Annotated in this window: 111 protein-coding genes, 1 pseudogene and 1 riboswitch (1 of these 113 cut by a window edge); of the genes and pseudogenes, 70 read left to right on the top strand and 42 right to left on the bottom strand. The window is 55.0% G+C overall.

Features of this window, described 5'->3' with window-relative positions:
- Positions 1 to 519 precede the first annotated feature (519 nt).
- The 5 genes from araF (at position 520) to otsA (ending at position 6469) form a co-directional block, all read left to right on the top strand.
- Entirely contained in the window at positions 520 to 1509 is a 990-nt protein-coding gene (gene araF / locus ACOTY9_RS04625; protein WP_008500409.1) for an arabinose ABC transporter substrate-binding protein AraF, read from the top strand.
- A gap of 71 nt (positions 1510 to 1580) precedes the next feature.
- Positions 1581 to 3095, top strand: coding sequence for an L-arabinose ABC transporter ATP-binding protein AraG (gene araG / locus ACOTY9_RS04620; protein WP_078310276.1), 1515 nt, complete (start codon positions 1581 to 1583; stop codon positions 3093 to 3095).
- A 14-nt stretch (positions 3096 to 3109) separates the two neighbouring features.
- Complete coding sequence (araH, locus tag ACOTY9_RS04615) at positions 3110 to 4090, top strand: arabinose ABC transporter permease AraH (protein WP_014884358.1); 981 nt, start codon at positions 3110 to 3112, stop codon at positions 4088 to 4090.
- A gap of 176 nt (positions 4091 to 4266) precedes the next feature.
- Complete coding sequence (gene otsB / locus ACOTY9_RS04610; protein ID WP_014884357.1) at positions 4267 to 5070, top strand: trehalose-phosphatase; 804 nt, start codon at positions 4267 to 4269, stop codon at positions 5068 to 5070.
- Complete coding sequence (gene otsA, locus ACOTY9_RS04605) at positions 5045 to 6469, top strand: alpha,alpha-trehalose-phosphate synthase (RefSeq protein ID WP_063666322.1); 1425 nt, start codon at positions 5045 to 5047, stop codon at positions 6467 to 6469. The genes otsB and otsA overlap by 26 nt, the downstream gene beginning before the upstream one ends.
- Positions 6470 to 6485: 16 nt before the next feature.
- On the opposite strand, the gene uspC is transcribed toward otsA, so the two are convergent.
- Positions 6486 to 6914, bottom strand: a complete 429-nt coding sequence (gene uspC / locus ACOTY9_RS04600) for a universal stress protein UspC (protein ID WP_348565412.1) — start codon at positions 6912 to 6914, stop codon at positions 6486 to 6488.
- 794 nt (positions 6915 to 7708) lie between these two features.
- Between uspC and flhD the strand changes: the two genes are divergently transcribed.
- From flhD to cheW, 6 genes are all read left to right on the top strand, one after another.
- Positions 7709 to 8059: a flagellar transcriptional regulator FlhD gene (gene flhD, locus ACOTY9_RS04595; protein WP_013096050.1), complete on the top strand. Its 351-nt coding sequence runs from the start codon at positions 7709 to 7711 to the stop codon at positions 8057 to 8059.
- Between the two features lie 2 nt (positions 8060 to 8061).
- Positions 8062 to 8640 (top strand): flagellar transcriptional regulator FlhC, encoded by a 579-nt coding sequence (gene flhC, locus ACOTY9_RS04590; protein ID WP_014884354.1) that lies wholly within the window; start codon positions 8062 to 8064, stop codon positions 8638 to 8640.
- 123 nt (positions 8641 to 8763) lie between these two features.
- Entirely contained in the window at positions 8764 to 9651 is an 888-nt protein-coding gene (gene motA, locus ACOTY9_RS04585; RefSeq protein WP_008500417.1) for a flagellar motor stator protein MotA, read from the top strand.
- Complete coding sequence (gene motB, locus ACOTY9_RS04580) at positions 9648 to 10577, top strand: flagellar motor protein MotB (protein WP_014884353.1); 930 nt, start codon at positions 9648 to 9650, stop codon at positions 10575 to 10577. Before motA ends, motB begins: the two co-directional genes overlap by 4 nt.
- A gap of 4 nt (positions 10578 to 10581) precedes the next feature.
- Positions 10582 to 12624 (top strand): chemotaxis protein CheA, encoded by a 2043-nt coding sequence (gene cheA, locus ACOTY9_RS04575; protein ID WP_058690997.1) that lies wholly within the window; start codon positions 10582 to 10584, stop codon positions 12622 to 12624.
- A 19-nt stretch (positions 12625 to 12643) separates the two neighbouring features.
- Positions 12644 to 13147 (top strand): chemotaxis protein CheW, encoded by a 504-nt coding sequence (gene cheW, locus ACOTY9_RS04570; RefSeq protein WP_014884351.1) that lies wholly within the window; start codon positions 12644 to 12646, stop codon positions 13145 to 13147.
- A gap of 103 nt (positions 13148 to 13250) precedes the next feature.
- On the opposite strand, the gene ACOTY9_RS04565 is transcribed toward cheW, so the two are convergent.
- Entirely contained in the window at positions 13251 to 14510 is a 1260-nt protein-coding gene (locus tag ACOTY9_RS04565) for a dicarboxylate/amino acid:cation symporter (protein WP_014884350.1), read from the bottom strand.
- A 429-nt stretch (positions 14511 to 14939) separates the two neighbouring features.
- On the opposite strand from ACOTY9_RS04565, the gene ACOTY9_RS04560 reads away from it, so the two are divergent.
- From ACOTY9_RS04560 to cheZ, 11 genes are all read left to right on the top strand, one after another.
- Positions 14940 to 15512, top strand: coding sequence for a Csu type fimbrial protein (locus tag ACOTY9_RS04560; protein WP_063666330.1), 573 nt, complete (start codon positions 14940 to 14942; stop codon positions 15510 to 15512).
- A gap of 12 nt (positions 15513 to 15524) precedes the next feature.
- Positions 15525 to 16073, top strand: coding sequence for a Csu type fimbrial protein (locus ACOTY9_RS04555; protein ID WP_032636170.1), 549 nt, complete (start codon positions 15525 to 15527; stop codon positions 16071 to 16073).
- Positions 16074 to 16089: 16 nt separating this feature from the next.
- A complete protein-coding gene (locus ACOTY9_RS04550; protein WP_014884347.1) occupies positions 16090 to 16848 on the top strand; it encodes a fimbrial biogenesis chaperone in 759 nt (252 codons plus the stop codon).
- The gene (locus ACOTY9_RS04545; protein ID WP_348565413.1) at positions 16824 to 19208 is read left to right on the top strand and encodes a fimbria/pilus outer membrane usher protein; all 2385 of its coding nucleotides are present in this window, start codon (positions 16824 to 16826) and stop codon (positions 19206 to 19208) included. Before ACOTY9_RS04550 ends, ACOTY9_RS04545 begins: the two co-directional genes overlap by 25 nt.
- On the top strand, positions 19205 to 20167 hold the full coding sequence (locus tag ACOTY9_RS04540; RefSeq protein WP_014884345.1) for a Csu type fimbrial protein: 963 nt from the start codon (positions 19205 to 19207) through the stop codon (positions 20165 to 20167). Before ACOTY9_RS04545 ends, ACOTY9_RS04540 begins: the two co-directional genes overlap by 4 nt.
- 83 nt (positions 20168 to 20250) lie before the next feature.
- Entirely contained in the window at positions 20251 to 21918 is a 1668-nt protein-coding gene (gene tar / locus ACOTY9_RS04535) for a methyl-accepting chemotaxis protein II (RefSeq protein WP_421637308.1), read from the top strand.
- A 44-nt stretch (positions 21919 to 21962) separates the two neighbouring features.
- Complete coding sequence (gene tap / locus ACOTY9_RS04530; protein ID WP_014884343.1) at positions 21963 to 23564, top strand: methyl-accepting chemotaxis protein IV; 1602 nt, start codon at positions 21963 to 21965, stop codon at positions 23562 to 23564.
- A gap of 19 nt (positions 23565 to 23583) precedes the next feature.
- Positions 23584 to 24450 (top strand): protein-glutamate O-methyltransferase CheR, encoded by an 867-nt coding sequence (gene cheR, locus ACOTY9_RS04525; RefSeq protein ID WP_014884342.1) that lies wholly within the window; start codon positions 23584 to 23586, stop codon positions 24448 to 24450.
- Positions 24447 to 25496 carry a protein-glutamate methylesterase/protein-glutamine glutaminase gene (locus ACOTY9_RS04520; RefSeq protein WP_014884341.1) on the top strand — a complete coding sequence of 350 codons (1050 nt, stop codon included), beginning with the start codon at positions 24447 to 24449 and terminating at the stop codon, positions 25494 to 25496. Before cheR ends, ACOTY9_RS04520 begins: the two co-directional genes overlap by 4 nt.
- A 17-nt stretch (positions 25497 to 25513) precedes the next feature.
- Positions 25514 to 25903 (top strand): chemotaxis response regulator CheY, encoded by a 390-nt coding sequence (gene cheY / locus ACOTY9_RS04515; RefSeq protein WP_000763862.1) that lies wholly within the window; start codon positions 25514 to 25516, stop codon positions 25901 to 25903.
- Positions 25904 to 25913: 10 nt separating this feature from the next.
- On the top strand, positions 25914 to 26558 hold the full coding sequence (gene cheZ, locus ACOTY9_RS04510) for a protein phosphatase CheZ (RefSeq protein WP_014884340.1): 645 nt from the start codon (positions 25914 to 25916) through the stop codon (positions 26556 to 26558).
- A 46-nt stretch (positions 26559 to 26604) separates the two neighbouring features.
- Here cheZ and ACOTY9_RS04505 read toward each other — a convergent pair whose 3' ends face one another.
- The 4 genes from ACOTY9_RS04505 to ACOTY9_RS04490 all read right to left on the bottom strand — a co-directional run bounded on the left by ACOTY9_RS04505 (position 26605) and on the right by ACOTY9_RS04490 (position 31714).
- Positions 26605 to 27768 (bottom strand): fimbrial protein, encoded by a 1164-nt coding sequence (locus tag ACOTY9_RS04505; RefSeq protein ID WP_348565417.1) that lies wholly within the window; start codon positions 27766 to 27768, stop codon positions 26605 to 26607.
- Entirely contained in the window at positions 27758 to 30232 is a 2475-nt protein-coding gene (locus ACOTY9_RS04500; protein ID WP_348565418.1) for a fimbria/pilus outer membrane usher protein, read from the bottom strand. The genes ACOTY9_RS04505 and ACOTY9_RS04500 overlap by 11 nt, the downstream gene beginning before the upstream one ends.
- An 89-nt stretch (positions 30233 to 30321) precedes the next feature.
- Entirely contained in the window at positions 30322 to 31014 is a 693-nt protein-coding gene (locus ACOTY9_RS04495) for a fimbrial biogenesis chaperone (protein ID WP_023330733.1), read from the bottom strand.
- A 124-nt stretch (positions 31015 to 31138) separates the two neighbouring features.
- The gene (locus tag ACOTY9_RS04490; RefSeq protein ID WP_014884336.1) at positions 31139 to 31714 is read right to left on the bottom strand and encodes a fimbrial protein; all 576 of its coding nucleotides are present in this window, start codon (positions 31712 to 31714) and stop codon (positions 31139 to 31141) included.
- Positions 31715 to 32216: 502 nt separating this feature from the next.
- Between ACOTY9_RS04490 and flhB the strand changes: the two genes are divergently transcribed.
- The 5 genes from flhB (at position 32217) to ACOTY9_RS04465 (ending at position 38818) form a co-directional block, all read left to right on the top strand.
- Positions 32217 to 33365, top strand: a complete 1149-nt coding sequence (gene flhB / locus ACOTY9_RS04485; protein ID WP_023330732.1) for a flagellar biosynthesis protein FlhB — start codon at positions 32217 to 32219, stop codon at positions 33363 to 33365.
- Entirely contained in the window at positions 33358 to 35436 is a 2079-nt protein-coding gene (flhA, locus tag ACOTY9_RS04480; protein WP_014884334.1) for a flagellar biosynthesis protein FlhA, read from the top strand. Before flhB ends, flhA begins: the two co-directional genes overlap by 8 nt.
- Positions 35436 to 35828 (top strand): flagellar protein FlhE, encoded by a 393-nt coding sequence (gene flhE, locus ACOTY9_RS04475; protein ID WP_014884333.1) that lies wholly within the window; start codon positions 35436 to 35438, stop codon positions 35826 to 35828. The genes flhA and flhE overlap by 1 nt, the downstream gene beginning before the upstream one ends.
- A 262-nt stretch (positions 35829 to 36090) precedes the next feature.
- Positions 36091 to 37674: an MFS transporter gene (locus ACOTY9_RS04470; RefSeq protein ID WP_047027919.1), complete on the top strand. Its 1584-nt coding sequence runs from the start codon at positions 36091 to 36093 to the stop codon at positions 37672 to 37674.
- Positions 37675 to 37678: 4 nt separating this feature from the next.
- Complete coding sequence (locus ACOTY9_RS04465) at positions 37679 to 38818, top strand: glycoside hydrolase family 105 protein (RefSeq protein WP_348565733.1); 1140 nt, start codon at positions 37679 to 37681, stop codon at positions 38816 to 38818.
- A gap of 35 nt (positions 38819 to 38853) precedes the next feature.
- Here the strand turns inward: ACOTY9_RS04465 and argS are convergent, their stop codons facing one another.
- On the bottom strand, positions 38854 to 40587 hold the full coding sequence (gene argS / locus ACOTY9_RS04460) for an arginine--tRNA ligase (RefSeq protein ID WP_045134196.1): 1734 nt from the start codon (positions 40585 to 40587) through the stop codon (positions 38854 to 38856).
- Between the two features lie 239 nt (positions 40588 to 40826).
- Here argS and ACOTY9_RS04455 point away from each other — a divergent pair, with 239 nt between their 5' ends.
- Both ACOTY9_RS04455 and cutC read left to right on the top strand, forming a co-directional pair.
- Entirely contained in the window at positions 40827 to 41387 is a 561-nt protein-coding gene (locus ACOTY9_RS04455; RefSeq protein ID WP_014884329.1) for a VOC family protein, read from the top strand.
- 78 nt (positions 41388 to 41465) lie between these two features.
- The gene (gene cutC, locus ACOTY9_RS04450; RefSeq protein WP_014884328.1) at positions 41466 to 42209 is read left to right on the top strand and encodes a copper homeostasis protein CutC; all 744 of its coding nucleotides are present in this window, start codon (positions 41466 to 41468) and stop codon (positions 42207 to 42209) included.
- A gap of 246 nt (positions 42210 to 42455) precedes the next feature.
- Here the strand turns inward: cutC and cmoB are convergent, their stop codons facing one another.
- From cmoB to ACOTY9_RS04425, 5 genes are read right to left on the bottom strand one after another with little or no spacing between them, the layout of a single operon-like run.
- Entirely contained in the window at positions 42456 to 43427 is a 972-nt protein-coding gene (gene cmoB, locus ACOTY9_RS04445; protein ID WP_014884327.1) for a tRNA 5-methoxyuridine(34)/uridine 5-oxyacetic acid(34) synthase CmoB, read from the bottom strand.
- Positions 43424 to 44167, bottom strand: coding sequence for a carboxy-S-adenosyl-L-methionine synthase CmoA (cmoA, locus tag ACOTY9_RS04440; RefSeq protein WP_014884326.1), 744 nt, complete (start codon positions 44165 to 44167; stop codon positions 43424 to 43426). The genes cmoB and cmoA overlap by 4 nt, the downstream gene beginning before the upstream one ends.
- Before the next feature lie 40 nt (positions 44168 to 44207).
- Positions 44208 to 44603, bottom strand: coding sequence for an MAPEG family protein (locus ACOTY9_RS04435; protein ID WP_014884325.1), 396 nt, complete (start codon positions 44601 to 44603; stop codon positions 44208 to 44210).
- A gap of 51 nt (positions 44604 to 44654) precedes the next feature.
- Positions 44655 to 45473 carry a DUF72 domain-containing protein gene (locus ACOTY9_RS04430; RefSeq protein ID WP_045134194.1) on the bottom strand — a complete coding sequence of 273 codons (819 nt, stop codon included), beginning with the start codon at positions 45471 to 45473 and terminating at the stop codon, positions 44655 to 44657.
- Positions 45470 to 46036 carry a hydrolase gene (locus tag ACOTY9_RS04425; protein ID WP_014884323.1) on the bottom strand — a complete coding sequence of 189 codons (567 nt, stop codon included), beginning with the start codon at positions 46034 to 46036 and terminating at the stop codon, positions 45470 to 45472. The genes ACOTY9_RS04430 and ACOTY9_RS04425 overlap by 4 nt, the downstream gene beginning before the upstream one ends.
- A 264-nt stretch (positions 46037 to 46300) precedes the next feature.
- On the opposite strand from ACOTY9_RS04425, the gene aspS reads away from it, so the two are divergent.
- From aspS to ACOTY9_RS04390, 7 genes are all read left to right on the top strand, one after another.
- The gene (aspS, locus tag ACOTY9_RS04420) at positions 46301 to 48073 is read left to right on the top strand and encodes an aspartate--tRNA ligase (RefSeq protein WP_014884322.1); all 1773 of its coding nucleotides are present in this window, start codon (positions 46301 to 46303) and stop codon (positions 48071 to 48073) included.
- Position 48074: 1 nt separating this feature from the next.
- Positions 48075 to 48518 (top strand): dihydroneopterin triphosphate diphosphatase, encoded by a 444-nt coding sequence (gene nudB, locus ACOTY9_RS04415; RefSeq protein ID WP_014884321.1) that lies wholly within the window; start codon positions 48075 to 48077, stop codon positions 48516 to 48518.
- Positions 48519 to 48545: 27 nt separating this feature from the next.
- The gene (locus tag ACOTY9_RS04410) at positions 48546 to 49286 is read left to right on the top strand and encodes a YebC/PmpR family DNA-binding transcriptional regulator (protein ID WP_014884320.1); all 741 of its coding nucleotides are present in this window, start codon (positions 48546 to 48548) and stop codon (positions 49284 to 49286) included.
- A 34-nt stretch (positions 49287 to 49320) separates the two neighbouring features.
- The gene (gene ruvC / locus ACOTY9_RS04405) at positions 49321 to 49842 is read left to right on the top strand and encodes a crossover junction endodeoxyribonuclease RuvC (protein ID WP_014884319.1); all 522 of its coding nucleotides are present in this window, start codon (positions 49321 to 49323) and stop codon (positions 49840 to 49842) included.
- Positions 49843 to 49922: 80 nt separating this feature from the next.
- Positions 49923 to 50537: a Holliday junction branch migration protein RuvA gene (gene ruvA, locus ACOTY9_RS04400; RefSeq protein ID WP_023330723.1), complete on the top strand. Its 615-nt coding sequence runs from the start codon at positions 49923 to 49925 to the stop codon at positions 50535 to 50537.
- Between the two features lie 8 nt (positions 50538 to 50545).
- Positions 50546 to 51556 (top strand): Holliday junction branch migration DNA helicase RuvB, encoded by a 1011-nt coding sequence (gene ruvB / locus ACOTY9_RS04395; protein WP_014884317.1) that lies wholly within the window; start codon positions 50546 to 50548, stop codon positions 51554 to 51556.
- A gap of 195 nt (positions 51557 to 51751) precedes the next feature.
- Positions 51752 to 52204, top strand: a complete 453-nt coding sequence (locus ACOTY9_RS04390) for a hypothetical protein (protein ID WP_023330722.1) — start codon at positions 51752 to 51754, stop codon at positions 52202 to 52204.
- Between the two features lie 143 nt (positions 52205 to 52347).
- Here ACOTY9_RS04390 and znuB read toward each other — a convergent pair whose 3' ends face one another.
- Positions 52348 to 53136, bottom strand: coding sequence for a zinc ABC transporter permease subunit ZnuB (gene znuB / locus ACOTY9_RS04385; protein WP_014884315.1), 789 nt, complete (start codon positions 53134 to 53136; stop codon positions 52348 to 52350).
- Complete coding sequence (znuC, locus tag ACOTY9_RS04380) at positions 53133 to 53888, bottom strand: zinc ABC transporter ATP-binding protein ZnuC (protein WP_014884314.1); 756 nt, start codon at positions 53886 to 53888, stop codon at positions 53133 to 53135. Before znuC ends, znuB begins: the two co-directional genes overlap by 4 nt.
- Positions 53889 to 53965: 77 nt before the next feature.
- Here znuC and znuA point away from each other — a divergent pair, with 77 nt between their 5' ends.
- The 3 genes from znuA (at position 53966) to lpxM (ending at position 57336) form a co-directional block, all read left to right on the top strand.
- Positions 53966 to 54910: a zinc ABC transporter substrate-binding protein ZnuA gene (gene znuA, locus ACOTY9_RS04375; protein WP_045134199.1), complete on the top strand. Its 945-nt coding sequence runs from the start codon at positions 53966 to 53968 to the stop codon at positions 54908 to 54910.
- 15 nt (positions 54911 to 54925) lie between these two features.
- On the top strand, positions 54926 to 56245 hold the full coding sequence (mepM, locus tag ACOTY9_RS04370; protein ID WP_014884312.1) for a murein DD-endopeptidase MepM: 1320 nt from the start codon (positions 54926 to 54928) through the stop codon (positions 56243 to 56245).
- A 119-nt stretch (positions 56246 to 56364) separates the two neighbouring features.
- Positions 56365 to 57336, top strand: a complete 972-nt coding sequence (gene lpxM, locus ACOTY9_RS04365; protein WP_023330719.1) for a lauroyl-Kdo(2)-lipid IV(A) myristoyltransferase — start codon at positions 56365 to 56367, stop codon at positions 57334 to 57336.
- A gap of 45 nt (positions 57337 to 57381) precedes the next feature.
- Here the strand turns inward: lpxM and pyk are convergent, their stop codons facing one another.
- On the bottom strand, positions 57382 to 58824 hold the full coding sequence (pyk, locus tag ACOTY9_RS04360; protein ID WP_008500455.1) for a pyruvate kinase: 1443 nt from the start codon (positions 58822 to 58824) through the stop codon (positions 57382 to 57384).
- A 134-nt stretch (positions 58825 to 58958) separates the two neighbouring features.
- Positions 58959 to 59834, bottom strand: a complete 876-nt coding sequence (locus tag ACOTY9_RS04355; RefSeq protein ID WP_032629265.1) for a MurR/RpiR family transcriptional regulator — start codon at positions 59832 to 59834, stop codon at positions 58959 to 58961.
- A 358-nt stretch (positions 59835 to 60192) separates the two neighbouring features.
- On the opposite strand from ACOTY9_RS04355, the gene zwf reads away from it, so the two are divergent.
- From zwf to kdgA, 3 genes are all read left to right on the top strand, one after another.
- Complete coding sequence (gene zwf, locus ACOTY9_RS04350) at positions 60193 to 61668, top strand: glucose-6-phosphate dehydrogenase (protein ID WP_014884309.1); 1476 nt, start codon at positions 60193 to 60195, stop codon at positions 61666 to 61668.
- 234 nt (positions 61669 to 61902) lie between these two features.
- Positions 61903 to 63714, top strand: coding sequence for a phosphogluconate dehydratase (gene edd / locus ACOTY9_RS04345; protein ID WP_023330717.1), 1812 nt, complete (start codon positions 61903 to 61905; stop codon positions 63712 to 63714).
- Between the two features lie 39 nt (positions 63715 to 63753).
- On the top strand, positions 63754 to 64395 hold the full coding sequence (gene kdgA / locus ACOTY9_RS04340) for a bifunctional 4-hydroxy-2-oxoglutarate aldolase/2-dehydro-3-deoxy-phosphogluconate aldolase (protein WP_014884307.1): 642 nt from the start codon (positions 63754 to 63756) through the stop codon (positions 64393 to 64395).
- A gap of 42 nt (positions 64396 to 64437) precedes the next feature.
- Here kdgA and purT read toward each other — a convergent pair whose 3' ends face one another.
- Complete coding sequence (gene purT, locus ACOTY9_RS04335; RefSeq protein WP_213782385.1) at positions 64438 to 65616, bottom strand: formate-dependent phosphoribosylglycinamide formyltransferase; 1179 nt, start codon at positions 65614 to 65616, stop codon at positions 64438 to 64440.
- A gap of 169 nt (positions 65617 to 65785) precedes the next feature.
- On the opposite strand from purT, the gene ACOTY9_RS04330 reads away from it, so the two are divergent.
- Together ACOTY9_RS04330 and ptrB are read left to right on the top strand one after the other, a co-directional pair.
- Entirely contained in the window at positions 65786 to 66436 is a 651-nt protein-coding gene (locus ACOTY9_RS04330; RefSeq protein ID WP_348565421.1) for a tellurite resistance TerB family protein, read from the top strand.
- Between the two features lie 85 nt (positions 66437 to 66521).
- Positions 66522 to 68582, top strand: coding sequence for an oligopeptidase B (ptrB, locus tag ACOTY9_RS04325; protein WP_348565423.1), 2061 nt, complete (start codon positions 66522 to 66524; stop codon positions 68580 to 68582).
- On the opposite strand, the gene exoX is transcribed toward ptrB, so the two are convergent.
- From exoX to ACOTY9_RS04310, 3 genes are all read right to left on the bottom strand, one after another.
- The gene (exoX, locus tag ACOTY9_RS04320; protein ID WP_050861724.1) at positions 68579 to 69241 is read right to left on the bottom strand and encodes an exodeoxyribonuclease X; all 663 of its coding nucleotides are present in this window, start codon (positions 69239 to 69241) and stop codon (positions 68579 to 68581) included. The genes ptrB and exoX overlap by 4 nt on opposite strands.
- A 24-nt stretch (positions 69242 to 69265) precedes the next feature.
- Positions 69266 to 69916 (bottom strand): carbon-nitrogen hydrolase family protein, encoded by a 651-nt coding sequence (locus ACOTY9_RS04315; RefSeq protein ID WP_014884302.1) that lies wholly within the window; start codon positions 69914 to 69916, stop codon positions 69266 to 69268.
- A 110-nt stretch (positions 69917 to 70026) separates the two neighbouring features.
- Positions 70027 to 70257 (bottom strand): DNA polymerase III subunit theta, encoded by a 231-nt coding sequence (locus tag ACOTY9_RS04310; protein WP_013096102.1) that lies wholly within the window; start codon positions 70255 to 70257, stop codon positions 70027 to 70029.
- A 137-nt stretch (positions 70258 to 70394) separates the two neighbouring features.
- Between ACOTY9_RS04310 and yobA the strand changes: the two genes are divergently transcribed.
- From yobA to ACOTY9_RS04295, 3 genes are read left to right on the top strand one after another with little or no spacing between them, the layout of a single operon-like run.
- Entirely contained in the window at positions 70395 to 70766 is a 372-nt protein-coding gene (gene yobA / locus ACOTY9_RS04305; protein ID WP_087529752.1) for a CopC domain-containing protein YobA, read from the top strand.
- A gap of 1 nt (position 70767) precedes the next feature.
- On the top strand, positions 70768 to 71637 hold the full coding sequence (copD, locus tag ACOTY9_RS04300) for a copper homeostasis membrane protein CopD (protein ID WP_014884300.1): 870 nt from the start codon (positions 70768 to 70770) through the stop codon (positions 71635 to 71637).
- A gap of 16 nt (positions 71638 to 71653) precedes the next feature.
- Positions 71654 to 71992, top strand: coding sequence for a YebY family protein (locus ACOTY9_RS04295; RefSeq protein WP_014884299.1), 339 nt, complete (start codon positions 71654 to 71656; stop codon positions 71990 to 71992).
- A 405-nt stretch (positions 71993 to 72397) separates the two neighbouring features.
- On the opposite strand, the gene ACOTY9_RS04290 is transcribed toward ACOTY9_RS04295, so the two are convergent.
- Entirely contained in the window at positions 72398 to 73339 is a 942-nt protein-coding gene (locus tag ACOTY9_RS04290; RefSeq protein WP_023338430.1) for a VirK/YbjX family protein, read from the bottom strand.
- Positions 73340 to 73506: 167 nt separating this feature from the next.
- Here ACOTY9_RS04290 and pphA point away from each other — a divergent pair, with 167 nt between their 5' ends.
- Positions 73507 to 74151, top strand: coding sequence for a protein-serine/threonine phosphatase (gene pphA, locus ACOTY9_RS04285; RefSeq protein ID WP_348565426.1), 645 nt, complete (start codon positions 73507 to 73509; stop codon positions 74149 to 74151).
- A 34-nt stretch (positions 74152 to 74185) separates the two neighbouring features.
- Here pphA and ACOTY9_RS04280 read toward each other — a convergent pair whose 3' ends face one another.
- The 4 genes from ACOTY9_RS04280 to yebS form a co-directional block, all read right to left on the bottom strand.
- Positions 74186 to 74425, bottom strand: coding sequence for a YebV family protein (locus tag ACOTY9_RS04280; RefSeq protein ID WP_008500472.1), 240 nt, complete (start codon positions 74423 to 74425; stop codon positions 74186 to 74188).
- Positions 74426 to 74529: 104 nt separating this feature from the next.
- Complete coding sequence (gene rsmF, locus ACOTY9_RS04275; RefSeq protein WP_032636207.1) at positions 74530 to 75972, bottom strand: 16S rRNA (cytosine(1407)-C(5))-methyltransferase RsmF; 1443 nt, start codon at positions 75970 to 75972, stop codon at positions 74530 to 74532.
- Positions 75973 to 76049: 77 nt separating this feature from the next.
- Positions 76050 to 78683, bottom strand: coding sequence for a PqiB family protein (locus ACOTY9_RS04270; RefSeq protein ID WP_348565428.1), 2634 nt, complete (start codon positions 78681 to 78683; stop codon positions 76050 to 76052).
- Entirely contained in the window at positions 78652 to 79935 is a 1284-nt protein-coding gene (yebS, locus tag ACOTY9_RS04265; RefSeq protein ID WP_023337425.1) for a membrane integrity lipid transport subunit YebS, read from the bottom strand. Before yebS ends, ACOTY9_RS04270 begins: the two co-directional genes overlap by 32 nt.
- 132 nt (positions 79936 to 80067) lie before the next feature.
- On the opposite strand from yebS, the gene ACOTY9_RS04260 reads away from it, so the two are divergent.
- The 4 genes from ACOTY9_RS04260 (at position 80068) to htpX (ending at position 84491) form a co-directional block, all read left to right on the top strand.
- Positions 80068 to 80565: a GAF domain-containing protein gene (locus tag ACOTY9_RS04260; protein ID WP_348565430.1), complete on the top strand. Its 498-nt coding sequence runs from the start codon at positions 80068 to 80070 to the stop codon at positions 80563 to 80565.
- 96 nt (positions 80566 to 80661) lie between these two features.
- Positions 80662 to 81348, top strand: coding sequence for an RNA chaperone ProQ (gene proQ, locus ACOTY9_RS04255; protein WP_014884292.1), 687 nt, complete (start codon positions 80662 to 80664; stop codon positions 81346 to 81348).
- Positions 81349 to 81367: 19 nt separating this feature from the next.
- Entirely contained in the window at positions 81368 to 83416 is a 2049-nt protein-coding gene (prc, locus tag ACOTY9_RS04250) for a carboxy terminal-processing peptidase (RefSeq protein ID WP_045268888.1), read from the top strand.
- Between the two features lie 193 nt (positions 83417 to 83609).
- A complete protein-coding gene (gene htpX, locus ACOTY9_RS04245; protein ID WP_014884290.1) occupies positions 83610 to 84491 on the top strand; it encodes a protease HtpX in 882 nt (293 codons plus the stop codon).
- 50 nt (positions 84492 to 84541) lie between these two features.
- On the opposite strand, the gene ACOTY9_RS04240 is transcribed toward htpX, so the two are convergent.
- Positions 84542 to 85915, bottom strand: coding sequence for an MFS transporter (locus ACOTY9_RS04240; protein WP_014884289.1), 1374 nt, complete (start codon positions 85913 to 85915; stop codon positions 84542 to 84544).
- A 178-nt stretch (positions 85916 to 86093) separates the two neighbouring features.
- Here ACOTY9_RS04240 and kdgR point away from each other — a divergent pair, with 178 nt between their 5' ends.
- Positions 86094 to 86885 carry a DNA-binding transcriptional regulator KdgR gene (gene kdgR / locus ACOTY9_RS04235; RefSeq protein ID WP_014884288.1) on the top strand — a complete coding sequence of 264 codons (792 nt, stop codon included), beginning with the start codon at positions 86094 to 86096 and terminating at the stop codon, positions 86883 to 86885.
- A 66-nt stretch (positions 86886 to 86951) separates the two neighbouring features.
- On the opposite strand, the gene ACOTY9_RS04230 is transcribed toward kdgR, so the two are convergent.
- On the bottom strand, positions 86952 to 87191 hold the full coding sequence (locus tag ACOTY9_RS04230; protein WP_014884287.1) for a YobH family protein: 240 nt from the start codon (positions 87189 to 87191) through the stop codon (positions 86952 to 86954).
- Between the two features lie 160 nt (positions 87192 to 87351).
- Between ACOTY9_RS04230 and mgrB the strand changes: the two genes are divergently transcribed.
- From mgrB to rlmA, 6 genes and pseudogenes are all read left to right on the top strand, one after another.
- Positions 87352 to 87495 (top strand): PhoP/PhoQ regulator MgrB, encoded by a 144-nt coding sequence (gene mgrB / locus ACOTY9_RS04225; protein ID WP_014884286.1) that lies wholly within the window; start codon positions 87352 to 87354, stop codon positions 87493 to 87495.
- A 74-nt stretch (positions 87496 to 87569) separates the two neighbouring features.
- Positions 87570 to 87860, top strand: coding sequence for a YebO family protein (locus ACOTY9_RS04220; RefSeq protein WP_014884285.1), 291 nt, complete (start codon positions 87570 to 87572; stop codon positions 87858 to 87860).
- A gap of 671 nt (positions 87861 to 88531) precedes the next feature.
- A pseudogene (locus ACOTY9_RS04215) lies at positions 88532 to 88676 on the top strand (DUF2627 domain-containing protein).
- 12 nt (positions 88677 to 88688) lie between these two features.
- On the top strand, positions 88689 to 88898 hold the full coding sequence (cspE, locus tag ACOTY9_RS04210) for a transcription antiterminator/RNA stability regulator CspE (protein WP_001062678.1): 210 nt from the start codon (positions 88689 to 88691) through the stop codon (positions 88896 to 88898).
- Positions 88899 to 89116: 218 nt separating this feature from the next.
- Entirely contained in the window at positions 89117 to 90835 is a 1719-nt protein-coding gene (gene ftsI, locus ACOTY9_RS04205) for a peptidoglycan glycosyltransferase FtsI (protein ID WP_032629033.1), read from the top strand.
- A gap of 67 nt (positions 90836 to 90902) precedes the next feature.
- A complete protein-coding gene (gene rlmA / locus ACOTY9_RS04200) occupies positions 90903 to 91718 on the top strand; it encodes a 23S rRNA (guanine(745)-N(1))-methyltransferase (RefSeq protein WP_213782456.1) in 816 nt (271 codons plus the stop codon).
- Here the strand turns inward: rlmA and mntP are convergent.
- From mntP to manX, 5 genes are all read right to left on the bottom strand, one after another.
- Complete coding sequence (gene mntP / locus ACOTY9_RS04195) at positions 91715 to 92281, bottom strand: manganese efflux pump MntP (RefSeq protein WP_032629253.1); 567 nt, start codon at positions 92279 to 92281, stop codon at positions 91715 to 91717. The two genes, rlmA and mntP, sit on opposite strands and share 4 nt — an antisense overlap.
- Positions 92282 to 92291: 10 nt before the next feature.
- A riboswitch (yybP-ykoY riboswitch) is annotated at positions 92292 to 92482 on the bottom strand.
- A 199-nt stretch (positions 92483 to 92681) separates the two neighbouring features.
- Positions 92682 to 93140: a DUF986 family protein gene (locus tag ACOTY9_RS04190; RefSeq protein WP_032636217.1), complete on the bottom strand. Its 459-nt coding sequence runs from the start codon at positions 93138 to 93140 to the stop codon at positions 92682 to 92684.
- A gap of 62 nt (positions 93141 to 93202) precedes the next feature.
- The gene (locus ACOTY9_RS04185) at positions 93203 to 94054 is read right to left on the bottom strand and encodes a PTS mannose transporter subunit IID (protein WP_006810994.1); all 852 of its coding nucleotides are present in this window, start codon (positions 94052 to 94054) and stop codon (positions 93203 to 93205) included.
- Between the two features lie 12 nt (positions 94055 to 94066).
- Positions 94067 to 94867, bottom strand: coding sequence for a PTS mannose transporter subunit IIC (gene manY, locus ACOTY9_RS04180; RefSeq protein WP_008500490.1), 801 nt, complete (start codon positions 94865 to 94867; stop codon positions 94067 to 94069).
- Positions 94868 to 94914: 47 nt separating this feature from the next.
- Positions 94915 to 95877 carry a PTS mannose transporter subunit IIAB gene (gene manX, locus ACOTY9_RS04175; RefSeq protein ID WP_014884279.1) on the bottom strand — a complete coding sequence of 321 codons (963 nt, stop codon included), beginning with the start codon at positions 95875 to 95877 and terminating at the stop codon, positions 94915 to 94917.
- Positions 95878 to 96141: 264 nt separating this feature from the next.
- Here manX and ACOTY9_RS04170 point away from each other — a divergent pair, with 264 nt between their 5' ends.
- Positions 96142 to 96351, top strand: a complete 210-nt coding sequence (locus tag ACOTY9_RS04170; RefSeq protein ID WP_370991304.1) for a protein YoaL — start codon at positions 96142 to 96144, stop codon at positions 96349 to 96351.
- Positions 96339 to 97898 (top strand): CNNM family cation transport protein YoaE, encoded by a 1560-nt coding sequence (gene yoaE, locus ACOTY9_RS04165; RefSeq protein ID WP_014884278.1) that lies wholly within the window; start codon positions 96339 to 96341, stop codon positions 97896 to 97898. The genes ACOTY9_RS04170 and yoaE overlap by 13 nt, the downstream gene beginning before the upstream one ends.
- A 6-nt stretch (positions 97899 to 97904) precedes the next feature.
- Here the strand turns inward: yoaE and ACOTY9_RS04160 are convergent, their stop codons facing one another.
- The 4 genes from ACOTY9_RS04160 to pabB form a co-directional block, all read right to left on the bottom strand.
- Complete coding sequence (locus ACOTY9_RS04160) at positions 97905 to 99503, bottom strand: cyclic diguanylate phosphodiesterase (RefSeq protein ID WP_320729216.1); 1599 nt, start codon at positions 99501 to 99503, stop codon at positions 97905 to 97907.
- Positions 99504 to 99633: 130 nt separating this feature from the next.
- Positions 99634 to 100998: an L-serine ammonia-lyase gene (gene sdaA / locus ACOTY9_RS04155; RefSeq protein WP_348565432.1), complete on the bottom strand. Its 1365-nt coding sequence runs from the start codon at positions 100996 to 100998 to the stop codon at positions 99634 to 99636.
- 184 nt (positions 100999 to 101182) lie between these two features.
- Positions 101183 to 101761 (bottom strand): CoA pyrophosphatase, encoded by a 579-nt coding sequence (locus tag ACOTY9_RS04150; protein WP_014884275.1) that lies wholly within the window; start codon positions 101759 to 101761, stop codon positions 101183 to 101185.
- 2 nt (positions 101762 to 101763) lie between these two features.
- Complete coding sequence (gene pabB, locus ACOTY9_RS04145) at positions 101764 to 103092, bottom strand: aminodeoxychorismate synthase component 1 (protein WP_348565734.1); 1329 nt, start codon at positions 103090 to 103092, stop codon at positions 101764 to 101766.
- Positions 103093 to 103153: 61 nt separating this feature from the next.
- Here pabB and ACOTY9_RS04140 point away from each other — a divergent pair, with 61 nt between their 5' ends.
- Positions 103154 to 103348 carry a YoaH family protein gene (locus ACOTY9_RS04140; RefSeq protein WP_348565433.1) on the top strand — a complete coding sequence of 65 codons (195 nt, stop codon included), beginning with the start codon at positions 103154 to 103156 and terminating at the stop codon, positions 103346 to 103348.
- A 6-nt stretch (positions 103349 to 103354) separates the two neighbouring features.
- On the opposite strand, the gene ACOTY9_RS04135 is transcribed toward ACOTY9_RS04140, so the two are convergent.
- The gene (locus ACOTY9_RS04135) at positions 103355 to 103699 is read right to left on the bottom strand and encodes a RidA family protein (protein WP_014884272.1); all 345 of its coding nucleotides are present in this window, start codon (positions 103697 to 103699) and stop codon (positions 103355 to 103357) included.
- 133 nt (positions 103700 to 103832) lie between these two features.
- Here ACOTY9_RS04135 and ACOTY9_RS04130 point away from each other — a divergent pair, with 133 nt between their 5' ends.
- The 5 genes from ACOTY9_RS04130 (at position 103833) to rnd (ending at position 110212) form a co-directional block, all read left to right on the top strand.
- Positions 103833 to 105743, top strand: a complete 1911-nt coding sequence (locus ACOTY9_RS04130; protein WP_023330632.1) for an ATP-dependent DNA helicase — start codon at positions 103833 to 103835, stop codon at positions 105741 to 105743.
- A 66-nt stretch (positions 105744 to 105809) separates the two neighbouring features.
- Complete coding sequence (tsaB, locus tag ACOTY9_RS04125) at positions 105810 to 106505, top strand: tRNA (adenosine(37)-N6)-threonylcarbamoyltransferase complex dimerization subunit type 1 TsaB (RefSeq protein WP_348565434.1); 696 nt, start codon at positions 105810 to 105812, stop codon at positions 106503 to 106505.
- A 37-nt stretch (positions 106506 to 106542) separates the two neighbouring features.
- Positions 106543 to 107124, top strand: a complete 582-nt coding sequence (locus tag ACOTY9_RS04120; protein ID WP_014884269.1) for a Slp family lipoprotein — start codon at positions 106543 to 106545, stop codon at positions 107122 to 107124.
- 203 nt (positions 107125 to 107327) lie between these two features.
- Positions 107328 to 109013, top strand: coding sequence for a long-chain-fatty-acid--CoA ligase FadD (fadD, locus tag ACOTY9_RS04115; RefSeq protein WP_014884268.1), 1686 nt, complete (start codon positions 107328 to 107330; stop codon positions 109011 to 109013).
- An 83-nt stretch (positions 109014 to 109096) separates the two neighbouring features.
- Positions 109097 to 110212 (top strand): ribonuclease D, encoded by a 1116-nt coding sequence (rnd, locus tag ACOTY9_RS04110; protein ID WP_162269548.1) that lies wholly within the window; start codon positions 109097 to 109099, stop codon positions 110210 to 110212.
- 74 nt (positions 110213 to 110286) lie between these two features.
- On the opposite strand, the gene minE is transcribed toward rnd, so the two are convergent.
- The 3 genes from minE to minC are packed head-to-tail and all read right to left on the bottom strand — an operon-like array spanning position 110287 to position 112103.
- Positions 110287 to 110556: a cell division topological specificity factor MinE gene (gene minE / locus ACOTY9_RS04105; RefSeq protein WP_008500504.1), complete on the bottom strand. Its 270-nt coding sequence runs from the start codon at positions 110554 to 110556 to the stop codon at positions 110287 to 110289.
- 3 nt (positions 110557 to 110559) lie between these two features.
- Positions 110560 to 111372, bottom strand: a complete 813-nt coding sequence (gene minD, locus ACOTY9_RS04100) for a septum site-determining protein MinD (protein WP_014884266.1) — start codon at positions 111370 to 111372, stop codon at positions 110560 to 110562.
- Between the two features lie 23 nt (positions 111373 to 111395).
- Positions 111396 to 112103 (bottom strand): septum site-determining protein MinC, encoded by a 708-nt coding sequence (minC, locus tag ACOTY9_RS04095; RefSeq protein ID WP_023330629.1) that lies wholly within the window; start codon positions 112101 to 112103, stop codon positions 111396 to 111398.
- A gap of 123 nt (positions 112104 to 112226) precedes the next feature.
- On the opposite strand from minC, the gene ACOTY9_RS04090 reads away from it, so the two are divergent.
- From ACOTY9_RS04090 to ACOTY9_RS04080, 3 genes are all read left to right on the top strand, one after another.
- The gene (locus ACOTY9_RS04090; RefSeq protein WP_014884264.1) at positions 112227 to 112502 is read left to right on the top strand and encodes a YcgL domain-containing protein; all 276 of its coding nucleotides are present in this window, start codon (positions 112227 to 112229) and stop codon (positions 112500 to 112502) included.
- 46 nt (positions 112503 to 112548) lie between these two features.
- Complete coding sequence (locus tag ACOTY9_RS04085; RefSeq protein ID WP_045134178.1) at positions 112549 to 113208, top strand: fumarylacetoacetate hydrolase family protein; 660 nt, start codon at positions 112549 to 112551, stop codon at positions 113206 to 113208.
- Between the two features lie 93 nt (positions 113209 to 113301).
- The gene (locus tag ACOTY9_RS04080) at positions 113302 to 113742 is read left to right on the top strand and encodes a YcgN family cysteine cluster protein (protein WP_014884262.1); all 441 of its coding nucleotides are present in this window, start codon (positions 113302 to 113304) and stop codon (positions 113740 to 113742) included.
- 99 nt (positions 113743 to 113841) lie between these two features.
- Here ACOTY9_RS04080 and dsbB read toward each other — a convergent pair whose 3' ends face one another.
- On the bottom strand, positions 113842 to 114372 hold the full coding sequence (dsbB, locus tag ACOTY9_RS04075) for a disulfide bond formation protein DsbB (protein ID WP_032641201.1): 531 nt from the start codon (positions 114370 to 114372) through the stop codon (positions 113842 to 113844).
- A gap of 143 nt (positions 114373 to 114515) precedes the next feature.
- On the bottom strand, positions 114516 to 114761 hold the final stretch of the coding sequence (gene nhaB, locus ACOTY9_RS04070) for a Na(+)/H(+) antiporter NhaB (protein WP_023330627.1). Its footprint extends 1293 nt past the window's final position; the window shows 246 of its 1539 coding nt (coding positions 1294-1539); its start codon lies beyond the right edge, outside the window; it ends in the stop codon at positions 114516 to 114518.

The raw sequence follows: 114761 nt of genomic DNA, 5'->3' as shown, positions 1-114761 counted from the left end.
TAAGGGGGAGTGTGTTTTTAATGTTGCGGTTTGTCTTTCGGGGGGATTGCGTCGGAATAATTATCTGGGAAAGCAAGAAATACAGATAATTCATTTCGCATATATGATGTTTCATTAAAATTGCGCTAAATCAATTTTTGCCGGGAAATATATTTTCAGCGCGAGTGTGTTTTTTTGATGGAAAGCAGGATGTTCCTTTCAACCCTTAGCCCCGGCGTGACAGGTCTACTGGCATCAGGGACTTCTTAGCTAATCTTATGGATAATTCTGCTCACACTTCTTTTATTTGTCTGACAAATCCTGCCTTTTTTATGTCATTTTTCGCTGAATTTATGTACGCAATTACTGTAATTCTGCGGTGTGATGGGGCTCTCTTATGGATGATTAATTTCCCGCTAAAACTATCACCAGCAATAACGCTTATGACGAGGTAAGCGCTAATGCCTTGTTTTAAGTCCGATTAAATAAGAAGCACGCAAATATTCCCTACAGAAAAGAATGCTAAAGCTGGAGTTTACCATGCACAAATTTACTAAAGCGCTGGCGGCCATCGGTCTGGCTGCCGTTATGTCACAATCCGCTATCGCTGAGAATTTAAAACTCGGTTTTCTGGTAAAACAGCCCGAAGAACCCTGGTTCCAGACCGAGTGGAAATTCGCAGATAAAGCCGGGAAAGATTTAGGTTTTGAAGTGATTAAAATCGCCGTGCCCGACGGTGAGAAAACGCTGAACGCCATCGACAGCCTGGCGGCCAGCGGTGCAAAAGGTTTTGTTATCTGTACACCGGATCCGAAACTGGGGTCCGCCATTGCGGCGAAAGCCCGCGGTTACGACATGAAAGTCATTGCCGTTGACGATCAGTTCGTGAATGCCAAAGGCAAACCGATGGACAGCGTGCCGCTGGTCATGATGGCGGCGACCAAAATCGGCGAACGTCAGGGTCAGGAACTCTATAAAGAAATGCAGAAACGCGGCTGGGATGTGAAAGAGACCGCCGTCATGGCCATTACCGCTGATGAGCTGGACACAGCACGTCGTCGCACGACGGGCTCAATGGACGCGCTGAAAGCGGCCGGTTTCCCGGAGAAACAGATCTATAAAGTCCCGACCAAATCCAACGATATCCCGGGGGCATTTGACGCCGCGAACTCCATGCTGGTTCAGCACCCGGAAGTGAAGCACTGGCTGGTGGTCGGTATGAACGATAACACCGTGCTGGGTGGGGTCCGTGCGACAGAAGGCCAGGGCTTTAAAGCGCCCGATGTGATCGGAATTGGCATCAACGGCGTTGACGCCGTCAGTGAGCTTTCCAAAGCGCAGGCCACCGGCTTCTACGGTTCTCTGCTGCCAAGCCCGGATGTCCACGGCTACAAATCCAGCGAAATGCTCTACAACTGGGTAACCAAAGGCGCTGAACCGCCGAAATTTACCGAAGTGACCGACGTGGTGCTGATCACCCGCGACAACTTCAAAGAGGAACTGGCGAAAAAAGGACTGGGCGGTAAGTAATACGCTGTGATTGTGCCCCTTACTCTCCGTAAGGGGCCAGACGTACAGACTACAGGAATCACGGAGTCGTTATGCAACAGTCTCATCCCTATCTCTCTTTTCGCGGCATCGGGAAAACGTTCCCCGGTGTTAATGCGCTGACCGATATCAGCTTTGACTGCTATTCCGGACAGGTTCACGCCCTGATGGGGGAAAACGGAGCGGGGAAATCCACGCTGTTAAAAATCCTCAGCGGCAACTACGCGCCAACAACCGGCACGCTGGCTATTCGCGGCGAAGAGATGGCCTTTGCCGATACCACGGCGGCGCTTAATGCCGGGGTGGCCATTATCTATCAGGAATTGCACCTTATTCCCGAGATGACCGTGGCGGAAAATATCTATTTAGGCCAGCTTCCGCACAAAGGCGGCGTGGTGAACCGTTCGCTACTTAATTATGAAGCGGGGCTGCAGCTTAAACATCTTGGTCTGGATGTTGATCCCCAGACGCCGCTGAAATATCTCTCCATCGGCCAGTGGCAGATGGTTGAAATTGCCAAGGCGCTGGCGCGCAACGCCAAAATTATTGCTTTCGATGAACCCACCAGCTCGCTCTCCAAGCGTGAAATCGAAAACCTGTTCCGCGTGATCCGCGAGTTGCGACAGGAAGGACGCACCATTTTGTATGTCTCGCACCGCATGGAAGAGATATTTGCCCTGAGCGATGCCATTACCGTTTTTAAAGATGGGCGCTATGTGCGCACCTTTAGCGATATGCAGCAGGTTAACCATGACCAGCTTGTTCAGGCGATGGTCGGGCGCGATCTGGGCGATATCTATCACTGGAAGCCGCGCGAGTATGGCCCTGAACGCCTGCGGCTGGAAAACGTGAAAGCGCCAGGCGTGAGAACACCGGTTTCATTATCCGTCCGCAGCGGCGAGATCGTCGGGCTGTTTGGCCTGGTAGGGGCGGGGCGCAGCGAATTAATGAAAGGCTTGTTCGGGGGTACCCGCATTTCCGCAGGGCGGGTCTCCATCGACGGTGAGCAGGTTGATATCCAGAAACCCGCCCACGCGATCAGGGCAGGAATGATGCTCTGTCCGGAAGACCGCAAAGCGGAAGGGATCATTCCGGTGCATTCGGTGCGTGACAACATCAATATTTCCGCCCGCCGTAAGTTTATTCGCGCGGGTTGCCTGATAAACGACAGCTGGGAGTCGAGCAATGCCGACCACCATATTCGCTCGCTGAATATTAAAACGCCCGGCCCGGAACAGCTGATTATGAATTTGTCAGGGGGGAACCAGCAGAAGGCCATTTTAGGCCGCTGGTTGTCGGAAGACATGAAGGTCATTTTGCTGGATGAGCCGACGCGCGGTATCGATGTGGGCGCAAAACACGAGATTTATAACGTGATCTATGAACTGGCAAAACGCGGCGTGGCGGTACTTTTCGCCTCCAGCGATCTGCCGGAGGTGCTTGGCGTTGCCGACCGCATTGTGGTGATGCGTGAAGGCGAAATCGCCGGTGAATTACTTCATGAACAGGCGAATGAACAACAGGCGTTGAACCTCGCCATGCCTAAAGTCAGCCAGGCAGTCGCCTGAGTAAGGAGTTAATGATGTCCTCTGTTACTACATCCGGAGCGCCGAAGTCGGCTTTTAGTTTTGGTCGTATCTGGGATCAGTACGGCATGCTGGTGGTCTTTGCCGCACTTTTCGTCGCCTGTGCGATCTTCGTCCCTAACTTTGCCACTTTCATTAATATGAAAGGATTGGGCCTGGCCATTTCCATGTCCGGCATGGTGGCCTGCGGTATGCTGTTCTGTCTGGCCTCCGGTGATTTCGACCTGTCGGTGGCCTCTGTTATCGCCTGTGCGGGCGTGACCACCGCCGTGGTGATCAACATGACAGAAAGCCTGTGGATTGGCGTGCTGGCGGGTCTGTTACTCGGCGTGCTTAGCGGCCTGGTGAACGGTTTTGTCATTGCTCGTCTGAAGATTAACGCCCTGATAACCACGCTTGCGACGATGCAAATTGTGCGAGGTCTGGCCTATATCATCTCCGACGGTAAAGCGGTCGGGATTGAAGACGAGCGCTTCTTTACGCTGGGTTACGCTAACTGGCTGGGCCTGCCTGCGCCAATCTGGCTCACCGTGGCCTGCCTGATCCTGTTCGGCTTCCTGCTCAACCGGACCACGTTTGGCCGCAATACTCTGGCGATCGGGGGCAATGAAGAAGCCGCACGTCTGGCCGGTGTGCCGGTGGTGCGCACCAAGATTATTATCTTTGTCCTCTCGGGACTGGTTTCTGCCGCCGCCGGGATTATTCTGGCCTCGCGTATGACCAGCGGCCAGCCAATGACCTCGATTGGTTATGAGCTGATCGTCATTTCTGCCTGCGTTTTAGGGGGTGTTTCCCTCAAGGGCGGCATCGGAAAAATCTCATATGTGGTGGCTGGTATCCTGATTTTAGGGACGGTAGAGAACGCCATGAACCTGCTGAATATTTCGCCGTTCTCTCAGTACGTGGTGCGTGGTCTGATCCTGCTGGCGGCGGTGATATTCGACCGTTACAAGCAAAAAGCAAAGCGTACCGTGTAACCCCGACGCTGACTTTTTATTGCTCAACTTATAACCATAGTTGACCCCTGAACCGCCTCGCCAGTTTTGCTGGCGGGGCGGTTGTCAAATGGCGAGCCCCATCACACTGTCTATACTTACATGGCTATGAAAGAGGTAAAGGCGTTTACCTCTCATCAACTGTAAGGAGGAAAAGGGTGGCTGACTCGTTAACCGCACCGCCTGTACTGCCCGGAAAATATGCTTTCTTTTTTGACCTCGACGGGACGCTCGCCGGGATCCAGCCGCATCCTGACGACGTGGTCGTACCGGATACGGTGCTAGAGAATTTGCAGCAGCTCTCTCGACTGAACGAGGGCGCATTGGCATTGATTTCAGGGCGCTCAATGGCCGAGCTGGATGTGCTCGCCAGTCCTTACCACTTTCCGCTAGCCGGTGTACACGGAGCGGAGCGCCGCGATATCCATGATCAACTGCATGTTGTATCACTCCCCGATACCTTAATTCAGGCGTTACACACTGAACTCTCCTCGGCGCTGGCGTCACTTCCGGGTACGGAACTGGAAGCGAAAGGCATGGCATTCGCCTTGCACTATCGGCAGGCACCGCATCACGAAGCAGCGATATTTGCGATTGCCCGTAGCGTGGTCGATGCACACCCGCAGCTCGCTCTACAGCCGGGGAAGTGTGTCGTTGAGATAAAACCTGAGGGCATTAATAAAGGTGCTGCTATTGCGGCGTTTATGGCGGAACCGCCATTTAAGGGACGTATACCGGTATTTTTAGGCGATGATCTGACCGACGAGGCCGGATTTCGCGTGGTGAATCAGGCCGGAGGGATCGCCGTTAAGGTGGGGCCTGGTAACACTGTCGCAGAATGGCGTCTGGCAAATGTCGACGCCGTCTGGCAGTGGATATCTGATATCGCTAACCAGCAACAACAACAAATAGCGCAAAACAAAGGGGGAAATCATTATGGGTCGCTTAGTCGTCGTCTCTAACCGAATTGCACCGCCTGATGATAAAAAATCCAGTGCAGGTGGCCTGGCGGTAGGGGTGTTAGGTGCCTTGAAAGCTGCTGGTGGGCTGTGGTTTGGCTGGAGTGGTGAAATCAGTGAAGAAGAGAAACCGCTTAACAAAGTGACGCGTGGGAATATCACGTGGGCATCCTTTGCGCTGAAAGAGAAAGACTATGACGAGTATTACTCGCAATTCTCCAACGCCGTGCTGTGGCCTGCGTTTCATTATCGTCTTGACCTGGTCAAATTCCAGCGTGAATCCTTCGAAGGCTACTCGCGCGTCAACGCGCTGCTGGCGGATAAACTGCTGCCTCTTATAGAGGAAGACGATATTTTATGGATCCACGATTACCACCTGCTGCCCTTCGCCCGAGAGCTGCGTAAAAGGGGAGTAAACAACCGGATTGGCTTCTTCCTGCACATACCGTTCCCGACGCCGGAGATCTTTACCGCACTGCCGCCGCATGAAGCGCTGCTGGAGGGGCTGTGTGATTACGATTTATTGGGCTTCCAGACCGAAAATGACCGCCTCGCGTTCCTGGATTCGGTGTCAGGTAAAACGCGACTGATGACAAAAGGCGGCAAGACCCATACGGCGTGGGGGAAAACCTTCCACACCGAAGTGTATCCGATTGGGATTGAACCCGACGAGATTGCGGATCAGGCTTCCGGCCCGCTGCCGCCGAAGCTGGCGCAGCTTAAGAATGAACTCAAGCATGTGAAGAATATCTTCTCGGTAGAGCGTCTGGATTATTCCAAAGGGCTACCGGAACGCTTCCTGGCCTATGAGACGCTGCTGGATAAATACCCTCAGCACCACGGTAAAATCCGTTATACCCAGATAGCGCCAACGTCGCGCGGTGAAGTTCAGGCCTACCAGGATATTCGTCACCAGCTGGAGACGGAAGCGGGGCGCATCAATGGTCGCTATGGTCAGCTTGGCTGGACGCCGCTCTTTTACCTGAATCAGCATTTTGACCGCAAAATCCTGATGAAAGTCTTCCGCTATGCAGACGTGGGGCTGGTCACCCCGTTACGTGACGGGATGAACCTGGTGGCAAAAGAGTATGTGGCGGCTCAGGACCCGGCGGACCCGGGGGTACTGGTGCTTTCCCAGTTTGCCGGGGCGGCGAATGAGCTCACGTCAGCGCTTATCGTGAACCCTTACGATAGGGATGACGTGGCTAATGCCCTCAACCGCGCGTTGACCATGCCGCTGACGGAGCGCATTTCACGCCATGCTGAGATGATGGAGACGATCCGTAAGAACGATATTAATCACTGGCAGGCGCGTTTTATTCAGGATCTCCGCGAAATATCGCCGCAAAGCCATGAAGGCGATCTGCAAAAAAAGATCGCAACATTCCCTAAACTCGCCTGATATTCCTCCGGGGGGTTCACGACCCCCCAAGCGGCACTAACAGCACATCAACATGGCTTGACGCGACAATCGATTTTGCCGCGCAAGCTGCGCGAGATAAAAAGCTGTGGTTATGGTTCCCGCAAATCACTAAATCAATATTCTGTTTGCGACACATGTCGAGAATATGAGCATTAAGTTCACCGGTCGCAATTACGGTCTCGTAAACAGGATATTGTGCCTTTTCTACCAGCTCTCGCAGAAATTGCTGTGTTTCTTCCTGCAATACCTCACGAATATCTTCCAGCATGGGGGCTGCCAGCTGATTATACATCTCGGGTTCGGCTGCAAGCGTGATGAGGCTAATGCGCGCATTGCTGGGCCTGGCGATGGACACGGCCCGGGAAACAAGCAGATGGCTTTCGGGGGAAACAGCAACAGATACAAGCAGATGGGAGTAACTCATGTCGCACTCCTTAGATGTCTGAAAGACAGCGTGTGATCACCATTACCGCGAATGACCAGGATCTGCAAGAGGGGATTACGACATTAGTGTGAAGCTTATCATAATTATTCATTAATTATTCTTATAAGAAGAATAACTGAAAAACGCGTCTAAATGAAAAAAATTAACAACTTAACGTAAATCACACAATTTCCCTCTTTTGCCGTTAAATCGTTTTAACCCGTTATAAACATATTTCGAATGATCACGCTCTGAAACAATTTTTGTGGGCGGCTTGCATAACTCTATGTTTTTTCACGGTAAGAAAAATGTTTCCTTAAGATGAGCATCTTGTGAAGGTTTCCGGGGCGCGCTCACGGCAGGAAAAGCACGATACATGCCAGTTCGCTTCACCCTTCTGCATGACTATTCGTCGATTAAGAATACAAAACTGTGCCAATTGGGCAAAAAATGAACAAACTACAAGTCATACTGATGGATTTATGGAGGATATTCACTTAAATTGTGTGACGTTGATCACATTTTTTTTAAATTTGAGGGTGGCTGCATTGTATGTGGCAAATCTGACGAGTAGAGTTTGCGTCGAATTAGGAAAAATCTTAGTTATTTGTAAGAAATGATAAACCACGTAAGAGACGTTACTGCGTTTCGACTCTTGCGCGTTTCGATGAATACAAACCTAGATTCAACTATGCATTTAGCCTTTTCTTTTTATACCGGGTGATTTCCCGGCGACATCACGGGGTGCGGTCTTTCCGCATAAAAATAATAGTTGGTTATTCGGGATGGGAACAATGCATACATCCGAGTTGCTAAAACATATCTATGACATCAATTTGTCATATTTACTGCTCGCGCAGCGTTTAATTAGTCAGGACAAAGCGTCCGCGATGTTTCGTCTGGGTATTAACGAAGAAATGGCAACCATGCTGGGTGGTTTAACCCTCCCGCAGATGGTAAAACTGGCCGAAACGAATCAACTGGTTTGCCAGTTCCGTTTTGACAATCCGCAGACGATCACGCGTCTGACGCAGGAATCCCGTGTTGACGATCTGCAACAGATCCATACCGGTATTCTTCTCTCCACTCGCTTGCTTAACGAAATCAGCCAGCCTGATGACGCAGCCCGTAAGAAAAGGGCCTAGCAATGAGCGAGAAAAGCATTGTTCAGGAAGCGCGTGACATACAGCTTGCCATGGAGCTGATTACGCTGGGTGCTCGTTTACAAATGCTGGAAAGCGAGACTCAGCTGAGCCGTGGTCGCCTCATTAAACTGTATAAAGAGTTACGTGGTAGTCCCCCGCCGAAAGGCATGTTGCCGTTTTCGACAGACTGGTTTATGACGTGGGAGCAAAATATCCACGCATCGATGTTCTGTAACGCCTGGCAATACCTTCTGAAAACCGGTTTGTGTAGCGGCGTCGACGCCGTGATCAAAGCGTATAAACTTTACCTTGAACAATGCCCGCAGCAGGACGAAGGCCCCCTGCTGGCACTGACCCGAGCATGGACGCTGGTACGTTTTGTTGAGAGCGGAATGCTTGAATTGTCGCGCTGCAATTGCTGCGATGGCAATTTTATTACCCATGCTCATCAGCCTGTTGGCAGCTTCGCCTGTAGTTTATGCCAGCCTCCATCCCGCGCAGTAAAAAGACGTAAACTTTCCCGGGATGCTGCCGATATTATTCCACAACTGCTGGATGAACAGATCGAACAAGCTGTTTAACCCGAACGTGTGGGCAAGATTCCAGCAGCGGTAAGTCATTACCGCTGCTTTTTTTTACCCCTCAAACGGTAAACGCTACGAACTGAACGTCCTTGCCATAGTCACTAGCGGAAGGATGATGTCGTGCTTATCTTATTAGGTTACCTGGTAGTTCTCGGTACAGTTTTCGGCGGTTACATGATGACCGGCGGGCACCTTGGAGCACTCTATCAACCGGCTGAACTTATTATCATCGGCGGCGCAGGGGTAGGGGCTTTTATCGTTGGTAACAACGGCAAATCCATCAAGGGCACGTTGAAAGCCATTCCATTGCTGTTCCGTCGCTCGAAATATACCAAAAGCATGTATATGGATCTGCTGGCGCTGCTCTATCGCCTGATGGCGAAGTCACGTCAGCAGGGGATGTTCTCTCTTGAGCGGGATATTGAAAACCCGAAAGAGAGCGAAATTTTTGCCAGCTATCCGCGCATTCTGGCTGATGCCATGATGCTGGATTTCATCGTCGATTATCTGCGACTCATCATTAGCGGCAATATGAATACCTTCGAAATCGAAGCGCTGATGGATGAAGAGATCGAAACCCACGAAAGCGAATCTGAAGTGCCGGCCAACAGCCTGGCGCTGGTGGGTGACTCGCTTCCGGCTTTCGGTATCGTTGCGGCGGTGATGGGGGTGGTACATGCCCTGGCGTCGGCGGATCGTCCGGCGGCCGAACTGGGCGCGCTGATTGCCCATGCGATGGTAGGGACCTTCCTCGGTATTTTGCTGGCTTATGGTTTTATCTCTCCGCTGGCCAGCGTCCTGCGCCAGAAGAGCGCGGAAACCACCAAAATGATGCAGTGCGTGAAGATCACGCTGCTCTCAAACCTCAACGGTTATGCGCCGCCGATCGCGGTTGAATTTGGCCGTAAAACGCTTTACTCCAGCGAGCGTCCGTCGTTTATCGAACTTGAAGAACACGTGCGCGCGGTGAAAAACCCAAACCAACAGACGACAACTGAGGACGCATGAAAAACCAGTCCCATCCGATCGTCATCGTAAAAAAACGCAAGCACAAGGGCGGTGGGCATGGCGCGCACGGCTCGTGGAAAATCGCGTACGCCGACTTTATGACTGCAATGATGGCGTTCTTTCTGGTGATGTGGCTGATCTCCATCTCCAGTCCGAAAGAACTGATCCAGATTGCCGAATATTTCCGTACGCCGCTGGCGACGGCAGTGACCGGTGGGCCGCGTATCTCTAACAGCGACAGCCCCATTCCTGGCGGCGGTGATGATTACACCCAGCAGAAGGGTGAGGTGAAAAAAGAGCCGAACATCGACGAGCTGAAGAGGAAGATGGAACAGGCGCGTCTGAAAAAACTGCGTGGCGATCTCGATCAGCTGATTGAGGCTGACCCCAAACTGCGTGCGCTGCGACCGCACCTGAAAATCGATCTGGTGCAGGAAGGGTTGCGTATTCAGATCATTGATAGCCAGAACCGTCCGATGTTTAAAACCGGCAGCGCCGAGGTTGAGCCGTACATGCGCGATATTCTGCGCGCTATTGCACCGGTGCTGAACGGCATTCCTAACCGAATCAGCCTGTCAGGCCACACGGATGATTTCCCGTACGCCAGTGGGGAGAAGGGATACAGCAACTGGGAGCTTTCTGCCGATCGTGCCAACGCCTCGCGTCGCGAGCTGGTGGCCGGTGGGCTTGATGATGGCAAGGTACTGCGCGTGGTCGGCATGGCAGCAACCATGCGCGTCTCCGACCGCGGGCCGGATGACGCCATCAACCGTCGTATCAGTCTTTTAGTGCTGAACCAGCAGGCGGAGCAGGCCATCCTGCATGAAAACGCCGAAAGTCAGAATGAGTCACTGGACGATTTAAAACAGCCTGGGGCCGTTCCTTCGGCTGCCGTTCCAACATCGCCACCAGCCAATCCGAGGTGATAGCGTGAGCATGGATATTAGCGATTTTTACCAGACATTCTTTGATGAAGCCGACGAATTGTTGGCCGATATGGAGCAACATTTGCTCGACCTGGTGCCCGAAGCACCGGACTCCGAGCAGCTCAATGCCATCTTCCGTGCGGCGCATTCCATTAAGGGCGGAGCCGGAACGTTTGGATTTACCATCCTGCAGGAAACAACCCATTTAATGGAAAACCTGCTGGATGAAGCACGACGCGGTGAGATGCAGCTCAATACCGACATTATCAACCTGTTTTTGGAAACCAAAGATATTATGCAGGAACAGCTCGACGCCTATAAAAGTTCGGCAGAGCCTGATGCCGCCAGCTTTGAATATATCTGCAATGCGCTTCGCCAGCTCGCTCTGGAAGCAAAAGGTGAGGTCGCAGCAGCCGTTGTCCCTGCTGCAAAACTGAGCGTTGTCGATGCGGTTGGTGCCGGTGAAACCGCGCCAGCCGCTGCGCAAGCGGGCAAATTGCGTGTTGTGCTTTCACGCCTGAAAGAGAATGAGGTTAACCTGCTGGAAGAAGAGCTGGGTAACCTGGCGACGTTAAGCAATGTCGTGAAAGGCAAAGACAGCCTCGCCGCTACGCTTGATGACGGGATTGGTCAGGACGATATCGTGGCGGTGCTGTGCTTTGTGATTGAAGCCGACCAGATTGCCTTCGAAACCGAAACCGAAACCGCCGAAGCGGAAGCTCCGGTAGCGCAGGAAGAGGTGGCCGTCATCGCTCAGGCTCCGACCCCGGCTGTCGCGCCTGCGGCCCCGGCGCTGAAAGCGGTGCCAAAAGACGCTGCTGCACCTGCACGTGGTGAAAAACCGGCCGCGCGCTCCAGCGAATCCACCAGCATTCGCGTTGCCGTTGAGAAGGTTGACCAGCTGATCAACCTGGTGGGCGAACTGGTGATCACCCAGTCGATGCTGGCACAACGTTCTAATGAACTGGACCCGGTTACCCATGGCGATCTGATCACCAGCATGGGTCAGTTACAACGTAACGCCCGCGATCTGCAGGAATCGGTCATGTCCATCCGTATGATGCCGATGGAATATGTCTTCAGCCGCTTCCCGCGCCTGGTACGCGATCTCGCGAGCAAACTGAATAAACAGATTGAACTGACGCTGATGGGTAGCTCCACCGAGCTGGATAAGAGCCTGATCGAGCGCATCATCGACCCGTTAACGCACCTCGTGCGTAACAGCCTCGACCACGGTATTGAACTGCCGGAAAACCGCATTGCTGCCGGAAAATCGCCGGTGGGCAATTTGATTCTCTCTGCGGAACATCAGGGCGGGAATATTTGCATCGAAGTGACCGATGACGGCGCGGGTCTTAACCGCGAGCGTATTCTGGCGAAGGCGATTTCGCAGGGCATGGCGGTCAACGAAAACATGACCGATGAAGAAGTGGGGATGCTGATCTTCGCGCCCGGCTTCTCTACCGCAGAGCAGGTGACTGACGTTTCCGGGCGCGGCGTCGGCATGGACGTGGTGAAACGTAACATCCAGGAGATGGGCGGCCACGTTGAGATCCAGTCTAAGCAGGGTTCCGGCACCACCATTCGCATCCTGCTTCCGCTGACGCTGGCGATCCTCGACGGGATGTCCGTGAAAGTGGCAGACGAAGTGTTCATTCTTCCGCTGAACGCGGTGATGGAATCCCTGCAGCCGCGTGAAGAAGATCTGCATCCGCTGGCGGGCGGTGAGCGCGTGCTCGAAGTGCGCGGGGAATATCTGCCGCTGGTGGAACTGTGGAAAGTGTTCGAAGTGGACGGCGCGAAGACCGAGGCCACGCAGGGCATCGTTGTGATCCTGCAAAGTGCGGGCCGTCGCTATGCGCTGCTGGTTGATCAGCTGATTGGTCAGCATCAGGTGGTGGTGAAGAACCTCGAAAGCAACTACCGCAAAGTGCCTGGTATTTCTGCCGCGACCATTCTGGGTGATGGTAGCGTGGCGCTGATCGTCGATGTGTCGGCGCTTCAGGGATTAAATCGTGAACAACGTGTGGCGTACACAGCCGCCTGATTAAGTAGAAGGTAAAAACATGACCGGTATGAGTAATGTAACGAAACTGGCGGGCGAGCCATCAGGACAGGAATTCCTGGTATTCACTTTAGGCGATGAGGAGTACGGCATCGATATCCTTAAAGTGCAGGAAATTCGTGGTTACGATCAGGTTACCCGCATCGCTAACACGCCTGCTTTTATTAAAGGTGTCACCAACCTGCGCGGCGTCATTGTGCCCATCGTCGATCTGCGCGTGAAGTTCAGCCAGGGCGACGTTGACTACAATGACAACACCGTGGTGATCGTCCTGAACCTGGGGCAGCGCGTGGTGGGTATCGTGGTGGATGGCGTATCTGACGTGCTCTCTCTGACCTCTGACCAGATTCGCCCTGCGCCGGAGTTTGCGGTCACCCTGTCGACCGAATACCTGACCGGTCTGGGTGCGCTCGGCGAGCGTATGCTGATTCTGGTGAACATTGAGAAGCTGCTGAACAGCGAAGAGATGGCGCTGCTGGATATCGCGGCGAATCACGTAGCGTAGGTAAAAGCAAAACGGCAACCCGGTTGCCGTTTTTTATGTTTGCTCCCTCTCCCTGTGGGAGAGGGTCGGGGTGAGGGCATCAGGCCTCACCCCTTTCATATCCTTACGCTTCCTGCTTTACCAGCTCAGCTTCCGCTTCCCGCGCCCCTTCATTCTGCGACAGCATCGCGGTCGCAATCCCATTCCCCAGCACGTTAATGGCTGAACGCCCCATATCCAGGAAGTGGTCGATCCCCATCAGCAGCAGAATGCCCGCTACCGGGATATTAAAACTTGGAATGGTCGCAGCCAGCACCACCAGGGACGAACGCGGTACGCCCGCAATCCCCTTTGACGCCAGCATCAGGGTTAACATCAGTACCGTTACCTCTGAGAAACTCAGGTGAATGTTATACGCCTGGGCGATAAACATCGACGCGAACGAGCAGTATACCATCGACCCCACCAGGTTGAAGGAGTAGCCAATTGGCAGAACAAAAGAGGCGATATTGCGTGAGCAGCCAAAACGCTCCAGTTGCTCCAGCGTTTTAGGGTAGGCGGCTTCAGAACTGCTGGTGGTGAACGCCACCAGTACCGGGTCTTTCAACATGCTGACCAGGCGAAACACCTCTTTTTTCAAAACCATATAGCCCACGGCGAGCAATACCAGGCAGGTGAGAAGGATGGCAACATAGTAACCGCCAATAAAGGAGGCATAGTTCAACAGAATGCCTAAGCCCTGAGTGGCAATGACGGAGGAGATCGCCGCAAAGATGGCCAGCGGCGCAACGTACATCACGTAACCGGTTACCTTCAGCATGATATGGGAAACCACATCCAGCGCGGCAACCAGCGGCGCGTTGAATTTCTGCCCCAGCGACGCACCGCCGATACCGAAGAACATTGAGAACACCACAATCTGCAGGATCTCATTGTTCGACATCGCGCCGGCGATACTGGTTGGAATGGTGTGAGACAGAAACGCTTTCAGCGTCATGCCTCCAACGGCCAGACCGGTATCTACCGCTTCGGTTGGGATCGTCAGGTTCAGACCACTTCCCGGATGCTCCAGCGTGACGATAAACAGTCCGACCAGAATGGAGAGCACCGATGAGCTGATAAACCACACCATCGCTTTACCGCCAACGCGGCCAATGGTGGAGGTTTCGCCCAGTTTCATAATGCCGACGGTCAGCGTACTGAACACTAATGGTGCAATAACCATTTTGATCAGACGAAGGAAGATGTCGGTCAGCAGGGTAATATTATCCGACCAGGCTTTAATGGCATCCGCAGATGCGTATTCATGAATTGCTGCCCCTGAAAGAATACCCGCCAGCATGAATATCACGATGAAGAGTGTGAGTTTGTTTGCACTTGCCACGAAAAAAGACCCTCTATGCGCTTTAGATGTCGCCCGCGCCGATACATATAGATTTTTTATTACTGCGCGGGAAATTATTCGGCACATAAATTGACGCAAAGTGTAGGGGGATACAACAAGTTTTTAAGTTTTATTAATTTTGTTGTTAATGTGCAGACGATATATTGTGACGCTTATCACACTTTTGCGGATATATCCTCAGGCTTCGCGCCCGAATATTCTTTTATTTCGGTTTAACTTTCTGTTTTTAAAAAATAAATGCTGTCAATAAGACATAGGTTGTGACTACCCTGCGTCGGGTGGTCGAAGCGATATCCGTAAACTAAATTCTCAATAACCCCCTCAGAGGAACGTTAAGCGGGGCTAACATCTTGAACGTTAAAAATAAAATGTTGCAAGGGAACGGAGACGTCTTCTGGAGGGTGGTAAATGAAAAGAAAACTCCTTTTGATCTGTGCAGGCACATTACTGACGACGACCGTAGTTCATCAGGTACTGGCCGTTACCAGCAGCGGCACCATCGGGGCGACGCTGACGCTGACAAACGGCTGCCTGATAAACGGATCGCCCACGCAAAGTGGTATTAACTTCGGGACGCTCGATTTTGGTACCCATCCCGCAACGTTTTCCACCCTTACGACGCAGTTGAGCGGCGCCAGCGGCGGAAACACCTTTACCGTCCAGTGTACGACCGCCAGCTATACGGTCGCGATAACCGGCAATACCCATTCCACCGCCCCTGGCTCCGTGGTGGGGTCGCCAGGGACGCCTGAGCGCTACCTGGTCAATACGGCCAACGCGGCACAGGGCGTGGCTTATAGCCTGTACAGCGACAGCGGGTTCAACTCTGTGATTGCCAATAACACCGCGTTGCCGATCGCGTCTACGGCAGGTGGGGTCGACAGTTATACCCTGTACGGCCGCATTACCGGAGGCGGGAACAGCGTAACGGTGGTACCCGGCACCTATACCGACACGATTAACGTCAGCGTGACCTATTAGATCTGCACTGCCATGAAGGCCCCTTTTACAGGTCTGCGCAAACGCGCAGAGGGAAGCGTGCAGCCTTTTTTCGCGCTGATCGTCGGGCTGTTGCTGATACCTGCTGCGGGGGCGGTGACATCGCAGTCCTTTAAGGTCAGCGCGACCATTGTACCGGGTTGCGCGGTGGCCACCGGTAGCGGGGGGCTTCTCGGTACGCTGGATTTTGGCACCCATAACGGGGTGGAAAGCGCGCCAGTCAGTACCAGCTTTGTGCCAAACGGGGCGTTGTCTATCGCCTGTACGCCTGGCGTGGCGCTGAGCATGAGCATTAATGGCGGTCAAAATTATTCATCCGTCCGTCGGATGAAGCGGTCCGGAGGAACAGAACTGGTGCCGTACCGGCTCTACAGCAGTAGCTCGCTGGCCGCCAACAGCGAAATTGGCGTTAACCAGGCAATACCGGTGACCTATACCAACAGTAATAACATCGCGCTGCCGCTGTTTGGCGTGGCGCTACTGACCGGCTTTAGCCCGGCAGGAACCTATACCGATCAGCTCACCGTGACCTTGTCATGGTAATAAAGGGAGAGAGTCGATGAAGCCATTGTTCCGGCAGTTGTGTCTGGCGGGTGTTTTATCAGGCGTCGCGGCCACAGGCGAGGCGCAGGCGGCGGCCACCATTCTACTCTGGCCCATCGATCCCTGGCTTGCCGCAGATGCCAACGCCACGGAGCTGTGGATCCAGAACCAGGGAAACAGCGCAACGACGATGCAGGTGCGTATTGTGCGCTGGAAGCAGGAAGGGGGATACGAACGCTACAGCGCGCAGCAGGACGTGGTCGCCAGCCCGCCCATTGTCACCATTCAGAAAGGCAATAAACAGCTGATTCGCCTTATCAAACAGAGCGCAGTCCCTGTCGGGGTCGAACAAGCCTACCGCATTATTGTTGATGAAATTCCCCAGCCCGACGCGAAAGCCGAACCCTCCATCGGCCTTAAATTACAGATGCGCTATTCCATTCCGCTGTTTGTCTACGGACAGGGTATCCCGACCCTTAAAGAGGGGGCGCATCATGCCCTGGCCGAGACCCGAAACCTGAGCTGGCGCGTGACCCACGAGGGAGGACAGCCTGCATTACAGGTACGTAATCAGGGGGATGTGCACGTCAGATTAAGCCAGGTGTCACTGGAGCAGGGCGGACAGAAACGCACCGTAGCGGAGGGATTACTGGGTTACGTCCTCCCGGGCAGCACCCGCAGCTGGCCAATACCCGCTGGCGTTCGTCAGCCGGACCGGATGAGCGCGCAGATTAATGCCAGGGATGAACAATGGCAGTCGACGCCCGTCAACTGAAGCCGGCAATGATGCTACTGCTTTGCGTCAGCACCACAACCTGGGCCGATCCCGGTGACGACAGTTTACCGCCGCCTCCTCAGGCGCAGGCGGTAAATGATGAGGCGGTTTTCCAGCTTGCCCTCGTGCTCAACCACTACGACACCGGTCTGGTGGTACCCGTGACGCAACGTAACGGCGCTTTCTTTATCTCCAGCGCCGATTTGCTGCGCGCGGGGCTCCCCCCGGAACATGTGCCCGCCGGCGAGGTGAATCTCGCCTCACTAAGTCAGGTTCGTGTGGCGTATGACAGTGCCGCACAGCGCCTGTTGCTGACCGTTCCCCGCGACTGGATCAGTGCCCGGGTGACGCCTTTCAGTGCCCAAACGGCGCAGACCAAACCGCACTATGGTCGCGGGGCGCTGCTGAATTACGATCTGTATACCAACCACACGGAACATATCGGCGGTCAGGCGTCGCTCTGGCATGAATTCCGCTACTTCAACGAGAACGGCTCGTTCTCCTCCACCGGCTACGCCCGGAAAAATTTCACCGGAAACGACGGTCAACAGGAAGGGTATGTTCGCTATGACACGACGCTGCTGATAACCCGTGAGGATGACGCGACCACCTTGAGCGCGGGGGACGTGATCAGCGATGCCCTGAGCTGGACCTCCAGCGTGCGGATGGGCGGTATTAGCTACGGACGTGATTTCTCCCTGCGCCCGGACCTGGTGACATGGCCGCTGCCGGAGTTTTCGGGTGAAGCCGCGGTGCCTACCTCGGTGGATCTGTTTATCAACGGCTATCGCTCTGGCTCAACCCAGCTTCAGCCTGGCCCCTTCACCCTGACCAATCTGCCCTATATCAACGGTGCCGGGGATGCGGTGCTGGTCACCACCGATGCGCTGGGCCGTCAGGTGAGTACCACGCTACCGTTTTATGTCACCAGCGATTTGCTCAAACAAGGGCTGAGTGACGGCGCCGTGACGCTCGGCAGCCTGCGCCGTAACTATGGCATCAGGAATTTTGACTACGGTCCTGCTGCCGGTAGCGGCTCGTATCGCTACGGGGTGACCGACTGGCTGACGCTGGAGGGCCATGCGGAAGGGGCGCAGGAGCTGGCGCTGGGCGGGGCAGGGACGGTGATCAAACTCGGCCAGTTTGGCGTAGTGAACACCTCTTACTCACAAAGCCGCATGCGCGGAGACAACGGCGGGCAAATCAACTGGGGTTACCAGTACAATACCAGCGAGTTCAGCGTGGCCACCCAGCACACGCGTCGCGATCGCGGTTTTGGCAATCTTGCCCTTTATGACCAGCCGACGGTGTATGACGAAAACGACAAACCCATCGCCAGCTTTAGCCGCAATACGGACCAGTATTCCCTGACGTTTAATATGGGGCAGTACGGCAATATTGGCACGGCCTGGATCGGCGTAGAGAGCTTTGACGGCCAAAAAACGGAGCTGCTGAATCTCTCATGGAGCCGAAATCTGTGGGGCGCAAGCAGTATTTACCTGGCCGGCAGCCGGGACCAGCAGCGGGGGGACTGGACGGTTGCGCTCTCGCTGCAGGTGCCGCTGGGCGCACGCGACAGCGCTGCCGTCACCGTTGAGAACACCCCGGATGCGGGCAGCACGCAGCGGATTAACTATAACCACTCCATGCCTTCTGACGGTGGTTTTAGCTGGAACATGGCCTGGGCAAACCAGTCAAAATCCAGTGATTATCAGCAGGGTACGCTGGGCTGGCGCAATAACAACATCGAACTGCAGGGCGGCGGCTACGGCGAAAGAGACACCATGACCTGGTGGGGCGAGGCAATGGGCGCGATTGTCCTGATGGACGGAGAGCTGTTTGCGGCGAACAAAATCAACGATGCGTTTGTGGTGATCAGCACCGACGGTCATCCGGACGTGCCCGTCAGCTATGAGAACCAGCCAGTGGGTAAAACGAATAACAACGGTTACCTGCTGGTCAGCGGGGTGTCGGCGTATTACCCGGCAAGCTACCGGATTGATACGCTGAATCTGCCTGCGGATACCCGTCTGAAAGAGACGGAGCGGCGGATTGCCATCCGTCGTCACAGCGGTTATCTGGTGGATTTCCCGATGGAGCAGGAGAGAGTGGCAAGCGTCATTCTGCATGATGCGCGCGGGCAAGCGATTCCGGTTGGAAGCCAGGTGCGGCGAGCCTCGCGCAGTAATGCGGTGGTGGGCTATGACGGGATCGCCTGGCTGGAGAATCTCAGCGACGTCAATCCGCTTGAGGTGATCACGCCTGCCGGGAAGCGCTGCACGGCGACACTGAACGTGGGGCCTAATCCGCAGCATAAGCTGCAAACCTACGGTCCGCTGGTGTGTCGGGAGGGCCCGTGAAACGCTGGCTGCTGTTGATGCTGCTGCTGTTCTCCTGCGGGGGCTGGGCGGCGTGTACCATCAGTACGGTCAATGCCTCGTTTGGTAGCGTCACGTCGTTTGCGCTTAGCGGCACCGGGGAGGTGGAAACCACCGGTACGCTGGTGGTGGCATGCGATGCGGTACTGAATGTTCTGACCAACGATTCGGTGACGTTGAATTACACCGCAGCGTCGGTTTCGGGCAACAGCCGCGCCAACCTGAAACGCACCGACGACACGAGTATTACGGATGTGATCCCCACCCGGCTGTGTGGATTATCGGGTTGTGCGAGCAGTAGCGAAGTGCAGATAAGTAAATCGTATACCTGGAGCGGTAACACCCTGCTGGGGTTGCTTGGCTCAAAGCGGTACAACATACCGCTCTATTTTCGCACCGTCGCCGGGCAAAACGTGACGGCCGGGCCTTACCAGGTGCTGTTGACCTTCAGCATCAATTACAACGTCTGTGCCGTCGGCCTTGGAAGCCTTTGTACGTCTCCCCAGTCGGGAACCGCAACAACCAGTATTCTGCTGAACATGACCGTCACCAATGACTGCAGCGCCATGACCACGCCGGACGTGAACTTTAACAGCGCGCCGCTGGTGCAAAGTTTCCCCACCGTCTCGCAGGCCATTGCCGTGACCTGTACTAAAGGCAGCACCTACACCATTGGCATTAATAATGGTGCCAACGCCCTGAACAACGTACGGCGTATGGTGAGCGGCAGCAACTTCCTCAGTTATGACATTTATAAAGAAGCCACCACCAACCGCTGGGGCGGCAGCGGTGCCGAACGCTGGACCAGCGCGACCGCGTCCCAGGTCAGCACCGACGGTTTACTGCGCACCTACAACTACACCGCGAAGGTCCTGACCAGTCAGACTACGCCGCCCGCTGGCACCTACACCGATACGCTGATTGTTGACGTCGCGTTTTAGTCCACGCTTTTCCCTTTCGCAAATGTAAAGTTCCTGTGGCCTGTGCCGATAACACCGTTAATAAATCTATGAGAAGGTGTTGTATGTTGAACCGTATCCGCGTTGTCACAATGCTTATGATGGTGCTGGTCATTTTCGCACTACTTCAGCTTATCTCCGGCGGGCTTTTTTTCTCGTCATTAAAACAGAACCAGGACAGTTTCGCCGCCTCGAACGATCTTCGCCTGCAGCAGAGTGAACTCACCTCGACGTGGGATCTGATGCTGCAAACGCGTATCAACCTGAGCCGCTCGTCCGCGCGCATGATGATGGACCCTACCAATCAGCAGAGCAGCGCGAAGACCGATCTGTTGAAAAATGCCCGCGCCACCCTGGCTGACGCCGCAAAACACTACGCCGCCTTCAAACAGATCGCGCCGCAGCCTGCTATGGCGCAGGTTAGCCAGAACATTGATGAAAAATACACTGCCTACTTTGCTGGCCTTACGGAGCTGATCCAGTTCCTGGAGAGTGGCAACATGGACGCCTATTTCGCACAGCCCACGCAGGGGATGCAAAACGCACTCGGCGCCGCGCTCGGGGAATACGCGAAGGCCAGTGGCGATCTGTATCACTCGGCCTTTACGGAAAGCCAGAATGACTACCGCTTTGCGAAATGGCAGATGGCGGCGATGGCGCTGGCGCTGGTTATTGTCCTGGTCGCGGTGTGGTACGGCATTCGCCACATCCTGCTGAATCCTCTCGGTCGCGTCATTACCCACATTCGTGAAATTGCCAGTGGCGATCTAACCAAAACGCTGGCCGTTTCCGGGCGCAATGAGATTACCGAACTGGCTAACAGCGTTGACCATATGCAGCGTTCGCTCATCGATACCGTCGCCAACGTGCGTAGCGGCACGGATGCCATCTATACCGGCACCAGCGAAATTGCGATGGGGAATAACGATCTCTCATCCCGTACCGAGCAGCAGGCGTCCGCGCTGGAAGAGACCGCTGCCAGCATGGAGCAGCTCACCGCAACCGTGAAGCAGAACGCCGATAACGCCCGTCAGGCCTCTCAGCTGGCAGAAAGCGCCTCCGAGACGGCGCAGCGCGGCGGCCGCGTGGTGGATGGCGTGGTGAAAACCATGCACGAAATTGCCGACAGCTCGAAGAAAATTGCCGACATCATCAGCGTCATCGACGGCATCGCCTTCCAGACCAATATCCTGGCGCTGAACGCCGCCGTGGAAGCGGCGAGGGCGGGTGAGCAGGGTCGCGGGTTTGCGGTGGTTGCCGGGGAAGTACGCAACCTGGCCAGCCGCAGCGCCAACGCGGCGAAAGAGATTAAGGCCCTGATTGAAGACTCCGTCTCCCGCGTGGATACCGGCTCGGTACTGGTGGAAAGCGCCGGGGAGACCATGAATGACATCGTGAATGCTGTTACCCGCGTAACGGACATCATGGGTGAAATCGCCTCTGCATCTGATGAGCAGAGTCGTGGTATCGACCAGGTTGCCCTGGCGGTATCGGAAATGGATCGCGTGACACAACAAAACGCCGCGCTGGTGCAGGAGTCCGCGGCCGCGGCCGCTGCCCTTGAAGACCAGGCGAGCCGTCTGAAGATGGCCGTCTCGGCGTTTCGTCTCGCTTCACTCGCTGGAAATACGGTCACTGCGAAAGCCACGTATAAAGCGCCTGCCGCCGAATCGACGGCAACTCGCCTGCGTGCTGCACCGGCCGGACAAGATGAAAACTGGGAAACATTTTGACTGACAATTAAACCGCGGCTGCTTGCCGCTTGATGGGAGCGTGGATGTTAAATCGTATTCGTATCTCGACCACACTGTTTTTGATTCTGATCCTTTGCGGTGTGTTGCAGGTTGGCAGTAACGGGTTGTCTTTTTGGGCGTTTCGCGATGGCTATCAGAATTTGCAGGATGTTGAGGCGAGTAATCAGCAGCGCTCCGCACTGGCACAAACGCGTGCCGTGCTGTTGCAGGCAAGCACTGCGCTGAACAAGGCGGGCACCTTAACCGCGCTGAGCTATCCGCCGGATGACATTAAAGCGCTGATGGCCACCGCGCGAAGCAGCCTGAAACAGGCTGGCGCACAGTTTAACGCTTTCACGGCGCAGGCGGCGGGCAGCGAGAAAGAGCACGCGCTGAAAGCCGCCATGAAGAAGAACTTTGAACAGTGGTACAGCGATCTGGATCACCAGGCGACCTGGCTTGAGAACAACCAGCTCTCGGACTTTATGACCGCGCCGGTGCAGGCCTCACAGGATGCGTTCGACGGCAGCTTTAACGCGTGGCAGCAGGATATTAACCAGTCTGTTCAACGTGCAGAGGAAGACAGCCGTATCAGCTATCACATGTCGGGTGTGATCTTTGGCGTCGTCGTGATTCTGGCGGGGCTACTGACCGGTGGGGCACTGCTCTGGTCACGCAAAATGATTGTGCAGCCGCTGGCGATTATCAGCAGCCACTTCGACAGTATTGCGAAGGGCGATCTGGCGCGTCCGGTGGCGGTGTTCGGTAAGAACGAAATTTCGGCGATCTTTGCCAGCCTGAAGGCGATGCAGGGTGCCCTGCGGGAAACCGTCTCCGATGTGCGTCAGGGCAGTTATGCCATGCACACCGGGATCTCAGAGATTGCGGCAGGCAACAACGATCTCTCTTCCCGCACCGAGCAGCAGGCGGCCTCGCTGGCGCAGACGGCGGCCAGCATGGAGCAGCTGACCGCGACGGTCAGCCAGAACGCCGATAACGCGCGTCAGGCGTCTGACCTGTCAAAACAGGCGGCAATGACGGCGAAAAAAGGGGGCGATCAGGCCTCTCACGTTGCCAGCACCATGCAGGAGATTGCCACCAGCTCGCAAAAGATTGGTGACATCATCAGCGTGATCGACGGTATCGCGTTCCAGACCAACATTCTGGCGCTGAATGCCGCGGTTGAAGCGGCGCGCGCCGGTGAACAGGGGCGTGGGTTTGCGGTCGTGGCGGGGGAAGTGCGTAACCTGGCCAGCCGCAGCGCCAACGCGGCGAAAGAGATTAAGGTCCTGATTGAAGAGTCGGTATCACGCGTCCAGCAAGGCTCAGCCCTGGTGGATACGGCGGCGCATACCATGCATGAGATCGTCACCTCCGTCACGCGGGTTAACGACATCATGGGCGAGATTGCGTCTGCGTCGGACGAACAGCGTCGCGGCATTGAGCAGGTTGCTCAGGCCGTCAGCCAGATGGATCAGGTGACGCAACAGAATGCCTCGTTAGTTGAGGAAGCGGCAGCGGCAACCGATCAGCTGGCCAGCCAGGCGGATCGTCTCACCGGGCTGGTCGCGGTATTTAATGTGAAAGAGCACGTTGAAGCAGTAACAGAAGTCGGGCGGTCGCAGGCCGTGCCAGTTGTATCCTGAATGTAATTAAGAAGGCGCTATGACATCACCAATGCCCCCTGGGCAAACGTCATTATTGTTGCAGATGACACAGCGCCTCGCGCTGTCCGACGCGCATTTTCGTCGGATATGTCAGTTAATCTACCAGCGTGCAGGGATCGTGCTTGCGGATCATAAGCGGGACATGGTCTACAACCGTCTGGTGCGGCGCTTGCGTACGCTGGGGCTGGATGATTTTGGTCGCTATCTGAGCATGCTCGAAGCCAACCAGAACAGCGCAGAGTGGCAGGCTTTTATCAACTCGTTAACCACTAACCTGACGGCCTTTTTCCGCGAAGCCCACCACTTCCCGGTACTGGCCGAGCACGCGCGGCGTCGTACCGGGGAGTATCGCGTCTGGAGTGCGGCCGCCTCGACCGGTGAAGAGCCGTACTCGCTGGCAATCACACTTGCCGACACGCTTGGGATGGCACCCGGGCGCTGGAAGGTTTACGCCAGCGATATCGACACCGAGGTGCTGGAGAAGGCGCGCAACGGCGTGTATCGCCAGGACGAACTGAAAACGCTGTCGCCGCAGCAGTTGCAGCGATATTTCATGCGTGGGACAGGCCCGCATGAAGGCCTGGTACGCGTACGCCAGGAGCTGGCGAATTGCGTCGAATTCGCGCCCGTTAACCTGCTGGACAAGCAGTACAACGTGCCGGGGCCATTCGACGCCATTTTTTGCCGTAACGTCATGATCTATTTTGATAAAACGACGCAACAGGACATTCTGCGTCGGTTTGTTCCGTTGCTCAAGCCTGACGGTTTACTGTTTGCCGGGCACTCGGAAAACTTCAGCAACCTCGCGCGAGAGTTTAGCCTGCGTGGGCAAACGGTATATGCGCTGAGTAAGGAAAAAGCATGAGTAAAATCAGGGTATTGTCTGTCGACGATTCAGCGCTGATGCGTCAGATCATGACTGAAATCATCAATAGCCACAGCGACATGGAGATGGTAGCAACGGCGCCCGATCCGCTGGTCGCGCGGGATTTAATTAAAAAATATAACCCCGACGTGCTCACGCTGGATGTCGAGATGCCGCGCATGGATGGCATCGATTTCCTGGAGAAATTGATGCGGCTGCGGCCGATGCCGGTGGTGATGGTCTCCTCCCTGACCGGGAAAGGATCGGAAATCACCCTGCGCGCGCTGGAGCTGGGGGCGGTAGATTTTGTCACCAAACCGCAGCTCGGTATTCGCGAGGGGATGCTGGCGTATAGCGAGATGATCGCGGAGAAAATTCGTACCGCATCGCGGGCAAAACTGGCGGCCCATAAGCCAATGGCCGCCCCGGCAACCCTGAAGGCCGGCCCGTTACTCAGCTCGGAAAAACTGCTGGTGATTGGGGCGTCAACCGGAGGAACAGAGGCAATTCGTCATGTACTCCAGCCATTGCCGCTTTCAAGTCCGGGTATTCTGATTACCCAGCATATGCCGCCAGGCTTTACCCGCTCGTTCGCCGAACGCCTGAATAAGCTGTGTCAGATCAGCGTGAAAGAGGCGGAAGACGGCGAGCGCGTGCTCCCGGGACATGCCTATATCGCCCCGGGTGATAAGCATATGGAGCTGGCGCGCAGCGGTGCAAACTATCAAATCAAAATTCATGACGGACCGCCGGTCAACCGGCACCGTCCGTCGGTGGATGTGCTGTTTCATTCGGTGGCGAAACATGCGGGGCGCAACGCCGTTGGGGTGATCCTGACGGGGATGGGCAACGATGGTGCCGCCGGAATGCTTGCAATGCACCAGGCTGGCGCCTGGACGATTGCGCAGAATGAAGCAAGTTGTGTGGTGTTCGGCATGCCGCGCGAGGCCATCAATATGGGTGGCGTGAGCGAAGTGGTCGATCTTAGCCAGGTAAGCCAGCAGATGCTGGCGAAAATCAGTGCCGGACAGGCAATACGTATTTGACTCAGGAGTATTATTTTATGGCGGATAAAGAGCTTAAGTTTTTGGTTGTGGATGACTTTTCCACCATGCGTCGCATTGTGCGCAACCTGCTGAAAGAGCTGGGCTTCAACAACGTTGAAGAAGCAGAAGACGGCGTTGATGCGCTGAACAAACTGCAGGCGGGTGGGTTTGGTTTTGTTATCTCCGACTGGAACATGCCAAACATGGACGGTCTGGAGCTGCTGAAAACCATTCGTGCCGATGCGGGAATGGCGTCCTTGCCGGTTCTGATGGTCACCGCAGAAGCGAAAAAAGAGAACATCATTGCTGCTGCACAGGCGGGCGCAAGCGGCTATGTGGTGAAGCCATTCACCGCGGCAACCCTGGAAGAGAAGCTCGGTAAGATCTTCGAGAAACTCGGCATGTGAGGTGATGGAAATGTTGCAACCTGCTATGAAACCCGTTGAAGAACACTCGCCGAGCGATATCATCGTCCGTATTGGCAGCCTGACGCGCATGCTGCGTGACAGCCTGCGTGAGCTGGGTCTGGATCAGGCGATTGCGGAAGCGGCGGAAGCGATTCCTGACGCGCGAGATCGTCTGGACTACGTTGTGCAGATGACCGCCCAGGCGGCAGAACGTGCGCTGAACAGCGTTGAAGCGTCGCAGCCCCATCAGGATGCGATGGAAAAAGGCGCGAAAGCGCTGACCCAACGCTGGGACGAGTGGTTCGAGAACCCGATTGAGCTGGCGAATGCCCGCGAGCTGGTGACCGATACCCGTCAGTTCCTGGGGGATGTGCCGGGCCACACCAGCTTCACCAACGCCCAACTGCTGGATATCATGATGGCGCAAGATTTCCAGGACCTGACGGGTCAGGTGATCAAGCGCATGATGGATGTGATTCAGGAGATTGAACGCCAGCTGCTGATGGTTCTGCTGGAGAACATCCCGGAACCGGCAGCCCGTCCAAAACGCGAGAACGAAAGCCTGCTCAATGGCCCACAGCTCGACGCCAGCAAAGCGGGCGTGGTGGCAAGCCAGGATCAGGTTGACGATCTGCTGGACAGCCTCGGCTTCTGATTGGTGCCGTTACCCTCAGGTTGCCTGCGTAACCTGAGGGTCTGTTCTAGCGCAGATCCATCTTCACCGTGACGTTTCCTTCGAAGCTCCCCGGTGCGGGCGTGGCATCCGTAGTGCTGACGGGAACCGCCTGTATTTTAACGCTGCCGTTTCCCTGCTCGTCCAGATTTACTGGAAATGCATAAGTCCCATCCAGCGCCACGTTCTGGCTATTTTCGTCGTACACCCGCACGCCCAGATCGTCCCTTTCAAGCAGCTTAGCAATGTAGGGCGTACTGCTATCCACTATGCCCTGGTCGGCCGTCAGGGTGAGCTTTATCCGGTCATTATTACCAACGGCGTTATCGTCACAGTGGTAGTTAATATCGACGCTTTTTAGGGCATAGCCCTGAGGCGGCTGCCCTTTGCGGGTAAACTGTTTACTGACGATGCTGCCAAACTCGACTTCAATCGTGCTGCCTGCGTTGATGGTGCAGCTCAGCGGTGCAGAAAGGGTGCCGCCAAACCAGATATCAGAGACGTGTTCTGCCTGAGTGGCGTCGCAGCTTCCACCGGTGCCAATATAAAGGCAGGCGTAGTTTTGGGCGATGAGCGTCGCCGGGATCACCTCTTCACCCAGTATCGGTTTTTTTATGTGCAGCAGCATGGCCACGACGTTCCAGCGAAACTTGCGTTTCGATGCGGCACCACCGTCAGGCCGGGAGTCATTGCTGCATACGTCGCTTTCTTCTTCTGTTTTAGACAGGCTCGATTCGAGCACGGTAAGCATATTTCCCCGCGGGGTCGGGTACTCATTGATCGGGATTGGGGTGAGCGAGCTGCCGTCCGGGGAGTTAATCGCATCCGCATAGCCAGTAATGTGGGCATCAATTTTATCCGTAAGATAGCCAGTACCGCTGGTGCCGGGGTTAAGGGGACTGCCAGCCAGGGTTTTTTCGTAGACGGTGCTTGACGAAAACATGTTTCCCGGGCACGTGCAGTTTGCTTCCAGGTCGGCACCTGCGCCGACCAGGTGACCCGGAATATCATAATCGTTGTTTGCAACGTTTTCCGTCGATGTAAATTCATGATGGTAATCAATGGAATACGTCTGTGGGGCTCCGAAACAATTTTTGAGTACCGTGACGGCGCCGAAAGACCCCGTCGATACCAGCATCAGCGTGCTGGTCAGAGAAACCGTAAGGGTTCGTCTTTTCATTTTAGTGAGCATAAGCTGTTTCCTGCTGACAAAGCGCGCGGGTTGAACGGATACCGTTAGGGCTCTCCGTGTATCCCTCTGCCTGCTGTAAAATATGGGCGACGCACTGTTGGTCTGGCGCTTTTCCCCATTTCACCGTGAGCTGTGTGGGCTCGCCGACGCCGGCCAGGTATACCGTGCTGGTATCGTCCACGATGCCGCTCAGGTCCGCGTTCGCGCTGGTGACGATTGCGCCAAAGGGGACGCGTTGATTGCCGGGGCGGGTTAATGCGATCAGCATCCGATAACCAACGTGCGCATCGAACCGGCTTTCAACGGCGGCATTACGTGAAGGGATCACCCGGATTGACGTATCGCTGCTCTCTACGTTTTCGGGCAGGCTTGCGGTGTCGATACGAATCGCATTTTCCTGATACGGCGTCAGGGACGGGATAACGGCGTTACCCAGCCAGTCTGTCTGAATACCCTGCTGGTTCTGGAAGCGTACACCGGAGGCGCCGTTGGCATTGACAATGGCAAACTGGCTCCCTAACGGCTGCGCCAGCGTAACGCCGCGCGGGTGCGCAACAATGGCCCCGCTGATCCCGTAGTTCATCTGCTCCGCGCTGCCGGAAGAGGCGTAATAACCGGCATTCAGGTTGGCGTATTGAGAACGATAGGTACCATATACGCTGCTGGTATCCTCCCCATCGTGATTAGAATGGCTTTGCTGCAGCGAATAGCTTAAACGTTCGTCGTCCAGCAGCGTTCCGTTGACGCCGATATTGTGTCGGGTGTAGCCATTTTTGGTGTTGCTGATGTTATAGCTACTCCACGCGCGGGGGAGCCAGCGAGTTAGCGGCACGCTAAAGCCGAAGGAGACCATCCGGTCGGCCTCCTCGTCGTTCGTTTTACTGTAGGTATATGCCAGGTGATAACTCACCCCAGACAGAACAGTGTTAAAACCTAACGACAGGCTGCGTTCTTTTTTCGACGTCCCCCAGTAGTCCTGCTGGTAGCAGTTAAGATAGAGACTGACGCCAGCAAGGTTCTGGCTGATACTGGCCTGAACGCGGTTGCGTTTGTTATAGCGGAAGAGCAAATCGTTATCGTGTCCGTCCTGCTTCTGATTAGCGTCAGCAAAGCTGTAATACCCGCGACTCGAGTAGCGATAACTGCCAAGCGTGAAATTGGTATCGGTGGCGTCAATTTTCCCCGAATAGAGTACGCGCCAGGACTGGCCGACATGCTTGCTGCCGTCGTCAAGCGTGGTATCGGCGGCGGTGACGTCTGTAGAGAGCGAACCCAGCGGCCCCAGCGCGATGCCAGCGCCCGTATTGAGGGCATTATAGTCTTGCGAAAGGGTTAGCCCGCCAAACCAGGTCAGCAGATTGTTGACGCCGTAGATGACGCTCCCCTGAAGGAAGTCGGGCTCCTTTTGGTCACTCCCGCTGTCTGCGCGATAACGGCCCGCCGTCAATTCATACTTCATGTGTTCCGGGCGCTGCATAATGGCGATGCTTGAGTAGGGTTGAGTAAAGTGATGTTCGGTGCCGTCGGCCTCTTTCACCGTCACTTCCAGGTCGCCGCTGTTGGTGGTGGAGTAAAGGTCGTTGATCTCAAACGCCCCGGGGGCTACGTTCTGCTGGTAGATGAGATATCCGTTCTGGCGCACCGAGACGACCGCATTCGAGCTGGCGACGCCGCGAATGACCGGTGCATAGCCGCGTTGGCTATAGGGCAACATTTCTTCGTCCGTGGCGAGATTGACGCCCCGATACTGCAGGCTGTCGAACACTTCGCCGCGCGTGCTGCTCTCGCCCGCGGTGAACTGCGCTCTCAGCGCGTCGATGTCGTGCTGCAGGAACGTATTGATGTTATCCCACTGTGAATCGCCGTCCGATTTGCTCCACGTTGAGTAGTTTCGAAGACGCCAGCCGCCCAGGTTCGCCCCGGTACGCAAATTCAGATAGCGGCTTTCTGTGCTGTCCTCGCGATCTTCTTTGCTTTGCGAGCCCGACAGCGAATAATCGCTGAACAGGACGGGAACACCATCGTCCCAGCGCGAGGGATCGATAAAATCGCGACCGTTATCAGCCAGCGCGGCCTGGGGGATGCTCAACCTAAGCGTCATTGTTGAGAAATCAAGCTCTGCAGACGCCTGTGGAATATAGTTATCCAGCGACTCTGGGAGCGTTTCCTCCGCCGGACGCTTCAGCAACGGAGGATAACGGTCGATATTAATGCCCCAGGCGCGCAGCATCGCGGGGCTCAATTGGGGGATCAGGCGCCCGTCAGATCTGCTGACGTAGCGAATGTTGGCATCCTTCAGCCTGCGATCGTTGATTGTGATGACGGAAGAGTAGGTGCCGGGCAACTGGGCGTTCGATTTTGTAAAAAGCGAGAGGTCGATATCCTGCTGCGTCAGCATGTCCCCTTCGAGTGAGGAAGGGGAAAAGAGATACTCCCGGGCATCTGCGGAAAAAATCATTAACATCAGGGTACTCGCCAGACAGCGGGTAACCGAATTCAGCCGAAAGGTTCCCCCAACAGGCAAGAAATTACGTCCTGCAATCATTCTGTCGTTTATCCCCTGGTCAGATGGAACGTGTATTTTTCGGAGGCATTGCCGTAATCGGTAATGCACCGCCAACTGACGTCATTCGCCGGTGCAGCGTCGGGAAGAGGGATATCAACGCGTGATGCTGGCCCCACCATATCGGCGCTTTCGAGCTTCTGCGAGCCTAGCGAGAGAGAGTCAAAAACGGTGTAAAACGCACTGTCGTTTATCACCGTCAGCTGCTGGCCCTGGCGAACGAAGCGCAGATTCTTGCAGGACTCGCCTGGCGTCCCGTTGAGCCCCACGGGACGCCAGAACAGCTTCAGTCGCGTTTTGTAGATGAGTCGTAGCACGTTTTTATCGGCATCCTCTGCGGCGGTTGCGGGCACCGTGCGGACATTCAAATAAAACAGCGTCTCTTTGTCTTTCGGTAACGGGCTGCCGTTCCAGGTGATTCGCAGGCTTTGCTCTTTTTGAGGATCGAGTCGAAAGAGGGGGGGCGTGACAATAAAGGGCCCACGCGTTTTGCCATCGCCAGTGTCTGTCCAGGTCTGGATCAGCCAGGGCAATTCTTTTTCACTGTTCGTAAGCGGCAGGGCAACTTCCTTTTTTGCAGCATCGTAAATTATGCGGGTGCGGCCGATTTGTATTCCCGCGGCGTGACAAAACGAACTTGTTATAACGGGAAGGCATAATAAAAACAGCAGGGATGTGCGCACGGGAAACCCTTATTGGAGCAGGTTGAAATAATGATAATAGTCCGCTTTCGGACTATTATCGGAGCATGACGCATTACGTGTCATTATCTAATCAGTGGCATGCTGAATATTAGATAAACAGGTATTAACGGTATAAAATATTCACCGTCATATCCGCATCGGCAGGGCCAGCGGTCACCGTTGCGGCAAATGACTTATAGCGGGCGTTAAAGTCGGCTTTAATGGTATCGGTAGTACGGGTGGCCAGTTGAATATAAACCTGTCCTTCTGCCCCATCCATGGTGATAAGTTGAGTGTCTTTGCCCGCCGGGCTAACGGCGACGCCGATACCGGTGGCGGCGGTCTCACCGGTGGTGGTGATTTTGCTGACATCCAGCAGCGTAGAGGTATTGGTCAGGGTCGTCGTGCCGTTAAAGGTGAGCTGTACTGCCGGCAGCCCATCGCTCTTTACCGGGCAGTTTGCGAGCGTAATCGAGAACGGGGTCAGGGAAGATTCAGTTCCGACCGCCTTAAAAAGAGATTTAGGGTACGTCCCCAGAGGGACCGTACTGTCCGTGCCGCTATCACCCTGAATGGTGCAGCTCGGTTCAATAATTTCTCCCGTAAAGTGGACCGTCCCCGCATTCATTTCGGCAGCAAAACTGCCCATCGAAATGGCCGCAAGTACTGCGCCAGCCATAAAGTTATTTTTGAAATCCATCTGCAAAAACTCCTGAGTTTAAAAACACGTTAGGTATTCAATTTAATATTTTGGCTCAATTGACACCGTGCAGAAGTATAGCGGGTAATTTCCTTCAAGTAATTGCGGGTCAAGATTAATATTAATTATTATAACCGTCATGAAAAATATTTTAATGCTGGAGAAAAACCATCATTGATATAAATCAATTATAATTTTTTCGATTTAATATTATCCATAAGTATATTTTGATCAAAAAATAGACATATTTTGATGGTGAAACAGGCCAACTCAGTTTTTAAAAATTTTATATTTATTTTTATTAAAAACACTTTTAAAAAATAATCAGTATTAAAAAGTGATTACCAAACCTGAGTTGTGCGTTTTTTGAACGGCAAACAGCCTCGCTACAGCGTTTAATCGTTAAAGTGGTTAACAGGGCATGATTATAGGGGTTTATCTACCCATTGGCGATAACCTCCCGTGGCAAGATAACGGTGACGTAATGGGCTGAGCATGCACTGTGGCAGAAGAGAACGACGACAAAACGGAAGCCCCCACACCCCACCGACTTGAAAAAGCGCGTGAGGAAGGGCAGATCCCCCGATCCCGAGAATTGACCTCCCTGCTGATCCTTGTCGTAGGGGTGTGCATTATCTGGTGGGGTGGGGAGTCGCTCGCCCGCAAGCTGGCGGGAATGCTCTCAACTGGCTTACGTTTTGACCACAGTATGGTCAATGACCCGAATCTGATCCTCAGCCAGATTATTCAGTTAATAAAAGGGGCCATGGTTGCGCTGCTGCCCTTAATTACCGGCGTGGTGCTGGTGGCGCTGGTCTCTCCAGTCATGCTGGGCGGTCTGGTGTTTAGCGGAAAATCACTGCAGCCCAAATTTTCGAAGCTGAACCCACTGCCGGGCATTGCGAAAATGTTTTCGGCGCAGACCGGGGCCGAGCTGCTCAAGGCTATTCTCAAATCGGTGTTGATGGGCAGTTCTGCCGGGTTCTTCCTCTGGTATCACTGGCCCGAAATGATGCGCCTCATCAGCGAGTCGCCCCTTACTGCCATGAGTAATGCCCTGAATCTGGTTGGGCTTTGCGCGCTGCTGGTGGTGCTCAGCATTATCCCGATGGTCGGTTTTGACGTTATCTTCCAGCTTTATAGCCATTTCAAGAAACTGCGGATGTCACGTCAGGATATCCGTGACGAATATAAGCAGATGGAAGGTGACCCGCACGTTAAAGGGCGTATCCGTCAGATGCAGCGTGCTGCCGCTCGTCGGCGCATGATGGAGGATGTGCCGAAGGCGGATGTCATCGTCACCAACCCGACACACTATTCCGTTGCCTTGCGCTACGACGAAAATAAGATGAGCGCGCCGAAAGTGGTGGCGAAAGGGGCGGGGCTGATCGCACTTCGTATCCGGGAAATTGGCACCGAAAACCGCGTGCCGATCCTGGAAGCTCCACCGCTGGCGCGTGCCTTATACCGCCATGCGGAAATCGGACAACAGATCCCGGGACAACTCTACGCCGCGGTGGCGGAAGTGCTGGCCTGGGTATGGCAGTTGAAACGCTGGCGTCTGGCCGGGGGTCAACGGCCTGTGAAACCTGAGAACCTTCCGGTGCCTGCCGCGCTGGATTTTATGAACGAGAAGGACACTGATGGCTAATCTGGTGGCAATGTTGCGCCTGCCCGGCAACCTGAAATCGACCCAATGGCAGATCCTCGCCGGGCCGATTCTCATCCTGTTAATTTTGTCGATGATGGTTCTGCCGCTCCCGGCATTCATCCTCGATCTGCTGTTCACGTTTAATATTGCGCTCTCCATTATGGTGCTGCTGGTGGCGATGTTCACTCAGCGGACCCTGGAGTTTGCCGCGTTCCCGACCATTCTGCTGTTTACCACTCTGCTGCGACTGGCGCTGAACGTGGCGTCCACGCGTATCATTCTGATGGAAGGACACACCGGCGCGGCAGCAGCAGGTAAAGTGGTGGAGGCCTTCGGCCACTTCCTGGTCGGCGGTAATTTCGCTATCGGTATCGTGGTATTCGTTATCCTCGTGATCATCAACTTTATGGTTATCACCAAAGGTGCCGGACGTATTGCGGAAGTGGGCGCCCGTTTTGTGCTGGACGGGATGCCGGGCAAGCAGATGGCGATCGACGCCGATTTGAATGCCGGGTTAATCGCGGAAGATGAAGCCAAAAAACGCCGTGCGGAAGTCACTCAGGAAGCGGACTTCTACGGATCCATGGACGGTGCGAGTAAGTTTGTGCGCGGTGACGCCATCGCGGGCATTCTGATCATGGTGATTAACGTGGTGGGCGGCCTGCTGGTGGGGGTATTGCAGCACGGCATGGACATGGGCCACGCGGCGGAAAGCTACACGCTGCTGACTATTGGTGATGGTCTGGTCGCGCAGATCCCGGCGCTGGTCATCTCCACGGCGGCGGGCGTGATTGTCACCCGCGTGAGTACCGATCAGGACGTTGGCGAGCAGATGGTTGGCCAGCTCTTCAGTAACCCGCGCGTAATGCTGCTGGCCGCTGCCGTTCTGGGTCTGCTTGGTCTGGTACCGGGCATGCCAAACCTCGTCTTCCTGCTGTTTACGGCGGGTCTGCTGGGCCTTGCCTGGTGGATGCGTGGCCGTGAAACCCAACCGGCGGCGGATCCGGTTCCGGTGAAAATGCCGGAGAATACTCAGGCCGTCGAGGCGACGTGGAACGACGTGCAGCTGGAAGATTCCCTGGGAATGGAAGTGGGGTATCGCCTGATCCCGATGGTGGATTTTCAGCAGGATGGCGAGCTGCTTGGCCGTATCCGCAGTATCCGTAAAAAATTCGCTCAGGATATGGGCTTCCTGCCGCCGGTGGTTCACATCCGTGACAATATGGATCTGCCGCCTGCGCGCTACCGTATTCTGATGAAAGGGGTTGAAATTGGCAGCGGCGATGCCTACCCGGGGCGCTGGCTGGCCATTAACCCTGGCACCGCGGCAGGCACGCTGCCGGGCGAGCAAACCGTCGATCCGGCCTTTGGTCTGGCGGCCATCTGGATTGAAAGTGCGCTGAAAGAGCAGGCGCAAATCCAGGGGTATACGGTGGTCGAAGCCAGTACCGTGGTGGCAACCCATCTTAATCATCTGATTGGGCAATTCTCGGCAGAGCTGTTTGGTCGTCAGGAAGCGCAGCAGCTTCTCGACCGCGTGACGCAGGAGATGCCGAAGCTGACGGAAGATCTGGTCCCGGGCGTGCTGACGTTAACCACGCTGCACAAGGTGCTGCAAAACCTGCTCGAGGAAAAAGTGCCGATCCGCGATATGCGAACCATTCTGGAAACCCTTGCCGAGCATGCGCCGCTGCAAAGCGATCCGCACGAGCTGACGGCGGTGGTGCGCGTGGCGCTGGGGCGTGCAATCACGCAGCAGTGGTTCCCGGGAACCGGAGAAGTGCAGGTGATTGGCCTCGACACGCCGCTTGAACGTCTGCTGTTGCAGGCCCTGCAGGGCGGGGGCGGCCTGGAGCCAGGTCTGGCGGATCGCCTGCTGGAGCAGACCCAGGAGGCGCTGGCACGTCAGGAGATGCTGGGGGCGCCACCGGTGCTGCTGGTCAACCATGCGCTGCGTCCGCTGCTGTCGCGCTTCCTGCGTCGCAGCCTGAACCAGCTGGTGGTGCTGTCGAATATGGAGTTGTCGGATAACCGTCATATCCGCATGACGGCGACGATTGGAGGAAAATAATGGCTAAATGGCTTTGGATTATGCTCTTCCCGCTGGCGGCACAGGCGGCCGGGGAAGGCGCCTGGCAGGCAAGCAGCATGGGCGTGACCCTGAGCAACCGGGGTGTCGCCATGTCTTCTACTCCGCTGTCGCCCTCTGAAGCGGTTTCCGGTCTGATGGGGATGGTGGTCTGGAATTACAGACTGATTGGCCCAACGCCAGCCGGACTGCGGGTGCGGCTCTGCTCCCAGAGTCGCTGTACGGAAATCGACGGAGAGAATGGCACGACGCAGGCGTTCAACGGCGTGCCCGCCATTGAACCTTTGCGTTTTATCTGGGAAGTGCCGGGCGGGGGACGTTTGATCCCGGCGCTAAAAGTGCAGAGCAATTCTGTCATTGTAAACTACCGCTAACTGCCCGCTTTTTCACCAGCCATCAGGTAATACTGATGGCTGGCTCGCAAAACTGACCTCCCCTTTTGATGAAAAAGAAACGCTGTTTTATAAATCAGTGACACGCGTGACGATACTCTTTGCATTTTTGCCATTCACCCCCTGCGTGATGGCAGAAACAGAAAGGTATCAGGAAGTCGATGCCTTTACTGTAGCCGTGTAAAAGCTCCCGGACGAGGTTTGCTTACAGGGAGTCTCCCAACATTGATTAGGGTTGACGGCAATGAAAACACGTAAAATTGGACTCGCAAATTATCTTGCATACGGGTCAGGTGATTTCCTCGGGGCGGGTACCACCGCCCTGACGGCGGCCTGGCTTTTGTATTTTTACACCACCTTCTGTGGACTCACACCGATTGAAGCAACGTTCATTTTTGCCGCGGCACGGGTACTGGATGCCGTTGTCAGTCCGTTAATGGGGTTTTTGACGGACAACTTCGGTACGACCTGGCTCGGAAAGCGCTTTGGTCGACGTAAATTCTTTATTCTGCTGGGGATCCCGTGCGTGTTCAGCTACTCGCTGATGTGGGTGGGGGACATGAATTTCTGGTATTACCTGCTGACTTATCTGGTGTTTGATATCGTCTACACCATGATTCTGGTGCCGTACGAGACGCTGGTGCCGGAAATGACCGATGACTTCAAACAGAAAACCAAGTTCTCCGGGGCGCGTATTTCCATGGCGCAGATGTCCGCCATTCTGGCCTCCTTTCTGCCCGGGATATTGCTCACGCATTTCGGTAAAGACAATGCGGTCTCCTTCTTCTATGCAAGCCTGGTTTTCTCCGTTCTGTGCGCCCTGATGCTCATTTTCGTCTGGTGCTTTACCTGGGAACGTCCGCGTGAGGAATGGTCCGAAGCGGCGCTGCGGGCTGAAGAAGAGAAGAAGAAGCTGACACTCGGCCAGAGCCTGAATCGTCTGTTCGTGGAACTGAGTTCTACGCTGCGAATTAAAATTTTCCGCCAGCATCTGGGCATGTATCTCGGCGGCTACATTGCGCAGGATGTATTTAACGCGGTCTTCACCTACTACGTGGTGTTTGTGCTGATGCAGGAAGCCTCAATGGCCTCTAACCTGCTCGGTACGATGGCCATCTTCCAGTTTCTCGCCGTGCTCGGGATGATCCCGCTGTGCATTCGCTTTGGTCCTGCGCCGTCCTACCGCATGGTGGTGGTACTGTTTGGCCTGGCCTCTCTTTCTTACGCCGTCCTCTATTATGCCGGGCTGAGCGACATCTATTCTCTGCTGCTGCTGGTTTCTGCCATTGCCGGTCTTGGCCGCGGCGGTATCAACTACGTGCCGTGGAATACCTATACCTACATCGCTGATGTGGACGAAGTGATCACCGGTCAGCGCCGCGAAGGGATCTTCGCCGGCATCATGACCCTCACCCGTAAAGCCTCTCAGGCCGGTGCGGTGATGCTGGTGGGCATCGTGATGCAGATGTCCGGCTTTGTCAGCGGTCAGAAAGTGCAGCCTGCGGAAGTGAGCCATACCATTTTGATGATCCTGAGTGTGGGCACCCTCCTGGTGCTGTTCTGCGGATTCCTCGTTTCTCTGCGCTTCAGACTGAATTTACAGACCCACAGCACGCTGCGCGAGGAGACCGCGAAAATGCGTGCGTGGGGTCATGCGATACCGGAATCAGCGACGCCGCACGCCCGCGCTACCGTCGAGATGCTGGCCGGTATGCCGTATGCGTCACTGTGGGGTAATAACAACATCGGTTATCTGAATCGCAATAAGCCAGCCGCACCTTCGCTGAAGGATCGTGCAGTACTGAATTCGACATACAACAGAGGTTAAGATGATGAAAGTTTGGTCTGTCAAACATAGCCCGTTATTGCGTCAACCTGAACGTTTTATTGCCAGAGATGAGCTGAACGCACTGATTCAAAAGGTGACGCATAACCTGGTCAATATCCACGACAAGACGGGTGAGTTTTTGCTGCGGCTGGACGACGGGCGCGTGATCGACACCAAAGGCTGGGCCGGATGGGAATGGACGCACGGCGTTGGTTTGTACGGTATCTGGCAGTATTACTGCCAGACCGGTGACGCAGGCATGCGCGACATTATCGACAGCTGGTTTGCTGACCGTTTTGCTGAAGGTGCCACTACCAAAAACGTCAATACGATGTCGCCGTTCCTGACGCTGGCCTGTCGTTATGAAGAGACCAAAAACCCGGCCTGGCTGCCGTGGCTGGAAAGCTGGGCGGAATGGGCGATGACCGAGATGCCGCGCACCGATCACGGTGGCATGCAGCACATCACCCTGGCGGAAGAGAATCATCAGCAGATGTGGGATGACACGCTGATGATGACGGTGTTGCCGCTGGCGAAAATCGGCAAACTGCTCAACAAACCGGAGTACGTTGAAGAGGCGGTGTATCAGTTCCTGCTGCACGTGCAGAACCTGATGGACCGGGAGACGGGCCTGTGGTTCCACGGCTGGAGTTACGACGGCAACCATAACTTTGCCCGTGCCCGCTGGGCGAGGGGCAACAGCTGGCTCACCATCGTGATTCCGGATTTCCTCGAACTGATTGATTTGCCGGAAAACAACGCCGTGCGCCGTTATCTGGTGCAGGTATTGAATGCGCAAATTGCCGCGCTGGCAAAGTGTCAGGACGAGAGCGGCTTGTGGCATACCCTGCTGGACGATCCGGGCTCGTACCTGGAGGCGTCCGCGACGGCCGGGTTTGCCTACGGGATCCTGAAAGCGGTGCGTAAGCGCTATGTTGCGCCTGCGTATGCTGATGTTGCTGAAAAAGCGATTCGCGGCATCGTGAAAAATATCTCGCCGGAAGGGGAGTTATTGCAAACGTCGTTCGGCACGGGGATGGGCAGCGACCTGGCGTTTTATCGCCAAATCCCGCTGACGTCGATGCCCTACGGACAGGCCATGGCGATTCTGTGTCTGACGGAGTATTTGCGGAAGTATTTCTGATAATAAAAAACCCGGCGGCTGCCGGGTTTTTTGTATTACATACGCTCTACGGTTTCGATACCCAGGGTATCCAGACCCAGCTTCAGGGTCTTCGCCGTCAGCTGCGCCAGCTTCAGGCGGCTGTTGCGGACCGATTCATTTTCCGCAGACAGAATAGGGCAGTGCTCGTAGAAGCCGGAGAACAGACCCGCCAGATCGTACAGGTAAGCGCACATAACGTGCGGCGTACCGTCACGGGCGACAACCGTCAGCGTCTCTTCAAACTGCAGCAGACGCGCCGCCAGCTGGGCTTCACGATCTTCCGTGATGGTCACGCTTGCATTCGCCAGCACGTTTTCATCAATGTTCGCCTTACGGAACACCGAGAGCACGCGGGTGTAAGCATATTGCATGTAAGGCGCCGTGTTGCCTTCAAACGCCAGCATGTTATCCCAGTCGAAGATATAGTCGGTGGTACGGTTTTTAGAGAGATCCGCGTATTTCACCGCGCCGATACCGACGGCGTTAGCCAGTTTTTCCAGCTCGTCGGCAGGCATGTCCGGGTTCTTCTCTGCCACCAGACGACGGGCGCGCTCCAGCGCTTCATCCAGCAGGTCAGACAGCTTCACGGTACCACCCGCACGGGTTTTGAACGGCTTGCCGTCTTTACCGAGCATCATGCCGAACATGTGGTGTTCCAGCGGAACGCAATCCGGTACGTAACCGGCTTTACGCACGATAGTCCATGCCTGCATCAGGTGCTGGTGCTGACGGGAGTCGATGTAGTACAGCACACGGTCAGCATGCAGGGTTTCGTAACGGTACTTCGCGCAGGCGATATCGGTGGTGGTGTAGAGATAGCCGCCATCCTTTTTCTGGATGATCACGCCCATCGGTTCACCTTCCTTGTTTTTGTACTCATCAAGGAACACGACCGTTGCACCTTCGCTCTCAACCGCCAGGTTTTTCGCTTTCAGGTCCGCCACAATGCCCGGCAGCATTGGGTTGTACAGGCTTTCACCCATGACATCATCACGGGTCAGGGTCACGTTCAGACGGTTATAGGTAAGCTGGTTCTGGGACATGGTGATGTCCACCAGCTTGCGCCACATCTCGAGGAAGTATTGATCCCCGCCCTGCAGCTTGACGACGTAGCTGCGCGCGCGCTCGGCAAAGGCTTCGTCTTCGTCGTAATGCTTTTTCGCTTCGCGGTAGAACCCTTCCAGGTCCGCCAGCGCCATTTCGCCCGCGTTTTCCTGCTGCTGTTTTTCCAGGTAAGCAATTAGCATGCCGAACTGGGTACCCCAGTCGCCAACGTGGTTTGCGCGGATTACCTTGTGACCGAGAAACTCAAGCGTGCGCACCGCGGCATCACCAATGATGGTGGAACGCAGGTGGCCAACGTGCATCTCTTTCGCCACGTTCGGGGCAGAGTAGTCGATCACCACCGTCTGCGCTTGTGGTCGGGAGACACCCAGACGGTCTGATTTCAGCGCCGCGTCAACGTGGCTTGCCAGGAATGCAGGCTCCAGGAAAATGTTGATAAAGCCCGGGCCAGCGATTTCGGTTTTGCTGGCGATACCGGTGAGATCCAGATGCGTCAATACCTGCTCAGCGAGCTGTCGCGGCGGCATGCCCAGTTTTTTAGCCACTGCCATCACGCCATTAGCCTGATAGTCGCCAAACTGTACTTTTGCTGACTGACGAACCTGTGGTTCGCAATCCGCAGGCGCACCTGCGGCAATCAGTGCCTGACTGACTTTTTCGGAGAGAAGAGCCTGAATATTCACCTGGATACCTTACGTTTTTGATGCGGGCCTACAACCGCCCGCGCCAGTTAAAGAATTTAGGGCGGGAGTATACTGCAAATGCCTTCTGCCGTCAGCATTGCGGGGCCCGAAGATTGCTCAGAATCCAGCCAGAGAAGAGGTGCATAAACATGCAGTCGTAAAAACCGCGATTCAGAGGTTGGTCGAAATAGGGCAACAGAGTAAATTAGCGGCTTTGCGACATGAAAAGAGACTGACGTATGGCGAACTGGCAATCCATTGACGAACTGCATGATATTTCCGCAGATTTACCGCGCTTCACCCAGGCGTTCACAGAACTTGCCACCCGTCTTGGTCTGGATATCGCGCCGCTTGAGGCCGATCACATCTCTTTGCGCTGCCATCAAAACGCGACTGCCGAGCGCTGGCGTCGCGGGTTTGAACAGTGTGGTGAGTTGCTTTCTGAGAACATGATTAATGGTCGTCCCATTTGTCTGTTCAAACTGCATGAACCGGTCTGCGTGGCGCACTGGCAATTCACCGTTGTAGAACTGCCATGGCCTGGTGAAAAACGTTACCCGCACGAAGGCTGGGAGCATATCGAAATCGTCCTGCCGGGTGAGCCGGAAACGTTGAACGCGCGCGCGCTGGCCCTGCTCTCAGACGAGGGATTAAGCCAGCCGGGCATTTTTGTGAAGACAAGTTCGCCCAAAGGCGAGCGTGAGCGTCTGCCTAATCCGACGCTGGCCGTGACTGACGGACAGGTGACGGTGAAATTTCATCCGTGGACCATTGAGCAGATCGTTGCCAGCGAAGCCTGAGAGTTGTGACTCGTCGCTGAGACCCAAAACAAGAGGCGTGCCATGATGGCGCGTTAAGCCGATTTTAAGGAGGAGTCGATGGCGCTGCTGGAGATTTGTTGTTATAGCGTGGAGTGTGCCGTCACCGCGCAACGGAAAGGGGCCGATCGCATTGAACTGTGCGCAGCCCCGAAAGAAGGAGGGTTAACGCCCTCATACGGCGTGCTGACGTCGGCCCGTAAGGCCGTCACCCTTCCGGTACACCCCATTATTCGTCCTCGCGGCGGTGATTTTTGTTATACGTCGGGTGAGTTCAGTGCCATGCTTGAAGATATCGCCCTTGTTCGTGACCTCGGGTTCCCCGGGCTGGTGACCGGCCTGCTGGATGAAGACGGTGAGGTCGATCTGCCGCGTATGCGTCAGGTGATGGACGCCGCAAAAGGAATGGCCGTGACGTTTCATCGTGCGTTTGATATGTGCAAAAACCCACTGCAAGCGTTTGATACCCTTGCCGAACTGGGTGTGGCGCGCGTTCTGACATCAGGTCAACAGTCTTCTGCTGAAAAAGGTCTGCAATTAATTACGGAACTAAAAGCCCATTCCGGTGTTCCAATAATAATGGCGGGTGCGGGAGTCCGTGCCGGCAATCTGGAACGGTTTTTAAACGCCGGGGTGGAAGAGCTTCACAGCTCTGCGGGGAAATGGATACCTTCACCCATGCGTTATCGCAATACAGGGCTGTCAATGTCGACGGATGCTGAAGCGGATGAGTATTCACGCTACGGTGTAGATGGAGAGTCGGTTGCGGAAATGAAGTCGCTGATTGAGCGCTATCACGTGTAGCAACGTACCGATTTTTACCGCGCATCATGTCGCCCAATATGATGCTTGCTTGTACCAGGCCCCTGCAATTTCAACAGGGGCCTTTTTTTCTCCTTCATATTTCAAGCCGCAGCCGCGTTGGCCGCCTCGCTCACCCCGGTCACTTACTGCTGTAAGCTCCCGGGGATTCGCTGCGTTGCCGCCTTGCTGCAACTTGAACTATATTGGAGAAAAAGTGCGACGCGTAGCCGTCACCCGGCTAAAAGGTTACGGCTTCGTCGCGATCAACACCGCACGCATCGGCGCCGGATAGCCTTCGATGGTTTTGCTGTGGTCGGCCGGGTCAAGGAACTGCTCCAGCGACTCGGTGATCATCCAGTCGGTGCGGCGCTGCTCCTCGAGTGACGTCACGCTGACATCGGCAATCCGCACATCCACAAAACCGCACTTCTCCAGCCAGTTCTTCAATGCCAGCGCGGACGGGATAAAGTAGACGTTACGCATCTGGGCGTAGCGATCGCCCGGCACCAGAACCGCATGTTCGTCACCTTCGATCACCAGCGTTTCCAGTACCAGTTCGCCGCCGCTGACCAGCTGATCTTTAAGCTGCCACAGATGTTCAAGCGGGGAGCGACGATGATAGAGCACGCCCATGGAGAACACGGTATCAAACGCTTTCAGGGCAGGAAGTTGCTCAATTCCCAGCGGCAGCAGGTGGGCGCGCTGGTCGTTGCCCAGCAGTTTACGCACTGCTTCAAACTGGCAAAGGAACAGCTGCATTGGGTCGATACCGACTGCCAGATGCGCGCCTGCGCCAATCATGCGCCACATGTGGTAACCGCTGCCGCAGCCCACGTCCAGAATAGTGCGCCCGGTCAGGTCAGACAGATGAGGCAGAACGCGATCCCATTTCCAGTCGGAGCGCCATTCGGTGTTGATGTTCACCCCGTAGAGCGAGAAAGGCCCTTTGCGCCACGGCATCAGGTTACGCATCAGCGTTTCGATGCGGTTGATCTGCCCGGCCGGGAGCGGTGCTTCGCTTTCTGCGGTGACGCTGTGAAGCAGGTCCAGACGATGCGGGGTCAGCTCCGGCAGATACTCCACCGCATTTGACCACTGCTTTAACAGGCCGTGCTGCTGATCGCGCTGCCAGGCGGCAATCTGCGCGGGCAGAGTTTCCAGCCAGTGAGACAGATGGTTTTTAGCTATCAGCTGATAGAAATTACTGAACTCAATCATGCTGCATCTCCGGCTTTTAGCGCCACCAGTGAGCCAAAGTTAAAGCACTGGAACCACAGTTCGCTATGCTCAAATCCGGCTTTGCGCAGGCGTGCTTTGTGGGTTTCTACGGAGTCTGTCAGCATCACGTTTTCCAGCATGCTGCGCTTCTGGCTGATCTCCAGCTCGCTGTAACCGTTCGCACGTTTAAAATCGTGGTGCATATTGAACAGCAGTTCGCCAACGTCGGCATCCTCAAAGCTGAATTTCTCGGAAAGCACCAGCGCGCCGCCGGGATTTAGCCCCTGGTAAATTTTGTCCAGCAGCAGCTGACGGTCTTCAGGCACCAGGAACTGCAGGGTAAAATTCAGGATGACCATCGACGCGTTGTGAATTTCAATCTCACGAATATCGCCTTCGACGACGTCCACCGGTACAGGGGCTTTATACGCATCAATATGGCGACGGCAGCGTTCTACCATCGCCGGGGAGTTGTCGACGGCAATGATTCGGCAATCTTCATGATGAACGTTACGACGTACCGACAGCGTTGCCGCGCCGAGCGAGCAGCCCAGGTCATAGACCTGCGTGCCGGGTTGAACGAAGCGCTCAGCCAGCATACCGATCATAGAGATAATATTGGAATAACCGGGAACAGAGCGCTGGATCATATCCGGGAAGACTTCGGCTACCCGTTCATCGAAGGTCCAGTCGCCCAGGCTGGCGATAGGCGCGGAAAAAAGCGTGTCGCGATCTGACATAACGTAAAAATCCGGGAAAAATAAAGTGGCGTATTGTGCGCTAATGGAGGGAGAAAACCAACTCCCACGGCATATACCAAAGGTTAGCCAGCACCATCAGCAAAAGCGAACACCAGGTCGCGCTCATGCCGGAACGACGCCAGCGGAATAAGCGGTGGTGAAAGCCATAATAATGCATTAGCCGGCCAGCAATCAGAAGCAGGCCACAGACGTGAACCATCCAGGTTTCTGCGCCATTCATCTCCATAAACAGCAGTAAAATCAAGGCGACGGGGATGTATTCGACCGCATTACCGTGAATGCGGATAGCGCTTTGCAGTTCCGAAAAACCGCCGTCACCATAAGAAACGCGGTACTGCATTCTCAGACGCACAACATCAAATGAAAACTTAATCAGCAGTAATGCACCTAACACCGCATACAGCGCGCTGACCATACAAACTCCCTGTTTTTGGCAGATGGCACTTCACTATGATAGGGGGTGATATCAGAAAAGAGAAGATTGTTGTGGAATGGAGGGGGCGTTGCCCACGGCGGGAACCGCGGCCTGCAAGGCCTGCCAGAGAGCATCGACCAGTTCGGGTGCCTGCGCAATATCCGGTGTGTGCAAAAAGAGATAGGGCGTAGTGGTTTGCTCCCACTTCGCTAATTTTTGCAGCCAGACGGCGAACATCGCCTGATTTTGCTGCATGTTGTCGCTACCGATGAACCTGACCATCGGGTTTTGCGCGGTGACGATGGCGTGGACCGGCACTTTCGGTTTTTTGCGTTGCGCATCCACAATCGCTTCACTGTGCGGGATTGCACTGTGGACGGGGCGACTGTCAAGAATGACACGGTTGACCGCACGTTCCAGCAGGCCGCGGTTGAGCGCTATTTCTGCTTCACCTTTGGCAAAAAATTCAGCATGCCTGACCTCCACGCCGTAGGTAAACTCGCGGGGCAGGCTATCCAGAAACTGCCACAGGGCAGGCAGATCGCGCGGGCCGAACGTGGCGGGAAGCTGGAGCCAGTATTGCCCAATCCGGTTCGCCAGTGGCGACATGCGCGTAAAGAACTCTTCGGTTAAATCCCCGCAGTTGCGCAGCGCGGCGTTGTGGGAGATGGTCGCCGGAAACTTAAAACAGAACCGGAAATCGTCGGTCGTTTGCTCCCGCCAGCGTTCAACAATCTCCGCTTTAGGCAGCGCGTAGAGGGTCGTGTTGCCCTCGACACAGTTGAAGTGTCGGGCATATTCTTCCAGGCCGGTGATGCCCAGGCGCACCCATTTCGGGTGCGACCACTGGGGTAACCCCACATACATCATAGCGCGCTGAGGATCTCGTCCGTGCTGCGCACGCGTCCGATACGCGGGAAGATATGGGTCATGCTGCCCTGATGCTGTTCCGCGGAAGCCGCGCTGCAGGCATCTTCTGCAATGACCAGGTTAAAGCCCAGCTCCCAGGCGTTACGGGCGGTAGACTCCACGCCGATGTTGGTGGAAATGCCGCACAGAATAAGGGTGTCGATACCACGACGGCGGAGCTGCAGTTCCAGATCGGTTCCGTAGAATGCGCCCCATTGACGTTTGGTCACTTCGATATCGCTGTCGCGTTTGCCCAGCGACACCGGATACGTCCACCAGTTTTCCGGCAGGGCATGGGCGGGCGCCTGTGCATCAACGGGCTGTTTTAACGCCTCGGCGAAATCAGCGGACCAGCCGACGCGCACCATGACTACAGGGGCACCGCTGGCACGGCATTTTTCCGCCAGACGAGCGGCGCGGCTAACCACATCATCCGCAGCGTGCGGGCCACCGGCAAAGGGCAGGATCCCTTCCTGTAAATCAATCACCACAAGCGCGGTTTTGCTGGCATCCAGTGTTAACATCGTTACTCCCGTTAAATGAATCACTTCCGTAACACCATACGACGTGATGACCTGTAATGGGTCGGATAATTTTGTTAATTTTTGTGAGAATGCGCAATAAGAGTGCAGCAAACGACCGTCAGGCCGTGGTTCGCTCTTATCGTCCGGCGGAATTTCCAGTATAATAGCCGCCTTTTTTCATCCAGTTGTGACATACAGAAAGCTGCGACATAGTAGCCTGCATTCCAGGCGACATTTAGCCTGCGGCTAATTAAGGGATATCTCATGCGTACAGAATATTGCGGGCAGCTGCGTCAGTCCCACGTCGGACAGCAGGTCACCCTGTGTGGTTGGGTCAACCGTCGTCGTGATCTTGGTAGCCTTATTTTCATCGATATGCGCGACCGTGAAGGTATCGTTCAGGTGTTCTTCGACCCGGATCGTGCGGATGCGTTGAAGCTGGCTTCTGAGCTGCGTAATGAGTTCTGCATTCAGGTCACCGGTACCGTGCGTGCGCGTGACGAGAAAAACGTCAACGCAGACATGGCGACGGGTGCCATTGAAGTGCTGGCGTCCGATCTGGTTATCATTAACCGTGCTGAAGCGCTGCCGCTGGACTCCAACCACGTCAACACGGAAGAAGCGCGTCTGAAATACCGCTACCTGGATCTGCGTCGTCCGGAGATGGCCCAGCGCCTGAAAACCCGTGCGAAAATCACCAGCCTGGTGCGCCGTTTCATGGATGACCACGGTTTCCTCGATATCGAAACCCCGATGCTGACCAAAGCCACACCGGAAGGTGCGCGCGATTATCTGGTCCCATCCCGCGTACATAAAGGCAAATTCTACGCGCTGCCACAGTCTCCACAGCTGTTCAAACAGCTGCTGATGATGTCCGGTTTCGATCGCTACTATCAGATCGTCAAATGTTTCCGCGACGAAGACCTGCGTGCTGACCGTCAGCCAGAATTCACCCAGATCGATGTGGAAACCTCCTTCATGACCGCCGAGCAGGTGCGTGAAGTGATGGAAGCGCTGGTGCGTAGCCTGTGGAATGACGTGAAAGGCGTCGAGCTGGGCGATTTCCCGATCATGACCTTCGCCGAAGCCGAGCGTCGTTACGGTTCCGACAAACCAGACCTGCGTAACCCGATGGAGCTGGTGGATGTTGCAGACCTGGTGAAATCCGTTGAGTTCGCGGTATTTGCCGGCCCGGCTAACGATCCGAAAGGCCGTGTTGCAGCCCTGCGCGTACCGGGCGGTGCGGCACTGAGCCGTAAGCAGATCGACGATTACGGCAACTTCATTAAGATCTACGGCGCGAAAGGTCTGGCCTATATTAAAGTAACCGAGCGTGCGAAAGGTCTGGAAGGGATCACCAGCCCGGTTGCGAAGTTCCTGAATGCGGACATCGTGGAAGCGATTCTTGAGCGCACCGGCGCGCAGGATGGCGACATGATCTTCTTCGGCGCAGACAACAAGAAAGTGGTTGCCGATGCGATGGGCGCGTTGCGTCTGAAGCTGGGCAAAGACCTCAGCCTGACTGACGAAACCAAATGGGCACCGCTGTGGGTTATCGACTTCCCGATGTTTGAAGACGACGGTGAGGGCGGTTTGACCGCGATGCACCACCCGTTCACCTCGCCAAAAGACATGACGGCGGCAGAGCTGAAAGCGTCTCCGGAAGATGCGGTGGCAAACGCCTACGACATGGTGATCAACGGCTACGAAGTGGGCGGGGGTTCCGTGCGTATTCACAGCGGCGAAATGCAGCAGACCGTGTTCGGCATCCTGGGCATTAACGAACAGGAGCAGCGTGAGAAATTTGGCTTCCTGCTGGACGCCCTGAAATACGGTACACCGCCACACGCAGGTCTGGCTTTCGGTCTTGACCGTCTGACCATGCTGCTGACCGGCACCGATAACATTCGTGATGTTATTGCCTTCCCGAAAACCACTGCCGCAGCGTGTCTGATGACCGAAGCGCCAAGCTTTGCTAACCCGACTGCACTGGCTGAGCTGGGCATTGAGGTGGTGAAAAAGGAAGAGAAAAACTGATATGACATACAAGCTTCCCGTTTCTGTCTTAGTTGTCATTTATGCCCAGGACACGAAGCGGGTGCTAATGTTGCAGCGGCGCGACGATCCTGATTTCTGGCAGTCGGTTACCGGCAGCCTGGAAGAGGGGGAAACCGCGCCGCAGGCCGCCGCGCGTGAAGTAAAGGAAGAGGTCACCATTGATGTTGCTCGCGAGCAACTGACCCTGAAGGACTGTCAGCGCACGGTGGAGTTTGAAATTTTTAGCCATTTACGTCATCGCTACGCGCCGGGCATTGAGCGCAATACGGAATCGTGGTTCTGTCTCGCGCTCCCACATGAGCGGGAGATCGTGTTTACCGAACACCTGAACTACCGCTGGGTGGATGCGACGGATGCCGCCGCACTGACCAAGTCGTGGAGCAACCGGCAGGCGATTGAAGAATTTGTAATTAACGCTGCCTGAGAAGGCGCGATTTTTGGAGAACTTTTTATGGCAGGTCATAGTAAGTGGGCCAACACCAAACACCGTAAAGCGGCACAGGATGCCAAACGCGGTAAAATCTTTACCAAAATCATTCGTGAGCTGGTGACAGCGGCACGTCTGGGCGGTGGCGATCCGGCCTCTAACCCGCGTCTGCGCGCGGCGGTGGATAAAGCGCTGTCTAACAACATGACGCGTGACACCCTGAACCGTGCCATCGCACGTGGTGTAGGCGGTGATGAAGACGCGAACATGGAAACCATCATTTATGAAGGTTACGGCCCTGGCGGTACTGCCGTAATGGTTGAGTGTCTGTCCGACAACCGTAACCGTACCGTTGCGGAAGTGCGCCATGCATTCACTAAAACCGGCGGCAACCTGGGTACCGACGGTTCCGTTTCTTACCTGTTCAGCAAAAAAGGCGTCATCTCCTTCGAGAAAGGCGACGAAGATGTGATCATGGAAGCCGCCCTGGAAGCCGGTGCGGAAGACGTGGTGACCTACGATGATGGCGCAATTGACGTTTACACCGCGTGGGAAGAGATGGGCGCCGTGCGCGATGCACTCGAAGCCGCGGGTCTGAAAGCGGACAACGCGGAAGTCTCCATGATCCCGTCCACCAAAGCGGACATGGATGCGGAAACTGCGCCAAAACTGCTGCGTCTGATCGACATGCTCGAAGACTGCGACGACGTGCAGGAAGTGTATCACAACGGTGAAATCTCTGATGAGGTTGCAGCGACTCTCTGATGAGAGCGTATAAGCCGTTTACGGGAGACGCGTGATGTCGATTATCCTTGGGATTGACCCCGGCTCGCGCGTCACCGGTTATGGCGTTATCCGCCAGGTGGGACGCCAGCTAACCTACCTCGGCAGCGGCTGTATTCGCACCAAAGTGGACGATCTGCCGTCGCGCCTGAAGCTGATTTATGCGGGCGTGTCGGAAATCATCACCCAGTTTCAGCCTGATTTTTTTGCCATTGAGCAGGTCTTTATGGCAAAAAACGCCGATTCGGCGCTAAAGCTGGGGCAGGCGCGCGGCGTGGCTATTGTTGCCGCCGTGAACCAGGATCTTCCGGTATTCGAATATGCCGCACGTCAGGTAAAGCAGACGGTGGTGGGGATAGGTAGCGCGGAGAAAAGCCAGGTGCAGCACATGGTGCGTACCTTGCTGAAGCTTCCCGCGAACCCGCAGGCCGATGCCGCCGATGCGCTGGCCATTGCGATTACCCACTGTCACGTCAGCCAGAACGCGATGCAAATGAGTGAATCGCGGCTCAATCTGGCGCGAGGCAGGTTACGATAAAGAGAAATCAGGCTGGATAAACATCCAGCCTTTTTTTATTATGTCGCCGTCAAACATTTTCCAGAACGCAGGAGCGTCACGTGATAGGCAGACTCAGAGGCATCATCATTGAAAAACAACCCCCGTTAGTGCTGCTGGAAGTGGGTGGCGTGGGCTATGAAGTCCACATGCCAATGACCTGCTTCTACGAGCTGCCGGACGCGGGTAAAGAGGCGATTGTCTTTACTCAGTTCGTGGTGCGTGAAGATGCTCAGTTGCTTTACGGCTTCAACAACAAGCAGGAACGTACCCTGTTCCGCGAGCTGATTAAAACCAACGGCGTGGGACCGAAGCTGGCACTGGCGATTTTGTCCGGTATGTCTGCTCCGCAGTTCGTGAATGCCGTTGAGCGCGAAGATCCTGCGGCGCTGATTAAACTCCCGGGGATTGGTAAGAAAACCGCCGAGCGTCTGATTGTTGAGATGAAAGACCGCTTTAAAGGTCTGCATGGCGATCTGTTCACCCCAGCCACCGATCTGGTTCTGACGTCACCTGGGGCGCCGTCAACAGATGATGACGCTGAGCAGGAAGCGGTTGCCGCGCTGGTGGCGCTGGGCTATAAACCTCAGGAGGCCAGTCGGATGGTAAGCAAAATTGCCAAACCGGATGCCAGCAGTGAAACCCTGATTCGTGAAGCGCTGCGCGCTGCATTGTGAGGTAAAGGATGATTGAAGCAGACCGCCTGGTATCGGCAGGCACCCTTCAGGCAGAAGACGTGGTGGATCGTGCGATCCGCCCGAAACTGCTTGATGAGTATATCGGCCAGCCGCAGGTACGTTCCCAGATGGAGATTTTCATCCAGGCGGCAAAGCTGCGCGGCGATGCGCTCGATCACCTGCTGATTTTTGGCCCGCCAGGGTTGGGGAAAACCACGCTGGCGAATATCGTTGCCAATGAAATGGGCGTCAACCTGCGCACGACCTCCGGCCCGGTGCTGGAGAAAGCCGGCGATCTGGCGGCAATGCTGACCAACCTTGAACCGCATGACGTACTGTTTATCGATGAAATCCACCGTCTGTCTCCGGTGGTAGAGGAAGTGCTCTATCCGGCAATGGAAGATTACCAGCTGGATATCATGATTGGTGAAGGCCCGGCTGCGCGCTCCATCAAGATCGATCTGCCGCCGTTTACCCTGATTGGCGCAACGACCCGTGCCGGATCGTTGACCTCTCCACTGCGCGACCGCTTCGGTATCGTGCAGCGTCTGGAGTTTTATCAGGTGCCGGACCTGCAGCATATTGTCGGTCGTAGCGCGCGCTATATGGGGCTGGAGATGAGCGAAGAGGGCGCTTTTGAAGTGGCGAAGCGTTCGCGTGGTACGCCGCGTATTGCCAACCGCCTGCTGCGTCGCGTGCGCGACTTTGCCGAAGTGAAGCACGATGGCACCATTTCGGCAGAGATTGCCGCCCAGGCGCTGGATATGCTTAACGTCGATGCCGAAGGCTTTGACTATATGGACCGCAAATTGCTGCTGGCGGTGCTGGATAAATTCTTTGGCGGACCGGTCGGGCTGGATAACCTGGCGGCGGCGATCGGTGAAGAGCGTGAAACTATCGAGGATGTTCTGGAGCCGTATCTGATCCAGCAGGGATTCTTACAGCGTACGCCGCGTGGTCGTATGGCGACGGTGCGGGCGTGGAATCATTTCGGTATTACGCCACCGTCAATGCCGTAATGATGAGCAGGCGGGATGTTAAATTTCGCCTGCGACGCTGACCGATTAGTTACCTCATCTGAATTATCATCCATATTATTTTGGATAAATTTATCCTACCTATCATTTTAGATAATTCGCTTATTCCCTCTATGATGAATTTATAGCGATATCCATGCTATGAATAAATTTCATCATCACATCAGGAATAACAAAATGAAAACAATGACGGCTCTGACTATTGCCGCTCTGACTATGGCGGCTTTGTCTGGCGCCGCGAATGCCGCTATTTCCGGAACCCAAACATGGAAAATGGTGGATAATAAACTTGAAAATACCAGTAACGGACGAAAATTATGTATGACTGGCATTGCTTACCAGCAGGCGGTGATGGAGCCATGTGGTTCTAATCCAGAATTGCAGAATATTCGTGAGGTCAATTTCGCTATTAATGGGATGCTGATGCTGGAAACATATCCAGAATATGCCTTCGCACCAGCAAGCGGCAAAGTTTATATACGCGAATATGAACCTATTGCGAGTCATTGGGACTATATTAACGGACAGCTGAAAAAAGTTGATACCGATGGTATTGTCAAGTGTCTTGATATGGAAGGCGGTATAAACGTCCCAGGTGCCAAATTGCATTTAGCAACGTGTACCAGGTAATAAAATAAGCCCCGATAATTTCATCGGGGCTTATTTACGTGTGCACCCAACATGGGCGCACTCCAGCGGTTTAAGTCCCGCCATGCGTTGATCACAGCGCATGAAGCGAAGCGTGACCCTCTATGAAAGCGGTAATCGCTCATTTATGCATTCGGTTGTTTTTTCATCATACTAAAAATAAACAACACCGCCGCACACAACACCACTGACGGCCCCGCAGGCGTGTCATAAAACGCCGAGAAGGTTAACCCACCCGTTACCGCAATCATCCCGATAATCACGGCCACACCGGCCATCTGCTCCGGCGTGCGGGCAAAACGGCGCGCCGTGGCGGCAGGGATGATCAGCAGCGAGGTAATAATCAGCGCCCCGACGAACTTCATCGCCACGCCGATGGTTAATGCCGTCACCAGCATCAGCAGTAGCTTAACCCGCTGCAGCTTCACGCCGTCGACGAAGGCCAGGTCCGGGCTGACGGTCATCGCCAGCAGGTTACGCCACTGCCAGAGCAGAATACCGAGTACCACCACCACACCGAAGGCGATGGAAATTAAATCTTCCGGCGTCACGGCAAGCAGATCGCCAAACAGATAGGCCATCAGGTCGACGCGGATATTCGACATCAGACTCACCACGACCAGACCCAGCGAGAGCGCGCTGTGGGCCATAATGCCAAGCAGCGTATCAATGGCGAGGTGCGGACGTTTCTCCAGCCAGACCAGCCCGGCTGCCAGCAGCAGGGTGACGACAATCACCGCGTAGAAGGGATTCACATCCAGCAGTAAACCAAAAGCCACGCCCAGCAAAGAGGCGTGCGCGAGGGTATCACCGAAATAGGACATTCTGCGCCAGACCACAAACGAGCCGAGTGGACCCGCGGCGCAGGCAAGCATAATCCCGGCCAGCCAGCCGGGCAGTAACAGTTCAATCATGAGTGTCCATTTCCCCGGCGCAGGACAATTCGTCCCTGTAAATCATGGCGGTGATTATGATGATGACGGTAAATACCCAGCTGTTCAGCGCCACGAGGGCCAAACATGGAGATAAACTCCGGGTGCATCGAGACCACTTCAGGCGTGCCGGAACAGCAAATATGATGGTTAAGGCACAGCACTTCGTCCGTTTTCGCCATGACAAGATGGAGATCGTGGGAGACCATCAGCACGGCGCAATTCAGTTCACGGCGAAGCTGATCGATCAAATCATAAAGCGCGACCTGACCATTAACGTCCACCCCCTGGGTAGGCTCATCAAGCACCAGCAGTTGCGGGCTGCTCAACAGCGCGCGCGCCAGCAAAACGCGCTGCGTCTCACCCCCGGAAAGTTTTTGCAGCGGCGCGTCAATCAGGTGGCCCGCCTGTACGCGTTTCAGCGCCGGGAGAATATCGGCTTTCCGCGTGCCGGGGCGCAGGCGCAGAAAGCGACTCACCGTTAAAGGCAGCGTGGCATCCAGATGTAATTTCTGAGGCACATAGCCGATACGCAATTTTTCCTCGCGGGTGATAACACCTTCATCGGGCGTCACCAGACCCAGTACAACCCGTACCAGCGTGGATTTGCCTGCGCCATTAGGACCAAGCAGCGTCAGAATTTTGCCGGGCTTCAGATCCAGCGACACGTCAGAGAGGACGCGGCGCTGGCCGAAAGAGACCGAAATATTATCGAGAGAAACCAGTGTCGTCATGTCAATTTAAGCTTGAAGAAGTCAACGAATGTTATAATATCACATTCCACGCATTCACTACGATGATTAGTCGCATTATGTTACATAAAAATACGCTTCTTTTCGCAGCATTATCCGCTGCCCTTTGGGGTACAACCGCACAAGATGTTAACGCGGCGGTTGTCGCTTCGCTTAAACCGCTTGGATTCATCGCGTCGGCCATTGCCGATGGGGTGACGGAAACCCAGGTTTTGCTGCCTGACGGGGCCTCTGAGCATGACTATTCTCTTCGCCCTTCAGATGTAAAACGCTTACAAAACGCGGACTTAGTCGTCTGGATTGGACCAGAGATGGAAGCGTTTATGCAGAAGTCGGCCAAACAGATTCCAGGCGATAAACAGGTTGCGATTGCCGGGCTTTCCGGCGTGAAACCGTTGCTCATGAAAGGCACGGATGACGACGGTGATGAACATGACCATCACGCGGCAGAGGGTGAAAAAGGTGATGGAGATCACCATCATGGTGAGTACAACATGCATCTCTGGCTTTCCCCAGAGATAGCGCGGCTTTCAGCGGTTGCAATCCACGACAAATTAGTGGAACTTATGCCGCAAAGTCGAGCCAAACTAGACGCCAACCTGAAGGATTTTGAGGCACAATTAGCCGCAACCGATAAGCAGGTAGGTAATGAGCTCGCACCGTTGAAAGGAAAAGGGTATTTCGTTTTTCATGACGCCTATGGCTACTATGAAAAACACTATGGTTTGACCCCGCTTGGGCACTTCACCGTCAACCCTGAAATTCAACCTGGTGCGCAGCGTTTACATGAAATCAGAACACAGTTGGTTGAGCAAAAAGCGACATGCGTTTTTGCTGAGCCACAGTTCAGGCCAGCGGTCGTAGAAGCCGTGGCCAGGGGGACATCCGTGCGCATGGGGACCCTTGACCCGCTAGGAACGAATATCCAGTTGAGCAAAGCGAGCTATTCGCAGTTCCTCAGCCAACTGGCGGACCAGTATGCGAGCTGCCTGAAAGGAGATTAACGAGGAAGTGAATACGTGCAACAGATAGCCCGCTCTGTCGCCCTGGCATTTAACAATCTGCCTCGACCCCACCGCGTTATGCTGGGGTCGCTTACAGTACTCACCTTAGCGGTCGCCGTCTGGCGGCCCTATGTTTACCACCCGAGTTCTGCCCCTATCATCAAAACCATCGAGCTTGAAAAGAGCGAGATCCGTTCTTTACTGCCTGAAGCCAGTGAGCCTATCGACCAGGCTGCTCAGGAAGATGAAGCGATTCCCCAGGATGAACTGGACGATAAAATCGAGAACGAGGCCGGGATCCACGAGTATGTTGTCTCTACCGGTGACACGCTGAGCAGCGTGCTCAATCAGTACGGTATCGACATGGGGAATATCAGTCAGCTCGCTGCTGCAGATAAAGACCTGCGTAACCTGAAAATAGGGCAACAGCTCTCCTGGACCTTAACGGCGGATGGCGATCTTCAGCGGTTAACCTGGGAGATGTCCCGCCGTGAAACCCGCACCTACGATCGCACTGCAAACGGTTTCAAAATGACCAGTGAAATGCAGAAGGGCGACTGGGTGAACAGCGTGATGAAAGGCACAGTAGGCGGAAGCTTCGTTTCCAGCGCCCGTGATGCCGGTCTCACCAGCTCTGAAATCAGTGCGGTGATCAAAGCCATGCAGTGGCAGATGGATTTCCGCAAGCTGAAGAAGGGCGATGAGTTTTCCGTGCTGATGTCTCGCGAAATGCTTGACGGCAAGCGTGAGCAGAGCCAACTGGTGGGCGTACGTCTGCGCTCTGATGGCAAAGATTACTACGCCATCCGTGCCGAAGACGGTAAGTTCTACGACCGCAGCGGTACGGGACTGGCGAAAGGCTTTATGCGCTTCCCGACGGCTAAACAGTTCCGCGTTTCCTCTAACTTTAACCCGCGTCGTCTGAACCCGGTTACCGGGCGCGTCGCACCACACCGTGGCGTTGACTTTGCCATGCCGCAGGGCACGCCGGTGCTGGCTGTGGGTGATGGTGAAGTGGTCGTGGCTAAACGTAGCGGTGCCGCAGGCTACTATGTCGCGGTGCGTCACGGTCGTACCTACACCACCCGCTATATGCACCTGCGTAAACTGCTGGTTAAGCCTGGACAGAAAGTGAAACGTGGCGACCGTATCGCGCTCTCCGGCAACACCGGACGCTCGACCGGCCCGCACCTGCACTATGAAGTGTGGATTAACCAACAGGCCGTAAACCCGCTGACGGCGAAACTGCCACGCACCGAAGGCCTGACGGGTAAAGATCGTTCTGATTACCTGGCGCAGGTGAAAGAGGTGATACCGCAGCTGAGCTTAAACTAAGCCTTCTGTTTTTGTGAAAAAAGCCGGTGTCAGTATGCGCCGGCTTTTTCTTTTGTGCGTGGACGACTGCCTCGCTACACTATCAATAAAATTTTGCGTCACCAGACCCTGGAACCAGCATGGAAACAAAAAAAAACAATATTGAATACATTCCTGAGTTTGAAAAATCCTTTCGCCATCCGCGCAACTGGGGCGCCTGGCTCGGGGTCTACACCTTTGCAGGCATCGCTATGCTGCCTGCTGCGCTGCGCGATCCCCTGCTGGGGAAAATTGGCCGTCTGGCCGGGCGTTTAGGCAAAAGCGCGCGTCGCCGTGCGCAGATCAACCTCTATTACTGTTTTCCCGAAAAAAGCGATGCCGAGCGCGAGGCTATCATCGATGCGATGTATACCACCGCGCCGCAGGCAATGGCGATGATGGCAGAGCTGGCGCTGAAAGGGCCGGAAAAAATCGTTGACCGTGTTGACTGGAAAGGGCTGGAAATCATTGACGAAATGCGTCGCAATGACGAGAAGGTGATTTTCCTCGTTCCTCACGGTTGGGGTGTCGACATTCCGGCGATGCTGATGGCTTCTCAGGGTCAGAAGATGGCGGCCATGTTCCATAACCAGGGCAACAAAATCTACGACTTTGTCTGGAATACCGTACGTCGTCGTTTTGGCGGTCGTTTGCATGCGCGTAACGATGGTATCAAGCCGTTTATTCAGTCCGTACGTCAGGGATACTGGGGCTACTATCTGCCGGATCAGGACCACGGACCGGAGCACAGTGAGTTTGTCGACTTCTTTGCGACCTACAAAGCCACACTTCCGGCGATTGGCCGCCTGATGAAGGTGTGTCGCGCCCGCGTGATCCCACTCTTCCCGGTTTATGATGGTAAAACGCACCGTCTGAGCATTGAAGTCCGCCCGCCGATGGATGACCTGCTGACCGCAGACGATCGCACCATTGCGCGTCGCATGAACGAAGAGGTGGAAATCCTGGTGGGGCCGCATACCGAACAGTACACGTGGATATTGAAGCTGCTTAAAACGCGAAAGCCGGGTGAAACGGAACCTTATAAACGCAAAGAGCTTTATCCGAGGAAATAAAAAAAGCCCTCTCCATCTGGAGAGGGCTTTTTAACACAGACGTTGTTACTCGACGGTCATAACGCGGGTGGTGTTGGTTGAGCCGATGGTGCTCATCACATCACCCTGCGTCACGATAACGATATCACCGGACACCAGGTAACCTTTGTCGCGCAGCAGATTGACGGCATCGTGCGCGGCTGCCACGCCGTCATTGGTGCTGTCGAAGTGCACCGGCGTCACACCGCGGTACAGCGCCGTCAGGTTCAGCGTACGTTCATGACGGGACATGGCGAAGATCGGCAGACCGGAGCTGATACGGGAAGTCATCAGCGCGGTACGGCCTGATTCGGTCATGGTGATGATCGCGGTAACCCCTTTCAGATGGTTTGCCGCGTACATGGCAGACATCGCAATCGCTTCTTCCACGTTGTCGAACTGCACGTCCAGACGGTGTTTAGAGACGTTGATGCTTGGGATCTTCTCTGCGCCCAGGCAGACACGCGCCATCGCGGCCACGGTTTCAGCAGGATATTGGCCCGCAGCGGTTTCCGCAGACAGCATCACCGCATCGGTACCATCCAGCACGGCGTTAGCGACGTCCATCACTTCCGCACGGGTTGGCATTGGGTTGGTGATCATGGATTCCATCATCTGGGTCGCGGTGATCACCGCGCGGTTCAGTTGACGTGCGCGACGAATCAGCGCTTTCTGGATACCAACCAGCTCAGGATCGCCGATTTCCACACCCAAATCGCCGCGGGCCACCATCACCACGTCAGAAGCCAGGATCACATCGTCCATGGCGTCCTGATCGCAAACGGCTTCCGCGCGTTCAACCTTGGCAACGATTTTGGCATCACAGCCTGCATCACGGGCCAGACGGCGTGCATAGTTCAGATCTTCGCCACAGCGTGGGAAGGAGACTGCCAGGTAGTCAACGCCGATCAGAGCCGCAGTAACGATGTCCGCTTTGTCTTTATCGGTCAGCGCTTCCGCAGAGAGGCCGCCGCCCAGTTTGTTGATACCTTTATTGTTGGAGAGCGGGCCGCCGACGGTGACTTCGGTGAACACTTTCATTCCCTGAACTTCGAGCACCTTCAGCTGTACGCGTCCGTCGTCGAGCAGCAGGATATCGCCAGGCACCACGTCAGCTGGCAGGCCTTTATAGTCGATCCCGACTTTTTCTTTATCGCCTTCGCCTTTGCCCAGGTTGGCATCCAGCAGGAATTTATCGCCGATATTGAGGAAAACTTTACCTTCTTTGAAGGTGGAGACACGAATTTTGGGACCCTGCAGATCGCCGAGGATAGCGACATGGCGGCCCAGTTTAGCGGCGATCTCACGCACTTTGTCGGCACGTAATTTATGGTCTTCTGGCGTACCGTGAGAGAAGTTCATGCGCACCACGTTGGCACCCGCGGCGATAATCTTTTCAAGGTTATTATCGCGGTCGGTGGCCGGGCCTAAGGTGGTAACGATCTTGGTTCTGCGAAGCCTTCTGGACATGTAATACTCCGTTGACTGAAACAACTTTGGTGTTGCGTGAACATTGAATCGGCCTTCATCTGCCGCAAGGCAGCAAAGAGAGGACCGAATGCCGTAAATCATTACATCGTAATTATTGGTTACGTCTTCGTTATCTACTTTAAGGAAACATCGCTCTTTATGAGCAATTCTTTATCAAAACGCGATTCCTTCAGCGCTTCCTTGACTCGCTTCAAGTTATCTCTGAATTTTGCGCCCCGTCGCAAGGTAAAACCGGTCGCCAGCACGTCTATAACCGTGAGCTGTGCCAGACGGGAAACCATCGGCATATACATATCGGTATCCTCCGGGACGTCCAGCGTAATGGCGAGCGTCGCCTCTCGTGCCAGCGGCGTACCGGCGGTGGTGAGGGCGATCACCATGGCATCGTTTTCACGGGCCAGCTGCGCCAGTTCCACCTGACTTTTGGTGCGGCCAGTATGCGAAATGAGTACCACGACGTCATCTTCACTGCAATTCATACAGCTCATGCGTTGCAGCACAATGTCATCGGAATAAATCACCGGCACGTTGAAGCGGAAGAATTTATTCATGGCATCGTGCGCCACGGCGGCCGACGACCCAAGTCCGAAGAACGCGATCCGCTTGGCCTGGGTAAGTAAATCCACCGCACGGTTCACCGAACTCATATCCAGAGACTGACGAACGTGGTCAAGCGTGGCCATAGCTGACTCAAAAATTTTCGCCGTGTAGGCATCTACGCTGTCGTCTTCATCCACATTACGATTAACATAAGGGGTGCCGTTTGCCAGACTTTGTGCCAGATGCAGTTTAAAATCAGGAAAGCCGCGCGTTTCCAGGCTACGGCAGAAGCGGTTAACCGTCGGTTCGCTGACGCCTGCTTCCTGAGCCAGCGCGGCGATGCTTGAATGAATCGCCTGAGCGGGAGAGGCAAGAATGACTTCAGCCACTTTTCGCTCGGATTTGCTAAGGTGTTCCAGTTGATACTGGATTTTTTCAAGCATATTCATTGTTAACAGGGCGCTCGTGGGGGTGGAAACGATTTCATAAATGGATGAAATCTTCATTCGATTAGCCGATATTACCCCTGTGGCTTCCATAAAGGGTAACAGTCGACAAGATAATGTTGTTGTTTTTTTTCATTACTTGATCGATGTCGGGTTTTGCTATGACCCTGTTGCGCAAATTATCGACGCTTGTTGCGTCATAATGCCCCCGTAATCGGCTGCAAGGCGAAAAATTGCCGTATCGCACGAGACGATAAGTGCTAATGGTTTCGGGAATGACGTAAAAGCAGTACAGTGCATTGTAATAAAATTACAACGATACCTGGCAGAAGTACCAGGTGATCCAACTGAGGAGAATGACATGGCGGTAACGCAAACAGCCCAGGCATGTGACCTGGTCATTTTCGGCGCGAAAGGCGATCTTGCACGCCGAAAATTGCTGCCTTCCCTGTATCAACTGGAGAAAGCGGGCCAAATTCATCCGGATACCCGTATCCTGGGGGTAGGGCGCGCCGACTGGGATAAGGACGCTTATACCAAAGTCGTCCGCGAGGCGCTCGAAACTTTCATGAAGGAAAAAATTGATGAAAGTTTGTGGGATACTCTGAGCGGTCGTCTTGATTTCTGCAACCTGGACGTCAATGACGTCAGCGCGTTTAACCGCCTGGGCGCCATGCTGGATCAGAAAAACCGTGTCACCATTAACTATTTCGCCATGCCGCCAAGCACTTTCGGCGCCATCTGCAAAGGTCTCGGCGAAGCCAAACTGAACGCCAAACCGGCGCGCGTGGTGATGGAGAAGCCGCTGGGTACCTCTCTGGCAACCTCGCGTGAAATCAACGACCAGGTGGGCGAGTTCTTCGAAGAGTGCCAGGTTTACCGTATCGACCACTATCTCGGTAAAGAGACGGTACTGAACCTGCTGGCGCTGCGTTTTGCTAACTCCCTGTTTGTGAATAACTGGGACAACCGCACTATCGACCACGTGGAAATCACCGTGGCGGAAGAGGTAGGTATCGAAGGACGCTGGGGTTACTTTGACCAGGCAGGCCAGATGCGCGACATGATCCAGAACCACCTCCTGCAAATTCTGTGCATGATCGCCATGTCACCGCCGTCTGACCTGACGGCAGACAGCATTCGCGACGCCAAAGTCAAAGTGCTCAAGTCGCTGCGCCGCATCGACCGCTCCAACGTGCGCGAGAAGACCGTTCGCGGCCAGTACACTGCCGGGTTTGCGCAAGGCAAAAAAGTGCCGGGCTACCTGGAAGAAGAGGGCGCGAACAAATCCAGCAACACAGAGACTTTTGTGGCGATCCGCGTAGATATCGATGACTGGCGCTGGGCGGGCGTGCCGTTCTACCTGCGTACCGGTAAACGTCTGCCAACCAAATGTTCCGAAGTCGTCGTCTACTTCAAAAACCCGGAACTGAACCTGTTCAAAGAGTCCTGGCAGGAGCTGCCGCAGAACAAACTGACCATTCGTTTGCAGCCGGACGAAGGGGTAGATATCCAGATCCTCAACAAAGTGCCGGGACTGGATCACAAGCATAACCTGCAGACCACCAAACTGGATCTGAGCTACTCCGAAACCTTCAACCAGACGCACCTCGCGGATGCTTATGAGCGTCTGCTGCTGGAAACCATGCGTGGTATCCAGGCGCTGTTCGTGCGTCGCGATGAAGTGGAAGAGGCGTGGAAATGGGTCGATTCCATTACCGAAGCCTGGGCAGCCGATCAGGATGCGCCAAAACCGTATCAGGCGGGCACCTGGGGTCCGGTTGCATCGGTGGCCATGATCACCCGTGATGGCCGCTCCTGGAACGAGTTTGAGTAGGATAATCCACTAGCCCGAAAGTGTTATTTTACCGGTAACATGATCTAACACAGCTAGTGGCACAATTTTTATTCTTTTAAGCGCCGTGTGGATTTCCCCGCGGCGCTTTTTTTATTACACTGCCGGAAGTGATTTTGCCCCAGAGCTCCGGACAGCAAGCGTTTCAGCGGTGTTAACAACTGCCAGCGACGTTGTAAACTCCTGAGCCCGGACAGATAAATTAGAGGAGCTTTTATGAATCCGACATTGTTACGCGTAACACAACGCATTATTGAGCGCTCGAAGGAGACCCGTTCGGCCTACCTCGCCCGGATTGAACAGGCAAAGAGCAATACCGTCCATCGCTCCCAGCTGGCCTGTGGTAACCTGGCGCACGGCTTCGCGGCCTGCCAGCCCGATGATAAAGCCTCCCTGAAAAGCATGTTGCGTAACAATATCGCCATTATTACCTCCTATAACGACATGCTCTCCGCCCACCAACCGTATGAGGTCTATCCCAATATCATTCGTAACGCGCTGCACAGCGTGAATGCGGTAGGTCAGGTCGCGGGTGGCGTGCCGGCAATGTGCGACGGTGTGACCCAGGGGCAGGATGGTATGGAGCTGTCGCTGCTCAGCCGCGAAGTGATTGCGATGTCTGCTGCAGTAGGCCTGTCACACAACATGTTTGATGGCGCACTGTACCTGGGCGTGTGCGACAAGATCGTCCCGGGACTGGTGATGGCAGCGCTGTCGTTTGGCCATCTGCCCGCGATCTTTGTGCCGTCTGGCCCGATGGCAAGCGGCCTGCCGAACAAAGAAAAAGTGCGTATTCGCCAGCTGTATGCGGAAGGAAAAGCAGACCGTCAGGCGCTGCTGGAGGCGGAAGCCGCGTCCTACCATGCGCCGGGTACCTGTACATTCTACGGCACGGCCAACACCAACCAGATGGTGGTGGAATTTATGGGCATGCAGCTGCCGGGCTCGTCCTTTATCCAGCCGGATGCACCTCTGCGTCAGGCCTTGACTGAGGCCGCAGCACGTCAGGTGACGCGTCTGACCGGAAACGGCAATGAATGGATGCCGATGGGCAAAATGGTCGACGAAAAAGTGATCGTCAACGGTATCGTGGCTCTGCTGGCCACCGGCGGTTCGACCAACCACACCATGCACCTGGTGGCCATGGCGCGCGCGGCGGGCATTCTGATCAACTGGGATGATTTCTCTGAGATCTCTTCCGTGGTGCCGCTGATGGCACGTCTTTACCCGAACGGTCCGGCGGACATCAACCACTTCCAGGCTGCGGGTGGCGTACCGCTGCTGATGCGCGAGCTGCTGAAAGGCGGTTTGCTGCATGAAGACGTCAACACCGTGGCAGGCTTTGGCCTGCAGCGCTATACCCAGGAGCCGTGGCTGAACAATGGCGAGCTGGCTTGGCGCGACGGGGCGACCGCATCTCTCGATGCGCAGGTGATTGCCACCATCGACAAACCGTTCTCTCCTCATGGTGGCACCAAAGTGCTGAGCGGCAACCTCGGTCGTGCGGTGATGAAAACGTCTGCTGTACCGGAAGAGAACCAGGTTATTGAAGCGCCGGCTGTGGTGTTTGAAAGCCAGCACGACGTATTACCCGCTTTTGACGCGGGTCTGCTTGATAAAGACTGTGTGGTGGTAGTGCGTCATCAGGGGCCAAAAGCGAACGGCATGCCAGAATTACATAAACTTATGCCACCACTTGGTGTATTATTGGACCGCCGTTTCAAAATTGCGTTAGTGACCGATGGACGCCTCTCCGGTGCATCCGGCAAAGTGCCTTCAGCTATCCACGTCACGCCGGAAGCTTATGACGGCGGTTTGCTGGCGAAAGTGCGCGACGGTGACATGATCCGCGTGAACGGTCAGACAGGTGAGTTAACCCTGCTGGTGGATGAGGCAGAGCTGGCGGCACGTCAGCCACATATTCCTGACCTGAGCGCATCGCGCGTGGGGACCGGACGCGAAATGTTCAGCGCGCTGCGTGAGAAACTCTCCGGTGCGGAGCAGGGCGCGACCTGTATTACGTTTTAAGACGACTTGATTTTAACGATCTGGCGAGAGAAAACTCTGATGAAAAACTGGAAAACAAGTGCAGAAGCAATCCTGACCACTGGCCCTGTCGTGCCGGTTATCGTGGTAAACAAGCTGGAGCACGCTGTGCCAATGGCGAAAGCGCTGGTTGCGGGTGGCGTTCGTGTTCTGGAAGTGACCCTGCGTACCGCCTGCGCGATGGATGCGATTCGCGCTATCGCCAAAGAAGTGCCGGACGCCATCATCGGTGCGGGCACTGTTCTCAACGCGCAACAGCTGGCAGAAGTCACGGAGGCCGGAGCTCAGTTCGCTATCAGCCCTGGCCTGACCGAGCCGCTGCTGAAAGCAGCGACCGAAGGCACTATTCCTTTGATCCCGGGTATCAGCACCGTGTCTGAACTGATGCTGGGTATGGACTACGGCCTGAAAGAGTTCAAATTCTTCCCGGCAGAAGCCAACGGCGGCACCAAAGCGCTGCAGGCGATTGCAGGTCCATTCTCTCAGGTGCGTTTCTGCCCGACGGGCGGTATCTCTCCGGCGAACTACCGTGACTACCTGGCGCTGAAAAGCGTGCTGTGCATCGGGGGTTCATGGCTGGTGCCAGCGGATGCGCTGGAAGCGGGCGACTGGGATCGCATCACGAAACTGGCTCGCGAAGCGGTTGAAGGCGCGAAGCAATAAGTTTTTTATCGTATGAAAAACGGGCCTTTCGGCCCGTTTTTTTTATCCTGCTACCTTAACGTTCGCTGCCGCCGTTTTTGCGCGTGCGATGGCCTCGTCGACGTTATTCCCGGTTGCTAACGCCACGCCCAGACGACGGGTGCCGTCGATCTCCGGCTTACCGAACAAACGTACCTGTAACCCGGCGCCCGTTGCGCCCTCGACGTTATCAAACGTCACGTTCTGACTGGTCAGCTGCGGCAGGATCACCGCCGAGGCCGCCGGGCCGTACTGACGAATACCGCCAACCGGCAGGCCAAGGAAGGCGCGAACATGCAGGGCGAACTCGGAGAGATCCTGCGATATCAACGTCACCATCCCGGTGTCATGCGGGCGAGGGGAGACTTCGCTGAAAATCACCTCGTCGCCGCAGACAAACAGCTCCACGCCGAACAGACCGTAACCACCTAACGCCAGAACGGTTTTACGGGCGATATCCTGGGCACGTTCCAGCGCCAGGGCGCTCATCTGCTGTGGCTGCCAGGATTCGCGGTAATCGCCATCCTCCTGGCGGTGACCGATCGGATCGCAGAAATGGACGCCATCCACCGCGCTGACGGTAAGCAGGGTGATTTCGAAATCAAACTTCACCACCCCCTCGACGATCACGCGGCCTGCTCCGGCACGGCCACCCTGTTGCGCATAATCCCAGGCTTTGTCCAGCGTGCTGCTGTCGCGGATAAAACTCTGTCCTTTTCCGGATGAGCTCATCACCGGCTTAATGATGCACGGGTAACCCATCTCATCGACGGCCTGCAGGAATGCGGTTTTATCGCCCGCAAAACGGTAGCTTGAAGTGGGCAGCCCCAGCTCCTCTGCCGCCAGGCGGCGAATGCCTTCGCGGTTCATGGTCAGTTTCGCTGCGTTGGCGCAAGGCACCACGCGCTGACCTTCCTGCTCAAGCGCGATCAGCGTATCGGTCGCGATAGCTTCAATCTCCGGCACCACAAAATCCGGTTTCTCCTGCGTGATGAGTGTCCGCAGAGCCTCTCCGTCCAGCATGTTAATCACATAAGAACGATGGGCAACATGCATGGCGGGCGCGTCGGCGTAGCGGTCTACGGCAATCACTTCTACCCCTAAACGCTGGCACTCAATGGCGACTTCTTTCCCCAGCTCGCCCGATCCTAACAGCATCACACGCGTCGCCGCAGGTCGCAGCGCGGTTCCTAAACGAGTCATAACATTCCCCCTGAAAAAGATGCGCGCAGTATAAACGAAAACGTTTGCGTCTGTCTTGCGCAGGGCAAAAAGGCCGACGAGAAATTTGCGCTTCTTTAGCCTCGACGGACATTTCCTGACGCCTGCTCGCTTACGCTGTGGAAATGTTAACCGTTAAGTGAGGGAAACTATGTCAGGCTGGTTAAATCAACTGCAATCCATGTTAGGGCAGAAAACATCAGGCTCCGGCGACCAGGGGCTAAGCAAACTGCTGGTACCGGGGGCGCTCGGAGGGCTGGCAGGGCTGCTGGTCGCCAATAAATCCTCACGTAAGCTGCTGGCAAAGTACGGTACCGGCGCGTTGCTGGCCGGTGGCGGCGCTATCGCCGGTACCGTGCTGTGGAACAAGTACAAGGACAGGGTACGCGCGGCGCACCAGGATGAACCCCACTTTGGGGAGGAGACTTCGCCGCTGGATCTGCGTACGGAGCGGCTCATTCTTGCGCTGGTGTTTGCCGCAAAAAGCGACGGGCATATTGATGATAAAGAACGAGCGGCTATCGAGCAGCAGATGCGAGAAGCCGGCGTGGAGGAGCAGGGCAGAACGCTGGTGGCGCAGGCCATTGAGCAGCCGCTCGATCCGCAGCGTCTGGCGCAAAGCGTACAGAATGAGGAAGAGGCGCTGGAACTCTATTTCCTGAGCTGTGCCGCCATTGATATTGACCACTTTATGGAACGCAGCTATCTCAACGCCCTGGGCGATGCGTTGAAAATTCCTCAGGATGTTCGCGAGGGGATCGAGCAGGATATCCGGGAGCAAAAACTGACGCTACAGGGCTAGCTATCGCTGATGTAGCCATGTTTCGCTTGCATCATGCGCGGGTTTTGCCAACCTTATAGGGTGTAAAACTTAAAAGAATGATGTCATGCCACCGAAAGCCCGACGTACTCCGTATGCGATCACCACCCATGGCGATACGCGTATAGATAACTATTACTGGCTACGGGACGATTCACGTTCCCGCCCAGAGGTACTCGACTACCTGCATGAAGAAAACGATTACGGTCGCAAGGTCATGTCCAGCCAGCAGGCGCTTCAGGACCAGCTGCTGAACGAAATGGTGCAGCGCATTCCTCAGCGCGATATCTCCGCGCCGTGGACCAAAAACGGCTATCGTTATCGGCATATCTACGAGCCCGGCAGTGAATATCCCATCTATCAGCGACAGTCGGTATTAAGCGCCGAGTGGGATGAATGGGATATTCTGCTGGATGCCAACCAGCGTGCCGCCCACAGCGAGTTTTATACGCTGGGTGGTATGTCCATCTCCCCGGATAACACCATTATGGCGCTGGCGGAGGATTATCTCTCCCGTCGTCAGTATGGCCTGCGATTCCGCAATCTGGAAACCGGTAACTGGTATCCGGAAATGCTTGAAAACGTCTCCCCGGATTTTGTCTGGGCGAACGATTCCGAGACGGTCTATTACGTTAAAAAGCACGCCGCCACGCTGCTGCCTTATCAGGTGTGGCGCCACAGTGTAGGCACGGACTCCGCCGATGACGAACTGGTGTATGAGGAGAAAGACGAAACGTTTTATGTCAGCCTGCATAAAACGTCCTCACGCCACTATGTGATTATTTTCCTTGCCAGCGCTACCACCTCAGAAGTGCTACTGCTGGATGCCGAACTGCCTGATGCCCAGCCGCTCTGCTTTCTGCCGCGCCGAAAAGACCATGAGTACAGTCTGGATCACTTCCAGCACAGCTTTTATCTGCGCTCAAACCGCGAGGGGAAAAACTTTGGCCTGTATAAGACCAAGGTGCGCGACGAGCGCAAGTGGGAGGTGCTTATTCCCGCGCGGGAACAGGTGATGCTCGAAGGGTTCACGCTGTTTACCGACTGGCTGGTGGTGGAAGAGCGTCAGCGGGGGTTGACCAGTATCCGGCAAATCAACCGCAAAACGCGCGAGGTGATAGGGATCGCGTTTGACGACCCGGCCTACGTCACCTGGATTGGTTTTAATCCTGAGCCTGAATCGTCCCGGCTGCGCTATGGCTACTCGTCGATGACCACGCCGGATACGCTGTTCGAACTGGATATGGATACCGGCCAGCGCCAGGTGTTGAAGCAAACAGAAGTGAAGGGATTTGAATCCGACAATTATCGTAGCGAACACCTGTGGGTTACCGCGCGCGATGGTGTCGAGGTGCCGGTTTCGCTCGTGTATCACAAGGCGCATTTTCAGAAAGGTAAAAACCCTGTCCTGGTTTACGGCTACGGCTCCTATGGTTCCAGCATGGATGCCGACTTCAGCAGCAGCAGATTAAGTCTGCTCGATCGCGGTTTTGTTTTTGCCATCGCTCATATTCGCGGCGGCGGTGAGCTGGGCCAGCACTGGTATGAAGACGGGAAATTCCTGAAAAAGCAAAACACGTTCAATGATTATCTCGACGTTTGCGACGCCTTAATTGAACAAGGCTATGGCGATCCGCAGCTCTGCTTTGGCATGGGCGGCAGCGCGGGCGGCATGCTGATGGGCGCTGTGATCAATCAGCGTCCCGAGCGTTTTAAGGGCATCGTTGCGCAGGTACCGTTTGTCGATGTGGTCACCACCATGCTCGACGAATCTATCCCGCTGACGACCGGGGAGTTTGAAGAGTGGGGGAATCCACAGGATGAAACCTATTATCGCTATATGAAAGCGTACAGCCCGTACGATAACGTGGAAGCGAAAGCCTACCCGCACATGCTGGTGACTACCGGTTTGCACGATTCACAGGTGCAGTACTGGGAACCGGCGAAATGGGTGGCGAAGCTGCGGGAACTGAAAACCGACGACAACCTGCTGCTGCTCTGTACCGATATGGACTCCGGGCACGGAGGGAAGTCGGGGCGGTTTAAATCTTATGAAGGGGTGGCGCTGGAATACGCCTTTTTGATCGGCCTGGCGCAGGATACGCTTCCAGGCCAGACTGAACGTTAAGCTTCACCCAGATAATGCTTCAGGGTTAAGCGTAGCTCCGGGCTCATCTTGTCGAGGTTGTTATACAGCCAGCGCAGATAGCCCGGATCTTTATCTGCAATATCCGATACTGCTCTCCCGCGGTATTTTCCGAAGGTGAACGTCGTCAGCAGTGCAGGACGGCCGGTAATCGTCGCCATATCATCCGGTGTCCAGCCGGAAGTATTCATAATATCGATCAGCAGCGCAGCGGTGATATAGCAGTCATACAGGGCGCGGTGATGGTGCAGCCCTTCAGGCGTTCTGACGCTGAGCTTGCGGGATTTATACAGCGCCATATTGCTGTATTTGATCCCCGGCCACAGGCGACGCGCCAGCTTCATGGTGCAAATCCATTCCCCGGGCATGTCGGGGAGAACCCGACGGTCGAAGCTGGCGTTGTGGGCGACATACCACGGGCTGCCATAGTAGTGCGGGATAACGTCTTCTATCCAGGGTTTATCCGCCACCATTGATTCAGTGATGCGATGGATAGCCATGGCCTGCGGGCTAATAGGGCGATCGGGCCGCACCAGATGGCTCATCGGGTTGACTATTTTTCCGTCAACGACGTCGACCGAGGCCACCTCCACAATTCCGCCCTGAAGATCGCAAGTTTCGGTATCAATGACGCGCAGCATGAAAATCTCCTGAGCTTAAAACGCTTAGCCTAAAGGAATGATATCGCCTTGCCAACCCTGTCGGTTAAGCGTGCCGGTCAACAGCAGCTCGCCTTTATCCGCCCGCACGATCAACTGGCCTTTTTCATCCCATAATGCGCTGCCGGTGCTGGCGTTCGCCATTAATACCGCAATGGCATATTTGTGTGCAAAGCGTTGCAGGGTGCTGATGGACTGCCGCCAGCGGTTGTCCCTTACCGACTGGCTGCTGGTGAACAGCGTTGCCTGCGGATCGAGATTGGGGGAATCGCCCTGCGCATCAATGATGGTGAGCTGTTTATCCCCCGGAACCAGGCTCGCACCGCCGCCTTGCGGATAGCGCACGATGCTCGGCCGAGAGGGCGTAAAGAGCACGAGACCTTTCTGACGCTGGCCATTCCGCTCAAGGGGAAGCCCGGCAATAACGCTAATCTGGTAAAAATGTGCCGCATCAAGCAAGGGTTCCAGCTGCGCGTCGCACGGTGGGGGAGGTAACGTCGTTGTGCCTGAGCCGGTTAAGGAGAGTTCCGGGAAGACCAGCAGATCGCACTGCTGCTGTGCCGCTTCGGCAATGAAGCGAAGGTGATGGGTAACGTGCTCATCAACACTGTGATACTGCCCGCCATACTGGGCTGCCGCTATATTCCATTGTGACATCGTGACTTCCTTATACACTGAGTCGCAGGGATTTAAGAATACACCTAATTTAATCAGGGTTTTCTTATCCTGCCAGATTTCGCGTAAGGAAGTGTAACGACTCGTTAAGCTTATTTAACTTTAGGCTCGTACGGCAGACGAGAGAGGTTGACCGAAGCGAGACGGTGAGCAATTAATCTTTCCCGGAACCAGTCGCGCAAATGGGCGGGTTGTTCCCGTTCCACAACTTCAGCCACGATGGGCATGTTGTAACGCTCTTTGAACGCAACGCCAGCGGCTGCGAGATCGACATTCACTTTATCCATCTCGTCCTGAGGAAGGGCGGCCAGATTGATTTTCATTTCCTTCTCCTGTTTATGCGGCGGCAACGTTACCGCGATTGCGCGACGATGACAAGCGGAGGTGGGATGATCCTCGACTCGTCTATTATACAGCGTTATTCTTTAGCATACAGACATAACAAAAAGGAATGATCGCGATGGGATTATCCACTTCACGCACGGTATGCGCGCTGGTTTTTCTGGCATCAGTCATTATCTCGCCCGCTGTGCTGGCGCATGCGCATCTTAAACAGCAGAGCCCCGCAGCAGACAGCGTGGTGAGCGCTCCGCAGTCACTGACGCTGAATTTTTCGGAAGGTATTGAACCGGGGTTTAGCGGTGTGGTGGTGACGGATGCGCACAAGCAGGTCGTCAAAACGGGAGCCGTAACGCGAGACGAAAAGAACAAGGCTCAACTGATCGTTCCGCTGGCGCAAACGCTGGCGACCGGAACCTACCGGGTGGACTGGCATGTGGTTTCCGTCGACGGCCACAAAACCAAAGGCAGCTATCACTTTAGCGTGAAATAGCATGCTGGCACTGGTCTATGTTGGGTTGCGCTTTATCCATTTCGCGGCGCTGATGCTCGTTTTTGGTAATGCGCTATACAGCGTCTGGTTGGCGCCTTCCTCTCTCCATCGTCTGATGGCTCTGCGTTTCGCGCTGCAGCAGCGGGTGGCATCTTTAATCAGCCTGGCCGCTGCGCTTCTGATGTTCATGCTTCAGGGCGGATTAATGGGCGATGGCTGGGGAGATGTGTTTAACCCGCAAGTCTGGCACGGCGTACTGGGGACGCAGTTTGGCAGCGTCTGGCTGTGGCAAATTATCCTTGCTTCCATTACGGTTGCTGCCGCGTGGCTTGCGCCGCTGAAAGGCTCCCGGCTGCTACTGCTCGCAATGGGGCAGTTTGTGCTGCTGGCAGGGGTAGGCCACGCGACGATGAACGAAGGTCCGTTGGGGGCTGTGCAGCGTCTCAATCATGCCGTTCATCTGTTATGTGCCGCAACCTGGCTCGGCGGATTACTGCCGCTGCTGTTCTGCATGCATCTGGCAAAAGGGCGCTGGCAGAACGCGGCCATCTACACCATGATGCGTTTCTCGCGCGTAGGCCACTATGCCGTCGCGGGCGTGCTGCTCACAGGGACGATCAATTCGCTCTTGATTCTGGGCGTCCATATTCCCTGGCAGGCTGGCTACGTGCAGCTTTTATTGTTCAAATGTGCGCTGGTGGCGTTGATGGTGGCAATTGCGCTGGCAAATCGGTATTTTCTGGTGCCACGGTTTCGTCCGGATTCCGGGAGGGCACAACAGCTTTTTATCAGGATGACACAGGCAGAAGTGGTGCTGGGAGCGCTGGTTCTGGCAGCGGTCAGCCTGTTCGCCACCTGGGAACCCTTCTGACAAGGTTAACTAACATATGAAAAAAACAGTACTTTCGCTCTTATTGCTGGCCTGCACGGGGAGCGCTCTGGCCGCGCCGCAGGTGATCACCGTCAGCCGTTTTGAAGTGGGTAAAGACAAGTGGGCGTTTAATCGCGAAGAGGTGATGCTGACCTGTCGTCCGGGCCATGCGTTATACGCGATCAACCCGAGTACGCTGGTGCAATACCCGTTGAATGAGGTTGCAGAGCAGCAGGTGGCCAGCGGCAAGAGCAGCGGCCAGCCCATCAGCGTGATCCAGATTGATGACCCGGCTCACCCAGGGCAGAAGATGAGCCTGACACCGTTTATCGAACGCGCTGACAAGCTCTGCTAGCGTTCAGGTTTCCAATAAAAAACCGCAGATGCTCGCGAAAGCACTGCGGTTTTTTGTTTTTGATGATGATTTAACGCTTTTTTTCTGGCCGCTTTAACTGTGGACTGGAAAACCTGGCGTCGTCATCTATTCTTAAAAGGCAAGGCGACTTAGCCTGCATTAATGCCAACTTTTAGCGCACGGCTCTCTCCCAAGAGCCATTTCCCTGGACCGAATACAGGAATCGTATTCGGTCTCTTTTTATCTGTATGAAAGACAATACGTTACGCCTTTTATCATCTTTATGCAGCGGATGCATCCTGTGCGACTTCGTAAAACATATCACAACACCGCAGGCGGAAGTCCAGCCCTTTTTGCCTGTTTTGTTAAATTTTTGTGAGCAATTAAGGAAAGTCAGCGCCGTGCTTAAAAGCGGGATTTTACCGACGCCTCAATTTCATCAAGCAATTCAAAACGACGGCGGTATTCCGCACGCTTCTTGCTCGCGATCTCGTCGAGAGATTTGCGTTCCATCTGCAGCGGGAGTTGCCAGCAGAAGCCGGAGACCTTTTTACCGCCCAGAGAATCCCAGAATTCGTCATAGCTGGCGTGGAAATGGCGGCCTTTGCTGAGGCGATAGCGCAATGCGCGGAAAACGTGTCCCTCGTCGCTGACGGCAAAAATCGCCTTAACAGATGACTGTAAGGCCAGCTGGAAAAGAACTTCCATCAGCACGCGTTTAGGGAACAGGCCGTGACAGGCGCGGGTGGATTGTTTAATGACGTCCCGCGACACGCAGCGGCGGGGGCCCTGAAGCCCGCCAATTACTATTACGCGTTGTCCGTTGCTGCGGGCTACGCTAAAGGTCAGGCTGGCAAGCAGCGTATCCTCGTTATCGCGCAGCCACAGCGTGCTCTCACCTTCGCGCTCGGCTTTCCCGGCAGAGGATGCATTAACCGTATAGATCACGCCCTCTTTTGCATGGAACTGAACAACGGTTTGTTCCTGCGGGCTGGTCAGCGCCTGGGCGAGGGTGCGCTCTTTCAGGCTATCGATCCAGTAATAATGGTTAACGATAGCGTCGGCGCGATCGTTCGCGGTCAGGCCACGCATCAGATACTGCCGATGGGTCTTGCTGGGCAATGTAATTTGAGCGGCGAGCAGTTTGTCGAAATCGTCACGCCCTGAAAGGGCTTCCAGCATGCGACGGGTGGAAGACCAGAACAGAAGCGAACGTAAAAGGAACTTCAGCCGATAATCGCGTTTTCGCCAGATGGGTCCCGGGACACGTTCGCCGTTCACCAGCTCGGAAATTATATTTGTGCGATGTGGGTAGAACACATCGTTATGCAGGTGTGTATTAGACACGTGAAGATCCCTCGTTTTTTTCTGCCTCTATTCTAAGGAGCCAGGAATAAGGGATTAATAGCGTGAGGATCTTTATTTCTGGTTGGTTTACCGTTTGTTTGACTTTGTCAGGACCGCTCCCGTCTTTTGCTTTTTATACGGCGGCTATACTGTTTAAAGGAGGCCTTATGTATCAGCGAATAGAGGGTGGGATGTGGCGTCACGTCTGGGTTGTCAGCGATATACATGGCTGTTATCAGTGGCTTATGGACGAACTGAAACGCCGCCATTTTAATCCGTATGAGGATTTGCTTATTTCCGTTGGCGATTTGATCGATCGCGGTCCTGACAGCGTAAAAACACTGCAGCTCATCAATGAGAAATGGTTCAGAGCCGTGCGGGGTAACCATGAGCAAATGGCAATGGATAGTCTGGACAATAATGATTCTGCGCTGTGGGCGATGAATGGTGGAGTGTGGTTTACGCGCCTTGATCGCGAGCAGCAGGCGCTGGCGCGAACGTTACTAAACGCCTGCCGCGAATTGCCGCATATTATCGAGATAACCTGCGCAAACGGTCTCAATGTTATTGCGCACGCAGATTACCCCGCCGCGGAATACCGCTGGCAAAAACCGGTGAGCGCCCAGCGCGTGCTGTGGGATCGCGACAGGTTGATGGGCTTTATGGTGGGCAAAGGGCAGGGGATTAGCGGTGCGGATCATTTCTGGTTCGGGCATACGCCCGTCGACAGGCGGTATGATTTTGAAAACCTGCACTATATTGATACCGGAGCGGTGTTCGACGGTTACTTCACGCTGGCACAGCTACAGTAATAAATAACCCGCCTTCGGGCGGGTTCTCTTTAGATCAGGCAAGGCGCATGACCCAGGCATCGGTTTTGCTATCGTAATGCTCACGGTAAAGAACAGAGTGTTCACCATCAAGTATCGCCGGGACGCTGGTATCCGCATCCCATGCGTCGAGTTGCATGCACAAATCCGGGTCGGATTTGCAGGGAATACTTAACGTTCGATCGCCTTGTGCTTCGCCGCGCAGCTCTGCGTCGTCGATCTCAAAAGCGCCAATACGCACGCTGGTTTTCGTCATAGTGCTCTCCGGGTCGGTTTTCAGAATCTGGTATGACCAGTATGGGCATCCATTTTTGATCGTAGACAAGGAGAGCAAAATCGCCAGTAAAAAAATGCGCTTTTTTAGTCGGTGGGACTGTTACCCGTAAACAACCGGCCATCGCGGACCAGCTCCCGCGGATAACTATTTTTCAGCCGCGAGCCGACCTTTTTCGCCAGACCCAACGGGAAGCCCTGATACGTCACAATAACCTCATCCTGAGACGGGGTGGTTTCCGGGTAAACGTCGCGACCACGATACCACTCTTCGGCTTCCTGATGCGTCAGTTCAAACGTGTTATCGCTGTCCGCCAGGGCGATGACCGCTTCGTGCTGCCAGCGGTACCCTTTATTATGCACTTCCGCCAGGCGGATCCCGATACGTGAAAAACGGACTTTGCCAATAAGCGGCTCAATGGGTGCCGGGAACAGCCATATCTCTTTATCACGCATCCAGAGGTGCAGATTCTCATCCCAGATCAGCCCAACCTTGTTGGCGGCGGCTTTAAGTTGCACAGCATCGCGGCCTTTCAGCGGGGCGAACGGGAAATTGCCGACCTTGAATTTCGGGGCTGGCAGGGGAGCCACCGCCTGAGTTTTGCGCAGACGAGCCACAAAGAACCCTTCGCAGTCGTAAATCTGCGGGAACACGTGCAGGAAACCTTCCGGCGTGGCGGCCTCATCTGCCGTGGCAAACAGATCGTTAAGTGGCAGGAACTCAACGGCATCCGGGTATTGCGCTTTCAACCACAGACAGACGTCTTCGTTTTCATCGCGGTTGAGGGTACAGGTGGAGTACACCAGCGTGCCGCCGGGGCGCAGGGCGTGAAAGGCGCTGTCGATCAGTTCGCGCTGCGTGGCAGCGATCTCAAGATTGCTTTCCACAGACCAGTTCTTTAACGCATCGGGATCTTTACGCACCACCCCCTCGCCGGAGCAGGGGGCGTCGAGCAGAATGGCATCGAACGCTTCCGGCAAGGCGGCGCCAAACACGCGTCCGTCAAAATGCGTCAGGGCGACATTCTGGATACCGCAGCGGCTGATGTTGGCATGCAAGACTTTCACGCGGCTGGCGGAAAATTCGTTGGCAAGAATCGCCCCGTGATTACCCATCCGGGCGGCAATTTGTGTGGTTTTCGAGCCGGGCGCGGCGGCAACGTCCATCACGCGTTCAGGTGTGTTGCCTTCTGCGAACAGGGCGGCAACCGGCAGCATCGAACTGGCTTCCTGAATATAAAACAGACCGCTCAGATGTTCTGCGGTACTTCCCAGCGGCACGGCATCTTCGTCATCGCGCTCGATCCAAAACCCCTCTGCACACCAGGGCACCGGCGTAAGCTGCCAGTTGTAGGGGGAAACCAGCGTCAGAAAATCATCAATGCTGATTTTCAGCGTGTTGACGCGAATGCTCCGGCGTAACGGACGCTGGCAGGCGGCGATAAAATCATCTAACGACAGGTGAGAGGGGAGCGCCTCGCGCATTTGCGCAAGGAATTGTTCAGGAAGAAATACGGAGTTTTGAGCCACGTGCACACCACAGGGAAAAGTTCAGGTGCGCAGTGTAACATAAAGGCTCCGGCGCGTTGACACCGGAGCCTTTCAGATTAACGCGGCAGGGCCGTTCCCCATTCACGCCACTCTTTCGGTTCGCTTTCGAGCAGCAGGAAGTGTTTCCCCGACTGCGCTTTTGGCGCCAGTGGCGTGCCAGGCGGGGTGGCAAACGCAATACCGCCACGGATGAACTGGTTGAAGGTACCGGTTTTCACCACGCCCCCCGTCAGGCCGAAGTCCAGCGAGTAGCCAGATGCCAGCCAGAATACCGAGTTATTTCGTACCAGGTGCTGGTAACGGTCGCTGATACGTAACGCCACCATCACGCGATCGGAGAGCGTACCAAGCGTCAGACCCGTTACCGTACCTACCTCAATACCGCGGAACAGAACCGGCGTGCCTATGCCAAGTGAGCCTGCTTCCGGGACTTCCACCACAATGCTCAGGCCACCGAGGTAGCGCGAATCGGTGATGGTGGCTTCCTGCAGTTCGAAATCACGCCGTGCATTGCCCTGGCCGGGTTCGACGTTGATATAGGGCTGCAGAATAGTGTCGAGATGTTCAACGCCTGCGGCCGAAATCTGCGGCGTCACCACCGAGAAGCGGGAACCGGTGCGGGCGAAGGTCTGCACATATTCCGGGTAGAGCACCGCGGTGGCCTGTACCTCGTTGCGGGAGGTGATCAGCGTCAGCTTCTGGATCTGGCCGATATCAATGCCCAGGTAGCGAATCGGCATGCCTTCCGCCAGCTTACCGGCATCAAACGCGTGCAGGGTAATCTGCCCACCCACGGCACGCGCGGCGGTTTCGGACGGGAAGAGAATACGCTTATCGCCCTTACGCAGGTTTGCGCCTGCACCGCTGAGGTTATCGAAGCTAATGGCGCCGCGCAGCGCGCGTGAGAGCGGGGAGGCCTGCACGGTCAGCCCGTTACCGTTAAGCTGAACTTTCGCGCCGCCTTCGGCCCAGAAGACGCTGTTTGGCGTCAGCAGCTTGCGATACTCCGGCTTGATATGCAGTTCGATATCAAACGCGTCCGCACGCGGGCGAACGGCGATCACTTCCCCGACTTCAAACTTGCGATACAGCACCACAGAACCTGCCTGGACGTCCGGTAGCGTCTCGGCGCTCAAGGTCAGCGTGGTCGTCGGCAGATCGCTCAGGCTGTTTTCAATCGCTTTGTCCAGGTTGGCATACAGCGGGTAATTTTCGCGGATGGGGCCTTTATCGCCCGGCAAAATGCGAATGCCGCCGTTAACCCATTCGCTGGCACTGGCACCAAGGAACTCTACGCCGTCCAGGCCTACCTTCACATCGACGCGGCTGTTCACCACGAATTTACTGTCGCCATGGACGAGGTTGCTGTATTGCGGATCGATCGCTACCGAGAAGCTCACGCCGTTTTCGGAAAGCGTTCGCTCCAGAACCTGACCCACCTGGACACCGTGGAGGATTAGCGGCTGACCGGCTTCAATACCATAACTTTCGGGTGCATTTAGCGTAACCGTCACAACGCCCGGTTTTTGCAGCAGGGCTTTATTCGCCGGGGCGATCACGAAGTTGTTGCTTGGCTTTCCTTCTCCGGGGATCAGTTCAAACGTGTTGCCGGTCAGCAAAGTGCTGAGACTGGCATCGTTCAGAGAGAGCTTCGGACTGCGCATCTCGATACGCGTTTTCTCGCGCAGGAGATCGACCACGCTGGGGTCGACGGTCATTTCGCCCGTCACCGAGCCGCCAGGGTTGAGCGTCATTTTGGTGAGCTGACCTACCTGCAGACCCTGATACATCAGCGGTGTTGATCCGGCTTTCAGACCTTTCGCATCGGGCAGAACAAGTTTGACGATCACCCCTCGCTGGCTGTGCGCCAGATCAGCGTACAACCCGAACGTATCATCGGCAGCAGCAGGGCTGGAGTTCTCCGGGGAGTCAAAGGCAATCGCCCCGTTTACCAGCGCGGCCAGGCTCTCCAGCTTCACTTTAGCACCGCTCAGGCTGAGGTCGGCATCTACGCCAGACACGTTCCAGAAGCGGCTGCCTTTTTTCACAAGGTTGGTGAATCGGCGTTCGATCAGCACATCGATGGTCACGCCCTGTTTGTTCGGATTGATGGCGTAATCGTAAACGCGACCCACCGGAATTTTTCGGAAATAGACCAGCGAGCCACTGTTCAGTGAGCCGAGATCCGGCGCCTGCAGATGGATCATCAGATCGCCGTTATTGAGACGGTATTTTGGCTGCGTATCCAGCGCGACAAAGTGATCCTGCGGTTCGCCCTTGCCTGGCATCATACCGATGTAGTTACCGCCAACCAGCGCATCCAGCCCCGAGACACCCGCCAGAGACGCCTTCGGCGTGACCAGCCAGAACTGCGTTTCGCTGCGCAGCGCGTCCTGCATGTCCGATTTAATGCTGACCCGCACCTGAATTTTGTTCAGCCCTTTTCCGAGTGAGATGTCCTGAACCGTACCGACTTCAACCCCCTGAAAACGAACGGGGGTTCGTCCGGCGACAATGCCGTCGGCGGTCTGGAAATCAATGGTGACGGTACTTCCGCGATCTTCATAGCTCGTCCAGATAAGCCAGCCTGCAATCATCAGGGCGATGACAGGCAGCAACCAGAATGGCGAAATGCGGCGTTTAGTTTTAATTCTCGCTTCAGTCGGCGAAGCGGGGGTTTCCTGACTCATGTGCATCCCAAAGTAAGCGGCTATCCAGCCATTCCACAGCAAGAATAGTCAATATCACCGCAGAGCCGAAATAAAAAGCTGCGGGTCCCATAGTAAAAGCAAGTAACTGGTCGCGATTGATCAGCGACATCATCAGCGAAATCACAAACAGATCCAACATGGACCAGCGGCCAATCCAGGTGACAAATCGCAGAAGCAGTATTCGGGTTCGTAATCCTTGTTCACACTTAAAGTGAATGCTGATGAGCAGGGTGAACATCACCACGACTTTGGTAAAAGGAACCAGGATACTGGCGATAAAGACGATGGCCGCCACCCCAACGTTGCTGTGTGCCAGGGAGATAATGCCGGAGAGGATTGTATCCTCCTGACGGGCACCATTCACGTAAATGATGGAAATCGGCAGCATATTGGCGGGGATCAAGAACACCAGGGAGGCAATCAGCGCCGCCCAGCATTTTTGCAGACTGTTATTGCGTCGATGCAGCAAGGGTATGTGGCAGCGCGGACAGCGCCCACGGGGATCGGGCAACCCGGTGTAATGGCATCCCAGACAGACGCGGAGATTCTCATCCGGACGGGTGGCAGGGCGCTGAGGGTAAAAACGCTCCCAGAGCTGCTCAACGTTCAGGTGGATCAGCGTCAGGATGCTGAGCAGCACCAGGCAGATAAAGGCAAAAAGCCCGACGCCCGGCTGCAGAAAAGCATAATCCTGCACTTTAATTGATGCCACACCCACACCGACCAGATAGATATCCAGCATCACCCACTCTTTGAGTTTATCCAGCATCAGCAGCACAGGGCGAAGATTCATCCCCAGGATGTTGCCAAACCACAGATAGGCAATGGCTGCAACCAGCACCAGCGGCGCGCCAACGGTGCAAAACAGCACCATGGCAGCGGTAATCGGATCGCCCTGGCGGGTCATCTGCCAGATCCCCTGCAGCACGTTGGCATCAATGCGTACGCCAAGCAGGTAGAGCTTCAGCAGGGGCTCGGTCCAGGCGAAGGGCATCAGCAGCAGCATGGTGACGGCCATGGCGGCCAGACGGGTTAACGACCAGTCTCGGCCGTCACGAATTTTCGCGTCACATCGGGGGCAAAAGGCACTTTGGTGCGATTTCATCTTCGGCAACATAAAAAGCGTATCGCACTGGGGGCAACGCTGATAATGTGCACGAGGCAAAGCGTCTCTTACCGTATGGACCGTTATCTTTTTTGTCGGCGTAATTTTGGTTGTTTTTAAGGCCATCAGCTGCGCACAAATAAGTATTGTTGAACGTTATATTAACTCATGAACGGATTCATCTTGAGCATGAGCGCATTTAATGCTTATTTTAATAGGCTATGCGGTAATTTTGTAAGACAACTAAGTGATTGAATAATGAACAAAACAGAATTCTACGCGGATCTGAACCGCGATTTTAAGGCATTGATGGCGGGTGAGACCAGCTTCTTAGCCACTCTGGCAAATACTAGCGCATTGTTGTTCGAACGTCTCTCTGACGTGAACTGGGCTGGCTTTTACCTCCTGGAAGGTGACACGCTGGTACTTGGCCCGTTCCAGGGCAAACTGGCTTGCGTGCGTATTCCGGTAGGGCTCGGTGTATGCGGTACTGCGGTGGCCGAGAATCAGGTACAGCGTGTGGAAGATGTTCATGCGTTTGACGGGCATATCGCCTGTGATGCCGCCAGTAATTCTGAGATCGTACTGCCGCTGGTGGTAAGAAATCAGATTATTGGCGTTTTGGATATCGACAGCACCGTCTTCAGTCGCTTCTCAACCGAGGACGAGCAAGGGCTGCGCGAGCTGGTGGCGAATCTGGAAAACGTCCTTGCCGGCACCGATTATCAAAAATTCTTTGCGAGCGTCGCAGGATAATCAACGGATAACGTAGCATTTACTGATAGCGTCATTATAATGACGCCTGTTCATGCCTGCGCTTGTTGGCAACGTCCGTTGTAATCAGGAAATTTCATGGAAAATCAACCTAAGTTGAATAGCAGTAAAGAAGTTATCGCATTTCTGGCCGAGCGTTTCCCGCAGTGCTTCAGCGCGGAAGGTGAAGCTCGTCCCCTGAAAGTCGGTATTTTTCAGGATCTGGTAGCGCGCGTTGAGGGGGAAATGAACCTCAGCAAAACTCAGTTGCGTTCTGCCTTACGTCTTTATACTTCGAGCTGGCGTTACCTGTACGGTATCAAACCGGGCGCGACTCGCGTGGATCTCGACGGCAACCCTTGTGGTGAGCTGGACGAGCAGCACGTTGAACACGCACGCAAGCAGCTTGAAGAAGCCAAAGCACGCGTTCAGGCACAACGTGCAGAACAGCAAGCGAAAAAACGCGAAGCCGCAGCGGCAAACGGCCAGGAAGAAGCGCCTCGTCGTGAGCGTAAACCGCGCCCTGCGCCGCGTCGTCACGATAATAACGATCGCAAACCGCGTGCAGACAAACCAGCAGCCAAAGCCCCACGTGCGCCTCGTGAAGAGCCGCGCCATACCCCGGTTTCTGACATCAACGCGCTGAGCGTGGGTCAGGCGCTGAAGGTCAAAGCGGGCAACAATGCTATGGACGCCACCGTACTGGAAATCACCAAAGATGGCGTTCGTGTACAGCTGACTTCTGGTATGTCAATGATTGTACGCGCAGAACACTTGTTGTTCTGAAACGGAGGCCAAGCCTGGCATGAACACTTTTTTTAAGCTCACCGCGCTGGCGGGTCTGTTTGCTATAACAGGCCATGCTTTCGCAGTGGACGATATCACGCGTGTTGATCAAATTCCGGTACTCAAGGAAGAGACGCAGCACGCGACGGTGAGCGAGCGCGTGACGTCTCGTTTCACCCGCTCGCACTATCGTCAGTTCGATCTCGATCAGGCCTTTTCGGCCAAAATCTTTGACCGCTATCTGAACTTGCTGGATTACAGCCATAACGTTTTGCTCGCCAGTGATGTCGAGCAGTTCGCTAAGCGCAAATCCGAGGTGGGTGATGAGTTGCGGTCAGGCAAGCTGGATCTTTTCTACGACCTCTACAACCTGTCGCAAAAGCGCCGCTTTGAACGCTATCAGTACGCCCTGAAAGTGCTCGAACGTCCGATGGACTTCACCGGCAACGACAATTTCAATCTTGATCGCAGCAAAGCGCCGTGGCCGAAAGATGAAGCCGAGTTGAATGCGCTGTGGGACGGAAAGGTCAAATACGACGAACTGAGTCTCAAGCTGACCGGCAAAGATGAAAAAGAGATCCGTGACACGCTGACGCGTCGTTACAAATTTGCCATTCGTCGTCTGGCGCAGACCAACAGTGAGGATGTCTTCTCTCTGGCAATGACGGCCTTTGCGCACGAAATCGATCCGCACACCAACTATCTCTCCCCGCGCAACACCGAACAGTTCAATACCGAAATGAGCCTGTCTCTGGAAGGTATCGGTGCGGTACTGCAGATGGACGATGATTACACCGTGATCAATTCCATGGTGGCGGGTGGCCCGGCCTCCAAAAGCAAAGCGATCAGCGTAGGTGACCGCATTGTTGGGGTCGGACAAACCGGTAAAGGCATGGTCGATGTCATTGGCTGGCGTCTTGACGACGTGGTTGCGCTGATTAAAGGTCCGAAAGGCAGCAAAGTTCGTCTGGAAATTCTGCCAGCGGGTAAAGGCACTAAAACCCGTATCGTTACCCTGACCCGTGAGCGTATCCGTCTGGAAGACCGCGCGGTGAAAATGTCGGTGAAAACCGTGGGTAAAGAGAAGGTGGGTGTCCTGGATATCCCTGGCTTCTACGTAGGGCTGACCGACGATGTGAAGGTTCAGCTGCAGAAACTTGAGAAACAGAACGTCAGCAGCGTCATCATTGACCTGCGCAGCAACGGCGGTGGTGCGCTGACAGAAGCGGTATCGCTCTCTGGCCTCTTCATCCCGTCTGGCCCTGTGGTTCAGGTGCGTGATAACAACGGTAAAGTCCGTGAAGATGCCGACAACGATGGTGTGGTCTACTACAAAGGCCCGCTGGTCGTGCTGGTCGACCGCTTCAGTGCGTCTGCGTCTGAGATCTTTGCCGCGGCAATGCAGGACTACGGCCGTGCGCTGATCGTGGGTGAGCCAACCTTTGGTAAAGGCACCGTTCAGCAGTATCGATCGCTGAACCGTATCTACGATCAGATGCTGCGTCCGGAATGGCCTGCCCTGGGTTCAGTGCAGTACACCATTCAGAAGTTCTACCGCGTCAACGGCGGCAGTACGCAGCGTAAAGGCGTCACGCCGGACATCATGATGCCGACAGGTACGGAAGAGACCGAAACTGGCGAGAAGTTTGAAGATAACGCGTTACCGTGGGACAGCATCAATGCTGCGACCTATGTGAAAGCGGGTGATATGACGCAATTTGGCCCTGAACTGCTGAAAGCGCATAACGACCGCATCGCGAAAGATCCGGAATTCCAGTACATCATGAAGGACATTGCGCGTTTCAATGCCCTGAAGGATAAACGGAATATTGTTTCTCTGAACTACGCCCAGCGTGAGAAAGAGAACAACGAAGACGATGCCACGCGTCTGGCCCGTATCAACGACCGCTTCAAGCGTGAAGGTAAGCCTCTGCTCAAGAAACTGGACGATCTGCCAAAAGATTACCAGGAGCCGGATCCTTACCTGGACGAGACGGTGCATATCGCCCTCGACCTGGCGAATCTGGAAAAAGATAAGCCTGCCGAGCAACCCGTTCCGGCGAAATAATCCCCCAACAGGCACAAGAAATTGTGCCTGTTTCTTTTTGTTCCGCATCCTTCCGTCAGGCAGATTTCCAATTGTGTAAAGTTGTGTCTTTCTGGTGACTTACGCCCTCCAGATGCTTGAAAATAGCCGCAATACCCATACGATGTGGGTAATCGCATAGTGCGCTTTGTTAAACTGAGGTTAAAAGAAAATTATGATGCGAATCGCGCTCTTCCTGCTCACCAACCTGGCGGTGATGGTGGTTTTCGGGCTCGTGCTAAGCCTGACAGGAATTCAGTCGAGCAGCGTTCAGGGTCTGTTGATTATGGCGCTGCTGTTTGGTTTTGGTGGCTCGTTCATTTCCCTGCTGATGTCAAAGTGGATGGCGCTGAAATCCGTCGGCGGTGAGGTGATTGAGCAGCCGCGTAACGATATGGAACAGTGGCTGATGAATACGGTGGCTCAGCAATCCCGTCAGGCCGGGATCGCCATGCCGCAGGTGGCCATTTATCATGCGCCCGATATTAACGCGTTTGCCACGGGTGCCCGTCGTGATGCATCGCTGGTTGCTGTCAGCACCGGGTTGCTGCAAAACATGAGCCGTGACGAAGCCGAAGCGGTCATCGCTCACGAAATCAGCCATATTGCCAACGGCGACATGGTGACCATGACGCTGATTCAGGGCGTGGTGAACACCTTCGTTATCTTTATCTCCCGTATCCTGGCGCAGATTGCGGCGGGCTTTATGGGCGGCAACCGTGATGAAGGTGAAGAGAGCAACGGTAACCCGCTGATCTATTTCGCCGTGTCGATGGTGCTGGAACTGGTGTTCGGTATTCTGGCGAGTATTATCACCATGTGGTTCTCGCGCCACCGTGAATTCCACGCGGATGCCGGCTCTGCGAAACTGGTGGGACGCGAGAAGATGATTGCTGCCCTGCAGCGCCTGAAAACCAGCTACGAGCCGCAGGAAGCGAACAGCATGATGGCCTTCTGCATCAACGGTAAATCAAAGTCGCTCAGTGAGCTGTTTATGTCTCACCCGCCGCTGGATAAACGTATTGAAGCGCTGCGCAGTGGGGAATACCTGAAGTAACGCGAAGCGTCACAATAAGCCGGGCAGGCGTATTCTCCGCCCGGCTTTTTTTATGCCTGAACCCTGGGCTGGGTAACGCGCAGACCGCTGACGATGGCCGCGAGGGTGGCAAGCGCGCCGGCGGTGAGCAGCGCAACGTGGTTACCGTTTTGCCCGGCAAGGTTAAACATCAGGGCAACCAGCGCCGCGCCGCTGCTTTGCCCCAGAAGGCGCGCAGTTCCCAACATCCCGCTGGCGCCGCCACTGCGGTGACGGGGCGCAGAGGTGATGATGGTGTGATTATTGGGGGACTGAAACAGGCCGAACCCCGCACCACAGAGGATCATGCGCCAGACGATGTCCAGATCGCTGGGTGATGACGGTAACAGTGCCAGCGCGAAAAGGCCGGTTGCCATGACGGCCAGTCCCACCGCACCCAACAAACCGGCATGGATACGTTCAATTAAGTAACCCGCTAGCGGCGCCATCACCATCGTCGCCAGTGGCCAGGGCGTTAGCAGCAGCCCGGTCTCCACCTCCGAACGTCCTACCACGCTTTGCAGAAAGAAGGGCAGAGAAACCAGCGCCAGCATCTGAGCGCAGAACGAGCAAATGGACGTACAGATGGAGAGCGAAAAGAGGGGGATACGCAGCAGATCTACCGGCAGCAAAGGAACGGGCAGGGCGAGCTGACGGCGAACAAAGAAGAATCCTGTTACCAGCAGGGCGATAAGCTCGATGCCGGTAAGCGCCATGGATTGCCCCTGAGCAAAGCCGCTCAGGGCTGTAATCAGCAGACCAAAGGTCAGTGCATTCATCACTGCGCTGGGGACGTCAAAACGCGGCATGGTACTTTTGGGGCCGTTAGCAGGAAGAAAACGCAGGGCAAAGAAGATAGCCACGATACCCAGCGGCACGTTTATGGCAAAGAGCCATTGCCATGAGGCGACAGAAAGTATGGCTGCTGCAATTGTTGGTCCGGCGGCGGAGGAAACCGCGACAATAAACGAGTTTATCCCCATCCCGCGTCCAAGGTGGCGCTGCGGATAGATCAAGCGGATCAATGCCGTATTTACACTCATCAGCGCCGCACCGCCAAAGCCCTGCGCTATGCGCGCCAGCGTCAGCGTGTGCAATGAGTCAGACAGGGCGCATAACAGCGAGGTAAAGGTGAACACCACCAGGCCGCACTGATAGACCCGACGGTGGCCGAACATGTCGCCGAGGAAAGAGAAGGAGAGCAGGGAAATCACAATCGCAATCTGATAGGCGTTAACAATCCATATCGAGCTGGCCGGGGAGGCCTGCAGGTCGCTGGCGATAGTGGGCAGGGCAACGTTCGCAATCGCGCCATCGAGGACGGCCATTGAGATCCCAATAATAATCGTAGCAATGGCGCCGTACCGCAAGGGCAAAGGCAGACCATCGGAAAGGTTCTTTTCCATTGGGGATAAAAAGCTCAGGGTGAAATTATTCTCGGGGTAATGATTCTAGCACTGTCAACGCCGTTATATGTCGCAGATTTGTAACGAAACAAACGCGCATTGATTGCAGGTAACATCACAGGAATTTATAATAAAAACCGGTTCTGATTTTTATAAAACACTCTCTATGAGGTGGTAAATGGCAATTGCGGATTTGGATAAACAGCCAGATTCTGTTTCTTCCGTGCTGAAGGTGTTTGGCATCTTACAGGCGCTCGGAGAAGAGCGTGAAATTGGTATTACAGAGTTGTCGCAGCGTGTGATGATGTCGAAAAGCACCGTTTACCGCTTTTTGCAAACCATGAAGTCACTGGGTTATGTAGCGCAGGAAGGAGAGTCTGAAAAATACTCTCTGACGCTAAAGCTGTTCGAACTGGGTGCCCGGGCGCTGCAAAACGTTGATTTGATCCGCAGCGCGGACATTCAGATGCGTGAGATCTCCCGTCTGACCAAAGAGACCATCCACCTGGGTGCACTGGATGAAGACAGCATTGTTTACATCCATAAAATCGACTCCATGTACAACCTGCGTATGTATTCGCGCATTGGCCGCCGCAACCCGCTTTATAGCACGGCAATTGGCAAGGTTCTGCTGGCGTGGCGCGATCGCGAAGAGGTGAAGCAGATCCTTGATGGTGTGGAATATAAACGCAGTACGGAACGAACCATTACCAATACTGATGAACTGTTAACGGTACTCGACAAGGTGCGTGAACAAGGATACGGCGAAGATAACGAAGAGCAGGAAGAAGGGCTGCGCTGCATCGGCGTTCCGGTGTTTGACCGTTTTGGCGTGGTGATCGCGGGTTTAAGTATCTCTTTCCCAACCCTGCGCTTCTCAGAAGAGCGTCTGCACGAGTATGTGGCTATTCTGCACACTGCCGCGCGTAAGATTTCCGAGCAGATGGGCTATCACGACTATCCCTTTTAACGCGTTTTAGCATAAAAAAACGCCGCATTTTCTGCGGCGTTTTTCGTCAGTGGTTAACCAGGCCAGTTAGCCATTATCAACCACGACGGACATCTTTCTCAGTACCGGGCAGTTGGTTAAACCAATGATGCCGCTATCAGAATGGAGATACTGCGCCGTGCTTACGCCTTGTGCTGTTACGTACTTACACTGAATACCTAAGCCTGCTGCATTTTCGGTGCTTCCCACAAGCACACCGTAGCCGGTTAACAAAAGTCCAATCCAGAGTATCGCCAGTACTATAATCGTTCGAATGATTACGCGCATTGTTACCTCTTTTATCGTTGTTATCATGAGGCTAGCCTAAACGGTTTACGTAATGAAACAAGTGCAGGATTCTGAAAAAGACCTGATGTTGGTACAGTTAGTCCTTGTTTAAGGTCACCGTGATAACCTGGCTGTATCAGGTCTTTAGACGGAGTGTGGAGTGAAAAAAATACGCTGGGTGATTCTGATTGTCGTACTGATAGCGTGCGTGGTGTTATGGACGCAGACGATCAATGTGATGTGCGATCAGGATGTACAGTTTTTTAGCGGCGTTTGCGCAATCAATAAGTTTATCCCGTGGTAGCACGCATTTTTTCTTAAGGTGATTTCCTTCCTTCGCACCAGTGGTAAAATAGGCGTTTTTATTGAGGTGGTGAAATGGGTGAGTTACTGAACTCAGGGTTGCTGAATGTAGCATCCCTGATGATCTCTTTGGTTGTTCTGCTGGTGGGTCTGGTCATTTGGTTTTTCGTGAACCGTGCCAGTTCCCGTACAAACGAGCAGATTGAACTGCTTGAAGCGCTGCTCGATCAGCAAAAGCGTCAGAATGCGCTGCTGCGTCGTCTGTGCGAGGCTAACGAACCGGAAGGGAAAGACGAGTCAAAAGAGGCTGTCGCTGAAAACAACCAGGATCAGGACGATTTTATCCGTCTGGTGGCTGAGCGCTGATTGCCGTGTCCCGGGAGGGACTGTGGTCTGGTTCAGTCCAGGTGTAATCCCTCCCTGAAAACGCGTTAAGTGGTAAGGCAGATAATTTAGCACCAGTTAATAGTACTTTCAGGATACTGAAAACTGGCGATTATTTATCCTTATAAACGAAGCGATGAATTGTTGCATATATTCTGTATGTATCTACGCTCAAAAATGTTTTATTTTTATCGAAACGTTTTGCTTGCCTTGTTTTGATGCAGCGTCATAAAAATTTCATTATTTTGGTGCATAACCCTCCTTATTACCTGCTGCATTTTAATACAGTTCGGTGCGGATTATTAACATTGAGTTTTTCCTGAAACAATACGCCCCCGTTGCAATGATTTAAGCATAAGTTTTCACAATTTGTTCTAACTCAATCAATTCCGAAGATTTCTTTTCACGGTTGCTGGACGCATTGTAATGATTGAGCTATGTTAAAAAAGTCTTAGATTACAGTGCTTGCGAAAGCACCGTAGAGCCTGTGTAAGAGCGTTAAGCTGTCTGTGTGTATCGCGCATAATTGTGCAAATCCTTACAGACAGTGTTCGAATTTGTGCGGCGGATCGAGACATGTTTAAAAATGGCTTGCCATATTAAACATAGTGTGTGATAACACGTTTTGGGTCAAACGAGGTACAGTTCTGTTTATGTGTGGCATTTTCAGTAAAGAAGTCCTGAGTAAACACGTTGTCGTTGAATACCGCTTCTCTGCCGAACCTTATATTAGTGCCTCATGCAGTAATGTCTCAGTTTTATCTCAGTCAATGCCTGCGGGCTAAGAAAACACTCTAAGGAATTTTGCAAATGGCAAAGATTAAAGGTCAAGTTAAGTGGTTCAACGAGTCTAAAGGTTTTGGTTTCATTACTCCTGCTGACGGCAGCAAAGACGTGTTCGTACACTTCTCTGCAATCCAGGGTAACGGCTTCAAAACTCTGGCTGAAGGCCAGAACGTTGAGTTCGAAATTCAGGACGGCCAGAAAGGCCCAGCTGCAGTTAACGTAACTGCTATCTGATCGAACCGCTGCTGACTGAAGCGCGTAGCACTTCAATCTCAGACATAAAGCCTCGCACAATGCGGGGCTTTTTTATGCCCCTATCTTTCAAAATATGACTATCCTCTGTCTCGTTAGCAACTTGTTGCAAAGCTGCGAGGTTAGAAGCACAGTTTCGCCTCCCTCAGCGCATCTTTTCCCGTTAAATCAGAGCGTTGTTTAACAGCTCTGGGGTTCAGGTGAAAAAGAAATTAATTATGAGCGCTGGTAATTTCACACCAGCGCGTTTTGCGCTGCTCTGTTTTGCTATTTTCTGCAGTCTGGCTTTTTTACTGGGTCGTGTTGCCTGGCTACAAATCATCAAACCAGACAACCTGGTGAAGCAGGAAGATATGCGATCGCTGCGTCAGCTGACGATTGATGCTCCACGAGGGATGATCACGGATCGTGAAGGCCGACCTCTGGCGGTCAGCGTGCCCGTCAGAGCCGTATGGGCCGACCCTAAAACGGTACTCGCAAAAGGGGGCGTTGGTTTTGACGATCGCTGGCAGGCGCTGGCGAGCGCGCTTCATCTCTCCCTGAATACCCTCTCTTCGCGCATTAACGCCAATCCCAGGGGCCGGTTCATTTACCTGGCTCGTCAGGTTGATCCTGCGCAGGCCAAATGGATTGATAAACTGAATTTGCCGGGAATTAACCTGCGTGATGAATCGCGCCGTTTTTACCCGGCAGGCCACGTGGCGGCCAATCTGATTGGCTTCACCAATATTGACGGGCAGGGCATTGAAGGGGTGGAAAAAAGCTTTAATACTCAGCTGACGGGTAAAGCGGGTGTCCGACAGGTAAGGGAGGATCGCTACGGCCGGGTGGTTGAAAACCTGACGGAAGTTGCGCCCACGCCAGCGCATAACATTCAGCTCAGCATCGACGAGCGGCTACAGACCATTACCGAAGACGCGCTGGATAATGCCGTGGCCTGGAATAAGGCCGAGTCAGGGGCATCGGTATTGATCAATATCCCAACCGGCGAAATACTCGCCATGGCGAGTTACCCGGACTTCAACCCCAATAACCGGGAAGGCGCGACAATTAACGATTTTCGTAACCGGGCTATTAGCGATACGTTCGAACCCGGTTCGACCGTTAAACCGCTGGTGCTGATGACGGCGCTGCAGCAGGGGCTGGTCCAGCCGGACAGCGTGATTGACACCCATCCTTATACACTTGATGGACACCGTATTCGCGACGTGGGCTACTACCCGGAGCTGACGATGACCGGGATCCTGCAGAAATCGAGCGATACCGGAGTCTCCCGGCTCTCGCTGGCGATGCCCATACAGCACCTTCTTGATACCTACCGGAACTTTGGTTTTGGCACGAACACGGGTCTTGGCTTAACGGGGGAGAGCGCGGGCCTGTTGCCACAGCGTAAGTACTGGAGCCAGCTCGACCGCGCGACCTTTGCCTTCGGCTATGGCCTGATGGTGACGCCGCTCCAGCTTGCCCACGTCTATGCGACGATTGGCGGATTTGGACTGGAGCGTCCCCTGTCGATCACCCGCATCGATCCCCCCGTTATCGGGCACCGCGTTATGCCGGAGGAGATCGCGCATGAGGTGGAGCATATGATGGAGAGCGTTGCGCTACCCGGTGGCGGTGGCGTTAAGGCCGCGGTGCGTGATTACCGCGTGGCGGTAAAAACCGGTACGGCGAAGAAGATTGATGACAGCGGCAAATATGTCGATAAATATGTCGCCTATACCGCGGGCGTCGCGCCTGCGAGCGATCCGCGTTTTGCGCTGGTCGTGGTGATTAACGAGCCTCAAAACGGGGCGTACTACGGTGGGGCGGTTTCAGCGCCGGTTTTCAGCGAAATCATGGGCAACGTGCTGCGCCTGGAGAATATAAAACCTGATGGCCTCCCGGCCGGTTCTGACCACCTTATCGTCATGCGGTAATCCAGCCGTTTTATAGCGGGGCGAATAGCGGTACACTTCGCCCTTTGGTTTATGCCCCGGAGTTGCCATGTCCTTCAGTTGCCCCCTTTGTCATGCGTCGCTGATGCGCTCAGATAAAAGTTATCGTTGTCCGCAGGGACATCAGTTTGATATGGCGAAAGAAGGATATGTGAATCTTCTGCCGGTGCAGCATAAGCGCTCCCGCGATCCGGGCGATAGTGCGGAGATGATGCAGGCACGCCGTGCATTTCTCGATGCCGGACACTATCTGCCGCTGCGGGAGACAGTTGCGCAGATGCTGGATGATATGTTGCCTGATTCGGCGTCCGCCATGCTGGATATCGGTTGTGGAGAAGGATACTACACCGCGCGGTTTGCGGAAGTGGTGCGTGAGAAGGGGGCCGTAACATTCGGTCTCGACGTGTCGAAAGTGGCCATTCGCGCGGCGGCAAAGCGTTACGCGGACGTGACGTTCTGCGTGGCATCCAGCCACCGGCTGCCGTTTGACGATGCCAGTATGGATGCTGTTATCCGCATTTATGCGCCCTGCAAGGCGGAAGAGCTGGCTCGCGTGGTGAAGCCGGGCGGATGGGTGGTCACCGTAACGCCGGGCCCGCGTCATCTGATGGAGCTGAAAGGGCTGATCTATGATGACGTGCGTCTGCATGCCCCCCATTCTGAACAGCTGGCAGGTTTTACGCTGAAGCAGGAGCAGTCAGTGGCGTATCAAATGGATCTGGAGGGGCAGGAGGCGGTAGCACTGTTGCAGATGACGCCGTTCGCGTGGCGGGCAAAACCGGAAGTTTGGGCGGCGCTAGCGGCCCGGACGACGTTTAGCTGCCAGACAGATTTCAGTATCCATGTCTGGCAGCGCGACGCTTAACCCGCGAAGTGTGCCCAGAGGATCTGGGCACCAATGCCGATCAAAACGATACCGCCTAAGATCTCGGCGCGTTTACCCAGTAGCGGGCCGATAAAGCGTCCGACCATTATGCCCAGCGTGGACATAATAAGTGTTGCACAGCCAATGGCCAGCGCAGTGGCGATAATGTTAACCTGCAGGAAAGCCAGACCCACCCCGACGGCCATGGCGTCAAGGCTTGTGGCGATAGCGGTTGTCACCAGCAGCCAGAATCCATGGCGGTATTGCGGCTCCGCATCTTCATCATCCCCGCCGCGAAAACCCTCGATGACCATTCGGCCACCGAGAAACACCAGCAGAACGAACGCGATCCAGTGATTCCACTCGAGCACGAACTGGCTGGCGAGCATACCCAGACCCCAACCGATGAGCGGTGTCAGCGTTTCGATGGCGCCAAAAATCAGCCCGGTACGCAGTGCTTCTGAGAATTTAGGTTTGTGGAGCGTGGCACCCTTGCCAATGGAGGCAGCAAAAGCGTCCATGGACATGCCAAAAGCGAGAAGGATCGTAGCGGAGATATTCATAACAGCGTCCAGACCGGGGATATCCATATGACACATCACTGCCCCCAGTAAACAGCAGTTGATGTATCTATGGTCTCGCCTGATCTCTTTTGCACCGTAAGCGTGCTGAAAGCGATCCGTACGTGCCACGTTTTTCAACGAGTATGTTGACACGTACATTTCCTGCGTGCAGGAAATCGGCTACTCCCCAACGACGGGCGCAACCTTAACATATTTTGAGAATATAAAACAACATCGAGGAAGGCTTAATTTACTCGCTTTCTTGATAACGATTTTCATTTAGGTTTATGCGTGAAAATATCGTTAATGAATATAAGTCAAAAGAGGATAGCAGATATAGCAACGGCTATATTCAGGGTGAGAAAATAGCGTAATATATAGCCGATGCTATAAATTTAACTTATTGAGTTTTAAGGAGTAATGTGTAGATTTTCTCAAGGTCATCAATATTCTTGACCCGGATGAGCAGGCGGCGTTGTTCTAATTGCATCACTAACACACCGTCTTCGGATAAATTCATCTCTTTAATGCGGTTATATTCTATCCATACGTTGGCGAAGAAGAATCCGCGTTTTTTAAAAATGAGTTTTGGCGAACGGATCCAGAAAAGGTATATCGCCATTAATGCCAGCGCACATAATAACCATGTGGTTAATATTGCACCGTGGCTGGTGACGTTATTGTAGATCAGAATGACCACCAGACCCGCGAAGATAAACGCATCAATGCGTCCGCGGCGTAAGAGGGGAAGGGTCAGTAGCGTCTCGCCGTGGCGGCGAGGCATAATGAACTCGTCATAGATAGCGTAAGCCAGAAGGGCGACAATAAATAAAACCAGTACGATGTCCGTGACAGTCATTCATCCTCCGGATAACCGATAAAAAAACCGGGGGCAAGCCCCCGGCGTCTCACGTTACTGCTTTACAGACCCAGCAGGCCGACAGCGTAGCCCGCGATACCGATGACGAAGAAGCCAACGATGATCCACAGCGGGTTCACCTTCTTACGCAGCAGCCACATACAGGCGAAGGTCAACAGCAGCGGTACCAGGCCCGGCATCAGCTGATCCAGGATAGTCTGCACGGTGGTGACGCGGGTCTGACCATCCTGGCCGGTGATGGTCGATACCACCAGCGGGATGTTCACGTGCGTCCACTTGTTCACTAGTGCCCCCATCACAAACAGGCCCAGGATTGACGCCCCCTCGGTCAGTTTCTGCAGGAAGCCGCCGCCCATATCCTTAACAATATCCACGCCCTTGCGGTAGCCGTAGGCCACGCCGTAGTAACGTGTCAGCAGTCGCACTGCGTTGAACAGGATAAAGAACAGCAGAGGACCGAGCAGGCTGCCGCTCATGGCGATCCCCGCCCCCAGTGCTGCAAAGACCGGACGAACCGTACCCCAGAAGATAGGGTCACCTACACCGGCCAGAGGACCCATCAGACCGACTTTGATACCGTTGATCGCACCATCGTCAATCTCTGCGCCGTTGGCACGCTGCTCTTCCATCGCCAGCGTTACGCCCAGAACCGGCGCGGCTACATATGGATGGGTGTTGAAGAATTCCAGGTGACGCTTAATCGCCTGACGTCGTGCTTCGTTATTTTCCGGGTACAGGCGCTTGATCGCCGGTACCATGGAGAAGCAGAAGCCCAGCGCCTGCATACGTTCGAAGTTCCATGAACCCTGAAACAGGTTAGAACGGATGAACACGCCACGAATATCACCCGGAGTGAGTTTTTTCTCGGTGGTAGTTTTTGTCATATCAACCATTTCGCTCACCTGTTAGTCCAGTTCGTTATCGAGATCGTTGTTACCAGCAGCCTGCGCTGGGGCACCCGCAACGCGGTTATATTTCGGGCTGAGCTGGATGTAGAGAATTGCCATGACGGCACCAATGACACCCAGTGCAACCAGGTTGAAGTTGGTGAATGCTGCGGTCACGAAGCCGAGGTAGAAGAATGGCATCAGGTAGCCTGCGCGCATCATGTTAATGACCATCGCATAACCAACGACCACGATCATACCGCCCGCGATGTTCAGACCGCCGGTGACCACTTCTGGAATGGCGTTCAGCATGCTCTGGACTTCACTGGTACCGACTGAGATCGCAACGATAACCGCCGGAATGGCAATACGCATCGCCTGCAGGAACAGGGATGAAACGTGGATCCAGGAGAGTGCCGTAAGGTTGCCGTTTTCGGCCGCCTTATCCGCCGCGTGCTGGAAAGCAACGGTGATGGTACGTACGATAATGGTCAGAACCTGGCCTGCTGCGGCCAGAGGGATGGCCAGAGCGATACCTGCACCGATACTCTGATGACCGGCAATAACCAGAACGGTCGAAATGATGGAGGCCAGCGCGGCATCTGGCGCAACGGCAGCACCGATGTTCATCCAGCCGAGGGCGATCATTTCCAGCGTACCCCCGATGATGATACCGGTTTTCATATCACCCAGTACGGCACCAATCAACGTACAGGCCACCAGAGGACGGTGGAACTGAAATTCATCAAGTACGGATTCCATACCCGCAATACATGCGACGACGAACACCAGCACAATCTGAAGAGTGGTAATCTCCATTGTACTTCTCCTATTACATAAGCTTTATGTGAAAAACCGGCGCGGGCTTATTTCCCAACTTTACCGATCAAATCCATCATTTTCAGTTTCTGGTCAGTGGAAACTTTACGGGCTTCCAGCTCAATACCGCGCGCATTCAGCTTGTTGAATGCCTCGATATCTTTCGCATCGACTGAAATGGCGTTGTTGACCTGCGTTTTGCCCTGACGGAACGCCATACCCCCAATGTTCACGGAGGTGATTTTCACGCCGCCTTCAACAATGCGCTCAACGTCTGTCGGGTTAGTAAACAGCAGCATTACGCGTTCACCCGCGTATTTCGGGTTGTTGTAAACGCGGATCATCTTGGCGACATCCACCACGTGCGCGGTGACGCCAGGAGGAGCAACCTGAGTCAGAAGGGTTTTACGTACGGTGTCGGCGGCAACTTCGTCGCTGACGACGATAATGCGGCGAACGTTGGTCTCTTTAGTCCAGCGCGTTGCCACCTGGCCGTGGATTAAGCGGTCATCAATACGTGCAAGGCCGATGACCATATAATCATTCGGGCCCATGGGTTTTGCCGGTGTAGCCACTTTCGGTGCTGCTGCCGCGGGAGCGGGTTTCTCAACCGGCTGTGCTTTCAGGGCTTTCACGCCTTCACGGCCCGTTTCAACCGCCAGGGCGACAAGCTCATCAAACGTCGGGTTGTCGTCGCGCGCCATAAAGGTTTCCACCAGCATGGGAATGTTAACGCCGGCGACGACTTCATAATGCTCTTTATCGACGACAATACGGCTGGCAGCATTGAACGGGCTGCCGCCCCATGTATCAACGAGAAACAGCACGCCTTTGCTGGTATCCAGCTTCGAGAGTTGAGCGTTGTACTTCTCAATCAGCGTCTCGGCGTTTTCACCGGGAACGAAATCGATCCAGCCGACGTTTTCCTGCTCGCCCAACAGCATCTCTGCCGTTTTGAGTAGCTGCTCAGCAGCCCAACCATGTGTGCCTATGACAATAGCAATGGTCACTTGCTACCTCCTTTTATTATCATTAATACGCCTGCCGGGCAGACGTACTGAGAATCGTATTGGCGAACCGAATCGATTCAGATAAGGGTTAGAGTTCAAAAAACTAAGACTTCCGCGAATTATTTTAGACAGTGAAAAAATAATTTATGTGATGAAGATCCGTAATTTAGCTTTCCCGATCGAGAAAATTCTCAACACAAATTTAGTCTTATTGCGTTTTTGCAAAAGAACGTAAATCTTTGCTTAAAACCTGGTGTCTCTGATATGTTTAGCCTCCGTTTACCTGTTCAGGAGTATAGGGCTACAGCCCACTATATGGACCGTCACCGACGTCAGTCATCTTTCAGGCCAATTTGCGCCTTTTTCACCGGCGATCCTCGCCATGTACCGACTCTGTCTTCCTCTGTTTTGCCCACGTTGAGTGGGGCACCGTTTCGTCATTCCTTTAGCAGGAGCTTGTCATGGAATTCTTAATGGACCCGTCAATCTGGGTGGGATTGCTCACGCTGGTGGTGCTGGAGATCGTTCTCGGCATCGATAACCTGGTGTTTATCGCCATCCTTGCGGATAAGCTGCCGCCAAAACAGCGTGATAAAGCGCGTCTGATTGGCCTCTCGCTGGCGCTGGTCATGCGACTGGGACTGCTTTCCGTCATCTCCTGGATGGTCACGCTGACAAAACCGCTGTTCTCCGTCATGGATTACACCTTCTCGGGGCGTGATTTAATCATGCTGATCGGGGGGATATTCCTGCTCTTTAAAGCGACCACGGAACTCCACGAGCGGCTGGAAAACCGTCAGCACGACGATGGACACGGTAAGGGCTACGCCAGTTTCTGGGTGGTGGTGCTGCAGATCGTCGTGCTGGATGCGGTCTTCTCGCTGGATGCGGTAATCACGGCGGTCGGCATGGTGAACCATCTCCCGGTGATGATGGCGGCTGTGGTCATTGCCATGGCGGTAATGCTGCTGGCGTCGAAACCGCTGACGCGTTTCGTCAACCAACATCCGACGGTGGTTGTGCTCTGTCTGAGCTTCCTGCTGATGATTGGTCTGAGCCTGGTAGCGGAAGGTTTTGGCTTCCATATTCCGAAAGGTTATCTGTACGCCGCAATTGGCTTCTCGATCCTGATTGAACTGTTCAACCAGATTGCGCGCCGGAACTTTATTAAGCAGCAGTCGAATCAGCCGCTGCGTGCCCGTACCGCGGATGCCATTCTGCGTCTGATGGGCGGTCGTCGCCAGGTGAACGTTCAGTCTGATACTGAAAACCGTAATCCGGTGCCGGTTCCGGAAGGGGCGTTTGTAGAAGAAGAGCGCTACATGATCAACGGCGTGCTCTCCCTTGCTTCCCGTTCGCTGCGCGGAATCATGACCCCGCGCGGGGAAATCAGCTGGGTCGATGCGAACCTGAGCGTGGATGAAATTCGTCAGCAGTTGCTCTCTTCACCGCACAGCCTGTTCCCGGTGTGTCGCGGTGAGCTGGATGAGATCATCGGCGTCGTGCGCGCGAAAGAGATGCTGGTGGCCCTGGAAGAGGGCGTCAACGTCGAAGCCATTGCGGCTGCATCGCCTGCGATTGTCGTGCCGGAAACGCTGGATCCGATCAACCTGCTGGGCGTGTTGCGACGCGCACGCGGCAGCTTCGTTATCGTCACCAACGAGTTCGGTGTGGTGCAGGGGCTGGTCACGCCGCTGGACGTGCTGGAAGCGATTGCCGGTGAGTTCCCGGATGCCGACGAAACGCCTGAGATCGTCGCCGACGGCGAAGGCTGGCTGGTTAAAGGCACGACCGACCTGCACGCGCTCTCGCACACGCTCGGGGTGGAAAACGTGGTCAACGATGAAGAAGACATCGCGACCGTTGCCGGTCTGGTTATCGCCGTGAACGGGCAAATCCCGCGTATCGGGGATGTGATTGAGTTGCCGCCGCTGCACATTACCATTGTTGAAGCCAACGACTATCGCGTTGATATGGTCCGTATTGTTAAAGAACAATCTGTCCACGATGAAGAAGAATAGCTCTGCTTAACGCAGGGGCATTAAGGGCACAATGTGTCCGTTATGCTGTGCTGGCGGGGGAGCACTTCCCGCCAGCCATTGTGGAAAGTCTCTCAGCGGCATCGGCCGCGCATAGTAAAATCCCTGCAGGACCGATACACCATGGCGGCGCAGATATCGCGCCTGCTCCTCTGTTTCGACCCCTTCAGCCACCAGTTCGATATTGAGTCGCTGACCCAGTGCAATGATGATATCCGTCACCGTTGAATTCACGGCGTCGGTGCCAATGGCGGTGATAAACGACTGGTCGATTTTTAGTACGTCCGGGTGCAGCTTTTCAAGCCAGGAGAGGGAGCTGTTTCCGGTACCAAAATCGTCGATGGCAAGCTTCACCCCTTTGCGATGCAGTTCGCGCACAATACGATATTCCGCATCCGGAAGGGCATCCCGTTCCGTTAATTCAATCACCAGCTGCTGACGCGGGTTAGCGCTGAACCAGAGGCGGTTCAGGTCCTGTAACAACACCGCGTGACGGAAATGGCTGGCTGCGACGTTAATGCCGATGTGAAAACCGGCGCTGGAAGGAAAGTAGCCTATCTGACGTACGGTTTCGGCGAGGACATAGCGTGTCAGAGGGACAATCAGATTATGTTCTTCCGCCAGAGGAATAAACACTTCCGGGGAGATCCACCCCTGTCGCGGGTTATTCCAGCGCAGCAGAATTTCAACGCCGACGCACGCCTGAGTACGGGCATTCACCAGCGGCTGGCAGAAAAGCTCGAATTCCCGGGCCGCAATGCCCATATCAATCTCCCACGTGAAACTCATCCTGTTCGCCGTCGCCAGCCAGGCGAGATAGCCCAGCAGCAGGCTCAGCATAAGACCCAACGGAAGCTGCGCGGGCAGGGTCTTCAGGGCCAGCTCTCCTGGACCTGGCCCGCTGACGATGATGGAGAAGGGGTTGTGGGTGGATGACAGCTGAACAAGCCCGCCAGCCTTTCCGAAAGTCAGGCTATCGGTGACCCGTTGACCATAGCGCAAAAAACGATCGCCCACGGATAACGCCACATCATCAATAAGTGGACGCTCGGGCTCCAGTATCATTCTGGTGATCAAATCAATATTAATGATCTCAATGACGCCATCTTCCCCGTCCTGGGACACCGGGTTCCACTGGATCAAGATCGGACTGCCCTTCATCAGCCACCGATCGGTCGATAAAATCAGCTTCGGCGAGCTGGCGGGTAATTCCGGGAGAAAGTCGCGGATGGGAATATTACGGCTGCCGAAAACGCTGGAGCAATACAGGATACCGTCTTTAATCAGGGCAATGGAGCGTACCGTTTGCAAAATGGCCGCCTGTTTTCGCAGGGCCAAATGTGCCTGAGGGCAGGGCTGACCCACCAGCTGCTGGAACACGCTGCGGCGTTTTTCCAGCGAAAGGAGAAGATTATCCAGAGAGCGAACGGTATGGCTGCTGAAGTCGAGTACCCGCTGCTGGTTAACGTTGCGCTGAGAAATAAAGCGAGCGCCCAGGGTCAGAATGAGCGTAAGGATCGCAACCGTCACACAGACGATAACGCGTTTTCGGCGGTAATGTTTAATGATCGTTTGTGCAGTTTGCATGAACGGTCGCCTGATAAGCCACCAGCCCCAAAAGCCGGACGCAACAGTAAAAGTGTAGTGGGGAAAGCGAAAGGAGACGAGAAAGAGGGGGGAAATTCGCCCATCCGTTGCAGATGGGCGAAAGCGAGTATTAGTCGCACTGCACCTTAATAGCCAGACCACCACGCGACGTCTCACGGTACTTCGCGTTCATGTCTTTGCCGGTTTCGTACATGGTTTCGATGACCTTATCCAGCGACACGCGCGGTTCGCTGGTACGGCGCATCGCCATGCGTGAGGCGTTGATCGCTTTGACAGAGGCAATCGCGTTACGCTCAATGCACGGTACCTGTACCTGGCCCGCGACAGGGTCACAGGTCAGACCGAGGTTATGCTCCATACCAATCTCTGCCGCCACGCAAACCTGTTCAGGGCTTGCACCCAACAGTTCAGCCAGACCGGCGGCAGCCATCGAGCAGGCAACGCCCACTTCACCCTGACAGCCCACTTCCGCACCGGAGATGGACGCGTTCATCTTGTACAGCGCGCCGATGGCCCCTGCCGCGAGGAAATAGCGGATGTAGATATCGGGCGTGACAGGCTCAATAAAGTGATCGTAGTAGGCCAGTACCGCTGGAACGATGCCGCAGGCACCGTTGGTTGGCGCCGTCACGACACGGCCACCGGCAGCGTTCTCTTCGTTAACCGCCAGGGCAAACATGTTTACCCAGTCGACCACGTTCATCGGGTCATTCGAGAATTTATCCGTGGTCACCAGCATACGGCGCAGGGCAGAGGCACGACGCGGCACGCGCAGTGGCCCAGGCAATACGCCTTCGGTGTTCATCCCGCGGTCAATACAGGCGCGCATGGTTTGCCACACGTTAGCAAAATAGTCTTCAATCTCTTTTTTGCTGTGCAGCGCCAGTTCGTTCTGCATCACCATACCGGACAGGGAAAGACCGGTCTCTTCGCAGTACCCCAACATCTCGGTAGCCGACTTAAACGGATACGGGACGCTGACGTCGCCAACGCTGTCTTTGCCAAAATGCTCTTCATCCACGATGAAGCCACCGCCGATGGAGTAGTACGTTTTGCTGTAAATCTCTTTTTCACCGCTCCAGGCATGAATGGTCATGCCGTTTTCATGCAGCGGCAGGTTGTCGCTGCGAAAACGCATGCCGTCATCCTGCGGGAAATCCACTTCATGCTGGCCGTTAGCCAGCAGCAGGCGTCCGCGCGTTTCCACGTCGCGGATAAATGCCGGGATGGCATCAATATCAACAGTGTCCGGCATATTGCCTGCCAGACCCATAATAATGGCGATATCGGTGTGGTGGCCTTTACCCGTTAATGACAGTGATCCGTAAACGTCTACGGCGACACGGGTAACGCTTTCCAGTAATCCTTTTTCGACCAGATCATCGACGAACTGTTTACCGGCCTTCATAGGCCCAACAGTATGGGAAGACGAAGGGCCAATTCCCACTTTGAACATGTCGAATATACTAATCACTTTCACACTCCTGACAGGGTTACCGGGGTTCCAGTAACGATGTTATAACTGCGCATAGTGTAAGAGGGAACACCGACCTCGGCTTAACTATTCACATGAATTAAACTAATGGTTAACGATGGGTTTTGCTAATAGCGCGACGCGGATCGCAAACCTGCAAAAAAGGATGGAATGTAAAGTATAGTCAAGGTTTCAGGCCGATTTGCAGCGCCAGTTCACGAATGATCCCCGCCGTCATGCCCCAGACAAAATAATGCTGATACCAGGACAACCAGACCCGATGATCATGCCCACGACGCTGAATATCCAGCGGATGATAACGGCTGAGCCGGAGCGCCTCTTCAAGCGGCATCTCAAACACGGCTGACACTTCATCGACGCTGGCGTGATACTGCAGGCCCGGCGGGATAATCCCCACCACGGGCGTGACCTGAAAACCGGTCACGCTGTCGACCGGCGGCAGCACGCCTATCACCTCGACCGCCTCAGGCGGGATGGCCACTTCTTCCTGGGCTTCCCGCAGCGCGGCGGCGATCAGCGACGCATCGGTGCTGTCCACCGCGCCTCCGGGAAAGGCAACCTGACCGGCGTGTTTACGCATATGCGGCGAGCGCTGCGTCAACAACAGCCCCGGCTGCTCCCGGCGCACCACCGGGATCAGCACCGCCGCCTGACGTTGATTCAGCGTGGCGCGGTTGACCTGCGGTCGCAAAAGCTGAAAGCGCGACAGAAAATCATCCAGCGTCAGGTTCTCTTTCTCCACCGTTAGTTCTCCAGTTGTTTCAGAATACGGTTAACTTTATCAAAGGTTTCCTGATATTCCGCCTCGACCTGGCTATCCGCCACAATGCCCCCGCCTGCAGAGCAGTACAGATTGCCGTCGCAGGCCGTCAGGGTACGAATGGTGATGCTGGTATCCATGGTGCCGCACAGGCTGAAATAGCCGATACTGCCGCACCAGGCGTTGCGGCGGTGCGGTTCCAGTTCGTCGATGATCGCCATCGCGCGAATTTTGGGGGCTCCGGTGATGGAGCCGCCCGGAAACGCGGCGCGAAGCAGATCGCAGGCGGTGCGCGTGGCGGGCAGGCGCGCGGTAATGGTGCTGACCAGATGATGTACCGCCGGGAAAGGCTCGACGACAAACAGCTCCGGCACGCGCACGCTGCCGGGTTCGGCGACGCGGCCAATATCGTTACGCATCAGGTCGACGATCATCAGGTTCTCGGCGCGATCTTTCGGCGATGCGGCGAGTTTCTCCGCCTGCTGGCGATCGGCGTTGGGGTCCGCCAGACGCGGTAGTGTGCCTTTAATCGGGCGGGTTTGAATGACCCCCTCGGCCAGATGAATAAAGCGCTCTGGCGACAGGCTGAGGATAGCGCCCTGAGGCAGACGTACGAATGCGCTGAACGGCGCCTTGTTGCTGGCATTAAGACGGGAAAACGCCTGCCACTCATCTCCGTGATAAGTCGCCTGGAAACGCTGGGCAAGGTTCACCTGATAACAGTCGCCGCTTTGCAGATACGCCTGAACGCGCGCGAATTTTTCAGCGTATTCCGTCTCGCTCATATTCGAGCGCCAGCCGGAGGTCAGCCTGAACGTCTCGGCCGGGGCGGGCTGTTGCGCTTCAAGCCAGGCCAGTCGCGCCTGCACGTCACTATGGCTCAGCAGAGAAACCGTTTTTTTCTGGTGATCGACAATTAACGCCCAGTCATACAGCCCCACGGCCATGTCTGGCAGGGAAATATCAGCCTGCGCATGCTCGGGCAGCGTTTCGAAACGGCGACCCAAATCGTAGCCAAACAGACCAAGCGCGCCACCCTGAAAAGGGAGATCCGGGTCTGGGGTGGCGGATAAGCCCAACGCGTTGAGCGCTTGCTGAAGCTGCATCAGGGGATCGTCCGTCGGCGCCAGGTCATTGGTTGTCAGCGTTTTAAGCGGGTCGGCAACCAGAATATCAAAGCGGCTGTAAGGGTGATCCGCATGGCCAGAATGCAGCAGCATGGCAAAGGGAAGGTGGCTTATGCGGGCAAACCAGAACTCCGCGGCGTCAGCACGCCAGGGCAACGTCAATACAGTGGGGAAGCGCATGTTCATGTGTGGCATACTACCGGGCAGCGTGAAATAATTAGCGCGAATAATTTAGCAGGAGTTGACGATGTTTGCAGGTTTACCTTCTCTGAGCCATGAACAGCAGCAGAAAGCGGTTGAGCGAATTCAGGAACTGATGTCCCAGGGAATGAGCAGCGGACAGGCGATTACCGTCGTCGCTCAGGAGATTCGCGCCAGTCATTCCGGCGAGCGGATTGTGGCGCGATTCGAAGATGATGATCCAGAAGATCGAGAGGAGTGATCGGGCTTAAACCGCCGCGATAATCTTAATTTCGACCTTATACTCCGGTTTCATCAGCGTGGCCTGTACAGTGCAGCGTACAGGCGCGTGACCCGCCACCACCCATGCATCCCAGGCTTTGTTCATCGCCGCAAAATCATCTTTATTGGCCAGAAAAATGGTCGCATCCAGAATGCGGGATTTATCGCTGCCCTGTTTTTCCAGCACGGCATCAATTTGCGCCAGCGTGTTGGCCGTTTGCTCGAAGGCATCCGCGTCCAGGTTAGCCGGTACGCCAGTGTAGTAGAGCGTCTGGTTGTGGATCACCACATCAGACCAGCGGGCTTCGGCATCAATGCGCTTAATCGTCATAAACGTTTCCTCGTTATTTTTCGTCATCAGGCGGCAAGACTGCCATATTGTGCCGGCGTCGTCACTATTTGGGGTGGCACTGGAGAGGCGGGACTGACATAATCCCTGTGCAAAAATACAGTGAGAGAGCACCGTGGCAGACGATTTTTCCCCTGAAGGTCAGTTAGCACAAGCGATTCCCGGCTTCAAACCGCGTGAACCTCAGCGGCAGATGGCGCACGCCGTAGCGCACGCTATCGACAAGGCGCAGCCGCTGGTGGTCGAGGCCGGTACCGGCACGGGGAAAACCTACGCGTATCTCGCTCCGGCGCTGCGGGCGAAAAAGAAGGTCATTATCTCCACCGGTTCAAAAGCGCTGCAGGATCAGCTCTACAGCCGTGATTTGCCCACCGTGGCGAAAGCGCTGAAATACAAGGGCCGACTGGCGCTGCTGAAAGGCCGTTCTAACTACCTTTGCCTGGAGCGCCTTGAACAGCAGGCGCTGGCGGGCGGCGATCTGCCGGTTCAGACCCTGAGCGACGTGATTATCCTTCGCGCCTGGGCCAACCAGACGGAAGAGGGGGATATCAGCACCTGTGCGAGCGTGCCGGAAGACTCTCCTGCCTGGCCGCTGGTGACCAGCACCAACGACAACTGCCTCGGCAGCGACTGTCCGCTGTATAAAGACTGCTTTGTGGTGAAAGCGCGTAAAACGGCGATGGATGCCGATGTGGTGGTGGTCAACCACCATCTGTTCCTCGCAGATATGGTGGTTAAGGACAGCGGCTTCGGTGAGCTGATCCCTGAAGCGGATGTCATGATCTTCGATGAAGCCCACCAGCTTCCGGATATCGCCAGCCAGTATTTTGGCCAGTCGCTCTCCAGCCGCCAGCTGCAGGACCTGGCGAAAGATTTCACCATCGCCTACCGGACCGAACTCAAAGATACCCAGCAGTTACAGAAGTGTGCCGACCGCCTGGCGCAAAGCGCGCAGGATTTCCGTTTACAGCTTGGTGAACCCGGCTATCGCGGTAACCTGCGCGAGCTGCTGGCGGACAAAAACATCCAGCGCGCGCTGCTGCTGCTCGATGATGCCCTTGAACTCTGTTATGACGTCGCGAAGCTGTCGCTTGGTCGCTCCGCACTGCTGGATGCCGCCTTCGAACGCGCCACGTTGTACCGCGGACGGTTGAAACGGCTGAAAGAGATCAACCAGCCGGGGTACAGCTACTGGTATGAATGCACCTCGCGCCACTTCACCCTGGCGCTTACGCCGCTGACCGTGGCCGATAAATTTAAAGAGGTGATGGCGCAGAAACCGGGAAGCTGGATCTTTACCTCGGCAACCCTGTCGGTGAATGACGATCTGCACCACTTTACCGAGCGCCTCGGCATTGAGCAGGCGGAGTCGCTGCTGCTGCCAAGCCCGTTTGATTATGAAAAGCAGGCGCTGCTCTGTGTCCCGCGCAATTTACCGCTGCCAAACCAGCCGGGCGCCGCGCGTCATCTGGCGGCGATGCTAAAGCCCATGATTGAGGCCAACAACGGGCGCTGCTTTATGCTTTGCACGTCGCACGCCATGATGCGTGACCTCGCCGAGCAGTTCCGTGCCACCATGACCCTGCCGGTGCTGTTGCAGGGGGAAACCAGCAAAGGACAACTGCTCCAGCAGTTTGTCAGCGCCGGTAATGCCCTGCTGGTTGCCACCAGCAGCTTCTGGGAAGGGGTGGACGTGCGTGGCGATACGCTCTCGCTGGTCATTATCGACAAACTGCCGTTTACCTCCCCGGATGACCCGCTGTTGAAAGCGCGGATGGAAGACTGCCGCCTGCGCGGAGGCGATCCGTTCGACGAGGTTCAGCTGCCTGAGGCGGTCATCACGCTCAAGCAAGGGGTAGGGCGCTTAATCCGCGACGTGACCGATCGCGGCGTGCTGGTTATCTGCGATAACCGGCTGGTCATGCGCCCTTATGGCGCAACCTTCCTTGCGAGCCTCCCTCCAGCGCCACGGACGCGGGATATAAAACGCGCGGTGCGTTTTCTGGCAAACCCAACGGCGGAGTAATTTGCCCCGGAGTGTGCTAAGATGCGCGCCATTTTGTGACTGACCCTTGCGAGAGCGCGACGACTGATGCGAATTCTGGCTATTGATACCGCAACAGAGGCTTGCTCTGTTGCTCTGCTGAGTGATGGTGCTGTTTCTGCTCATTTCGAAGAGTGCCCACGGGAACACACCCAACGTATTCTGCCCCTGGTAAAAGACATTTTAACTCAGGGCAACACCGCCTTAACCGACCTTGATGCCCTGGCCTTTGGCCGCGGGCCCGGCAGCTTTACGGGCGTCCGTATTGGTATTGGCATTGCTCAGGGACTGGCGCTGGGCGCTGACCTGCCGATGATCGGCGTCTCTACGCTTGCGACGATGGCGCAAGGGGCCTGGCGTATGACGGGCGCCACCCGCGTGCTGGCCGCCATTGATGCCCGCATGGGGGAAGTTTACTGGGCGGAATATACCCGTGATGAGAACGGCGTCTGGCACGGCGAAGAGACGGAAGCGGTACTTAAACCTGACGCGGTCACTGAACGTCTTAAGCAACTGTCCGGCGAGTGGGCGACCGTGGGGACGGGCTGGCCGGCATGGCCAGACATGGCGAACGACACTGGCGTGAAGCTGGTGGACGGCGACATGCTGCTGCCAGCGGCGGAAGACATGCTTCCGATTGCCACTCAGCTGCTCGCAGCAGGAAAAACCGTTGCCGTTGAACACGCGGAGCCGGTTTATTTGCGAAACACCGTCGCGTGGAAGAAACTTCCGGGCCGCGAGTGAATCTCAGTAACAGGAACTGAGAAAAAGGAGTCGCATCATGGCGGTTCAGACTAAAGTAGTACGCCTTTTTATGGCAGGCGCGGTTGCCATAGCACTGAGCGGATGCGTATCCGTCCCTGATGCGATCAAGGGCAGTAGCCCGACGCCCCAGCAGGATCTGGTTCGGGTGATGAATGCGCCTGAGCTTTATGTCGGCCAGGAAGCGCGCTTCGGCGGGAAAGTGATCGAGGTGCAGAACCAGCAGGGGAAAACCCGGCTCGAGATTGCTACCGTGCCGCTGGACAGCGGTGCGCGACCTGTACTGGGTGAGGCCTCCCGGGGACGCATCTATGCGGATGTCAGTGGTTTCCTCGATCCCGTTGATTTCCGTGGGCAACTGGTGACCGTCGTCGGACCGATAACCGGCGCCGTGCAGGGTAAAATCGGCAACACGCCTTATAAATTCATGACCATGCAGGTCAATGGGTATAAACGCTGGCGTCTGGCACAGCAGGTGATCATGCCGCCTCAGCCGATTGACCCGTGGATGTGGGGTCCGCATCCTTATCGTTATGGTTACCCGGGCTGGGGCTGGTATAACCCCGGTCCTGCGCAGGTCCAGACGATCGTAACTGAGTAACTTACTGTTATTGCTAGGAAAGAGACAGCGGCTTAGCCGCTGTCTCTGTTTTTTTACGGATAATACGAAAAAAAAGAGTGACGCGCTTCGCAACCTTAAATCTGAACAATTAATAAACTGGTACGCTGAGTTAATATAATGTTAACAAACTGTTTATTATCGGGGTTGTGATGACGACGAACACTCATTTCAGAGGTGATGCATTGAAAAAGGTTTGGCTTAACCGTTATCCCGCAGATGTTCCTGCCGAGATCAATCCTGACCGTTATCAATCCCTGGTTGAATTATTTGAACACTCGGTAAGGCGCTACGCAGACCAGCCCGCATTTGTGAATATGGGCGAGGTAATGACGTTCCGTAAGCTTGAGGAGCGTAGCCGGGCGTTTGCGGCCTATCTGCAGGAAGGGCTTGGGCTGCAAAAAGGAGACCGCGTCGCGCTGATGATGCCGAACCTGCTGCAATACCCGGTCGCGCTGTTCGGCATCCTGCGTGCCGGGATGATTGTCGTCAACGTCAACCCGCTTTACACCCCGCGCGAGCTGGAACACCAGCTCAACGACAGCGGTGCGGTGGCGATAGTTATTGTTTCTAACTTTGCCCATACCCTGGAAAAAGTGGTCGACAAAACCCAGGTTAAACACGTCATCCTGACGCGCATGGGGGATCAGCTGTCCACCGCCAAAGGGACGCTGGTTAACTTTGTGGTTAAATACGTCAAGCGCCTGGTGCCAAAATACCATCTGCCGGATGCCATCTCCTTCCGCCGCGCGCTGCATGCGGGCTATCGCATGCAATACGTCAAACCGGAAGTGGTCTCTGAGGACCTCGCTTTTCTGCAATACACCGGTGGCACAACCGGCGTGGCCAAAGGGGCGATGCTAACCCACCGCAACATGCTGGCAAACCTTGAACAGGTCAATGCCACCTACGGGCCGCTGCTGCATCCGGGCAAAGAACTGGTGATCACGGCGCTACCGCTGTATCACATTTTCGCGCTGACCATGAACTGCCTGCTGTTTATCGAGCTGGGCGGTCAAAACGTCCTGATCACTAACCCGCGAGACATTCCGGGGCTGGTGAAAGAGCTGGCAAAATACCCCTTCACCGCCATGACCGGGGTAAATACCTTGTTCAACGCGTTGCTCAACAATAAAGAATTCCAGCAGCTGGATTTCTCAACGTTGCACCTCTCTGCGGGAGGCGGTATGCCGGTTCAGCAGGCGGTCGCCGAGCGCTGGGTGAAACTCACCGGGCAGTATCTGCTGGAAGGTTATGGCCTGACGGAATGCGCACCGCTGGTCAGCGTCAACCCGCATGACATTGACTACCACAGCGGAAGCATTGGCCTGCCGGTTCCCTCCACGGAGGCCAAACTGGTCGATGACAATGATAACGAAGTCGCGCCGGGCGAACCGGGCGAGCTGTGCGTGAAAGGGCCGCAGGTGATGCTGGGCTACTGGCAACGCCCGGATGCAACAGACGAAATCATTAAAGACGGCTGGCTGCATACCGGCGATATTGCGGTGATGGATGACGAAGGCTTCCTGCGCATCGTCGATCGCAAAAAAGATATGATTCTGGTCTCCGGTTTCAACGTCTATCCGAACGAAATCGAAGACGTGGTCATGCAGCACAGCGGCGTGCTGGAAGTTGCGGCGGTGGGCGTGCCTTCCGGCAGCAGCGGGGAAGCGGTGAAGATATTTGTGGTCAAAAAAGATCCTTCACTCACCGAGGAAGCGCTGATAACGTTCTGTCGTCGTCAGCTGACGGGCTATAAAGTGCCGAAGCTGGTGGAATTCCGCGATGAGCTGCCGAAATCCAACGTCGGGAAGATATTACGACGAGAATTACGTGACGAAGCCCGTGCCAAAGTAGACAATAAGGCCTGAGCTTCACGTTAATCGCCCTGACGCCGGTTAAGCCGGCGTTTTTTATGGGCGCAAACAAAAGAGAATCCGATTTGAATTACCAGATGATCACGACCAACGACGAGCTGGCTTCGCTGTGCGAAGTGACGCGCGACTTTCCTGCCATCGCTCTGGATACCGAGTTTGTCCGTACCCGGACGTACTATCCGCAGCTGGGTTTGATTCAGATGTATGACGGCAAGCACGTCTCGCTGATCGACCCGCTCGGCATCACCGACTGGACGCCGATGCGTGACCTGTTGCTGGATACGGCAGTAACGAAATACCTGCACGCAGGCAGTGAAGATCTGGAAGTTTTTCTGAATACCTTTGGCATCATGCCTCAGCCGCTGATCGATACGCAGATCCTTGCGGCTTTTAGCGGTCGTCCGCTCTCCTGGGGCTTTGCCGCCATGGTGGAGGAGTATACGGGCCTGACGCTGGACAAAAGTGAATCCCGTACTGACTGGCTGGCGCGCCCGCTTACCGAACGTCAGCTGGAATATGCGGCGGCAGACGTGTTTTACCTTCTGCCGATTGCCGGACAACTGATGAAAGAGGCGGAGGCCTCCGGATGGCTCTCTGCCGCGCTGGACGAGTGTCGTATGACGCAGCTGCGTCGCCAGGAAGTGGTAGATCCGAAAGACGCCTGGCGTGATATCAGCAACGCCTGGCAGCTGCGTACGCGTCAGCTGGCGTGCCTGCAGCTGTTAGCGGACTGGCGTTTACGTAAAGCGCGCGAGCGCGATCTGGCGGTTAACTTTGTGGTGCGCGAGGAACATCTCTGGGCAGTTGCGCGCTATATGCCGGGCAGCCTGGGGGAGCTGGACAGCATTGGGCTTTCGGGCAGTGAGATCCGTTTCCACGGTAAAACCTTGCTGGCGCTGGTCGCAAAAGCGCAGGCGTTGCCGGAAGATGCGCTGCCGGAACCGCTGTTGAACCTGATGGATATGCCGGGTTACCGCAAAGCGTTTAAGGATATCAAAGCGCTGGTGCAGAACGTTGCCACTGAAAGTAAGCTGAGTGCTGAGCTGCTGGCATCGCGTCGTCAGATTAACCAGCTGCTGAACTGGCACTGGAAGCTGAAACCGCAGAATGGCCTGCCGGAACTGATGGCGGGCTGGCGTGGAGAATTGATGGCCGATCGTATGAATACTCTGCTGGAAGGGTATCCGCGGTAAAAAATATGCCGGGCGATATACCCGGCATATTCCCCCGGTGGCGCTGCGCTTACCGGGGCTACAAAATCAGAACCCTACGGGCGCGACTCTTCCGCTTCCGGAAGCGTCACGTTCAGCTCCAGAATCGAAATATCCCCGTCTTTTTGCTCCAGCTGCACCGTGACCATCTCCGGGTCAATCTGTACGTACTTACAGATCACTTCCAGGATGTCCTTACGCAGCTGCGGCAGGTAATGAGGCTCGGCGTCGCTACGACGACGCTCCGCAACGATGATTTGCAGACGTTCTTTTGCGATGTTGGCGGTGTTCTTTTTCCGCGAGAGAAAAAAGTCCAGTAATGCCATAACTTATCCTCCGAACAGGCGTTTGAGGAAACCTTTCTTCTCTTCTTCAATGAAGCGGAAAGGACGTTCTTCTCCCAGCAGACGGTCAACAGTATCAGCATACGCTTTACCTGCATCTGCCGTCGTATCAAGGATCACGGGCTCGCCCTGGTTAGAGGCGCGCAGCACGGACTGGTCTTCCGGGATGACGCCCACCAGTTTAATGCGCAGGATCTCCAGTACGTCTTCCATGCTCAGCATGTCACCTTTGTTGACGCGACCCGGGTTATAACGGGTCAGCAGCAGGTGCTCTTTGATCGGCTCTTCGCCATTTTCCGCACGACGGGATTTGGAGGCGAGGATGCCGAGAATACGGTCGGAGTCACGCACGGATGAGACTTCAGGGTTGGTGGTGATGATCGCTTCATCAGCAAAGTAGAGTGCCATCAGGGCACCAGTTTCGATGCCGGCAGGGGAGTCACAGACAACGAAGTCGAACTCCATTTTTCTCAGCTCCTCGAGTACCTTTTCGACACCTTCACGGGTCAGGGCGTCTTTGTCACGCGTCTGAGAGGCCGGGAGGATGTAGAGGTTCTCGGTGCGCTTGTCTTTAATCAGCGCCTGGTTCAGCGTGGCATCGCCCTGAATGACGTTGACGAAGTCATACACGACGCGACGCTCACACCCCATGATCAGGTCGAGGTTACGCAGGCCGATATCGAAGTCGATAACGACGGTTTTCTTTCCCTTCTGGGCCAAACCAGTAGCGATGGCCGCGCTGGAGGTGGTCTTGCCAACGCCTCCTTTACCCGAAGTAACAACAATAATGCGTGCCATAGAAATTCCTTGTTAAAAAGGGATCAATTCAACGGTTGAACGGTCAACGCGTCGTCTGCAAGTCGCAGACGAGCCGCTTTGCCATAAAATTCGGCTGGGATCTTGTCGCTCAGCCAATATTCACCTGCGATGGACACAAGTTCCGCCGTCAGGTGAGTACAAAATATTTGCGCGTCCCGATCGCCACTTGCGCCTGCGAGCGCACGTCCACGCATCATACCGTAAACGTGAATATTGCCATCTGCAATAAGCTCTGCGCCAGCACTGACGTGGCTTGTAACAATCAGATCACAGTTTGGTGCATAAATGCGCTGACCGGAACGAACCGGTACGTCAATCATTCGCGTTTTTGTGACGGGAGTAACGTTTTGCACTACAGGAGGGGGCGCCTGCACGGCAGCAGGCGCTGCACGCGGGGCTTTTTCTTTACCTTCATTAAGAAGGGGCAGCCCGGCACGGTCGATTTCCGCTTTCAGCTCGCTATCTTTACAGCCACTGATGCCGACAATTCGCAGGCCAGTAGAGGAGACGGCCTGCTGGAGAAGTTTCCAGTTAACCGGAGCCTCAAGACCACTCACGTTGATAACAACAGGGGCGTGTTTCAGAAAAGCGGGAGCCTGCGCGATTTTGTCTTCTAACGCCTGACGAATAACCTCGGGTTTTGCATCATGCAAATGTACCACTGATAAGGTGAAGCTACTGCCTTTAAGCTCGATGGGCGTGTTTGACATCCTGGCCTTACTCAATTTGCTATTAACCGCAACCATTCGCTGCGATATTCCGAAGAGTATCAGGCATGTTATAGTCAGGAGTATATTGAGGCAAGCAACCACCCATTAATTCAGAGTAAAAACATGTTTTGTGTGATCTACAGAAGTACAAGCCGTGACCAGACCTATCTTTATGTCGAAAAGAAAGACGATTTTTCACGCGTGCCTGAAGAATTAATGAAGAGCTTTGGCCGACCACAGCTGGCGATGCTGCTGCCGCTGGATGGTCGTAAGAAACTGGTCAATGCCGATCTGGATAAAGTGAAAACGGCATTAGCCGAGCAAGGCTATTATTTACAGCTTCCACCACCGCCTGAGAATTTATTAAAACAGCACCTTGAGGCGAACGGGAAAAAATAGTCTCAGCTGTTTCGGGCGCATCACATCAACCGATTAGGGGTCGAGCATGTATCAACATCATAACTGGCAAGGTGCGTTACTGGATTATCCCGTCAGCAAAGTGGTCTGCGTGGGCAGTAACTACGCAAAGCATATTCAGGAGATGGGCAGCGCAACACCAGAAGAGCCGGTTCTGTTTATTAAGCCAGAGACGGCGCTTTGCGATATCCGCCAGCCGCTGGCGTTGCCGCAGGGGCTGGGGTCAGTGCATCACGAAGTTGAGCTCGCGGTGCTGATCGGCGCCACGCTGCGCCAGGCCTCCGAAGAGCATGTTCAGAAAGCGATTGCTGGCTACGGCGTCGCGCTGGATCTGACGCTGCGTGATGTGCAGGGAAAAATGAAGAAGGCCGGGCAGCCGTGGGAAAAAGCCAAAGGCTTTGACAACGCGTGTCCGATTTCGGGATTCATTCCGGTCAGTGAATTTACCACCGATCCACAGGACACGCCGCTCAGCCTGAAGGTGAACGGTGACATCCGCCAGCAGGGCAGCACGGCAGACATGATCCATAAGATTGTGCCGCTGATCGCCTACATGAGCCGCTTCTTCACCCTGAAACCCGGAGATGTGATCCTGACCGGTACGCCTGAAGGGGTTGGCCCGCTCCTCAGCGGCGATGAGCTGGAGGTCGGTTTTAACGGCCTGTCGCTGAAAACCCGCGTGCTGTAACCACATCTTGCCGCCTGAAGAGGGCGGCAAAACTTGCAACAACGTGCCAGACTCGTTATAAGGTGCGCTTTCTTTTGACGTGTGGACATCCTGATGAACGACATCCCTTTCTGGCAAAGTAAAACTCTTGACGACATGACTGACGCGGAATGGGAATCATTGTGCGACGGCTGCGGGCAGTGCTGCCTGCATAAGCTGATGGATGAAGATACGGACGAAATCTACTTCACAAACGTGGCCTGCAAGCAGTTGAACATTAAAACCTGCCAGTGCCGCAACTATGAGCGTCGGTTCGAATTTGAGCCGGACTGCATCAAGTTAACCCGTGATAATCTGCCCACCTTTGAATGGCTGCCCCATACCTGCGCGTATCGCCTGCTGGCGGAAGGGAAAGGGTTACCAGACTGGCATCCGTTGCTGACCGGTTCGAAAGCGGCGATGCACGGCGAGCGCATTTCGGTGCGCCACATCGCGGTGAAAGAGTCCGAGGTGCGGGACTGGGAAGACCATATTATGAATCACCCTAATCGGTGACAATAAAAAACCCGCTGAGGCGGGGTTTTTATTGTGCGCTGTTGTGTCGGGTGGCGCTGCGCTTACCCGACCTACAAAACTGACGTTGCCGTTTTGCTTTTACCTTCCGAACAAATCACGTTTCTTCGGCTTGAACGGCTGGGCAATCAGCACCAGCAACGCCACGACGAAGTAGGCGACAAAAATCCCCACCAGCCACTGTGGCATCTCCAGCGTCAGGAATTCCCACTGACGGACAGAGCAGTCACCGGATGCGACAAACACCTGCGGCAGCCATTTATCCAGCGGCAGCCAGCTCGGGAAGCGGGCGGCAAAATCACAGGTCATAAACGGTGACGGATGCAGCTGCATCATGGTGTGCTGCCAGGAGAGTTCAATTCCTTTCCAGGCGCTGTACAGCCAGATTGCAATACCCGCGTAGCGCAACGGCGATTTCGGGGCGATGGCGCCTACCAGGCCCGCACCCATAATGCCAAACAGGGCGCAGCGCTCGTAGATACAGAGCACGCAGGGTTTCAGCCCCATCACATGCTGGAACCACAGCGCGACCATTTCCAGCGCAAAGGCGGTCAGGGCCATCAACAACCACGCTCCGCGACCGCGAGAGCACTGGTTTAAAAATCTCAACATAATCATTTCCCTGGAACATGCTTAGAAAGCGCAGTGTAAACGAATTCGTTTTTCACGCCACCTGTACCTGACGAAATAAAACGTAATCGGATGTTTATCGTGCGAAAAGGCAAACGGGCAGCGAACTGCCCGAGAGGCCTCATTTAGTGCGCCGCAAGTATACCCGCTTGTATCAGCCATTGCGTACAGGGAATGAGGGTAATTTTGACGCAAAGCAATCCCACAATTGTGAGTACCAGCGTATAGGGCAGCGCCATCCAGACCATTCTTCCATAAGAAAGACGTATGAGTGGCGCAAGGGCAGAGGTCAGCAGGAACAGGAAGGCGGCTTGTCCATTTGGCGTCGCTACCGACGGCAGGTTAGTGCCGGTATTGATGGCCACGGCCAG

Source organism: Enterobacter cloacae complex sp. SHL012 (assembly GCF_049237505.1).
Lineage (GTDB): Bacteria > Pseudomonadota > Gammaproteobacteria > Enterobacterales > Enterobacteriaceae > Enterobacter > Enterobacter kobei.
The sequence above is the reverse complement of the archived record's forward strand: the minus strand, read 5'-3'. Positions and strand labels throughout refer to the sequence as shown.

Bases quoted from the DNA above. Each gene is read 5' to 3' on its own strand.
- araF (WP_008500409.1), top strand. From the start codon at position 520: ATGCACAAATTTACTAAAGCGCTGGCGGCCATCGGTCTGGCTGCCGTT.
- araG (WP_078310276.1), top strand. From the start codon at position 1,581: ATGCAACAGTCTCATCCCTATCTCTCTTTTCGCGGCATCGGGAAAACG.
- araH (WP_014884358.1), top strand. From the start codon at position 3,110: ATGTCCTCTGTTACTACATCCGGAGCGCCGAAGTCGGCTTTTAGTTTT.
- otsA (WP_063666322.1), top strand. From the start codon at position 5,045: ATGGGTCGCTTAGTCGTCGTCTCTAACCGAATTGCACCGCCTGATGAT.
- uspC (WP_348565412.1), bottom strand. From the start codon at position 6,914: ATGAGTTACTCCCATCTGCTTGTATCTGTTGCTGTTTCCCCCGAAAGC.
- flhD (WP_013096050.1), top strand. From the start codon at position 7,709: ATGCATACATCCGAGTTGCTAAAACATATCTATGACATCAATTTGTCA.
- flhC (WP_014884354.1), top strand. From the start codon at position 8,062: ATGAGCGAGAAAAGCATTGTTCAGGAAGCGCGTGACATACAGCTTGCC.
- motB (WP_014884353.1), top strand. From the start codon at position 9,648: ATGAAAAACCAGTCCCATCCGATCGTCATCGTAAAAAAACGCAAGCAC.
- cheW (WP_014884351.1), top strand. From the start codon at position 12,644: ATGACCGGTATGAGTAATGTAACGAAACTGGCGGGCGAGCCATCAGGA.
- ACOTY9_RS04560 (WP_063666330.1), top strand. From the start codon at position 14,940: ATGAAAAGAAAACTCCTTTTGATCTGTGCAGGCACATTACTGACGACG.
- ACOTY9_RS04555 (WP_032636170.1), top strand. From the start codon at position 15,525: ATGAAGGCCCCTTTTACAGGTCTGCGCAAACGCGCAGAGGGAAGCGTG.
- ACOTY9_RS04550 (WP_014884347.1), top strand. From the start codon at position 16,090: ATGAAGCCATTGTTCCGGCAGTTGTGTCTGGCGGGTGTTTTATCAGGC.
- ACOTY9_RS04545 (WP_348565413.1), top strand. From the start codon at position 16,824: ATGGCAGTCGACGCCCGTCAACTGAAGCCGGCAATGATGCTACTGCTT.
- tar (WP_421637308.1), top strand. From the start codon at position 20,251: ATGTTGAACCGTATCCGCGTTGTCACAATGCTTATGATGGTGCTGGTC.
- tap (WP_014884343.1), top strand. From the start codon at position 21,963: ATGTTAAATCGTATTCGTATCTCGACCACACTGTTTTTGATTCTGATC.
- cheR (WP_014884342.1), top strand. From the start codon at position 23,584: ATGACATCACCAATGCCCCCTGGGCAAACGTCATTATTGTTGCAGATG.
- ACOTY9_RS04520 (WP_014884341.1), top strand. From the start codon at position 24,447: ATGAGTAAAATCAGGGTATTGTCTGTCGACGATTCAGCGCTGATGCGT.
- cheY (WP_000763862.1), top strand. From the start codon at position 25,514: ATGGCGGATAAAGAGCTTAAGTTTTTGGTTGTGGATGACTTTTCCACC.
- cheZ (WP_014884340.1), top strand. From the start codon at position 25,914: ATGTTGCAACCTGCTATGAAACCCGTTGAAGAACACTCGCCGAGCGAT.
- ACOTY9_RS04505 (WP_348565417.1), bottom strand. From the start codon at position 27,768: ATGCTCACTAAAATGAAAAGACGAACCCTTACGGTTTCTCTGACCAGC.
- ACOTY9_RS04500 (WP_348565418.1), bottom strand. From the start codon at position 30,232: ATGTTAATGATTTTTTCCGCAGATGCCCGGGAGTATCTCTTTTCCCCT.
- ACOTY9_RS04490 (WP_014884336.1), bottom strand. From the start codon at position 31,714: ATGGATTTCAAAAATAACTTTATGGCTGGCGCAGTACTTGCGGCCATT.
- flhA (WP_014884334.1), top strand. From the start codon at position 33,358: ATGGCTAATCTGGTGGCAATGTTGCGCCTGCCCGGCAACCTGAAATCG.
- flhE (WP_014884333.1), top strand. From the start codon at position 35,436: ATGGCTAAATGGCTTTGGATTATGCTCTTCCCGCTGGCGGCACAGGCG.
- ACOTY9_RS04470 (WP_047027919.1), top strand. From the start codon at position 36,091: ATGAAAACACGTAAAATTGGACTCGCAAATTATCTTGCATACGGGTCA.
- ACOTY9_RS04465 (WP_348565733.1), top strand. From the start codon at position 37,679: ATGAAAGTTTGGTCTGTCAAACATAGCCCGTTATTGCGTCAACCTGAA.
- ACOTY9_RS04455 (WP_014884329.1), top strand. From the start codon at position 40,827: ATGGCGAACTGGCAATCCATTGACGAACTGCATGATATTTCCGCAGAT.
- cutC (WP_014884328.1), top strand. From the start codon at position 41,466: ATGGCGCTGCTGGAGATTTGTTGTTATAGCGTGGAGTGTGCCGTCACC.
- cmoB (WP_014884327.1), bottom strand. From the start codon at position 43,427: ATGATTGAGTTCAGTAATTTCTATCAGCTGATAGCTAAAAACCATCTG.
- cmoA (WP_014884326.1), bottom strand. From the start codon at position 44,167: ATGTCAGATCGCGACACGCTTTTTTCCGCGCCTATCGCCAGCCTGGGC.
- ACOTY9_RS04435 (WP_014884325.1), bottom strand. From the start codon at position 44,603: ATGGTCAGCGCGCTGTATGCGGTGTTAGGTGCATTACTGCTGATTAAG.
- ACOTY9_RS04430 (WP_045134194.1), bottom strand. From the start codon at position 45,473: ATGATGTATGTGGGGTTACCCCAGTGGTCGCACCCGAAATGGGTGCGC.
- ACOTY9_RS04425 (WP_014884323.1), bottom strand. From the start codon at position 46,036: ATGTTAACACTGGATGCCAGCAAAACCGCGCTTGTGGTGATTGATTTA.
- aspS (WP_014884322.1), top strand. From the start codon at position 46,301: ATGCGTACAGAATATTGCGGGCAGCTGCGTCAGTCCCACGTCGGACAG.
- nudB (WP_014884321.1), top strand. From the start codon at position 48,075: ATGACATACAAGCTTCCCGTTTCTGTCTTAGTTGTCATTTATGCCCAG.
- ACOTY9_RS04410 (WP_014884320.1), top strand. From the start codon at position 48,546: ATGGCAGGTCATAGTAAGTGGGCCAACACCAAACACCGTAAAGCGGCA.
- ruvC (WP_014884319.1), top strand. From the start codon at position 49,321: ATGTCGATTATCCTTGGGATTGACCCCGGCTCGCGCGTCACCGGTTAT.
- ruvB (WP_014884317.1), top strand. From the start codon at position 50,546: ATGATTGAAGCAGACCGCCTGGTATCGGCAGGCACCCTTCAGGCAGAA.
- ACOTY9_RS04390 (WP_023330722.1), top strand. From the start codon at position 51,752: ATGAAAACAATGACGGCTCTGACTATTGCCGCTCTGACTATGGCGGCT.
- znuB (WP_014884315.1), bottom strand. From the start codon at position 53,136: ATGATTGAACTGTTACTGCCCGGCTGGCTGGCCGGGATTATGCTTGCC.
- znuC (WP_014884314.1), bottom strand. From the start codon at position 53,888: ATGACGACACTGGTTTCTCTCGATAATATTTCGGTCTCTTTCGGCCAG.
- znuA (WP_045134199.1), top strand. From the start codon at position 53,966: ATGTTACATAAAAATACGCTTCTTTTCGCAGCATTATCCGCTGCCCTT.
- lpxM (WP_023330719.1), top strand. From the start codon at position 56,365: ATGGAAACAAAAAAAAACAATATTGAATACATTCCTGAGTTTGAAAAA.
- pyk (WP_008500455.1), bottom strand. From the start codon at position 58,824: ATGTCCAGAAGGCTTCGCAGAACCAAGATCGTTACCACCTTAGGCCCG.
- ACOTY9_RS04355 (WP_032629265.1), bottom strand. From the start codon at position 59,834: ATGAATATGCTTGAAAAAATCCAGTATCAACTGGAACACCTTAGCAAA.
- zwf (WP_014884309.1), top strand. From the start codon at position 60,193: ATGGCGGTAACGCAAACAGCCCAGGCATGTGACCTGGTCATTTTCGGC.
- edd (WP_023330717.1), top strand. From the start codon at position 61,903: ATGAATCCGACATTGTTACGCGTAACACAACGCATTATTGAGCGCTCG.
- kdgA (WP_014884307.1), top strand. From the start codon at position 63,754: ATGAAAAACTGGAAAACAAGTGCAGAAGCAATCCTGACCACTGGCCCT.
- purT (WP_213782385.1), bottom strand. From the start codon at position 65,616: ATGACTCGTTTAGGAACCGCGCTGCGACCTGCGGCGACGCGTGTGATG.
- ACOTY9_RS04330 (WP_348565421.1), top strand. From the start codon at position 65,786: ATGTCAGGCTGGTTAAATCAACTGCAATCCATGTTAGGGCAGAAAACA.
- ptrB (WP_348565423.1), top strand. From the start codon at position 66,522: ATGCCACCGAAAGCCCGACGTACTCCGTATGCGATCACCACCCATGGC.
- exoX (WP_050861724.1), bottom strand. From the start codon at position 69,241: ATGCTGCGCGTCATTGATACCGAAACTTGCGATCTTCAGGGCGGAATT.
- ACOTY9_RS04315 (WP_014884302.1), bottom strand. From the start codon at position 69,916: ATGTCACAATGGAATATAGCGGCAGCCCAGTATGGCGGGCAGTATCAC.
- ACOTY9_RS04310 (WP_013096102.1), bottom strand. From the start codon at position 70,257: ATGAAAATCAATCTGGCCGCCCTTCCTCAGGACGAGATGGATAAAGTG.
- yobA (WP_087529752.1), top strand. From the start codon at position 70,395: ATGGGATTATCCACTTCACGCACGGTATGCGCGCTGGTTTTTCTGGCA.
- copD (WP_014884300.1), top strand. From the start codon at position 70,768: ATGCTGGCACTGGTCTATGTTGGGTTGCGCTTTATCCATTTCGCGGCG.
- ACOTY9_RS04295 (WP_014884299.1), top strand. From the start codon at position 71,654: ATGAAAAAAACAGTACTTTCGCTCTTATTGCTGGCCTGCACGGGGAGC.
- pphA (WP_348565426.1), top strand. From the start codon at position 73,507: ATGTATCAGCGAATAGAGGGTGGGATGTGGCGTCACGTCTGGGTTGTC.
- ACOTY9_RS04280 (WP_008500472.1), bottom strand. From the start codon at position 74,425: ATGACGAAAACCAGCGTGCGTATTGGCGCTTTTGAGATCGACGACGCA.
- ACOTY9_RS04270 (WP_348565428.1), bottom strand. From the start codon at position 78,683: ATGAGTCAGGAAACCCCCGCTTCGCCGACTGAAGCGAGAATTAAAACT.
- yebS (WP_023337425.1), bottom strand. From the start codon at position 79,935: ATGGCCTTAAAAACAACCAAAATTACGCCGACAAAAAAGATAACGGTC.
- ACOTY9_RS04260 (WP_348565430.1), top strand. From the start codon at position 80,068: ATGAACAAAACAGAATTCTACGCGGATCTGAACCGCGATTTTAAGGCA.
- proQ (WP_014884292.1), top strand. From the start codon at position 80,662: ATGGAAAATCAACCTAAGTTGAATAGCAGTAAAGAAGTTATCGCATTT.
- prc (WP_045268888.1), top strand. From the start codon at position 81,368: ATGAACACTTTTTTTAAGCTCACCGCGCTGGCGGGTCTGTTTGCTATA.
- htpX (WP_014884290.1), top strand. From the start codon at position 83,610: ATGATGCGAATCGCGCTCTTCCTGCTCACCAACCTGGCGGTGATGGTG.
- ACOTY9_RS04240 (WP_014884289.1), bottom strand. From the start codon at position 85,915: ATGGAAAAGAACCTTTCCGATGGTCTGCCTTTGCCCTTGCGGTACGGC.
- kdgR (WP_014884288.1), top strand. From the start codon at position 86,094: ATGGCAATTGCGGATTTGGATAAACAGCCAGATTCTGTTTCTTCCGTG.
- ACOTY9_RS04230 (WP_014884287.1), bottom strand. From the start codon at position 87,191: ATGCGCGTAATCATTCGAACGATTATAGTACTGGCGATACTCTGGATT.
- ACOTY9_RS04220 (WP_014884285.1), top strand. From the start codon at position 87,570: ATGGGTGAGTTACTGAACTCAGGGTTGCTGAATGTAGCATCCCTGATG.
- cspE (WP_001062678.1), top strand. From the start codon at position 88,689: ATGGCAAAGATTAAAGGTCAAGTTAAGTGGTTCAACGAGTCTAAAGGT.
- rlmA (WP_213782456.1), top strand. From the start codon at position 90,903: ATGTCCTTCAGTTGCCCCCTTTGTCATGCGTCGCTGATGCGCTCAGAT.
- mntP (WP_032629253.1), bottom strand. From the start codon at position 92,281: ATGAATATCTCCGCTACGATCCTTCTCGCTTTTGGCATGTCCATGGAC.
- ACOTY9_RS04190 (WP_032636217.1), bottom strand. From the start codon at position 93,140: ATGACTGTCACGGACATCGTACTGGTTTTATTTATTGTCGCCCTTCTG.
- ACOTY9_RS04185 (WP_006810994.1), bottom strand. From the start codon at position 94,054: ATGGTTGATATGACAAAAACTACCACCGAGAAAAAACTCACTCCGGGT.
- manY (WP_008500490.1), bottom strand. From the start codon at position 94,867: ATGGAGATTACCACTCTTCAGATTGTGCTGGTGTTCGTCGTCGCATGT.
- ACOTY9_RS04170 (WP_370991304.1), top strand. From the start codon at position 96,142: ATGTTTAGCCTCCGTTTACCTGTTCAGGAGTATAGGGCTACAGCCCAC.
- yoaE (WP_014884278.1), top strand. From the start codon at position 96,339: ATGGAATTCTTAATGGACCCGTCAATCTGGGTGGGATTGCTCACGCTG.
- ACOTY9_RS04160 (WP_320729216.1), bottom strand. From the start codon at position 99,503: ATGCAAACTGCACAAACGATCATTAAACATTACCGCCGAAAACGCGTT.
- pabB (WP_348565734.1), bottom strand. From the start codon at position 103,092: ATGAACATGCGCTTCCCCACTGTATTGACGTTGCCCTGGCGTGCTGAC.
- ACOTY9_RS04140 (WP_348565433.1), top strand. From the start codon at position 103,154: ATGTTTGCAGGTTTACCTTCTCTGAGCCATGAACAGCAGCAGAAAGCG.
- ACOTY9_RS04135 (WP_014884272.1), bottom strand. From the start codon at position 103,699: ATGACGATTAAGCGCATTGATGCCGAAGCCCGCTGGTCTGATGTGGTG.
- tsaB (WP_348565434.1), top strand. From the start codon at position 105,810: ATGCGAATTCTGGCTATTGATACCGCAACAGAGGCTTGCTCTGTTGCT.
- ACOTY9_RS04120 (WP_014884269.1), top strand. From the start codon at position 106,543: ATGGCGGTTCAGACTAAAGTAGTACGCCTTTTTATGGCAGGCGCGGTT.
- rnd (WP_162269548.1), top strand. From the start codon at position 109,097: ATGATCACGACCAACGACGAGCTGGCTTCGCTGTGCGAAGTGACGCGC.
- minE (WP_008500504.1), bottom strand. From the start codon at position 110,556: ATGGCATTACTGGACTTTTTTCTCTCGCGGAAAAAGAACACCGCCAAC.
- minD (WP_014884266.1), bottom strand. From the start codon at position 111,372: ATGGCACGCATTATTGTTGTTACTTCGGGTAAAGGAGGCGTTGGCAAG.
- minC (WP_023330629.1), bottom strand. From the start codon at position 112,103: ATGTCAAACACGCCCATCGAGCTTAAAGGCAGTAGCTTCACCTTATCA.
- ACOTY9_RS04090 (WP_014884264.1), top strand. From the start codon at position 112,227: ATGTTTTGTGTGATCTACAGAAGTACAAGCCGTGACCAGACCTATCTT.
- ACOTY9_RS04085 (WP_045134178.1), top strand. From the start codon at position 112,549: ATGTATCAACATCATAACTGGCAAGGTGCGTTACTGGATTATCCCGTC.
- ACOTY9_RS04080 (WP_014884262.1), top strand. From the start codon at position 113,302: ATGAACGACATCCCTTTCTGGCAAAGTAAAACTCTTGACGACATGACT.
- dsbB (WP_032641201.1), bottom strand. From the start codon at position 114,372: ATGTTGAGATTTTTAAACCAGTGCTCTCGCGGTCGCGGAGCGTGGTTG.